The 115,343-nt window shown below is 38.3% G+C and carries 114 protein-coding genes, 5 pseudogenes and 1 riboswitch (1 of these 120 running past the window's edge); of the genes and pseudogenes, 29 read left to right on the top strand and 90 right to left on the bottom strand.

Annotation, left to right across the window (positions count from 1 at the left end):
- Together J2Y67_RS11245 and J2Y67_RS11240 are read left to right on the top strand one after the other, a co-directional pair.
- A protein-coding gene (locus J2Y67_RS11245) for a BMQ_0737 family morphogenetic spore coat protein (RefSeq protein ID WP_310173973.1) crosses the window boundary here: on the top strand, window positions 1-59 show its end. 697 nt of this gene lie to the left of the window's left edge; the window shows 59 of its 756 coding nt (coding positions 698-756); its start codon lies off the left edge, out of view; its stop codon occupies window positions 57-59.
- 297 nt (window positions 60-356) lie between these two features.
- Window positions 357-1,019 carry a sulfotransferase family protein gene (locus J2Y67_RS11240; RefSeq protein ID WP_310173971.1) on the top strand — a complete coding sequence of 221 codons (663 nt, stop codon included), beginning with the start codon at window positions 357-359 and terminating at the stop codon, window positions 1,017-1,019.
- A 39-nt stretch (window positions 1,020-1,058) separates the two neighbouring features.
- Here J2Y67_RS11240 and J2Y67_RS11235 read toward each other — a convergent pair whose 3' ends face one another.
- The 3 genes from J2Y67_RS11235 to J2Y67_RS11225 are packed head-to-tail and all read right to left on the bottom strand — an operon-like array spanning window position 1,059 to window position 4,178.
- Window positions 1,059-2,054, bottom strand: a complete 996-nt coding sequence (locus tag J2Y67_RS11235) for a CgeB family protein (RefSeq protein WP_310173969.1) — start codon at window positions 2,052-2,054, stop codon at window positions 1,059-1,061.
- 55 nt (window positions 2,055-2,109) lie between these two features.
- The gene (locus J2Y67_RS11230) at window positions 2,110-3,411 is read right to left on the bottom strand and encodes a glycosyltransferase (protein WP_310173968.1); all 1,302 of its coding nucleotides are present in this window, start codon (window positions 3,409-3,411) and stop codon (window positions 2,110-2,112) included.
- A gap of 23 nt (window positions 3,412-3,434) precedes the next feature.
- Complete coding sequence (locus J2Y67_RS11225) at window positions 3,435-4,178, bottom strand: sulfotransferase domain-containing protein (RefSeq protein ID WP_310173966.1); 744 nt, start codon at window positions 4,176-4,178, stop codon at window positions 3,435-3,437.
- 324 nt (window positions 4,179-4,502) lie between these two features.
- On the opposite strand from J2Y67_RS11225, the gene J2Y67_RS11220 reads away from it, so the two are divergent.
- The 3 genes from J2Y67_RS11220 (at window position 4,503) to J2Y67_RS11210 (ending at window position 5,951) form a co-directional block, all read left to right on the top strand.
- Window positions 4,503-4,925 carry a hypothetical protein gene (locus tag J2Y67_RS11220; RefSeq protein WP_310173964.1) on the top strand — a complete coding sequence of 141 codons (423 nt, stop codon included), beginning with the start codon at window positions 4,503-4,505 and terminating at the stop codon, window positions 4,923-4,925.
- Between the two features lie 120 nt (window positions 4,926-5,045).
- Window positions 5,046-5,462 carry a hypothetical protein gene (locus J2Y67_RS11215; RefSeq protein WP_310173962.1) on the top strand — a complete coding sequence of 139 codons (417 nt, stop codon included), beginning with the start codon at window positions 5,046-5,048 and terminating at the stop codon, window positions 5,460-5,462.
- Window positions 5,463-5,525: 63 nt separating this feature from the next.
- Entirely contained in the window at window positions 5,526-5,951 is a 426-nt protein-coding gene (locus J2Y67_RS11210; protein ID WP_310173959.1) for a hypothetical protein, read from the top strand.
- A gap of 874 nt (window positions 5,952-6,825) precedes the next feature.
- Here the strand turns inward: J2Y67_RS11210 and J2Y67_RS11205 are convergent.
- From J2Y67_RS11205 to rfbD, 6 genes are all read right to left on the bottom strand, one after another.
- Window positions 6,826-7,287 (bottom strand): hypothetical protein, encoded by a 462-nt coding sequence (locus J2Y67_RS11205; RefSeq protein WP_310173956.1) that lies wholly within the window; start codon window positions 7,285-7,287, stop codon window positions 6,826-6,828.
- 188 nt (window positions 7,288-7,475) lie between these two features.
- Window positions 7,476-8,231 (bottom strand): sulfotransferase family protein, encoded by a 756-nt coding sequence (locus tag J2Y67_RS11200; protein ID WP_310173954.1) that lies wholly within the window; start codon window positions 8,229-8,231, stop codon window positions 7,476-7,478.
- Between the two features lie 442 nt (window positions 8,232-8,673).
- Window positions 8,674-9,633 (bottom strand): dTDP-glucose 4,6-dehydratase, encoded by a 960-nt coding sequence (gene rfbB / locus J2Y67_RS11195; protein ID WP_310173951.1) that lies wholly within the window; start codon window positions 9,631-9,633, stop codon window positions 8,674-8,676.
- Window positions 9,626-10,372 carry a sugar phosphate nucleotidyltransferase gene (locus tag J2Y67_RS11190; protein WP_310173948.1) on the bottom strand — a complete coding sequence of 249 codons (747 nt, stop codon included), beginning with the start codon at window positions 10,370-10,372 and terminating at the stop codon, window positions 9,626-9,628. Before J2Y67_RS11190 ends, rfbB begins: the two co-directional genes overlap by 8 nt.
- A 641-nt stretch (window positions 10,373-11,013) precedes the next feature.
- Window positions 11,014-11,472: a dTDP-4-dehydrorhamnose 3,5-epimerase family protein gene (locus J2Y67_RS11185; RefSeq protein ID WP_310173945.1), complete on the bottom strand. Its 459-nt coding sequence runs from the start codon at window positions 11,470-11,472 to the stop codon at window positions 11,014-11,016.
- Window positions 11,472-12,311, bottom strand: a complete 840-nt coding sequence (gene rfbD / locus J2Y67_RS11180; protein WP_310173942.1) for a dTDP-4-dehydrorhamnose reductase — start codon at window positions 12,309-12,311, stop codon at window positions 11,472-11,474. The genes J2Y67_RS11185 and rfbD overlap by 1 nt, the downstream gene beginning before the upstream one ends.
- A gap of 289 nt (window positions 12,312-12,600) precedes the next feature.
- Here rfbD and J2Y67_RS11175 point away from each other — a divergent pair, with 289 nt between their 5' ends.
- The 3 genes from J2Y67_RS11175 to J2Y67_RS11165 all read left to right on the top strand — a co-directional run bounded on the left by J2Y67_RS11175 (window position 12,601) and on the right by J2Y67_RS11165 (window position 14,980).
- Window positions 12,601-13,671 (top strand): glycosyltransferase family 4 protein, encoded by a 1,071-nt coding sequence (locus J2Y67_RS11175; RefSeq protein WP_310173939.1) that lies wholly within the window; start codon window positions 12,601-12,603, stop codon window positions 13,669-13,671.
- A gap of 114 nt (window positions 13,672-13,785) precedes the next feature.
- Window positions 13,786-14,157 (top strand): hypothetical protein, encoded by a 372-nt coding sequence (locus J2Y67_RS11170; protein ID WP_310173937.1) that lies wholly within the window; start codon window positions 13,786-13,788, stop codon window positions 14,155-14,157.
- A gap of 139 nt (window positions 14,158-14,296) precedes the next feature.
- Complete coding sequence (locus tag J2Y67_RS11165) at window positions 14,297-14,980, top strand: galactosyltransferase-related protein (RefSeq protein ID WP_310173934.1); 684 nt, start codon at window positions 14,297-14,299, stop codon at window positions 14,978-14,980.
- Between the two features lie 232 nt (window positions 14,981-15,212).
- On the opposite strand, the gene J2Y67_RS11160 is transcribed toward J2Y67_RS11165, so the two are convergent.
- Complete coding sequence (locus J2Y67_RS11160) at window positions 15,213-16,748, bottom strand: glycosyltransferase (RefSeq protein ID WP_310173931.1); 1,536 nt, start codon at window positions 16,746-16,748, stop codon at window positions 15,213-15,215.
- Between the two features lie 46 nt (window positions 16,749-16,794).
- Window positions 16,795-17,628 carry a sulfotransferase family protein gene (locus J2Y67_RS11155; RefSeq protein WP_310173929.1) on the bottom strand — a complete coding sequence of 278 codons (834 nt, stop codon included), beginning with the start codon at window positions 17,626-17,628 and terminating at the stop codon, window positions 16,795-16,797.
- Between the two features lie 414 nt (window positions 17,629-18,042).
- Here J2Y67_RS11155 and J2Y67_RS11150 point away from each other — a divergent pair, with 414 nt between their 5' ends.
- The 4 genes and pseudogenes from J2Y67_RS11150 (at window position 18,043) to cysC (ending at window position 22,673) form a co-directional block, all read left to right on the top strand.
- The gene (locus J2Y67_RS11150) at window positions 18,043-18,966 is read left to right on the top strand and encodes an NAD-dependent epimerase/dehydratase family protein (RefSeq protein WP_310173926.1); all 924 of its coding nucleotides are present in this window, start codon (window positions 18,043-18,045) and stop codon (window positions 18,964-18,966) included.
- A 109-nt stretch (window positions 18,967-19,075) separates the two neighbouring features.
- The gene (sat, locus tag J2Y67_RS11145; RefSeq protein ID WP_310173924.1) at window positions 19,076-20,233 is read left to right on the top strand and encodes a sulfate adenylyltransferase; all 1,158 of its coding nucleotides are present in this window, start codon (window positions 19,076-19,078) and stop codon (window positions 20,231-20,233) included.
- A 33-nt stretch (window positions 20,234-20,266) separates the two neighbouring features.
- Window positions 20,267-22,050, top strand: a pseudogene (locus J2Y67_RS11135) (SLC13 family permease).
- Between the two features lie 23 nt (window positions 22,051-22,073).
- Window positions 22,074-22,673, top strand: coding sequence for an adenylyl-sulfate kinase (gene cysC, locus J2Y67_RS11130; RefSeq protein WP_310173918.1), 600 nt, complete (start codon window positions 22,074-22,076; stop codon window positions 22,671-22,673).
- A 115-nt stretch (window positions 22,674-22,788) separates the two neighbouring features.
- Here the strand turns inward: cysC and J2Y67_RS11125 are convergent.
- A pseudogene (locus J2Y67_RS11125) lies at window positions 22,789-23,030 on the bottom strand (dTDP-4-dehydrorhamnose 3,5-epimerase family protein); the annotation flags it as partial.
- Window positions 23,031-23,308: 278 nt separating this feature from the next.
- A complete protein-coding gene (locus J2Y67_RS11120; RefSeq protein WP_310173915.1) occupies window positions 23,309-23,677 on the bottom strand; it encodes a helix-turn-helix domain-containing protein in 369 nt (122 codons plus the stop codon).
- A 484-nt stretch (window positions 23,678-24,161) separates the two neighbouring features.
- Here J2Y67_RS11120 and J2Y67_RS11115 point away from each other — a divergent pair, with 484 nt between their 5' ends.
- A complete protein-coding gene (locus J2Y67_RS11115) occupies window positions 24,162-24,506 on the top strand; it encodes a hypothetical protein (RefSeq protein WP_310173912.1) in 345 nt (114 codons plus the stop codon).
- Between the two features lie 256 nt (window positions 24,507-24,762).
- On the opposite strand, the gene J2Y67_RS11110 is transcribed toward J2Y67_RS11115, so the two are convergent.
- On the bottom strand, window positions 24,763-25,041 hold the full coding sequence (locus J2Y67_RS11110) for a DinB family protein (protein WP_310173909.1): 279 nt from the start codon (window positions 25,039-25,041) through the stop codon (window positions 24,763-24,765).
- Between the two features lie 69 nt (window positions 25,042-25,110).
- On the opposite strand from J2Y67_RS11110, the pseudogene J2Y67_RS11105 reads away from it, so the two are divergent.
- Window positions 25,111-25,407, top strand: a pseudogene (locus J2Y67_RS11105) (aspartate dehydrogenase domain-containing protein); the annotation flags it as partial.
- A gap of 71 nt (window positions 25,408-25,478) precedes the next feature.
- Here J2Y67_RS11105 and J2Y67_RS11100 read toward each other — a convergent pair.
- The 4 genes from J2Y67_RS11100 to J2Y67_RS11085 form a co-directional block, all read right to left on the bottom strand.
- The gene (locus tag J2Y67_RS11100) at window positions 25,479-26,156 is read right to left on the bottom strand and encodes a GntR family transcriptional regulator (RefSeq protein ID WP_310173906.1); all 678 of its coding nucleotides are present in this window, start codon (window positions 26,154-26,156) and stop codon (window positions 25,479-25,481) included.
- 135 nt (window positions 26,157-26,291) lie between these two features.
- Entirely contained in the window at window positions 26,292-26,891 is a 600-nt protein-coding gene (gene yyaC / locus J2Y67_RS11095; RefSeq protein ID WP_310173904.1) for a spore protease YyaC, read from the bottom strand.
- Window positions 26,892-27,098: 207 nt separating this feature from the next.
- Entirely contained in the window at window positions 27,099-28,634 is a 1,536-nt protein-coding gene (locus tag J2Y67_RS11090; RefSeq protein ID WP_310173902.1) for an NCS1 family nucleobase:cation symporter-1, read from the bottom strand.
- Window positions 28,635-29,183: 549 nt separating this feature from the next.
- Window positions 29,184-30,383, bottom strand: coding sequence for an aminotransferase-like domain-containing protein (locus J2Y67_RS11085; RefSeq protein WP_310173899.1), 1,200 nt, complete (start codon window positions 30,381-30,383; stop codon window positions 29,184-29,186).
- 442 nt (window positions 30,384-30,825) lie between these two features.
- Here J2Y67_RS11085 and J2Y67_RS11080 point away from each other — a divergent pair, with 442 nt between their 5' ends.
- Window positions 30,826-31,245, top strand: a complete 420-nt coding sequence (locus J2Y67_RS11080; protein ID WP_310173897.1) for a hypothetical protein — start codon at window positions 30,826-30,828, stop codon at window positions 31,243-31,245.
- A 79-nt stretch (window positions 31,246-31,324) separates the two neighbouring features.
- Here J2Y67_RS11080 and J2Y67_RS11075 read toward each other — a convergent pair whose 3' ends face one another.
- From J2Y67_RS11075 to J2Y67_RS11055, 5 genes are all read right to left on the bottom strand, one after another.
- A complete protein-coding gene (locus J2Y67_RS11075; RefSeq protein ID WP_310173894.1) occupies window positions 31,325-31,831 on the bottom strand; it encodes a hypothetical protein in 507 nt (168 codons plus the stop codon).
- Window positions 31,832-32,014: 183 nt separating this feature from the next.
- The gene (gene ftsZ, locus J2Y67_RS11070) at window positions 32,015-33,238 is read right to left on the bottom strand and encodes a cell division protein FtsZ (protein ID WP_310173892.1); all 1,224 of its coding nucleotides are present in this window, start codon (window positions 33,236-33,238) and stop codon (window positions 32,015-32,017) included.
- A gap of 184 nt (window positions 33,239-33,422) precedes the next feature.
- A complete protein-coding gene (locus J2Y67_RS11065) occupies window positions 33,423-34,094 on the bottom strand; it encodes a hypothetical protein (RefSeq protein WP_310173889.1) in 672 nt (223 codons plus the stop codon).
- A 284-nt stretch (window positions 34,095-34,378) separates the two neighbouring features.
- Entirely contained in the window at window positions 34,379-35,113 is a 735-nt protein-coding gene (locus tag J2Y67_RS11060; protein ID WP_310173887.1) for an SIS domain-containing protein, read from the bottom strand.
- Between the two features lie 299 nt (window positions 35,114-35,412).
- Window positions 35,413-37,896 (bottom strand): sensor domain-containing protein, encoded by a 2,484-nt coding sequence (locus J2Y67_RS11055; protein ID WP_310173884.1) that lies wholly within the window; start codon window positions 37,894-37,896, stop codon window positions 35,413-35,415.
- Between the two features lie 163 nt (window positions 37,897-38,059).
- Between J2Y67_RS11055 and J2Y67_RS11050 the strand changes: the two genes are divergently transcribed.
- Window positions 38,060-38,470, top strand: coding sequence for a hypothetical protein (locus J2Y67_RS11050; protein ID WP_310173881.1), 411 nt, complete (start codon window positions 38,060-38,062; stop codon window positions 38,468-38,470).
- A gap of 79 nt (window positions 38,471-38,549) precedes the next feature.
- On the opposite strand, the gene J2Y67_RS11045 is transcribed toward J2Y67_RS11050, so the two are convergent.
- From J2Y67_RS11045 to J2Y67_RS11020, 6 genes are all read right to left on the bottom strand, one after another.
- Window positions 38,550-38,714: an aspartyl-phosphate phosphatase Spo0E family protein gene (locus J2Y67_RS11045; RefSeq protein WP_081810884.1), complete on the bottom strand. Its 165-nt coding sequence runs from the start codon at window positions 38,712-38,714 to the stop codon at window positions 38,550-38,552.
- A gap of 365 nt (window positions 38,715-39,079) precedes the next feature.
- Window positions 39,080-40,270 carry a MalY/PatB family protein gene (locus tag J2Y67_RS11040; RefSeq protein ID WP_310173878.1) on the bottom strand — a complete coding sequence of 397 codons (1,191 nt, stop codon included), beginning with the start codon at window positions 40,268-40,270 and terminating at the stop codon, window positions 39,080-39,082.
- A 177-nt stretch (window positions 40,271-40,447) separates the two neighbouring features.
- Window positions 40,448-41,821 carry a nucleoside recognition domain-containing protein gene (locus J2Y67_RS11035; RefSeq protein ID WP_310173875.1) on the bottom strand — a complete coding sequence of 458 codons (1,374 nt, stop codon included), beginning with the start codon at window positions 41,819-41,821 and terminating at the stop codon, window positions 40,448-40,450.
- On the bottom strand, window positions 41,796-42,515 hold the full coding sequence (locus tag J2Y67_RS11030) for a FeoB small GTPase domain-containing protein (protein WP_310173872.1): 720 nt from the start codon (window positions 42,513-42,515) through the stop codon (window positions 41,796-41,798). The genes J2Y67_RS11035 and J2Y67_RS11030 overlap by 26 nt, the downstream gene beginning before the upstream one ends.
- Window positions 42,505-42,759 (bottom strand): FeoA family protein, encoded by a 255-nt coding sequence (locus J2Y67_RS11025; RefSeq protein ID WP_310173987.1) that lies wholly within the window; start codon window positions 42,757-42,759, stop codon window positions 42,505-42,507. The genes J2Y67_RS11030 and J2Y67_RS11025 overlap by 11 nt, the downstream gene beginning before the upstream one ends.
- A 134-nt stretch (window positions 42,760-42,893) precedes the next feature.
- Entirely contained in the window at window positions 42,894-44,009 is a 1,116-nt protein-coding gene (locus J2Y67_RS11020) for an NAD(P)/FAD-dependent oxidoreductase (RefSeq protein WP_310173986.1), read from the bottom strand.
- 140 nt (window positions 44,010-44,149) lie between these two features.
- On the opposite strand from J2Y67_RS11020, the gene J2Y67_RS11015 reads away from it, so the two are divergent.
- Window positions 44,150-44,344: an alpha/beta-type small acid-soluble spore protein gene (locus J2Y67_RS11015; RefSeq protein WP_026576247.1), complete on the top strand. Its 195-nt coding sequence runs from the start codon at window positions 44,150-44,152 to the stop codon at window positions 44,342-44,344.
- A 52-nt stretch (window positions 44,345-44,396) separates the two neighbouring features.
- Here the strand turns inward: J2Y67_RS11015 and J2Y67_RS11010 are convergent, their stop codons facing one another.
- The 6 genes from J2Y67_RS11010 to desA form a co-directional block, all read right to left on the bottom strand.
- Entirely contained in the window at window positions 44,397-45,206 is an 810-nt protein-coding gene (locus tag J2Y67_RS11010; RefSeq protein ID WP_310173868.1) for a GNAT family N-acetyltransferase, read from the bottom strand.
- 95 nt (window positions 45,207-45,301) lie between these two features.
- Window positions 45,302-46,432, bottom strand: coding sequence for a M20 peptidase aminoacylase family protein (locus J2Y67_RS11005; protein WP_310173865.1), 1,131 nt, complete (start codon window positions 46,430-46,432; stop codon window positions 45,302-45,304).
- Between the two features lie 12 nt (window positions 46,433-46,444).
- Window positions 46,445-47,560 carry a mandelate racemase/muconate lactonizing enzyme family protein gene (locus tag J2Y67_RS11000; protein ID WP_310173862.1) on the bottom strand — a complete coding sequence of 372 codons (1,116 nt, stop codon included), beginning with the start codon at window positions 47,558-47,560 and terminating at the stop codon, window positions 46,445-46,447.
- A gap of 95 nt (window positions 47,561-47,655) precedes the next feature.
- On the bottom strand, window positions 47,656-48,987 hold the full coding sequence (locus J2Y67_RS10995; protein WP_310173859.1) for a hypothetical protein: 1,332 nt from the start codon (window positions 48,985-48,987) through the stop codon (window positions 47,656-47,658).
- Between the two features lie 161 nt (window positions 48,988-49,148).
- Window positions 49,149-49,661 carry a response regulator gene (locus tag J2Y67_RS10990; RefSeq protein ID WP_310173856.1) on the bottom strand — a complete coding sequence of 171 codons (513 nt, stop codon included), beginning with the start codon at window positions 49,659-49,661 and terminating at the stop codon, window positions 49,149-49,151.
- A 70-nt stretch (window positions 49,662-49,731) separates the two neighbouring features.
- Window positions 49,732-50,763 (bottom strand): Delta(5) desaturase DesA, encoded by a 1,032-nt coding sequence (gene desA / locus J2Y67_RS10985; protein ID WP_310173853.1) that lies wholly within the window; start codon window positions 50,761-50,763, stop codon window positions 49,732-49,734.
- Window positions 50,764-51,005: 242 nt separating this feature from the next.
- Here desA and J2Y67_RS10980 point away from each other — a divergent pair, with 242 nt between their 5' ends.
- Together J2Y67_RS10980 and J2Y67_RS10975 are read left to right on the top strand one after the other, a co-directional pair.
- A complete protein-coding gene (locus J2Y67_RS10980) occupies window positions 51,006-52,451 on the top strand; it encodes a DEAD/DEAH box helicase (RefSeq protein ID WP_310173850.1) in 1,446 nt (481 codons plus the stop codon).
- Between the two features lie 103 nt (window positions 52,452-52,554).
- Complete coding sequence (locus J2Y67_RS10975; protein ID WP_310173848.1) at window positions 52,555-52,746, top strand: cysteine-rich CWC family protein; 192 nt, start codon at window positions 52,555-52,557, stop codon at window positions 52,744-52,746.
- 93 nt (window positions 52,747-52,839) lie between these two features.
- Here J2Y67_RS10975 and J2Y67_RS10970 read toward each other — a convergent pair whose 3' ends face one another.
- On the bottom strand, window positions 52,840-53,397 hold the full coding sequence (locus J2Y67_RS10970; protein WP_310173984.1) for a class I SAM-dependent methyltransferase: 558 nt from the start codon (window positions 53,395-53,397) through the stop codon (window positions 52,840-52,842).
- 227 nt (window positions 53,398-53,624) lie between these two features.
- On the opposite strand from J2Y67_RS10970, the gene J2Y67_RS10965 reads away from it, so the two are divergent.
- On the top strand, window positions 53,625-53,993 hold the full coding sequence (locus J2Y67_RS10965) for a DMT family transporter (RefSeq protein WP_310173845.1): 369 nt from the start codon (window positions 53,625-53,627) through the stop codon (window positions 53,991-53,993).
- Between the two features lie 2 nt (window positions 53,994-53,995).
- Window positions 53,996-54,310 carry a DMT family transporter gene (locus J2Y67_RS10960; protein WP_310173843.1) on the top strand — a complete coding sequence of 105 codons (315 nt, stop codon included), beginning with the start codon at window positions 53,996-53,998 and terminating at the stop codon, window positions 54,308-54,310.
- Between the two features lie 46 nt (window positions 54,311-54,356).
- Here the strand turns inward: J2Y67_RS10960 and J2Y67_RS10955 are convergent, their stop codons facing one another.
- Together J2Y67_RS10955 and J2Y67_RS10950 are read right to left on the bottom strand one after the other, a co-directional pair.
- A complete protein-coding gene (locus tag J2Y67_RS10955) occupies window positions 54,357-54,833 on the bottom strand; it encodes a hypothetical protein (protein ID WP_310173841.1) in 477 nt (158 codons plus the stop codon).
- 71 nt (window positions 54,834-54,904) lie between these two features.
- Entirely contained in the window at window positions 54,905-56,149 is a 1,245-nt protein-coding gene (locus tag J2Y67_RS10950; RefSeq protein ID WP_310173838.1) for an aminopeptidase P family protein, read from the bottom strand.
- A gap of 133 nt (window positions 56,150-56,282) precedes the next feature.
- On the opposite strand from J2Y67_RS10950, the gene J2Y67_RS10945 reads away from it, so the two are divergent.
- Window positions 56,283-57,119 (top strand): SDR family oxidoreductase, encoded by an 837-nt coding sequence (locus J2Y67_RS10945; protein WP_310173836.1) that lies wholly within the window; start codon window positions 56,283-56,285, stop codon window positions 57,117-57,119.
- An 85-nt stretch (window positions 57,120-57,204) separates the two neighbouring features.
- On the opposite strand, the gene fdhD is transcribed toward J2Y67_RS10945, so the two are convergent.
- On the bottom strand, window positions 57,205-58,005 hold the full coding sequence (fdhD, locus tag J2Y67_RS10940; RefSeq protein WP_310173833.1) for a formate dehydrogenase accessory sulfurtransferase FdhD: 801 nt from the start codon (window positions 58,003-58,005) through the stop codon (window positions 57,205-57,207).
- Window positions 58,006-58,017: 12 nt separating this feature from the next.
- The gene (locus J2Y67_RS10935; protein ID WP_310173831.1) at window positions 58,018-58,365 is read right to left on the bottom strand and encodes a Na-translocating system protein MpsC family protein; all 348 of its coding nucleotides are present in this window, start codon (window positions 58,363-58,365) and stop codon (window positions 58,018-58,020) included.
- Window positions 58,366-58,858: 493 nt separating this feature from the next.
- Between J2Y67_RS10935 and fdhF the strand changes: the two genes are divergently transcribed.
- Together fdhF and J2Y67_RS10925 are read left to right on the top strand one after the other, a co-directional pair.
- Window positions 58,859-61,798 carry a formate dehydrogenase subunit alpha gene (gene fdhF / locus J2Y67_RS10930; RefSeq protein WP_310173829.1) on the top strand — a complete coding sequence of 980 codons (2,940 nt, stop codon included), beginning with the start codon at window positions 58,859-58,861 and terminating at the stop codon, window positions 61,796-61,798.
- Window positions 61,799-61,811: 13 nt separating this feature from the next.
- A complete protein-coding gene (locus J2Y67_RS10925) occupies window positions 61,812-62,291 on the top strand; it encodes a helical membrane plugin domain-containing protein (protein WP_310173827.1) in 480 nt (159 codons plus the stop codon).
- A 179-nt stretch (window positions 62,292-62,470) separates the two neighbouring features.
- On the opposite strand, the gene J2Y67_RS10920 is transcribed toward J2Y67_RS10925, so the two are convergent.
- From J2Y67_RS10920 to J2Y67_RS10825, 20 genes are all read right to left on the bottom strand, one after another.
- Window positions 62,471-63,268 carry a HoxN/HupN/NixA family nickel/cobalt transporter gene (locus tag J2Y67_RS10920; protein WP_310173825.1) on the bottom strand — a complete coding sequence of 266 codons (798 nt, stop codon included), beginning with the start codon at window positions 63,266-63,268 and terminating at the stop codon, window positions 62,471-62,473.
- Between the two features lie 23 nt (window positions 63,269-63,291).
- Window positions 63,292-63,927: a 5,6-dimethylbenzimidazole synthase gene (bluB, locus tag J2Y67_RS10915; protein ID WP_310173821.1), complete on the bottom strand. Its 636-nt coding sequence runs from the start codon at window positions 63,925-63,927 to the stop codon at window positions 63,292-63,294.
- A complete protein-coding gene (locus tag J2Y67_RS10910; protein ID WP_310173819.1) occupies window positions 63,891-64,799 on the bottom strand; it encodes a GHMP family kinase ATP-binding protein in 909 nt (302 codons plus the stop codon). Before J2Y67_RS10910 ends, bluB begins: the two co-directional genes overlap by 37 nt.
- A gap of 40 nt (window positions 64,800-64,839) precedes the next feature.
- Window positions 64,840-65,403 carry a nitroreductase family protein gene (locus J2Y67_RS10905; RefSeq protein ID WP_310173816.1) on the bottom strand — a complete coding sequence of 188 codons (564 nt, stop codon included), beginning with the start codon at window positions 65,401-65,403 and terminating at the stop codon, window positions 64,840-64,842.
- 1 nt (window position 65,404) lies between these two features.
- Complete coding sequence (gene cobA / locus J2Y67_RS10900; RefSeq protein ID WP_310173814.1) at window positions 65,405-66,190, bottom strand: uroporphyrinogen-III C-methyltransferase; 786 nt, start codon at window positions 66,188-66,190, stop codon at window positions 65,405-65,407.
- A gap of 14 nt (window positions 66,191-66,204) precedes the next feature.
- The gene (gene cobT, locus J2Y67_RS10895) at window positions 66,205-67,236 is read right to left on the bottom strand and encodes a nicotinate-nucleotide--dimethylbenzimidazole phosphoribosyltransferase (RefSeq protein ID WP_310173981.1); all 1,032 of its coding nucleotides are present in this window, start codon (window positions 67,234-67,236) and stop codon (window positions 66,205-66,207) included.
- Between the two features lie 5 nt (window positions 67,237-67,241).
- Window positions 67,242-68,621, bottom strand: a complete 1,380-nt coding sequence (locus J2Y67_RS10890) for a cobyrinate a,c-diamide synthase (protein WP_310173812.1) — start codon at window positions 68,619-68,621, stop codon at window positions 67,242-67,244.
- Window positions 68,622-68,641: 20 nt separating this feature from the next.
- On the bottom strand, window positions 68,642-69,763 hold the full coding sequence (locus tag J2Y67_RS10885) for a cobalt-precorrin 5A hydrolase (protein ID WP_310173809.1): 1,122 nt from the start codon (window positions 69,761-69,763) through the stop codon (window positions 68,642-68,644).
- The gene (gene cobM / locus J2Y67_RS10880; RefSeq protein WP_310173806.1) at window positions 69,760-70,536 is read right to left on the bottom strand and encodes a precorrin-4 C(11)-methyltransferase; all 777 of its coding nucleotides are present in this window, start codon (window positions 70,534-70,536) and stop codon (window positions 69,760-69,762) included. The genes J2Y67_RS10885 and cobM overlap by 4 nt, the downstream gene beginning before the upstream one ends.
- Complete coding sequence (cobI, locus tag J2Y67_RS10875) at window positions 70,533-71,234, bottom strand: precorrin-2 C(20)-methyltransferase (protein WP_310173804.1); 702 nt, start codon at window positions 71,232-71,234, stop codon at window positions 70,533-70,535. Before cobI ends, cobM begins: the two co-directional genes overlap by 4 nt.
- A 2-nt stretch (window positions 71,235-71,236) precedes the next feature.
- The gene (gene cbiE, locus J2Y67_RS10870; RefSeq protein ID WP_310173803.1) at window positions 71,237-72,442 is read right to left on the bottom strand and encodes a precorrin-6y C5,15-methyltransferase (decarboxylating) subunit CbiE; all 1,206 of its coding nucleotides are present in this window, start codon (window positions 72,440-72,442) and stop codon (window positions 71,237-71,239) included.
- Entirely contained in the window at window positions 72,429-73,532 is a 1,104-nt protein-coding gene (locus J2Y67_RS10865) for a cobalt-precorrin-5B (C(1))-methyltransferase (protein WP_310173801.1), read from the bottom strand. The genes cbiE and J2Y67_RS10865 overlap by 14 nt, the downstream gene beginning before the upstream one ends.
- 3 nt (window positions 73,533-73,535) lie before the next feature.
- Entirely contained in the window at window positions 73,536-74,183 is a 648-nt protein-coding gene (locus J2Y67_RS10860) for a precorrin-8X methylmutase (protein WP_310173799.1), read from the bottom strand.
- Between the two features lie 35 nt (window positions 74,184-74,218).
- Window positions 74,219-74,998: a precorrin-6A reductase gene (gene cobK / locus J2Y67_RS10855; RefSeq protein ID WP_310173796.1), complete on the bottom strand. Its 780-nt coding sequence runs from the start codon at window positions 74,996-74,998 to the stop codon at window positions 74,219-74,221.
- Window positions 74,995-75,918 carry a sirohydrochlorin chelatase gene (locus J2Y67_RS10850; protein ID WP_310173793.1) on the bottom strand — a complete coding sequence of 308 codons (924 nt, stop codon included), beginning with the start codon at window positions 75,916-75,918 and terminating at the stop codon, window positions 74,995-74,997. Before J2Y67_RS10850 ends, cobK begins: the two co-directional genes overlap by 4 nt.
- A 39-nt stretch (window positions 75,919-75,957) precedes the next feature.
- Window positions 75,958-77,574 (bottom strand): precorrin-3B C(17)-methyltransferase, encoded by a 1,617-nt coding sequence (cobJ, locus tag J2Y67_RS10845; protein ID WP_310173790.1) that lies wholly within the window; start codon window positions 77,572-77,574, stop codon window positions 75,958-75,960.
- A gap of 52 nt (window positions 77,575-77,626) precedes the next feature.
- Window positions 77,627-78,013, bottom strand: a complete 387-nt coding sequence (locus J2Y67_RS10840) for a (2Fe-2S) ferredoxin domain-containing protein (protein ID WP_310173788.1) — start codon at window positions 78,011-78,013, stop codon at window positions 77,627-77,629.
- Between the two features lie 127 nt (window positions 78,014-78,140).
- Window positions 78,141-78,321: riboswitch (cobalamin riboswitch) on the bottom strand.
- 232 nt (window positions 78,322-78,553) lie between these two features.
- A complete protein-coding gene (locus J2Y67_RS10835) occupies window positions 78,554-79,297 on the bottom strand; it encodes a hypothetical protein (protein ID WP_310173787.1) in 744 nt (247 codons plus the stop codon).
- Window positions 79,298-79,311: 14 nt separating this feature from the next.
- A complete protein-coding gene (locus tag J2Y67_RS10830; protein WP_310173785.1) occupies window positions 79,312-79,875 on the bottom strand; it encodes a Uma2 family endonuclease in 564 nt (187 codons plus the stop codon).
- A complete protein-coding gene (locus J2Y67_RS10825; protein WP_310173783.1) occupies window positions 79,856-80,449 on the bottom strand; it encodes a class I SAM-dependent methyltransferase in 594 nt (197 codons plus the stop codon). Before J2Y67_RS10825 ends, J2Y67_RS10830 begins: the two co-directional genes overlap by 20 nt.
- On the opposite strand from J2Y67_RS10825, the gene J2Y67_RS10820 reads away from it, so the two are divergent.
- Window positions 80,442-80,570 carry a hypothetical protein gene (locus tag J2Y67_RS10820; RefSeq protein WP_310173782.1) on the top strand — a complete coding sequence of 43 codons (129 nt, stop codon included), beginning with the start codon at window positions 80,442-80,444 and terminating at the stop codon, window positions 80,568-80,570. The genes J2Y67_RS10825 and J2Y67_RS10820 overlap by 8 nt on opposite strands.
- A gap of 209 nt (window positions 80,571-80,779) precedes the next feature.
- On the opposite strand, the gene J2Y67_RS10815 is transcribed toward J2Y67_RS10820, so the two are convergent.
- The 10 genes from J2Y67_RS10815 to J2Y67_RS10770 all read right to left on the bottom strand — a co-directional run bounded on the left by J2Y67_RS10815 (window position 80,780) and on the right by J2Y67_RS10770 (window position 91,806).
- Complete coding sequence (locus tag J2Y67_RS10815) at window positions 80,780-82,246, bottom strand: protein adenylyltransferase SelO (RefSeq protein WP_310173780.1); 1,467 nt, start codon at window positions 82,244-82,246, stop codon at window positions 80,780-80,782.
- Window positions 82,247-82,463: 217 nt separating this feature from the next.
- Window positions 82,464-83,099, bottom strand: a complete 636-nt coding sequence (locus tag J2Y67_RS10810) for an SdpI family protein (RefSeq protein ID WP_310173777.1) — start codon at window positions 83,097-83,099, stop codon at window positions 82,464-82,466.
- A 14-nt stretch (window positions 83,100-83,113) separates the two neighbouring features.
- Complete coding sequence (locus tag J2Y67_RS10805) at window positions 83,114-83,368, bottom strand: autorepressor SdpR family transcription factor (protein ID WP_310173775.1); 255 nt, start codon at window positions 83,366-83,368, stop codon at window positions 83,114-83,116.
- A 176-nt stretch (window positions 83,369-83,544) separates the two neighbouring features.
- On the bottom strand, window positions 83,545-85,890 hold the full coding sequence (locus tag J2Y67_RS10800) for a polyprenyl synthetase family protein (RefSeq protein ID WP_396954066.1): 2,346 nt from the start codon (window positions 85,888-85,890) through the stop codon (window positions 83,545-83,547).
- Between the two features lie 198 nt (window positions 85,891-86,088).
- Complete coding sequence (rbsB, locus tag J2Y67_RS10795; RefSeq protein WP_310173770.1) at window positions 86,089-87,006, bottom strand: ribose ABC transporter substrate-binding protein RbsB; 918 nt, start codon at window positions 87,004-87,006, stop codon at window positions 86,089-86,091.
- A 14-nt stretch (window positions 87,007-87,020) separates the two neighbouring features.
- Entirely contained in the window at window positions 87,021-87,947 is a 927-nt protein-coding gene (rbsC, locus tag J2Y67_RS10790) for a ribose ABC transporter permease RbsC (protein WP_310173979.1), read from the bottom strand.
- 46 nt (window positions 87,948-87,993) lie between these two features.
- Window positions 87,994-89,475, bottom strand: a complete 1,482-nt coding sequence (locus tag J2Y67_RS10785) for a sugar ABC transporter ATP-binding protein (RefSeq protein WP_310173767.1) — start codon at window positions 89,473-89,475, stop codon at window positions 87,994-87,996.
- 73 nt (window positions 89,476-89,548) lie between these two features.
- Window positions 89,549-89,944 carry a D-ribose pyranase gene (rbsD, locus tag J2Y67_RS10780; protein ID WP_310173764.1) on the bottom strand — a complete coding sequence of 132 codons (396 nt, stop codon included), beginning with the start codon at window positions 89,942-89,944 and terminating at the stop codon, window positions 89,549-89,551.
- A 1-nt stretch (window position 89,945) separates the two neighbouring features.
- Window positions 89,946-90,824 carry a ribokinase gene (rbsK, locus tag J2Y67_RS10775; RefSeq protein ID WP_310173761.1) on the bottom strand — a complete coding sequence of 293 codons (879 nt, stop codon included), beginning with the start codon at window positions 90,822-90,824 and terminating at the stop codon, window positions 89,946-89,948.
- The gene (locus tag J2Y67_RS10770; RefSeq protein ID WP_310173759.1) at window positions 90,817-91,806 is read right to left on the bottom strand and encodes a LacI family DNA-binding transcriptional regulator; all 990 of its coding nucleotides are present in this window, start codon (window positions 91,804-91,806) and stop codon (window positions 90,817-90,819) included. Before J2Y67_RS10770 ends, rbsK begins: the two co-directional genes overlap by 8 nt.
- A 304-nt stretch (window positions 91,807-92,110) precedes the next feature.
- On the opposite strand from J2Y67_RS10770, the gene J2Y67_RS10765 reads away from it, so the two are divergent.
- Both J2Y67_RS10765 and J2Y67_RS10760 read left to right on the top strand, forming a co-directional pair.
- Window positions 92,111-92,671, top strand: coding sequence for a hypothetical protein (locus J2Y67_RS10765; protein WP_310173757.1), 561 nt, complete (start codon window positions 92,111-92,113; stop codon window positions 92,669-92,671).
- A gap of 127 nt (window positions 92,672-92,798) precedes the next feature.
- Window positions 92,799-93,269 carry a low molecular weight protein-tyrosine-phosphatase gene (locus J2Y67_RS10760; protein WP_310173754.1) on the top strand — a complete coding sequence of 157 codons (471 nt, stop codon included), beginning with the start codon at window positions 92,799-92,801 and terminating at the stop codon, window positions 93,267-93,269.
- 138 nt (window positions 93,270-93,407) lie between these two features.
- Here J2Y67_RS10760 and J2Y67_RS10755 read toward each other — a convergent pair whose 3' ends face one another.
- From J2Y67_RS10755 to J2Y67_RS10660, 20 genes are all read right to left on the bottom strand, one after another.
- Complete coding sequence (locus J2Y67_RS10755; RefSeq protein WP_310173752.1) at window positions 93,408-93,794, bottom strand: VOC family protein; 387 nt, start codon at window positions 93,792-93,794, stop codon at window positions 93,408-93,410.
- Between the two features lie 83 nt (window positions 93,795-93,877).
- A complete protein-coding gene (locus J2Y67_RS10750) occupies window positions 93,878-94,684 on the bottom strand; it encodes an RQC-minor-1 family DNA-binding protein (RefSeq protein ID WP_310173749.1) in 807 nt (268 codons plus the stop codon).
- 104 nt (window positions 94,685-94,788) lie between these two features.
- Window positions 94,789-95,307, bottom strand: coding sequence for a hypothetical protein (locus J2Y67_RS10745; protein WP_310173747.1), 519 nt, complete (start codon window positions 95,305-95,307; stop codon window positions 94,789-94,791).
- Between the two features lie 296 nt (window positions 95,308-95,603).
- On the bottom strand, window positions 95,604-96,890 hold the full coding sequence (locus J2Y67_RS10740) for a M20 family metallopeptidase (RefSeq protein ID WP_310173744.1): 1,287 nt from the start codon (window positions 96,888-96,890) through the stop codon (window positions 95,604-95,606).
- Window positions 96,823-97,785, bottom strand: a complete 963-nt coding sequence (locus J2Y67_RS10735) for a P1 family peptidase (RefSeq protein WP_310173742.1) — start codon at window positions 97,783-97,785, stop codon at window positions 96,823-96,825. Before J2Y67_RS10735 ends, J2Y67_RS10740 begins: the two co-directional genes overlap by 68 nt.
- Before the next feature lie 3 nt (window positions 97,786-97,788).
- Entirely contained in the window at window positions 97,789-98,340 is a 552-nt protein-coding gene (locus tag J2Y67_RS10730; protein WP_310173740.1) for an ECF transporter S component, read from the bottom strand.
- A 31-nt stretch (window positions 98,341-98,371) separates the two neighbouring features.
- The gene (locus J2Y67_RS10725; RefSeq protein ID WP_310173738.1) at window positions 98,372-99,214 is read right to left on the bottom strand and encodes an energy-coupling factor transporter transmembrane component T family protein; all 843 of its coding nucleotides are present in this window, start codon (window positions 99,212-99,214) and stop codon (window positions 98,372-98,374) included.
- Window positions 99,204-100,094 carry an energy-coupling factor transporter ATPase gene (locus tag J2Y67_RS10720; protein ID WP_310173736.1) on the bottom strand — a complete coding sequence of 297 codons (891 nt, stop codon included), beginning with the start codon at window positions 100,092-100,094 and terminating at the stop codon, window positions 99,204-99,206. The genes J2Y67_RS10725 and J2Y67_RS10720 overlap by 11 nt, the downstream gene beginning before the upstream one ends.
- Window positions 100,094-100,945 carry an energy-coupling factor transporter ATPase gene (locus J2Y67_RS10715; RefSeq protein WP_310173734.1) on the bottom strand — a complete coding sequence of 284 codons (852 nt, stop codon included), beginning with the start codon at window positions 100,943-100,945 and terminating at the stop codon, window positions 100,094-100,096. The genes J2Y67_RS10720 and J2Y67_RS10715 overlap by 1 nt, the downstream gene beginning before the upstream one ends.
- A gap of 20 nt (window positions 100,946-100,965) precedes the next feature.
- A complete protein-coding gene (locus J2Y67_RS10710) occupies window positions 100,966-101,730 on the bottom strand; it encodes an SDR family NAD(P)-dependent oxidoreductase (RefSeq protein ID WP_310173733.1) in 765 nt (254 codons plus the stop codon).
- A 26-nt stretch (window positions 101,731-101,756) separates the two neighbouring features.
- Window positions 101,757-102,845 carry a tartrate dehydrogenase gene (locus J2Y67_RS10705; RefSeq protein WP_310173731.1) on the bottom strand — a complete coding sequence of 363 codons (1,089 nt, stop codon included), beginning with the start codon at window positions 102,843-102,845 and terminating at the stop codon, window positions 101,757-101,759.
- Window positions 102,846-102,890: 45 nt separating this feature from the next.
- The gene (locus tag J2Y67_RS10700) at window positions 102,891-104,339 is read right to left on the bottom strand and encodes an aldehyde dehydrogenase family protein (protein WP_310173730.1); all 1,449 of its coding nucleotides are present in this window, start codon (window positions 104,337-104,339) and stop codon (window positions 102,891-102,893) included.
- A gap of 222 nt (window positions 104,340-104,561) precedes the next feature.
- Entirely contained in the window at window positions 104,562-106,406 is a 1,845-nt protein-coding gene (locus J2Y67_RS10695; protein WP_310173728.1) for a sigma-54 interaction domain-containing protein, read from the bottom strand.
- A gap of 70 nt (window positions 106,407-106,476) precedes the next feature.
- Window positions 106,477-107,157, bottom strand: coding sequence for a hypothetical protein (locus tag J2Y67_RS10690; RefSeq protein WP_310173726.1), 681 nt, complete (start codon window positions 107,155-107,157; stop codon window positions 106,477-106,479).
- Between the two features lie 354 nt (window positions 107,158-107,511).
- Window positions 107,512-108,690: an NAD(P)/FAD-dependent oxidoreductase gene (locus J2Y67_RS10685; RefSeq protein WP_310173724.1), complete on the bottom strand. Its 1,179-nt coding sequence runs from the start codon at window positions 108,688-108,690 to the stop codon at window positions 107,512-107,514.
- Between the two features lie 39 nt (window positions 108,691-108,729).
- Window positions 108,730-109,146, bottom strand: coding sequence for a DUF1641 domain-containing protein (locus J2Y67_RS10680; protein ID WP_310173722.1), 417 nt, complete (start codon window positions 109,144-109,146; stop codon window positions 108,730-108,732).
- 350 nt (window positions 109,147-109,496) lie between these two features.
- Window positions 109,497-110,939, bottom strand: a complete 1,443-nt coding sequence (locus J2Y67_RS10675) for a L,D-transpeptidase (RefSeq protein ID WP_310173720.1) — start codon at window positions 110,937-110,939, stop codon at window positions 109,497-109,499.
- Between the two features lie 450 nt (window positions 110,940-111,389).
- The gene (locus tag J2Y67_RS10670) at window positions 111,390-111,590 is read right to left on the bottom strand and encodes a cold-shock protein (RefSeq protein WP_223593777.1); all 201 of its coding nucleotides are present in this window, start codon (window positions 111,588-111,590) and stop codon (window positions 111,390-111,392) included.
- A 411-nt stretch (window positions 111,591-112,001) separates the two neighbouring features.
- Window positions 112,002-112,478, bottom strand: a complete 477-nt coding sequence (locus J2Y67_RS10665) for a CarD family transcriptional regulator (RefSeq protein WP_310173717.1) — start codon at window positions 112,476-112,478, stop codon at window positions 112,002-112,004.
- Between the two features lie 484 nt (window positions 112,479-112,962).
- Window positions 112,963-113,967, bottom strand: coding sequence for a DUF3231 family protein (locus J2Y67_RS10660; RefSeq protein WP_310173715.1), 1,005 nt, complete (start codon window positions 113,965-113,967; stop codon window positions 112,963-112,965).
- Window positions 113,968-114,547: 580 nt separating this feature from the next.
- Here J2Y67_RS10660 and tnpA point away from each other — a divergent pair.
- Window positions 114,548-114,908, top strand: a pseudogene (tnpA, locus tag J2Y67_RS10655) (IS200/IS605 family transposase).
- 19 nt (window positions 114,909-114,927) lie between these two features.
- A pseudogene (locus J2Y67_RS10650) lies at window positions 114,928-115,343 on the top strand (RNA-guided endonuclease TnpB family protein); the annotation flags it as partial.

The following is a 115,343-nucleotide window of genomic DNA, read 5'->3' as shown; positions in this document are numbered from 1 at the left end:
CGCCGCAATGTCCGACCATTTTCCCGCCAGCGGCTCCGACTCCGGCTCCAACCCCTTAACAAATGCGAAAAAGGGAAATTCCTAAAGATAGAGAGGAGATCCAAACTCCTCTCTATTTTTACTCTGAATATAACCACAAAAATTTACATATTTAGCAAACTGCTAATATGGCAATATTAAAATAGAAAATTTTGTAAAAACAAACAACATAAAGTCATTTAGGTCATAATAGGAAATTTCATCAATACAATAAAACAAAAAGGGAAGAATCCTTATGCTAAGCCCTTCCCAAATGATCTTTAATGTTAATTTCATTTAACTCACATTGTTTTACAACACGGAAGGAGCTGTCATGTTTGGAAGTGAAAAATAAACTTTTCCTTTTACTATGTCTTCATCGTTCGGGCTCAAGTGCAACTGCTGGCGCTATGCATCTTTTAGGCATTAATATGGGGGATAAACTCTTACCTGCAACCCGATTTAACCCAAAAGGACATTACGAAAATATTGAATTTTTTCAAATAAATCAAGAGATTTTACAAAGTGTTAACGCTTCGTGGAATAAGCCGCCTAGTCGTGAAAAAATTAAAGCAGCTAATTTCCCAAGCCATAAAATTCAAACCTTTTTAAAGAGCAATATGAAACCTATTTGGGGACTAAAAGATCCACGTACTTTATTGACAATTGAATTATGGAAACCTTATTTAGAACAAGACAATGAAATTACTTATGTTTTTGTCCATCGGCCTTTCGACGCTTCTGTTAATTCAATGGTTCATCGTGATAAAATTGGGATTGGAAACGCAACACAAATTTTAACCCCGTATTTAAAAAACTTATATCATTACCGGCATACTTACGGAATTCCATCCGAAAAAATCATAGATGTTTATTATCAGGATATTTTAATAGATCCTGAACCTTTCGTTCGGAAGGTGAATATAAAGATTGGAAATCCCCCTGACCATAACCTTGACAAAGTAAAAGGATTCCTCAATCAAGATTTGAAAAAATTTTAGCTTCTGCTTTATTCATATTTTAATACGAGGGTTACTATCCTATTTTTTTACGACAAGAATTTCTTTTTTAAGAATTCCAATTAATTCTTCAAGGCGCTTGACATACGTATGGTCATGCATCGTGCGTTTATAGGCATTTTCAGCAATTCTTTGTTTTTCAGTATTGTTTTCAAGATAATAATCAATCTTTTCCTTTAAATCCTGAACATTATGATAACACACCATTTCATTTCCTAAATCAAAATACTTTTCTAAATCACGCCTGTAAGTTGCCAATTGAAAGGCTTGACATGCTGCGATATCAAAGGTTCGATTGTTTGGAGTATAAGCGGGTACTCTTTGGGGATTTAAATTGACATCGTTAACGGTTCGATGAATATTAAGGACAATTTTAGTGCCATTATAATACTTTGCTACTTCATTAGGCGGAATGGTGTGATTAATAATATTATTTTTTAAAATGGAATAGTTTTTGAGCTTTTGCCACCAACGTCCAATTAGGATAAATTTTTTATCTTTAAGAAATGGGGTTAAATCATCGATTATCTTTAATCTGATTGGCAGTGCACTGCCTACAAAACAAATATCGTATTTGTATTTATCAGGTACCTCCATTGGTGAATAAAAGCTTGGGTTCACAGCAAGAGGAAGATGAATAGGCTTGATATTATTATTTTTATAAACAGGAACAGCTCCTGAATCTTCCGTGATGACAAAGTCAAACATCTTCGCTTTTGTTATGTGAAGGCTAATCATGTAGGGATCATCCACCACCCATAAACCAATGGGAACTCTCAATCTTTTTAATTGAGAAAAGTATTGTATAGGAATGATGTTATTTAGAAATATAATGATATTGGGTCTGAATTTATAAACTTTAAAATACAGGTATTGCATATTCTCTTTATCTGGATGGAAACAAGCAAACTTAAACGGCGCGGCAGCATGCTTTTCGATATGCCTAAAAGCGGATATAATATTGGGGTCTAAATAAGACAACGTCTTGGTTCCAGAAGAAATAAAAAATAATCTCATAATTCCACTCCTTGCAAATAAGTCAAAATCATGGTGTTATATATAGAACTAGGCATTATTTAACAAAAAGGGATTTTTTAACCCATGAAAAAGGCTCCCCTTTATCGTAATTGGATAATAGGCTTGGATGCATGACAATTGCATCGTTAACAGACAGTTTCAATCTATTGATTACGTCTTTTTCAATAGAATGAAGCCGATTGTTAAAAGCGAGGTAAAATTGTGAATTACATTTAAATAAAACTCCATCCGGTAAGATGGACTTCGTATTATTCACACTATCAATCGTTTGATTCGAGTCAGGAATTTTTGATATCATATCTTCCTCGAGAATGACGATATCATCCACCTTGAAATGATACTGTTTAAATACATTTATATTTTTTATATGATACTTTTTATTATTTTGAATTAAATAAATAGACGGGCTGTCTTTCGCTTTTATTAGTCGCTGATTGGGTATTTTTTCAGGTTCAAGAAAAATATTCTCATCTATTGGAGTTCCTTCCTCATATTTAAATAGGAAGGGATCAGGTATTTTAACGATCCTCTCTATTTTATAGTTTAATTTCTGCAGCATTTCGTTAGAAATTAGTCTGCGCTTTTGTTGATCGATTAGATAGATTTCATTAGAAAGCCCTCTTACTAAAGTTCCATTCGGTATATTTTTGGGTACATTTGCATTCAGTCTTTGAAAAGATTCCGGAAACTTCCAGGCGACATCTAAAATCTGCGGGATTGGATGAAAGGGTTGTAACTCGTTTAGGCGATTCCAAAAGGCTGCATCTCCATTCAACCAATATTGCGGATCGTCATTCCAATAGTTTCCATACTTTTTATAAACTAAATCTGCTATTTTCCTAGTATGCATAACAGAACAATGATCCACTCTTCCTGCTGCCCGATACTGAACCCCTTGGGCTTTACGGATATGTTCCTTTACGCATTTTCCATTTTGATCAAAATATATAACACGTTGTTCGGAATACACCACATCAACATTTTTTCTTTGTGCTAGAAAGTTCACCATTACCTTTAACCGATTAGGCAGATAGATGTTGTCGTCTGTAAGATAAGAAATGTATTTTCCTTTCGTCTTCAGAATCGCCTCGTTAATTAAGGTGGCATATCTGGTTGATTTATATCTCTCGTTTTCTTTGATTTGACTATTAAAATAGTGAATCCTCGGATCATTCAAATAGCTGGATATGATTTTTACGGTTTCTTCGTTTGAGTTGTCATCCATAATGAACAGTTCCCAATGAGTGTAGGTTTGTTTGATTACACTTTCAATGGCTTTAACAATCGAGTTTGGCTTATTATAGCTGGTTAATATAATGGAGACAATGGGTTTCATGACTCCACCTCCTTTTAAAAATTCTAAGAATTCCAATTAAAGTTCATGTTCAAAAGTTTATTAAGCTTATCATTGTGGGGCTTATAGAATGCCAGCAATTTTTTTCTCGTTTCAGGTTTCATTTTTTTATAATTCCCGCTCCTGTATGGCTGGTAATTTGTCAGTCTTATATTGGATACTCCTAAAAATCGATATACTTTTGTTAATGTCTGGGCTGGGTTTGAAAAGAATTTTTCACTCTGGATAATCAAGAGTTGGTTCGTCGGGAACCATTTTAGCCAACGTTCTAATTGTTCCGCATACATTCCCTTTTTTAAATAAATTTGTCCAATATTTGCTTCCAAAGCTTCTTCAAATGTCATAAATTGATCATTTGAACCCTGGTGAAGCAGTAGAGGCAATTTACTATCCAGATCCATTTGATAGTTTGAAAACGCTCGATCTACAGGGTTTCTCAGCAAAACAATTAATTTCACAGCTGGCATCTGTTTAAAGACCCTTTCAGGAACATCCTTGTCAAAGATATATTTGGGAGTCGCCTCTCCCGTTTTAAATCCCCCCAAACTCGTCGGTTTTAGAGGGAATTGCCTTTTATACCATTTCATCCCCTTGTGATATTTCAAATCAAAAAAGTGAATTTCTTTCTTTTTTGCCTGCATAATTTGAGGATGCTGAATCAAGTAATTATACAGAGAAGTCGTTCCGCCTTTTTGGGTGCCGATAATAAGAAAATCCGGCAACCTGCGAATATTTCTTCTGTTAGCCATCAATTTAACTCCCTTCAAATTTCCGTTAACCTAATTTTATTCAAAAAAAAAAATCTTGATTGGACTAACATATTGGAAATACATTAATTTCAAAAAACAGCTATATAAAAAGACGACATGGTCTGAAATATATATTGGAAACTTTTATTTAACAGTCTAGTAAAATAGTGGATTTTAAAAAAGATAGTTTCTTTAACTAGTTACACTTTTTTTTTTTTGCATACGTTATTATGGACAGGCTTCTCTTGATCTAAAAGATATGCAGTTTAAATAGAGAACAACTGTCATCCTTTATTCAAATTTTTTTAGAAAGGAGGATGAAACATGCCAAATGTGAATCGAGTCCGTAATGGCGGATTTGAACAATCCACACCACCAAGTGTCGGTCCTTTTTGGACAGGCAGTGCTGGTGCTGTAACGGAAACAGGCGGGACTCAGCTGCTTGGGGGCAATAATGCACTTCTTCCTAGTAGCGGTGATTTTATAGAACAGCCACTATTGCCTTTACAGGTTGGGGAGATTTATACATTCCAGGCTGCTTTTGCGACCTTTGCCAGTACGGGAACAATTGATGTTGAAATTGTCGGAGAAACAACCCGGCTATTTCAAGCAGTAAATGTTGAAGGTCCTGATTATGGTTTCTACAAATTTGACTTCACCGCTTCAGATGCTGCTGCCGTATTAAGAATCACAAACAGCTCAAACTCATTTGTCAGAATTGATGTCGTTTCAGTAAAAATAGCGTAAACTCATTGTTTAGTCAGATAAAGATCTATATTTCAACTTTTTTAATACATCCAACTTTACTAGTAAGATATATCTGGCTATCGAAATTAATCCAATTTATTAGGAAAGGGGGGATGAAACATGTCTAATATTAATCGTGTTCGAAATGGCGGATTTGAACAATCGACCCCACCAAGTGTCGCACCCTTTTGGACAGGCAGTGCTGGTGCTGTAACAGAAACAGGCGGAAGTCAGCTGCTGGAGGACAATAATGCACTTCTTCCTGTCGGTGATTCTATAGAACAGCCATTATTGCCTTTGCAGTTATTGCAGATTTATAAGTTCGAAGCTGCTTTTGATACGAGTGCACTTACCGGAACCATTGACATCGAGATTAGCGGCCATTCCGTTCGGAAATTCCAAGGATTAAACGTTACTGGCCTATATACCTTCTACAATTTCACCTTCACCGCTACTGCCGCAAACGTAACATTAAAAATTACGAACAATACAGACTCAGATGTAAGAATTGATGCCGTTTCTGTAAAGTTGGCCTAAATCAAACAGTTCTGCTGATGTCTTCCGGATAATTCTAAATTTATAATGGAAGGGGGAATATACATGCCAAATGTGAATCGGGTTCGAAATGGCGGATTTGAACAATCCACCGTTCCAAGTGTAACTCCGTTTTGGTCTGGCAGTGCAGGTGTAGTTACTGTAACAGGCGGTACACAATTGTTAGGAGACAATAATGCATTGCTTCCAGCCGGCGGTAGTATTTCGCAGCCTTTGCTGCCTTTACAGGTTGGAGAGATTTATACGTTCCAAGCGGCTTTTTCAACAAGTGTTCTTTCCGGAACAATTGATGTTGCTATTACAGGGCAGCCACTTCGACAATTTCAGGCAGCTAACATTGTGGGACCTAGTAATTATGCTTTCTACGAATTTGACTTTACAGCGACGGATGCAGATTCAGTACTAACAATTACAAACAGCAATGCAGATGTAGTTTTAAAAATCGATGGTGTATCTATCATTAAAGCATAATGTTTTTTGTTGTTCGAGCCCTGTTGAATTTCATTAACCGACTTCTTTTGCTTGCAGCCAAAGACTGAGAAATCAGTCCTTGGCTGCAAGCTTTTTTGTTTAATAGTGAACGGGAGTAAACTACCTTGAGTACTACCTAAAATTATTTTTAATAATTCAGGTAAAAATAATTGATTTTTATTAACATAGGTTATTTAACTATCTGCCCTTTGTCACGGAGGTATATATTACAATGGACAGGTTCTCATAATTGGATGAAATAATATGTTTTTATAAATTCCTCTTCACCGCTACCGTTGCCAATCCACTCTTACCAATTGCCAACGCTTCGGAGAACTAAATCAAAATTGATGTTGTAACTGTTCAACTAGCAAATACAAATCGCATTCGAAATGGTGGATTTGAACAATCTAGCGGAGGAAACGTAACTCCATTTTGGTCTAGTTCTGGGACTGCGACAACTGATAGCGGTGGAAACCAGTTACTGTGGGATAACTATGTACTTCTTACTCCCGGTGCTAGCATCTCTCAACCATTGCTGCCTTTACAGGTTGGCCAAGTATACGAATAAAATTGATGTGATATCCGTTTACTTGAAGTAATCATTTTATAATAACCAATTTAGTTAAGCAGTCATTTACGCTTATGTAAAGGCTATTTTCGCATAGATTGTTGTTTTTCGTATAAGTTCATCAACCCGTATAACTATATGCTTCGTGGCATCTTTTCGTATGAATATTTGCGAAAATTGCCTACAAACTTAGTAAATGAACCTTATTAAGCTCCAAAAGCAACAAAGTTTACGAAAAGAGCCTATGTAAATAATAAAACCCAGAACCTCTCACCTAAAATATTGGCTAGAGGTTTTGGGTTTCTATCCCCTTCGAACCACAACAAATTGATCATGAGTTACTGCCATTGATGGTTCAGAACTGGTAAGTGCCTCTCCGGGAGCTGCAAATCCACCTGAAACAGAAGCAAGAATCCTTCTCCCATTAGCTCCTACATCACCACGAACCGTAACGATGATCCCTGAAGACCCGGCGGTAGCTGCATTTACTGCTAAAGATTCTGGAGGTTGGGCTGGAGCAACAGGAACAGCAAAAGATCTCGCTTCATTCGGTCTGAGCGTTACCCGCTGTGGTGCCATAAGCACCCGAATTGGACTGGTTTCTGGTGGAAGCGGCTGTGGATTGAGTGTAACCTCGTTAATTTTTAACACTGCCTGTAAAGTCTGGGTGGTTTGATTCGTAAGTGTTACCATGACCGTATTTACGGGATCCCCGCTGCATGTGGTAGATGGAACTGGAATCGGTCCCGAACGCAGAGTAGCCATTAAATCATCTCCCATTCTTAAATTTATTACCCTATATTCTATGTTGTTTCTATTATGCTGACCGTATGCTTGTCCATTTTCTAACAAAAATTGAATTTGATAGAGAAACTCCATTGGCTATGTTAATACACTTTTATTTTCGAATACATATTATATAATCGTAAACGAAAAGAAATTTCTTTATCCTCTTAAATCTCAAATCCCAGTTTTCTTATTAGCTCAAAATCATCTTCTGAAAAAATACTTAAATCCTGATTTTTATACCTTTCCAGTGTGCCCGGCGGCTGAATCAATTGTACCAAGGGGGCTAAGTTAATTTTGGCCGGTTCTAATTCTAAAAACTCTATCATTTTCTTGATTTCCTTTTCTGGATTAGAACATAAATCATTAAAATTAATGAGCAAAAAGCGGGGACCGAGAAGTTCTTTTCCCAATCTGTTTGCTCTTTCATTTGCTGCATACCAATAGTGAAGACTGGCTTTTGGATCTACCTTTGAAGTTGATTTGATACGAAACAAATTTCCCCACTTCACCAGCTGATTTTTATTTCTGCTATAGGCCATCTCTAACCCGTTTCGGATTACATGAATATATTTAATTTTCTTGAAATATTTAACCAAGTATTCAATATAAATATGGCTGACCGGATTTTTCCATCCCCAGCCAATATATTGAGACTGATTTAAGCACAGGAAACTCGTCATCTCTTCTTCAAATGTTCTTAGCCGTTTAACGATTTCCTGTTCGTTTTCTTCATGACTATTAAAAAACCGATCAGGATTTCCAAATAATTTGGCAAATTTCACATTGTCATTTGATTTATTTAAAGGCCCTGTATAATACCCTAAACTCTTAATTATTTCTGCTATGACTCTAGTTCCGCTTCCTCCGACACCCCCAATGACGATAGGCCCCGCGAACCTTTTCTCTAAATCTTTTATCAAGTCGGTTACTCCCCTAATTTTTATATTTTTTACGATTCACAGTTGGGTTAACTACTGGTTTTTTATAAGGGGTATGGGAGATATGTTTGATCATGACATTTTGGGGGTTATATGTCATTCCATTTAGGGACAGCCCTTTTTCTGATAAAAGCTTATTAAATTGACGACAAAAACACAAATTAACTCTCCTCCTTTCTGTTGTTTTATCGTATGAGAAAGGCTTAAAAAGGCTTGTACTTTCGCACATGAGAAAAGAAATTGGTTTGATAAATGAAACCTAACTGTTCAGCATTTTATATGGGTAAGCTGTAAAGATGAAAAAGCATTCTCTACTGTTCACATCGAATGCTTTTTTGAATAAAATCGCTTGTTTATTTTCTTTTTGTTTAGACCAAACACCGAATAAGGATGGTATCATTTTCGTTCCAGATTCAACCAATTATTACCTACCCTCATTTTGTCTTTTTTTAAACCATTCAATCGTTTTTTGAATTCCCTGGATAAAAGAAACTTCAGGGCACCAGCCTAATTCTTTTTTTATCTTGGAAGAGTCCATCGCATAGCGACGATCATGCCCTTTCCGATCTGTTACATGTTCAATTAGACTTTTGTCTTTACCTAATTGCTTAAGAATCTCGTAAATGACATCAATATTGGTTTTCTCCTCTGATCCTCCAATATTATAAATCTGCCCAGTGGCCCCTTTTTCAAGGACCATATGAATTGCCCGGCAATGATCTTCAACATATATCCAATCTCTAATATTTAAACCATCCCCATATAATGGGATTACTTGGTTATTAAGTGCATTCGTAATGACTTTTGGAATGAATTTTTCGGTATGCTGCATAGGTCCATAATTATTGCTGCAGCGAGTAATGATGAGTGGTAACTGGTGAGTTTGGTAATAGGATCGTACAAGTAGGTCAGCACTTGCTTTGCTCGCAGAATACGGATTATTTGGGGTAATAGCGGTTTCTTCTGTAAAAGGAGCATCGGATGGACTTAGGGAACCATATACTTCATCTGTAGAAATTTGAATCATCTTGCTTGCCTTCCCGGATAATACCATTTGTAACAGGTTAAAGCTGCCGTAGACATTGGTATGAATAAAAGGAAATGCATCATTAATGCTTCGATCTACATGGGATTCTGCAGCAAAGTGAATAATGGCATCATAGTTTTGATCAAACACCATTGAAAGCTCATCTTTATTGGTTATATCACATTTGATAAAACGGTATCGATTCGAATGGTGAAATTCCGATAAATTTTCAATATTTCCGGCATATGTGAGTGAATCCACATTTGTGATGTGATAGTCAGAGTTCCTTAATAAATAGGTGATAAAATTTGCTCCAATAAAGCCTGCCCCGCCTGTTATGAGAAGGTGTTTACTCATTCGGGGCATCCTCCTTAAGTGTTTTCTCGTATACAAATTGATTCGCCTGAAAGAGCGAATCGTGTGTTCCCGCGTCAATCCACCATCCCTGTAGAATATCATACTCCAGCTGTTTATTCTCAATGTAAAGGTTATTCACATCTGTTATTTCCAATTCATCACGGGACGAGGGTTGGATGTTTTCAATATAATTGAAAACGCCTTGATCATACATATAGATACCTGTTACACAATAAGATGAAGGTGGGTTGCTGGGTTTTTCCATTATGGAGAGAATAGATTTTTTTTCTTCATCTAATTGAGGCACTCCATATCGGGTTGGGTCCTTAACCTCTTTCAAGAGTACTCTTGCCCCTCTCTCTTGTTTTAGAAACGACTTCACATATGGAATCAATGAATCTTCAAAAATATTATCACCTAATATAACGACAAATTTCTCTTTACCTACATAATTTCTTGCACTCATTAGGGCGTCCGCTATTCCCCCGCCTGCTTTTTTCTGGATTCCAAACTCAAAATTAACATTTAACTCTTCTCCATTCCCCAATAACTCAATAAACGAGCTAAGATCTTGTTTATTCGTTATGATGAAAATATCCTTTATACCAGCTTCTCTTAATTTTATGATCGGCCAATAGATCATGGGATAAGGCCCCACTGGTAAAAGATGCTTATTTATATAACTGGTTAATGGTTTCAAACGGCTTCCGGTACCGCCAGCAAGAATAATTCCTTTCATAAATAAACCACCTTTGAAATTTTTTCTTTATGGTAATCACGCGACTCTTTTTTTACCTTCAGAAGGAAATATTACTCTATACTTTATGAAAAAAATCCTTTTTTGGAACAATTTTCAGAGTACCATCAGGTAGTATGCAAGATTCTTAAACTTATTAAACCTGATTAAATCCTTTTTTCAGCCTTTATCGCTGTACACATCTAAACTTTTTGAATGTCTTAAATAGACCTTGCTTCCTTATAAAACATTTAAAAAAGCGATTATCATCATCGCTTTTTTAATAACATTCACTTCTTTTTGCCGAAATTTTCAAAAGACGAATTTGTCTTTTTTTTCATCCCTTGGAGTGAAGAAAATTTTACGTATTTGCTGCTTACCGGCTGAATAGGTCTGCCGTGGTATAACCCCTCTGAAGAAAATTGTTTACTGCGCTCATGACAACCACACATCAAAAACACCTCACCTTCATTACCATATTATATAAATTCAATTTTCTTCCGCTTGTACGTTTATACCTATTGAAGAGTTGATTTTATTTACACATCTTAATACCTTTTTTGGATGTTATGTAACTTAGACAAAAAGCATTCGATCTATTGAACATCGAATGCTTTTTAGTATTTAAACTATATTTTAGGTAGCTATCGGGACTGAGTTTCCCAATTAAAATTAATTGATGGATCATTCCATGGAATTCGCTTTTCATCAGGATGATCTGGATTATAGGACTCAGTTGTAAAATATATAATCACAGCAGGTTTTTGCCCCAAAACACGGTATCCATGAGCAACTCCTTTTGGGATCAGCAGCATGATTGGGTTTTCTTCTCCCATGTAATAAACATTCGTTTCTCCACTCGTGGGAGAATTTGTCCTAAGATCATATAGTACCACCTGAGCATTACCGGAAGGAAAAAACCATAAATCATCTTGCTTTTCGTGGTAGTGAAATGCTTTAATGATACCTGGATAACTCATTGACCAGGATGCCTGACCAAACCTAGATAAAAGCTCTGGCTCATCGTCACGGACCAATTCTGCAAAAAAGCCTCGATCATCACAATGTTTGACTAACTTTTTTACCTTTATTCCTTCTATCATTAAGTAGTCTCCTTTCGAATAAATTCACTTAAGGCTGCTTGCCAGTGACGTGGAACCTTTACATTTTCGTTTTGTAAATAATTGGATGTTAATACTGAGTAACTGGGTCTTGGAGCAGCTGCTCCATAATCGTCAGTTGATATGGGAAAAACAACATCCGGATTATAGCCGGCTTCTTTGAAAATCGCATGTGCAAATTCATACCATGAGCATGACCCTGAGTTGTTAACATGGTAAATGCCATTTTTTTTATTAATTAGCTCCAGGATGATTTCAACCAAATCGTTTACATAAGTAGGAGACCCTATTTGATCATTTACGACTTTTATTTCTCTATTTTGTTTCGCTAGTTGCAGCATCGTCTTTACAAAGTTCCTTCCGTCATGACCATATAACCAGGAGGTTCGGATAACGGTCCCCTTTTCCATTCGAAGCACGAATTGTTCACCGAGCCACTTGCTCAGCCCGTAGATCGATTGTGGATTGGGATCATCTTCCTCTACATAAGGAGATTTCTTTTTCCCGTCAAAGACATAATCAGAACTTATATAAAACATTCTTGCTCCTATCTTATCGGCGGCATCGGTTAAATAACTAGTTGCAAGTCCGTTTACTTCTAATGCTTTTTTTTGTGATATTTCACATAGATCTACTGCCGTAAATGCTGCACAATGGATAATTAAATTTGGTTTAATTTCCCTCATCAATTTTTCAACTTTTTCCCTTTCCGTAATGTCCAATTCCGTCTTGCTTAGTGCAATAACAGAATGAGAAAGGCTTAACTCTCTTTTCATCTCCTTTCCCAGCTGTCCATTAGCACCAGTTACTAAAATATCCATTAAACCACCTAGCCTTATTTTTCAATTGGTAAAATTCCTAAAGTTATAGGGTTTCGATTACTTCCTTAACCACAAATAAGATTTATACATAAGTTTTCAGACCATTTACTTCTATATACTTTATGTGCCAATTGCATTTTTGGAACAAAATTCCTTGTTGTCCAAGCAACTCTTCATTCCAAACATAAGGTTTTAATAAGTCACCTCTAAATTAATAATGATTTTCCATCATTCTATTACTAGGTATTATATATATGATGAAGTTAAAGGGAGATATGAAATTATGAAGGTGTTATTTGTTTTTACTGTCCCAGCTGGAGGAATGCTTACACTTAATATTGAAAGAAATATAGCTTTAACTCGAAAAGGAATAGAATGCCATTTTCTATATTTTAATGGACGAAAGGACATAGATATTTCTAATAACGGGAGAATTTATATTACAAATAAAGACAATGAAATTATTCAACTAATACAGGAACTTCAAATTCAGGCTATCATTGTTTGTACCTATTTTGAAATTTTAAAAAGGCTTAGGAAAGCAGGTTACGCGGGAAAAATCATATATGAGATTCAAGGGATTGGACATCAGCAATTAACCGGGCAATGGCTTGAAAAAGGAAAACCCGTTATAGCAAAATATGCAGATGCCATTCTGTACCCTAGCACCGAATACTTAGATAAATTAATGAAAAAACACTTTCCAAATAAGAAATTATTTAGCTTTCATAATAGTATTGACTCGAATTTATTTCATTATAAAGAAGTTCCAAAATATAATAAAACCATTGTTGGTTGGGTTGGAAGGCTAGATTACAATAAGAATTGGCAAGAATTTTTACTGATAGGAGCCGCCTTATCGAAAAGAATCCAAAATGTTGAACTTTGGATGTTTTACGACCCAGCGGCATGTTCCAAAGAGGCTTTAAAAAATTTTACTCGTTGGATAAATAAATTGAAGTTAAACGATTCCATTGTATTAAATGAAAATACTCCGCGTGACAAAATGCCTTATTTTTATTCTAGGATTTCAAAGTCAAATGGCTTATTATGCTCAACCTCAAGACAAGAAGGTTTTGGCTATGCGGTTATAGAGGCAATGTGCTGTCAATGTCCAGTTTTGACAACGCGATCTGGTGGTGTAGAAAGCTTTGTCATTCATAATGTTACCGGAAAGCTTTACGATCAAGGAGACATAAATAATGCAGTAAGTGAAGCAAAAGACTTAATTCTAAATAATAATCGAAAAAATGAAATGATTACTAAGGCCGTCCATTTTATTGAAACCTTCTTTTCCCCAGACCTATACGGCAAACAATTTCTTCACATGCTTGGCCAGCTTTTTACAATAAATGGGTAGATTTCCTGCCATACTTGTCCAATCAAATATTCACATTTGTCATAAATATGTTAAAGGTAACTGAGAGAGAAATATTTATAATCATAAATGAAAGACAGAAGGGAGTATAAAAAATTGGCAATTGTAAAATATTCCACTGGGCCAATTGATAACCAGGAAAGTTCCATTTATCCAGGTAACATTTATGCAAATGTTGATATTTTAATACTAAACAATAATCAACACCGTGCAGCTAATGTAACGATTAAACTCTTTAAATTACAGGGGCAGAAACAATTGGTAATTACTAAAAAAAGAAGAGTAGTCCGAAATACTAGTAGTTCAGTATCTTTAGACGTTTCAGGTCTTGATAAGTTCGAAATCCAATTTATTGTCAATCAACCAGGTACAAGGATTCAAGTTAGAAGATCTGTTCTTTTAACTGCAACAGGAAGTGATGAGGCTGGCCAATTTGTCAGTCGCCTTCCAATTAAAATCACTGTGTAAAATTTGATGTCTCTCTCTTTTATTTCTTTATTATAATATTTTTAGAAATAAAGGGGTTTTTAATTATTAAGAACCCCTTGGTTTGAAATGATTAAAACTCTATTACTATACATATTACAAATATAAAGGGGAGAAAAGGATGTTAAAAGATGTATCTGTTCTTATTCCTTTTAAATCGGATAACGGTCCAAGAGATGCGATATTCAAGTGGGTACTTGACTATTACACTCAACTAATGCCGGAGGCCGAGATCTGCATAGGTACCTCCAAGACAGAATTTTTTTTACGATCTCAAGCAATAAACGATGCTGCCAAAAAAGCAACAAGAGAAATTTTCGTTATTGCTGATGCAGATCTTGTTTATGATTCTGAAATGCTGGTCAAGTCTATTAATTTATTAAATAAATATTCATTGGTATATCCTTATCATAAAATAATGTATTTATCAGAATGTAACACACAAGAAATTCTGAAAAGCCAACCTGTTTGGCCACTTAAAATAAGCGGTCGTATTTTCCAATTACCGTATGATCCTTTCGGCGGAGTAAATGTAGTCACCCGCAAAAATTTTGAGGTTATTGGTGGATTCGATGAAAGATTTGTTGGTTGGGGCGGAGAGGATAATGCATTTTTTATTGCTATTACTACTTTGTTTGGGCCTCACTTAAGACTGGAGAGAAATGGTTATCATTTATGGCATCCAACTGTCGGAGCAAAGGGCAATCCTAATTACAAAAATAATTTTCTACTTGCTAAAAAGTACTTAAAAGCTAATGGAAATCAGGAAGCTATATGGGAATTAATAAATAAAAAAAATCCATAATGCTTTGATGCGTAGTTGTATATTAAAGGATGATGATCCACTTATGTATCTCCTTTCTTCGACCCAATAAATTTTTCGTAAAACAGTTTTATAAGGTGCTTGAAAACGGCCCCAAGGACAAACCTAAAAAAAGGTTTGTCCATTTTTGTCTGAGAATTTCATCCTCTGATATTGGAGAATATTTCAAGCAATTGGTTTTAAAAAGCTATTCCCTAACCGACAGCTGCTAATATTATTTCCAGCTAGAATTCTTATTATCTGTCCAATGATGAGCTGCATATGCATTTGGAAACTTTTCGTTCTTTCTATGCAATTCCTTATTTGAATAAGGAAAAAATAGATTTGAATCAAATACAGCTAAATCAGTTTTATTCTTTATTACATTTGTAAAAAAATGAGGTCCTGTTTTAACATTTGTGCTTCGATTAGAATGCATTTTTACCCAGTTAGGAAGGGAATCAACAGCGGTCTTCAAAACAGGATGGTCTGGAACTGCGCCAAAAAATCCATTTGAAATAAAGCCTTCCCAAAGGCTTTTAACAACAAAACCATCTATACCTGTTAATAAAGGCACTAAACTTTTGAAACACTCAAAATGTATGTCAATAAAAATTCCACCAAACTTATAAACTAGTTCATACCTTGCAATATCTGCTTTTTCAGCTAAGTTACTTGCTTGATCATATAGTTCTTGATTATGAAACCGTGGCATATTACTATCTGTCCAAAGTTTTACCTCCCAATCAGGATGAATTTGTTTCCATGTATGAATATATTTCAAATAGCTATCAGGAATTGGGTTTGGTCCAATCCAAATCTGATGTATAATTTTAGGAATTTTAACAGATTGAATTAAATTATTGTAAGCAGGATTTTGCTCGTTGGTTTCCATCTTAAATGGGCGTATTGGATAGAAAGGATCATTAAGGAAAATTCGAATTTTTTCTTTTTCAGCCGGTTTAGGAATAAAGTCAAATTTCCCCCACCGGTTGATTAAATTAACACCGTAATTTTTCCAAATATATCTCGCTGTCTTCTTTAGATTTTCTTCAGTTCTAAATCCCTCTACATCGGCTGTTTTTACATGTTTTACCAACCCATTATTCACTACAATTGTTTTGTTTATCCCTAAATTTTTGAATAGAAAAAACACTACTGTATCCTCATCAAAAATCAAATCAACTGGAAATTTCACTTCGGGTTTTAAAGCTTCCCTACAGAAAACCAAAGTTCCAATTGGACCCCAATCAGCAATTGTATATTCATTTGGAAATGATCGAATTTCTGTTCTTTTCATCCACATCCCATCTATAACAACTCGGTGTCCCCCTTGAAGCGGTTGTTCTTTTCCGTCAATTATATTTTGCATAACAGAAGTGAAAACTGAATAGTTAGGAAATTTTTCTATTGCGTTTAAAATACTTTCATACCACCCATTTGTAATTTGTATATCGTCATCAAGTGATGCTACAATTTTATGTCCATTTTCTTTTACCTTTTCAAACAAATAATAGCGTCCACCCCCACAACCTAATTGGACACTAGATAACTCATTTTTTTCATTCAAGATGCAAAATTTAACATTTTCACGTTTTGATTCCTGTAAAATAGATTGTACAAACTCATCTAAGGGACCTGCTAAATCATTATAAATATAAACGATAAAAGGGTCATTAATATATTTTAAAAGACATCTTAAATTGTTTTTTAAAGCTTCATTCCGACCTTGTGCAGTTGTAATCATAATCACAAAAGGTTCATTAATCATATTTCCCCTCCTGTTAGAAATATTCATCATGTTAAAAAATTGCTATCTATTGTTTTATCCTAAAAATGCCTTTTAAGTATTCGTTTACTTTAGTGTTAAACTCATCTGAATTTAAAAAAGATGTTGAAAGACTTGCCTTATAAAAAAGACTATACATTTTTTTGATTTCCTCATCATAATCATTTGATTCCATTAATTTTTTCATACCACTTTGACTATGTTGTAAATTAGGGTCTATGAAGCTATTAAGATTATTGATAAATTGATCTTCTTGTAGCCATGGGAGTTTAAATTCAGAAGAAATTTTTCGAAGTGTTTCTACAGAATTGTCAATTAAATGATCAAAATCGATCATTATTCTATGCTCACCATATGTTTTACTTAATGCTAAGAGTGTTCTTAACTTCCATTGATAGAGTGCATTATTTTTACTAATGTTATAAGCATTCTTATATGAACTGACAACATCAATAGGATTTCGAACCATAATCAAATATTGCGGTAAAATATTTAACTCAGTAAAAATTTCTTTCCATAACTCCAAGGTGTAGCAAGTCCTTGGATCCTTCCAAGCCCATATCTTATCATGATTTAAATTTTGTTGAAGATATTCAATTAATATGCCTTTGTATTGTTTAGCTTGTTCACTTTTTATCCAATCAGGAGGAAAATATTGTTTAGGACCTGCAAATTCCTTAAAAATTTGTTTATGGACTTCCACTATTTTTTTATCTTCCCAGAAACCTTTTGGATTAGTTTTATCAATAGAAATAAAGTTTGACCCAATATTAACACCTAACAAGTTTATAGCTCGTGTTATAGCTGAAGTACCGCATCTTCCCGATCCAAGGATACAAATCACCCTATTTTTATCGGGCAAATTTTTTTGCCCCCTTTCTATAAATAAACTAGGAATAATTTATAGTGTTTAAGTTTTATAAAGTTTTATCTTAATCGATTTGGCTCAATAGTCTTATTTCGATATATTACTTAGTGAGTTATTGATTTGTCATTTGCCCTTCATTCAAGATTCCCTTTTTAAACTTATGGAAAAACACATGAAAATCATTCCACCGATTTTAATTTATTTTATTTTAATAATTCTATTTTTGATTGGACAAATGTACATGCAGCTACCTAATTAGGCTTGTGCTTATTTTGTTTTTTTGTCGTTCCCATATAAAAAAACCTTTCATAAATTAATAAGATAATTTTTGTATTTTTATCTCTATAGTCTTTGATGTGGTTTTCCACTCTCTGTTTCATTTTATTAAAAAGGATGTGACTAATTATTATGGATAATGAATCTAGGAAAATTCTGATAACAGGAGGTGCAGGTTTTATAGGTTCACATCTTGTAGATGAATTAGTTAATCGGAACTTTAATGTGACAGTAGTAGATAATTTAACGACGGGTATTGTTTCAAACATTCCACCTGGAATTTCATTTTATCGCATTGATATTAGAGACAAAGAATTACTGAAGAATGTTTTTATAAAAGAACAGCCAGATATTACAATTCACCTTGCAGCACAGACAAGTGTTAATGGTTCATCGCAGAACCCTTCTTACGATTGCAGCAATAATATAGTCGGAACAATAAATATTTTAGAATGTTGTAAAATCTTTAATGTTAAAAAGATAATTTTTGCTTCATCTGCTGCTGTATACGGGCATTCTGATACACTTCCAATCAGAGAAAAGAATCCCCTGCAACCATTGTCCTTTTATGGTTTGTCTAAACTTACTGCAGAAAAATATATTCTACTATTCTCAGAGCTATTCGGGATTCCCTTTACAATCCTTCGTTATTCAAATGTATACGGGGAAAGGCAAAATTCAAATAGTGATGGCGGGGCAATCTCCATTTTTGTTAACCAAGTTTTAAATAATAAGCCTGTTGTTATTTTTGGAAATGGAGAGCAGACGCGTGACTTTATTTATGTAAAGGATGTCGTTACAGCAAATGTAGCAGCTATTGATAATGGAACAAATGAAATAGTTAATATTAGTTCTGGCGTCCGGATATCCGTTAATGAAGTAATAAAGAACATTTCAGAAGTTACAAAGTATAATGTAAATAAAAAACATACCCCTTTAAAACCAGGAGAAATACTCCATAGTCAATTATGTAATGAGAAAGCAGTAACTTTATTGAAATGGAAACCTAATTATAATTTTAAAGAAGGTTTAAATGAAATGTTAAAAAATATATAGCTAATTTAACACCAACAGATCCATATCTTTAATTTCGAAATATTAATTTCCCCAAATAAACATAGTTCTCTACTTTTCTATTAATTTAATTGAAAGAAGGAGATAAGAAATGATCACACCACATGGTGGCGAATTGATTCAAAAAATCGCAGGTCATAAGGAAGCAAATGAATTTTTAAATAGGTCATCTCATTTACCATCGATTGTTCTGGACGCCTGGGCATTATCCGACCTTGAGTTAATTGCAACAGGTGCATTCAGTCCATTAACAGGTTTTATGAATGAACAAGATTATCAAAATGTCTTAAGAAATATGAGACTATCCAATGGAACTGTTTGGACTATTCCTATTACTCTTAATATAACAAGCGAAGAAGCAGCAAAGTTAAAGACAGGCAGTGAGGTTGGTTTAAAAGGTAGAGATGGAAATTTATACGGAATACTCCAATTAGAGGAAAAATTTAAATATGACAAGCACCTTGAAGCAAACCATGTTTATGGAACTGAGGATCTGAACCATCCCGGAGTCCAAAAGATTTTTAATAAAGGTGATACGTATTTAGCTGGTCCTATTTATTTATTAAAGCGCCCTTCTCATTCTCCGTTTGAGGCCTATTTTAATGATCCAATTGAAATAAGAAAGGCGATCCAAGATAGAGGATGGCAGACAATAGCAGGGTTTCAAACACGCAATCCTATCCACAGGGCACATGAATATATTCAAAAGATTGCATTAGAAATGGTTGATGGTCTCCTTATTCACCCTTTAATTGGTGAAACAAAAAAAGATGATATACCTGCAGAAATTAGAATGCAAAGTTACGAAGCACTTATAGACGGTTACTATCCGAAGGAACGGGTGAAGTTATCTGTTTATCCCGCAGCTATGAGATATGCAGGGCCTAGAGAAGCTGTTTTTCATTCGATTGTAAGAAAAAATTACGGATGTACACATTTTATTGTAGGCAGAGATCATGCAGGTGTGGGTCATTACTATGGAACATATGATGCACAAAAGATCTTTGGAAACTTCTGTAAAGACGAGATTGGAATCAACATTTTAAAATTTGAACATTCGTTTTATTGTACGATTTGTGAAAGTATGTGTACATTGAAAACCTGTCCGCATGAAAAGGAAGCACATCTGTATTTAAGCGGGACGAAAGTTCGTGAAATGCTGCGAAATGGAGAATATCCTCCAAAAGAATTTTCCCGCCCAGAAGTAGTAAAAATTTTAATGGATGGATTGAGTCAAAATGCACAATAGGATTCTGTCTTCCGTTATAGGTGAAAAGTGGTTATGACATGGGAAATTGCTTTTGTGCTCATTTGTATTGGTTTAATGATAGGAAGTTTGATTCTAGAAATTAAACGGCCAGAAACTATTGTTTTTATTACACTGGTCGTATTTCTTTCAGCAGGAATTATTTCTACAGATGATGCATTTAAAGGTTTTTCAAACGAAGGGATGCTAACCATTGGTTTGTTTTTCATTATAGCCGGCGGGATTCAAAAAAGTGATCTAACCAAAATATTTATTCAAAAATTGTTAAATAACAGTCAAAGTGAGAAAAAGGCGCTTCTAAAAATATTGATCCCAATCTCAGCCATTTCTGCTTTTTAAATAATACTCCGATTGTTGTTACATTTACGCCCATTATAAGAAAATGGTGTGGAAATAATAATATCTCACCTTCGAAATTTCTGATCCCTTTGTCTTACGCAACAATACTTGGCGGGACGATTACCATTATTGGAACTTCAACTAATTTAGTTGTACATGGCTTGTTACTCGATTCCCATCTTTCTGGATTTTCCTTTTTTCAACTGGGAATCATTGGACTACCCATTACCATTTTAGGAATCCCCTATCTAATAACAATCGGATTTCATTTGTTGCCAAATAATACAGAAAAGAAAAAGGACTTGTTGGAAAACAGCTGGAAATACTTTGGAGAAATAAAAGTTAATAATCAATATCCCTTTATTAACCAAACGATTCAGGATGCAAATTTAAGAAAACTTAATGGTTTGTATTTAATTGGAATTATTCGAGATGAGGAAATTCTCTCACCCGTCACTAGTTCGACTAGGATTAAAGCGGGAGATCGTCTTATATTTGCAGGAATGATTTCCACAATTGTAGAGTTGCAAAACCAAAAAGGATTTGAGATCGTTACAGATACTGGTTCCATTTTCGAGCAATTAAAAAATAAGAAAACTAAAATTGTTGAAGCAGTTATCAGCCAGCATTCTTCACTCGTACACAAAAAAATCAAGGACACACAATTTCGAGGAAAATATAATGCAGCTGTTATCGCTGTGCACCGAAAAAACGAAAGGATCAAGAGTAAAATTGGTGATATCGTTTTAAAACCCGGTGATATCTTATTAATGATAATTGGCCAAGATTTCAAGAAAAGAGATTATTCTCATGATTTTTATTTAGTCGATACAATGAATGATTATGATATTTTACCTTCTTTATCCAGATTTAAGTCTTGGATTTCCCTAATTATCTTATTCATTCTAATTCTTTTAGTTTCTTCCGGTATTCTATCCATGTTAAAGGCTGCCGCAGTAGCTGTTATTCTCCTTTTCTTGTTTAAAGTCGTGACTGCAGAAGAAGCCAAAGATTATGTAGAATTTAATGTTTTATTGCTGATAGCTTCATCATTTGGAATCGGATCTACCCTAATAAATTCCGGAACTGCCGAGTGGATAGCTAAAGGAATATTATCCATTACAAAACCATTAGGAGGGGCATTTTTTATTTTAATTGCAATTTATCTGGCAACAAACCTTTTGACAGAAATTATAACCAATAATGCGGCTGCAGTGATTATGTTTCCTATTGCTTTGAAGGTATCAGAAAAAGCTGCCGTAGATCCTCTCGCTTTAGCGATCATTGTTGCAATTGCTGCCTCAGCTAGCTTTTCAACCCCTATCGGATATCAAACAAATATGATTGTTTACGGTCCTGGCGGTTACACCTTTAAAGATTATTTAAAGGTTGGGATTCCATTAAACATTATCGTCATGGTAGTGACTGTATGTATTGTCTATTTTGTTTGGATTATTTAATACAGTAAAAAGGGTGGTTTTTAATGAATTCAAAAAATATTACCTGGCACACAGGAAAAATCCACAAGGAAATCCGCCAGCAAAAAAATGGACATAAAAGTGCTGTATTATGGTTTACAGGATTATCCGGCTCCGGTAAATCTACATTGGCTGCTGAAATTGAAGAAAAATTGTTTAATAAAAATATCCATACTTATCGCTTAGATGGAGATAACGTTCGATTTGGATTAAATAGGGATTTAGGGTTTTCAAAGGATGATCGAGCAGAAAACATTAGAAGGATTGGAGAAGTTTCAAAACTGTTTGTGGATGCTGGATTAATTACTTTAACTTCTTTTATTTCACCTTACAAAACAGACAGGGAGATTGTAAGAAATTTACTTGAAGAAAATGAATTTATTGAAATTCATGTGAAGTGCGATATTGATGAATGTGAGAAAAGAGATCCAAAGGGTTTATATAAAAAAGCGAGGAATGGTGAAATCAAAGGGTTTACAGGAATTGATGCCCCTTATGAGGAACCAGAATCTCCAGAAATCATCGTTGAAACTGATAAGATGACACTTGATGAATGCGCAAAAAAAATTATTCAATTCTTACAAGATAAAAAATATTTCGATTGAGTTTTTTTGTCACAGTACCATTTAGCTAATCTTGATTGTAGTTAATTTTTTTAAGTTAAAAAGCATCCTTTATACTGGATGCTTTTTAATGCTGAAAATATTTCGCTTTTATTTTCTATCGGTTTTGTGTTTCCCAATTGAAATTAATTAAAGAATCATCCCAACTAATTCGCTTTTCATCTGGAATGTTGGATTATAAGATTCAGTTGTAAAATATATTATTGTGGCGGGTTTATTTCCAAGAACCCTATATCCATACGCGCCCCCCTTTGGAATATACAGTAGGATTGGATTTTCTTCACCCATATAATAAACATCTGTTTCCCCCAATGTAGGGGATTCGGGTCTAAGGTCATAGAACTGTCAGTAATGGTCTAATTTTTCCTTGTTTAGTCCAAATACAGAATGAGAAAAACTTAATTTTTTCACCAGTTCATTTCCAAGTTGACCGTTAGAACCAGTTACTACTATCTTCATCAAATCACCTGGCCTATACGGGAATATTTTAGAAGGGAAACATAAAAAAAAGCCAGCTCCATTAAAGTTGATTTTCTATAAGTAATAGAAGGCCTTTCTCAAGTTTTTTTTAAAAAAGTGAGGAGTAAGGGAGTGTACTAATGAAGCTAATTCAATTTTTAAATATTTTTATTTTCGCTAATCGATTTACGGAGTTTACGAATGATTTCAATAACAAATTCAAATTCCGTTTTTGAAAGCTTCTTACCGTCTAGCACAAAATCGAATTTTTTTAATAGCTCATCATGACATAAATCAAGCTCACTTAAAAATTGTACTTCTTCTGAAGAATAGTCTTTATTTTCTTCAAAAAAATAAGTCATTTCCACATTGTAAACTTCTGCGATTTTTCTTAGCAATTCTAATGAGGGCTCATATAAACCTCTTTCAATTTTTGATAAATTACTATAATCATAGTTTATTTTATTGGCTAAATTTTTTAAAGTGTCACCATGATGTTTTCTTAGCGCTTTAATTTTGTTGTTCATGTTAGTAAGTACTCAACTCCCTTTCCCATTCTATTTTAATGGGAAAAACAAAAAAATGGAATATTTTTCATTTGATTTGGTAACGCAAGAAAAAAAATAAATAAATTGGTTTCTAATACCAATATTCTGCATATAATAATTTTGAATAAACCATCCTTTTTACAACAGGTCTATCCTGTTGTTTTTTTACATAAAAAAGTGAAATTTTCAATAAGAGGTTAACAATAAGGTGGCAACTATCTTATCCCCAATTTTCTATAGATTATATTTAAAAGTAATTACAGCAATCCAAATGGACGATATTAACATCACCTGAACAGGAACTTGGCCAGATGAAAAAAATTTTGAAGGAAATAAATTAATTTTTTGAATATATCCCCATAAAATAGTATTAAAAAAGAAGGTGTGTCTCTTGACAAAAATATATCTTTTTCATCTATTTAGGTTGCTTATAAGGGAGTATGAACTAATACACGGCAAAACAATGTTTGAAATTAATAAAATCAATAATTCTTTTATCTTTACGAAGATTGATCTAAAGTTACTTGAACTCCTTGAACTAAAACAGATGGATATAATTGGAGATATATGTTCGGATTTTGCTTTTAAAGATAATTTTGCTGACAAGTTACTCGACATTTTTGATATTGCATGGCAAGGTAAAGAAACGCTTTATTTTTTATCTTCTAAAACAAATAAAAATCTTGTTATTTTAATAAACTTAAGGGCTATCCAAGAAAACGGAAAAACAGTTAAGTTAGAAGGTCATTGCGTACCAATAGAGATTAAAGGATTCGATGAAGGTTTAATTGGTTTGATATTAAATTAACCTCACTTTATTTGCATTTAAATTGTTGTTACCTCCCACTTAATCACCCGGATTTTAATATTTCAAACTTTACCTCCAAATTTCTTTTCAATAAATTCTCCCTAATAGTTTAATTCTTTATTGAGATATACCTGTTCAATGGTTGATAATCTTATTAAAATTATATAAATATGTTATTTTTTTAAAATTAGCAACAGCATAAAAAACAAAGTAACCCCTTTTGAATTTTGGTATGAAATTTTTCCTTCTATTATATTTAGCTGTTTGTATTGTTGGTGAAGCTGTTCAAAAGCTTGTATAGCCTTTTTCGGAGTATCCAATTTACGGCATCTAAAATCGAAGCTTTTACTCCTGAGATTCGCTTCAGCCACATTGAATCAACCGAATAAATATGTTTAAATATGACTGATAGTGAAGGAAAAATGCTTTTTACCTCTTTTGCAGAAACATCCTCCTTTAACCCTTTAATATGTTGCAGGAGTTTCAAATTTGCCCAATGGTGATACTTTAGTTTGGTTTCAACGGATAATACCATTTCTACGCCCCCTATGAAGGATTGATTAAAATCTAAAACTATTGTAAATGTTAATCATCTGAGCCTTTTTGTATATATGAAGGCAATGCCAGGAATGCTGCAAAATTATTCCCTGAAAACGTGAATATATCTGCCGCTTTAAGTATCGCAGGAGTTGGTTTCGAAAAAACAAAGGTTCAAATATATGTGGACCCAACCATTCAAGCAAATTTCCACACCATATTTGCAAAGGGTTTTTTTGGTCAAGTTGAATTTAAAGTACAAAATACCCCTTTTAAACAAAATCCTAAATCGAGTCCCATTGTAGCGATGAGTGTAGTAAAAGTGTTAAGAAACCTAACTGAATCTGTTGTTATAGGTCTGTGATCGTTTATTCCAATCAAAATAAAAAAGTTGTCCAAAAGTCTTTTTTTATCCTGGACTTTTTGGACAACCTCTTAGCCTTTCCTATTTTCTTTGCTTTGATTTACCGATTCAATATAGGCTTTTTTTGAATTTTCCATATGGATTTTTGTCAAATATTCAGCCATTTCACTCTCTTGATTCATAATGGCTTCCATAATTTTAACATGTTCTTCCATTGATTTTACCGCCCTTCCCGGGTTTTTATAACCAATTTTGGCGAAAGCACGAATATAATCAGATAACCCGCTCAGTATTTCATAAAGCTTAGAATTTTTGGCAGCACTATATAAGAGATGATTGTATTCCCCATGTAAATCAGTGAAAGCAGCTTCGTTGTCTAAGCATTCTTCTACTTTTTGAATATAGGCAGCAATATTACTTTTTGTTTCTTCATCCAACTTTTGAACAGCTAATTTTGCTGCTAAAACCTCGAGAGAAGAAAGAATCGTAAAGACTTCAATAATTTCCTTTTCAGAAATGTCCGCAACAATTACCCCTTTTCTCGGTCCGGTTTTAACAAAACCTTGTGACTCTAAGCGAAATAAAGCTTCCCGAATTGGAGTTCTACTAATATTTAATCTTTCCGCCAGTTCCCTTTCCACCAGCCGATCTCCGGTTTTAAATTCACCTTCCAGGATAAGATCTTTAATGTGTAAATAAACCCTTTCCCTTAATGAAATTAAATCTTCCGCATCCCAATTAGTACTCATTGAATCTCCTACCTTCAATTCTTTGTATACATTAAACCAATAATAACTTACCAGATTGAAAAGCATCAAATGATATGGGTCAAATTACCAATATAATTTTAAAATATCGAATTCACAAATTAATGTAATTATGCATCAGTTTCTCGTAATCTGATAATCTTCAATCGCACAGGAAATAATCTTGGTTACAATATCCGCTAGCTTTATTACCGTATTTAATCTAGTGGCATTCAACGACTCCTCTGGTTTAAATGAGTCAAGATAATTGACAAAGGCCTTCAGGTGATAGTTACCAACACTTGGTAAACCTTTATTTAATGCTTTTCCGGGAAAAATAGCCCCTTTTTTCAAAAAAATTAATCCAATTTGACTTTCTTCCCCTAAACAAGCATCGATTGCGATTATAAATGGTTCTTTATGCAAACATTTAATTTCCTTCAGAATTTTCTTACTATTTAACGCATGAACTGGTTCTTCTAATGTGCCGTATACAGGAAAATGAATCCCTTTTACCTTTAACATTGTTCCTACCATTGGACCAAAAGAGTCCCCAGTGGAACGATCGGTACCAATACACAAAAAAATAATTTCATCTTTCGTATTATCCAGAACCACTTTCAATTTTTTCGCTATTTTCTCAATTTCTTTTTCCTCTGTCGTTTCTGGTACGGAAAGTAAACCGGGCCTTTCTAATTTTTCTAGGGACTTTTTCTTACGTTGTTCAAAAGGCCACATCCCCTTCAACTCCCTCTACCGGTGTTTTCAATTGCTGACCTTATTTGGCTCTGCGTTTTCATTGCTCATTTCTTTTATTTTATTATAGATAGTGTTAACTTCTCCATAAAATTATTTAGGAAATTTCATTTAAAACACAAAAAATTCGTTAAATTGTAACAAAAAAGCTGCCCAATGGTTTTGGGCAGCTTCGTTTCATCAACTTAATTAATACAAATCCACATTTGGGTTACTACCGTCAACCGAATCCGAGAAGCCTCCAGAAGCGGCAGTTTTAAAACTTGTAATTTTTTCATACTCGCCCTTTTGAAGAACGCTCTTATCCCCTTTCATTAAATAGGTATAAGTAATAATCGAAATGAACAATCCAAATGTCCACGCATTATCCCACAAAAAGCGAAGTCCTGGAATGATGAGCCCGAGAACCGGGATTGCAACCCCAATGATGAGAGCATAAACACCATTTTTATTAAAACCACCTGTATAACTGTATCGGCCGTTTACATCGTACAACTCATGCAGAGCCATTTGTCGTTTACGGACAAGCCAGTAGTCCGCAATGGCAATACCGTCGATTGGACCTAATAAGGCACCATACGTTCCAAGCCAGCCAAAAATATAGTTACCAAAGTTCTCCATGATATACCATGGTTGGATTAAGATCGCAAAGAGACCAGTAACAAGGGCACCAATTCCAAACGTAATTCTTCTTGGATTTAAGTTCTCAATCGCACGGGCCGGAGCAACAACGTTTGCCCCAACATTGATTGTTAATGAAGATAGGACAATGACTAATGTACCTAAAAAGATGACATATGGCGGGAATTTTGCTAACAGTGCTACTGGATCCCAAAAAGCTTGACCAAAAATAACCACAGTTGCAGAAGTTACGGCAATACCAATAAAAGAGAAAATCGTCATCGTAAGTGGAAGCGAAAAGCTTTGGGCAACCATTTGCGACTTTTGACTTTTCGCATAACGGCAAAAATCGGGAATATTTAAGGCAAGTGTTGCCCAGAAAGCAATTACACCTGTAACCGCAGGGAAAAACACTTTTAAAAACTCACCAGTGGTCTGGAATTTTGATGGAGTCGATAAAATTGGTCCCCAGCCCCCTGAATTGGTGAATGCCCAGATGAGGAGAATAATCGCAGAGACCCCTACGACAGGAGTCGCAATCAAACTTAAGTATTTCATTGCCTGCGGACCTTTATAGGCAACAGCAACGTTTAAGATCCAAAACAAAGCAAACACAATGGCTGTGTGTCCCGGGAAGTTCCAGAAAGAGAAGGAAGCAGATAATAAGGTATCAATGGCACCTGTCCCAATCCACGTGTTAATCCCGAACCAGCCTGCAGCAACAAATGCTCTTGCTAATGCAGGAATATGTGCGCCCTTTGAGCCAAACCAAAGCCGTGCAAAAACTGGGTATGGAATGCCAAATTTTGTCCCAGCATGCGAGTTCAATAAAATAGGGATAAGGACAATAACGTTGCCGATAAAGATGGTTCCAATTGCCTGCCACCAGTTCATTCCTAATGATATCATCCCGCTTGCCATCGTATAGGCTGGAATACATAAACACATTCCAATCCACAAAGTAGCAAAGTTTAGACCTTTCCAGGAATGTTCTTTCATGGTCGTTGGGCGTAGATCGTCATTCCACATCTCGCTGCTGCTTAAGCTGTCTGCAGCTTCTTTTGTCAAAATGACAATACCATTTTGCTCAATTTGCGTTTTCAATAAAATTCCCCCTTGTTTGGTTTTTCAAAGAACTTTCGAGTAAAACCAATGCTGTGCATTCGCTAGAGAATATTTATGATCACTCTTTCATATTACCGGTTTGATAATAATATTGGGTATAATAGGAATAATTCGAATATTGATGGCGCAATAATATACCTATAAATTCCTGGAACCTTTCAAAATGTAAGCGCTTTAAAATAATTTTACAACTCTATTCATCGCATCACCTTCCAATCAATCTAAAATCGGTCCAATTAAAACAGAAATTTGTTTTGGAACAAACCACATCTGCCTAATTTATATTATATACCACCAAATTAGGCTGTCATTGGACAAAAGGTAAAATAATTTAGACCGTATTTTTTATGTTTTGTAAAAGATGGTATTCCCGGTAAATTATTTTATAAAACTATCATTATAGTACCATTTTTAATTCTCTATTCAATGAGAACCTGTCCTCAATTTTCATCAAAAAACTACAAGACCATTTAGAAAGCAAAAAGAGTACTGCAAAATACAGTACCCTGAAAAATTGAAATCTTATGATTAAAATGTTTTAGAGGCAACAGGAACCGCCGTTAACACCTCCACCAAACGTTCCATTCCAAGCTTAATTTTTTCAGGAGAAGAATGGCTGAAGTTCACGCGGAAGGTATTGTGCTTTGGCTCGCTCACATAGAATGGAGCACCCGGTACAAATGCAACGCCCTTTTTAACCGCTTCGCCAAGTAAGGCAGTTGTGTTTAACTTTTCATTTCCTTCTACCCACATAAACATTCCGCCCTTTGGCTCCTTGCAGGTGAACAAACCTGATCCAACTTTATCAAAGTATTCTTTCATGATTTTCATCCGCTCGTAATAGACACTTCTAATTAGTGCTATATGGGAATCAAGGTTAAAATCACGGAGTAAATAATAGAGAGCTTGCTGATCGAGCGAGCTGGAATGCAAATCATTCATTTGCTTCGCTTGTGTCATCAACTTGATTACTTCTGCAGGTCCGGTTACCCAGCCTGTTCTTAAAGCGGGTACGACAGATTTAGAAAATGTACTTGTGTACACCACACGGCTTTTCTCCGTATCTAACGCCGTTATAGGTTGATAAACATCTTCTTCATGGAATTGAATATCCCCATATGGATCATCTTCAAGGATAAGAACTTGTTTTTCATAACAAAGGTTGAAAAGCTCCTGACGACGTTCCTGGCTCCATACTTTCCCGTCTGGGTTTGAAAAAGTTGGGATGACATAGACAAATTTCGGCTGGTAATTTTCGATTTTCACTTTTAAATCTGCCGAAATTATTCCCTGATCATCACTTTTTACGGCCACCACTTTTGCGCCGTATGATCTAAAAACCTGCAAAGCTGCTAGGTAAGTAGGATCTTCAGTGAGAACAACATCCCCCGGTGCAAGCATAATCCGTGAAAATAAGTCGATGACTTGCTGTGAACCAGTTGTAAGTAAAATATTATCAGGATGAGATATAATCCCCCGCTTTTTCATTTTCGCTTGAACCGCTTCTCTAAGCGGAATAAATCCTTCCGTCAGTCCATATTGCAAAGAAGATTTTCCTGAAGCAAATACCTTTTCATAGGCAATCTGTACCTGCTCAATTGGAAAAATGTCTTCTGCTGGCAGCCCCCCTGCAAAGGAAATCACATGTCCTTGCTGTGTAACCTTTAAGATGTCCCTTACGGCAGATGATTCATAATTTTTTGTTTGGGGTGCAAATGAATAATTCATAACAATGTCGCTTCCTTTTTTAAATATTTGATACAATCTTTTGATGTCAAAAAATATTATCTATTAGATTTAAAATATATTATAGGATAACAAAAACTATTTTGCAAAATATTTAGAAAAATTTTTCTTTTCTTTTTAGCTACTTCTTCATAGCACTAAAGCATTATAGAAATATGTTATAATATATTTATAAAGTAATATACTGATTCGAACAAAAGAGGTTGTATCATGAAGGACCTCTTAACAGCTCAAATGGATCAGCGGTTACGATCCTTTATGCAGCTGCGGAAATTAACGCTGGACGAACTCGCAAACTTGACCGGGGTTAGTATTCCGATCCTTGGTTAAATTGAGCATGGTACTGCACAACCAACAATTCCCAAACTCATTTTTAATTACAGTCCAAACATACAATTTTAATCATAAGGAGAGGCTGATTTTTTTGAATAATTCAATTGAAACGGTTTATATATTAGAAAATCCTGAAAAGAAAATAATAAGGTTTGCTACCGGCAGTCAAATAAGATATGAGGATGTCATTAAGGAAGTATATGGTGTGGCATCCATTCAAGACCTACCAATGATGATTCAGTTTAATAAAGGCTTTCATGATAGTATTTGCGAAAAATATGGAATAAAAGGAAATAATATTTCAATCGACAAACTAATTCGAGTCGCTTCAAAAGGTGAACTCCTTCAATTTAAAAATCAATTGCTCGAAAAAACAATGGAGGAAGTAAAGGGATCCTCAGGACTAGTGGTTGAAATTCCATGCCCTTTTAACACCACCATCCGTTTACAAGAAGGGATTTTTGAATGGAATGACAATAATTTTTCATATGATTTAAAAACAAGTGCATAATTAAAAGCTCCAGCGTCCGTATTCGGGCGCTGGAGCTGGACAATTCTCAAAGTCAATGCATGTGGAACTTTTTTAACAGTTAAACCCAATTATCGTCACCGTTATCCCAATCATCAAAATCATTATCATTGTTGTCTTGTTGGTCATCCTGGTCATTATAATCTACGTTATTTGGATTATCTCCATTTCGTTCCTCGTCCCAATCACTATTATCTTCTTGGCGTCCTAATTGTTCTTGGAGTTGATCAATTTCATGTTCTTGGATAATATTTTGGTCCATTAATTCTCTCATAATTTCATGATCCTCTAGATTTTGCAGGGCATGGTATTGATCGAAGCCAATTCGGCTCTGCTCAAATAAATAGGTTAACAATGCCCCGGCGGCCATTCCACCAGCGAACCCTCCGAATCTTCCAAAGCCTCCGCCTGGTGAAGGTCCATAGTAACCTCTTTGGCCATTATAGCCATTTTGGTCATAATGGTTCCTTCTTGGTTCGAAAATTTGCGGACGATTCCGTTGGGTTAGCGGGCGAATAATGAGAAAATAGATTAACACGATGATAATGATAATGCCGATAAATGACATTCGAATCCCCTCTTTTAAAAACCTTTTCGTGTTCATAAACAATTTTCAATGTTTATACTTAATTATACCCAAAAATAAAAATATCCCTCCAAATCTTGATTATTTAAATAGGGTAATAAAAAACTACGGAGTTTAATTATCTCCGTAGTTTTTTATCTGATTCAGCTGGTGACAGGCACCGGATTAGCGATTCCTTTTATTCCGATTTCGCAAAAATGCCGGAATGTCTAGCGTATCCTCTTTTTGATGGTTTTCACGATTGTGTCCAAATCCAGTCTCTTCTTGTTGCTGCCACTGCCGGTTCCGGGCAGGAGCCTCTTCTTCGTACTTTCGATTGTAATCTTGAACACGGTCTTCACGGATGACCTGTTCACGTCTATGCTGAGTTGGAGCAGACCTATGGGACTGGAGATCCCTCGTTTGATTGGAGGCTTGATTAGAAGAGGCACTCTCCTTATCATCAAAGCCTGTTGCAATCACAGTGATCATGATTTCATCTTTAAGTCTATCATTAATGATGGATCCAAATATCATATTTAATTCCTGATCTGCCGCTGAAGCGACGATATCCGCAGCCTCTTGGACTTCGTATAAACTTAAATCAGTACCACCGGTAATATTCATTAAAATCCCTTGAGCACCATCAATCGAAGTTTCTAATAACGGACTGGAAATTGCCTTTTTAGCTGCTTCAACTGCACGACCATCCCCTTTTGCCACACCAATTCCCATCAGGGCTGTTCCTTGATTCGTCATAATCGTTTTCACGTCAGCAAAATCCAGGTTGATTAACCCCGGAACAGCAATGAGATCTGAAATCCCTTGAACCCCTTGGCGAAGGACATTATCCGCCTCACGGAATGCCTGAACCATCGGCGTTTTTTTATCAACAATTTGTAATAAGCGATCGTTTGGAACAATAATCAGGGTATCCACGGCTTCCCTCATTTGCTCAATCCCGCTTGCTGCATTTTTTGCTCGTTTATGACCTTCAAAACCGAATGGACGAGTCACAACGCCAATCGTGAGAGCGCCAAGCTTGTGTGCAATATGTGCGATCGCCGGTGCTGCCCCTGTGCCGGTCCCTCCGCCCATACCACAGGTAACAAAAACCATGTCTGCACCTTTTAATACCTCTTCTAGCTGTTGTCTGCTTTCTTCGACGGCTTTTCTGCCTACCTCTGGGTTTGCTCCTGCTCCAAGTCCTCTCGTTAAAGAACCCCCAATTTGCATTTTAATCTCTGCTTTTGAGAGCTTTAGAGCCTGTGCATCTGTATTGACAGCAATAAATTCGACCCCTTGAACTCCATCCTCAATCATTCGGTTAACAGCATTATTACCGCCGCCGCCGACACCAATTACTTTTATTCTTGCTACCTGATCTATATTTAAATCGAAATCCCACATGTTTGTTTCCTCCTATTGAACCACTCTAGTAATGAAAAGGGCGTGTTTCTATTTTCAAGAGTATTTTATATGTAATTTATAGTTAACTAATATTTTATCAAGATAATGTGAATTTTTATATAGTCCTGTGGTCACCCAAAACACGGTAGGTATTCCTAACCTGTGCCACTGGTCTAGACCAAGACTAAATGGGTTCTTTTTTGTGGACTCCTTTAATCCCTTGTTGGTCAAGTAATGCAGTAATCTGTTGGAGAAGGGAAGAGTCCTCTACAATGATATAATCCGGTTGAAATATCTTCCTTTTTATATCAAATGTTAATTTATAGCCGTTGTCAACACGAGAATGATAACCGTACAACTCGTGCCAACGAACTATTTGCTCGGTTTCGTAATGATGAATCTCGCTTGCCATGTAGTATTTTCCATTAAAAATAATCCCTTTTGGCAGGATATACAGATTGCCTTGATGACGAACAAGGCTAATAATTAAATAGAACAAATAGGCCAAACTGAAAAATGAAGACCCTAGGAATTCAGTAGTAAAAACTAATGCTAGTAATACCGCTAAAATGAAAAGGGCAACTACAGTCCCCCATTTAACATACTGATAAGATTTCGTATGTTTCGTAAGAGGGGTCATCTCTTTCCATTCGACTGGAAGCAAAAGACTAGCAAACTCACTCTTATTTAACGGGTAAAGGGCATCTTTTGAGATTTCAGCGGCTTTCTTTAAATTTAACCGATACCGGATTAAATAAATGACACTAAATAAAAAAATTACCGTAAATAATAAATTAGTTAAAATTCTTAACTTCCCCTTATCTTTTAAAAATTCCCCTTTTGAATATTTTACCATAAATTTTCATTCTTTTATGAATAAAATTGTGAAAGAGAAACAATTTTATTATCTCAATTTTCTAATAGATATACAATCCATTCGAGTGGATTTTTCTAAAACTTGTAGTATACAAAAAAATTAGATACGATATAAATCATTTTTTAAGTAATAGGAGGAATGTTGTCTGTGTTCACTTCAATTTGATATCAAAAAACTGCTTTAGTAGCATAGAAAAAAGGGTAAATATCCTTAATCTTAAACCCTTTTTGTTTTATTTGAAAATGTCTTTAAACCGTAAATGATTATGACAACAATGGTATCCTCTGCCGATACTTCTCAACCAAGCGATGATTATGATCATCTGCGCCATCAATATTACCGCTTAAGAACACTGGTGGTTCAAATCCTTGATCCGCCATCATTTTAATGGACTCTGCGAAGATGGCATTTAAAATCACCGCACCTACAACTGTTGAGGTTGGTCCAAATGGAACGGAAACCTTTTCATATGTAAGAGCTGCATCACCTTTCGTTGAGTGGTTGTCAATGACTAAATCAACCGAATTGAAAAGATGTTTTCCACTCTTATGTTTGGATGGCTGGCTTTCGGAATATTCAATAGAAGTAATCCCTATCACAAAAGCACCCTTTTTCTTTGCTTCCTGTGCTACGTCTACCGGTACGGGGTTACGTCCGGAAGTAGAAATAACAAAAACGACATCCTCCGGTAGAAAATCCTGATCTTTTAAAAACTCCTGAGCATAATCGTTCTGCCGCTCAAGCTGTGATGATCTTAATGCCCCTTCGTGAAGCATCAATGATTCCACAAGAATCGGTTTAATGGGAACAAGCCCCCCTGCCCGGTAAAAAATCTCTTCTGCTAAAATATGTGAATGTCCACAGCCAAACAGCTGGACAATCCCTCCGTTTTGAAAAGCTTCCGCAACCTTTTCAGCTGCTTGTTTAAGTTTTTCCATTTCCTGTTTTTCAACTAGTTGGATTTTTTCTTTTGCCTTTTCAAAATATTGGGTTAACATCCTTTTCTGCCCCCTAATTTCCGATCATCTCATCTTAAAATTTTATTATAAAATAACCGCTTCCTGGCATCAAGCAGCTCAATCTTCCACTACCTTAACATGTAGAATAAAGAACACACTGTGTCCAGTGTGCTCTCAATATACAGGTTATATTGAAGGGGCATCCATTTTTCCCCTTTTGGAAATCTTGAATGGAATATCCCCTTCTTTGCGAAAACAGCCTTCACAAACAAATCCATTGTTATTGGAGACAGTTTACCGTGTGTTAGCTAAGACCCTCCGAAACCCGGCATATCCAGTTAGATTCCATCAACTAACAACCTCTCAAATTCCCCTTTCGGCAACGGCTTACTAAACAGATATCCCTGAACTTGGTTGCAATGATGGTCATGTAAAAACTGTAATTCCTCTTCCGTTTCCACCCCTTCCGCAATCACATCCATTATTAGTATTTGGGCTAAATGGATCATCGCGGAAGTAATCCCGGCATTTTCTGATTGCGAGGAAATATTGTGAATAAATGAACGGTCAATCTTAATTCCATCTATTTTAAAAGATTTTAAATAGGAAAATGAAGAATATCCTGTGCCAAAATCATCAATATAAATTTTAATTCCTAATTCTTTTAAATCCTGTATCATTTGTTCGACATCTACTTCATTTCGCATTAACGAATTTTCCGTGATTTCAATTTCGAGGAATTTCCCCTCTACCCCGTATTCTTCCAATGTCTCCTTTACACTCTTCGCAAAATCCTTTTGTAAAAAGCGCTGGGCACTGATATTAATACTGATGGGAATAAGCGGAATTCCCTCTTCTCTCCATTGCACCAAAAGTTCACAAACCCTCTTTTTTATCCATTTCCCCATTGGAATAATCAAACCAGTTTCTTCTGCCAATGGGATAAAATTAGATGGCGGTATTAACCCCAATGTTGGATGGTTCCAGCGGATTAATGCCTCAGCGCTCGTTATTTGTCTTGTTTTCGAATCGACTCTAGGCTGCAAATGAACAATGAATTCATGGTTCAGCAATGCTTTCCGCAAATCTCTTTCAAGGAAAAAAGACTGATAACTCATTTTATCCATGACCGAAGAATAAATTTGAAAATTGTTTCGCCCCTGATCCTTTGCTTTGTAAAGAGCAATATCGGCATGTTTCATTAAATCTACGACATTATCGCCAGCTGTTGGATAAATACTAATTCCAATACTTGCTGTCATATATAGCTCATACTCTTCAATAAAGAAAGGGTCTTTCAGACAGGCAAGGATTTCCTTTGCAACATGGGCAGCATCTTCATCTACCTCAATGACAGGACAAAGAACCATAAATTCATCCCCGCCCATTCTGGCAATATAATTTCCATCGCCAATTTGAGTGTTTAGCCGGCGGGAAATCTGCTCCAATAATCGGTCGCCAATCATATGCCCTAAGGTGTCATTCACATTTTTAAACCGATCCAAGTCAATATACATGACCGCAAGCTTTTGGTTGGATTGCTGAGAATGAGTTATCGCCTTTTTCAGGTTCTCTTCAAGCCCTCTTCGATTAAGAAGCTCTGTTAACTCATCATGGGTCGCTAAAAAAGCGTTTAATTCCTGTATCTTTTTTTGCTCGGTTATATCCTTGCCAATCGTATAAATCCCAGTAATTTTCTGATCCATAATAATCGGAAGATAGGTTACATTCAGAAAAATTTGATGGCCTTTCTGGTGATAGACAGCCATTTCAAAATTCTGCGGCTCTCCTTTAAGGACTTTTTCAAAGCATGAGAGATGAATAGATTGATATTCTTTTACAATCAGTTCCGTACCTGATTTCTTTTTAAAATTCTCTAAAGTATACCCTAATACCCTTTCCGTCGCAGGATTCATCGTAAGAATCCTGCCTTTTGTATCAAAGGTGAACACCGCATCTTGGCTATGCTGAAATAGGGATTGATAGAGCATCCTATTTTCCTGCAGCTGTTTTTGTGTATTTCGTAGTTCGGTAATATCATAGACCGTTCCGATTAATTCTACTACCTGACCGCCCTGTTTAATCGGTGTGACATCTACATAGACTAATATACCGAATAATTCAATTTCATATTGGACGCCTTGACCGGTAAAGGCCAAATGATATTGTGAAAGTTTAAAGTCGGCAATTTCCTTTGAAAAAACTTCATATGGGCTTTTATTTTGATGTGATTGCGTATTAAAGCCCATTTTTTGAAGAAGTTTTCCTTCTGCCAATGTATAAACAATATTCCCGTCAGCATCCTTTTTCATTTTAAAAATACCATTCTCTAGTATATTAACGGTTTGATTAAAGTCATCCTTTAGGGATTTCTGTAATTCAGCTTCCATTTGTTTTTGCTCCGTAATATCAACACGAAACGAAATATACCGATATGGTTTCCCTTTTTCGTTCAAAATGGGAACGATGGTAGTATGAACCCAATACAATTTTCCATCCTTTGTTCGATTTTGAATTTCACCTTTCCAGACTTCTCCAGATCCGATTGTTTTCCACATTTTGCGAAAAAACTCTTTTGGATGATATCCCGAATTAATCATTCTATGATCTTGTCCAATTAATTCTTCTCTCGTGTACTTTGAAAGTTCACAAAATTTTTTATTCGCTGCCTGGATGATACCACGTTGGTCTGTTATTGCGATAATAGACGATTCATCTAGTGCGTATTTAAGTTCCGATAGTTCCTTATTTAAAGCAATAATATCCTGGTAATTGTCATTTAGAGTATTTAAAGGATTTTTATGCTGGTGTAAAGTTTCCATTGGGTTTCTCCTTAATCCCATTAGTATAAATATTATATATGGTCAAGTCATAAAAATCGACAAAATTTTATTGGTATCAATCCGAAAGAAGCCCACATTAACGACTTTGAAACTCTCTTTTCTCTAAATCTGGTATAATCATAAATGTTAAGGAAGTGATCAATTGAAAGAAACCATTCAATTATTAGCGGACATCGTCAATAATCTTCATGATTTCATACAGTTATATGTGAGCAGCTCGCTGAATCTTCAATTAACGGATAAGGACCTGCATTTCTGGATTATGGGAATCATCGGAATCATTGTTTTTCTATTTGTTCTGGTTATCTCTAAGATTATTGTAAAAATGCCATTTGGAATTACGATTCTTTCATTCTTGTACACGACAACTTTTATGTTTGTTTTAGTATTTGCCATCGAAATTCAACAGGCATTGACCAATCGGGGAAATATGGAGTTTGAAGATGCAGTAGTAGGACTTTTAGGTTTTTTTGCATTTTTCCTAGTATTTGTTGTGATTGCCTTCGTGTTCTTAATGGCAAGAAAAACAGTAAAATCCTTATATAAAAAATAGATTTCAAAAAAAAATCCCCATTTTTTGGGGATTTTTTTATATTATTATTCATTTCTAAATGGATAATCCCCCTTGTCAACTAGGCCGACCGTACTTTCTGTCTACGGAATTGCAAATTTAATAGTCGGTCAAGTTTTTTACTTAATAGAACCGTTTCTGACGAGGTTAATCCTTTTGTCATTCCTACTGTTATCATTGTATTTCTCACCGTTTCAATTTGGTAAATTAAGTCATCATTTGTCATATTCAATAACTCCTTCTATTTGCAACTACAAGCTTAAGTTTACCAATTGAAAACGCATTCAGAGAAACAGAATCTATCATCAAATATCGACATAATCCGTTGCCTTCCTATTATATGCCACATTTTTCCAAAATTTTAACAAAAGGAAATGATAGAATCTACTTTCAATCTTCAACAAAAACTGTTCTCTTCTTACAAAAAACTATACAATGAAATCTATGAATAAATGACCTAATTCAAATTGAAATTATTGGAGCACAATAATACAAATACGACATTTTGTTTACATAATATTATTATGTTTTACTTCTATAAAAAATAACCAGCTGCCCTCCCATTTTTCATGAAAGGCGCTGGTTACGATTTTAACTAATATCTTCAAATTCTCTTGCTATTCTTTCAAATGCTTCTTTTATAAGCGGTCTTGGTGACGGGATGCAAATCCTTTGAAAGGGCAGCCCTTCTTCTCCGAACATTTTACCATCTTCAAGAATAACATTTGCCTTATTATAAATCCGTTCATGGACCTCCTCCGGCGTCAGACCGTAGCCACTGAAGTCCATCCACATGATATAAGTTCCTTCAGGGATTTTCACTCGTACTTTTGGGATTTTTTCTGCTAAATAATTCACGACCCAATCCATCGTTCCATCGATATATTCTTTCAGCTGCTCTAACCAATCTTCTCCCTCAGTGTAAACAGCGATAAGTGCAGAAACCGTAAATGGCGATGGCAAATGCATCCCCATCACTTTATTCATCGTTATTCTAAGCTCCGGGTTTGATATGATCACATTGGTACAATGAAGTCCCGCCACATTAAAGGTTTTGTTAATCGCAGTAAATGTAATAATATGATCCACATTGTCAACCGCTTTTGCAATTGGAATAAAGGTTTGATTGCGCCGGACAAGGTCCCCGTGAATTTCATCTGCTACAATTAAAACATTATGTTTTTCGCAAATATCAGCTAATTTTTGTAATTCCTCCTTGCTAAAAATTCTTCCAGTAGGATTATGCGGATTACATAAAATAAACATTTTGGTTTTTTCTTGTTTTGCCTTGTCTTCAAAATCCTCAAAATCAATTTGATAATACCCTTCTTCATCCGGTTTTAGGGCATTATTCATCACTTCACGATGATTTGCTTCAATAGCAGCAGTAAAAGGCGGGTAAACCGGGCGCTGGATGATGATTCCGTCATCTGGATTTGTAAAAGCTCGGACAGCTATATTTAATGCATGTACCGTTCCGGGACTATAAATAATTTCTTCTTTTTTGATATCCCAATCATGGCGCTTTTTAAACCAGTGCTGTATGGCAGTAAAATACTCTTCCGGAAAAATAGAATATCCGAAAATTCGATGATCAACAGTTTTATGTAAGGCATCTATCAAGGGTTGGGGTACAGGCAAATCCATGTCCGCTGTAAACAACGGAATGGTTTCTTCATCATATCTGGATGTGAGACCAATCTCTTTAATTAGCTTTTCTCCATCCCATTTTAATGAATAGGTTCCACGACGGTTAACTACTTCATCGAAGTTGTATTTCATGAACAACACTCCTTTTTTAAAAAAGCCGAATTAACGAACATTGGTGAATTTCCCATTTTGATTTCGTACACTTTATTTTAACCCGAAAGAAATTGTTTTTACTATCAATAAGGGTCCCCTTTTCTGAGGACCCTCACTTAAAAGCTCATGTTTTATCAAGTCCGATTCAAATGATCCTCAGACCCAACCCAACCATTTTACAGACTGTGTAATGACGAGCGGCACAAGAATCGCAATGACAGTTGGAATAAGGAAGGACATGAATGTCCACTTTTTACTTTTGGTTTCCTTATAGATATTTAGTAATGTTGTACCACAAGGATAATGCAACAAAGAGAATAACATCATATTTAATGCAGTCAACCAAGTCCATCCATGCTTTAGAAGTATCGCTTTTAAATCAATAAGACTATCAACCTCTGTCAAAGAACCCGTTGATAAATATCCCATTAAAAGAATCGGCAGAACAATTTCATTCGCCGGCAGCCCTAAAATAAATGCCATCATAATGTATCCGTCTAAGCCAAGTAATTTTCCAAATGGGTCCAGGAACTGAACAACATACATTAAAATACTTGTATCACCAATGTAGATATTCGCAAATACCCAGGTTAAAATGGCTGCTGGTGCTGCCACTTTCACTGCCCGCATTAAGACGGACCAAGATTTTGTCAAAGAGGAGCGAATGACGGTATCTACTATTTTGGGTTTTCTGTAGGGCGGTAGTTCTAACGTATAATGAGTCGGAATTCCTTTAAGGGCTGTTTTGGAAAGTACCCATGAAACAAAAAAGGTAACGATGATTCCAAACAGGACAATACCGACCAGAGCCGCTGTAGTAACAAACAATTTCATTCCACCCGTAAATCCTGCAGCCATAAATAACGAAGCAAAGACAATCAAGGTTCCCCAACGTCCATTACAAGGAACAAAATTATTGGTCAAAATAGCGAGCATCCGTTCTCGGGGTGATTCTATGATTCTAGTGGAAATAACCGCAGCTGCATTACAGCCAAACCCCATTGCCATCGTTAAGGACTGCTTCCCATGGGCACCGACCTTTTTAAACAAGCGGTCCATATTAAAGGCAACCCGAGGAAGGTATCCATAGTTTTCCAAAAGGGCAAAGGTTGGAAAAAAGATGGCCATAGGCGGCAGCATGACGGCAATGACCCAAGTTGTTCCCCGATATAAGCCAAGGACTAACATCCCATGAAGCCAATCTGGCGCGTGTAAAAAAGTAAACGCAGTGGTTATATACGGCTCTAACCATCCAAAAAAGTCTGCTATTAAGGAAGATGGGATGTTGGCTCCCGCTATAGTAATATAGAAGACAGTTCCCAACATGATTAACATAATCGGAAAGCCGAAAATGGGAGAAGTGAAAATCGCATCTAACTTTTCTGTTCGAGTATCTCTTTTCGATTTTGTATAGGAGACTCCTGCTTTGCATAGTTGATCACTTCGTTCGTACAGATGCTGCACAATATCATCTCTTAACTCCGCTGTCGACATCTTTTGAGCTTCATTGTAAAGCTGTTCGATATTCATTTACGTCCTCCCTTTTAAGACTTAAGTATTTTTTAATTTCATCGATTAAAGCCTTATCGCCATCCAATAAGCGAAGGGAAACCCAGCGCGAAGATACATGGTCACCGACAATCTCTCGGACTTTAGGTTCGATTTGTTCAATTTTTTCTTCTATTTCCTGCGGATATTTCATTTGAACAGGATGGCAATCAATCTCCCCAGTCACTATGCGATGAATGGTATCAAGAAGCATTGGAAATCCTTTTTTGTTTCTTGCAGAAATTTTGATAACCGGCACCCCAAGCCGATTTGTAAGCAGCTGTTCGTTAATGTGTATTCCTTGTTCTTTGGCAACATCGATTAAATTGATACAAATCACTACATTCTTTGTCATTTCCAAAACCTGAAGGGCAAGATTTAAATTCCGTTCCAAGGAAGTGGCATCAAGGACAACTAGGGTTACATCAGGTTTATCAAATACAATATAGTTTCTTGCCACCTCCTCATCCTTCGAATTAGAAAATAGTGAATAGGTTCCAGGGAGATCGATCAATTGAAATTGGTCATCCTTATAGGCAATACTGCCCTTCGCAAGCGCAACCGTTTTTCCAGCCCAATTCCCCGTATGCTGCTTTAAACCTGTTAAAGCGTTAAACAATGTACTTTTACCTGTGTTGGGATTGCCTGCTAATGCAATACGATATTCATTTCTCATCGTTTACCAGCTCCCCTTCAATTTTTGAACTCTCTTCTTTTCTTAAAGCAATTATTGTTTGACTGACACGAAACGCAATGGGGTCTCCCAGTGGGCTTTTTCGTACAACCTCAACCAAGGCATCTTTTACAAATCCTAAATCTAATAATCTTCTTCTCATAACTCCTTCCAGTTGAATAGAAGTTATTCTAATCATATCCCCTTTTTTTCCATCCTCGAGTTTAATAATATTAGTTGTCCCCATCATTTTTTCACACCCCTTAAAGTTTTTACCGAGTGCAACTTTTAACTAATTATATGTTGTGATCATAAATTTGTCACCTACTTTGATAAATAAATAAAAAAAAGCACGTATGCCTAAATGGCAAACGTGCTCTACTATAAAATCGCATTGTCAACACTATAGTTTTTTAAATCAATCTCTGTTTCCTGTCCTACAATTAATTTAGCGAATTCTGCGCCAAGATACGGGCCGCTTGTTAAACCTGAGGACCCTAACCCATTTGCAACATAGATTCCATCAAAATCTGGCAAAGGTCCGGCTACTGGTAAAAAACCCGGGGTAAAAGGCCGAAAACCAACTCTTGTTTCAAGCACTGTGCTGTTTCCTAAACCAGGTGCTGTTTCTAAGGCTTGGCTTAAGATTTCATTGATCCCACCTGCTGTGACACGGGTGTCAAACCCCATATCATTTTCATGCGTGGATCCTACTACCACCCTCCCATTTTCAAAACTGAGGATATATTGGGTGTGCGGCGGCATGACAACCGGCCAGGAACTTGTATCCAAATCAGGTAATTCAAGATGGACAATTTGTGCTTTTTGCGGTTTTACCGAAAACTCGACTCCTAATGGCTGTAAAAGCTTTTTTGCCCATGCACCAGTTGTAATAATTACCTGGTCAGCAAGCATCGTTTTTCCTTCAAAAATTATTCCCAATACATGGTTTTCTTTATTTAGGATAGAGGCATCCCCTTTTAGAAATGTGGCTCCATTTTTGCTTGCTGCACGTGTAAGTGCATTTCTGAGGGCTCGTCCATTGACCCGTGCTCCCCCGCTAACATAAACTGAACCATATTCTTCTGATAATGGTGGAAATCGTTTTTTCGTTTCTGCAGGTGACAGGATATTTATTTCACCGATTTCCGGGGCATCTTCTTTGCGTTTTTGTGCCCGTTCTGCCATCTTTTCTAGTTTTATGGTGTCTTTGTGAAGGCTGATTGCCCCAACCCGTTTATATCCGGTTTCGGTTTCACCATCGGCTTCGAGTTGAGCAATTAATTCGGGATAGTATCGAGCGCCACCTTTCGCCAACTGATACCATATTTTATTTCGCCGCTGGGAGAGCCATGGACAAACAATCCCGGCTGCAGCATCGGTTGCTTGGCCAGAGTCTTCTCTATCGACAATTGTTACTTCTACACCTAGTTTGGACAGGTGGTATGCGGTAGAAGCGCCGAGAATCCCAGCTCCAACTACAATGATTTTTTGCATCATGACACCTTTTCTTTCTATGTTGATTACAAATTTATCTAGGTATTTATCCCAATCAATACGAATCAGGATTTGTATATAGGTTACATTATATACGAGCAATTCTATTTGCTCAAAAACTTCGGCGGGAGTGATGAATCATGGCTAGAAACAAACTTTTGGTTCCTGGTGCAGGCAATGTTCTGGATCAAATGAAGGAAGAAATCGCCAACGAGTTTGGAGTTCAACTTGGTGCTGATACGACCGCGCGAGCAAACGGTTCAGTGGGCGGCGAAATGACGAAGCGTCTCGTTGCATACGCTGAACAGTCACTAAGAAATCAACAAGGCCAATAACCTATGATTTCAAAAAGGCTGTCCCAAATTTGGGGCAGCCTCCACAAAGAAGTTACAATTTTTTTAAAACATAATAACACAAATCTGGATTCGTCTCATTTCTAAACAAATCAATCGCTGTCCACCCATTTTTAAAATAATGCGTAAATACTTCACGAGTGCTCATTCTCCACGATATCGCAAGCTCTGGGTTATTTTTCTTCAACGATTGAAAATCACTGGGAACCGGAACAAAGAGGAAACCCTCCGCCGAATCTCCCTCCAAATCCGTTTCATTAGGAATTAAATTCTCTTTCGAATCCCGGTCAACCTTGACCAACAAACGTCCCTCTAATTCATACTGGCTAGGTCTTTCCAAGGAATCTTCCTTAACCCACCATTCAACTGTAAATCGATCAGACGGCATTCCCTGATTTAACTCATCTTGCATTTCCCCGTAACAGTTTTCTATATAAGTAGAGCATCTTGCACCAAGCTTATGAAGATTCAAATTACCATTAACTGTTTCAAGGGGATCATAGGTCCAAGTGACCAAATCATAGCCCATTTTCAATGACTCTTCTTTTTGCGCCCGCTTCAGTTTTTCGCCAATCCCTAACTTACGAAATTGGGGGTGAATCCCCAGAGTATGGGAACATAGATAGATTTTATCCCCTTTAAATCCTGGAAAGCTATATTGAAATCCGATCAATTCATTTTCCAAAAAAGCTCCTAACATCATGCCGCCATTCTTTATTGCCGTTAGGGTTTGACTGCTGGGTATGGATTCATACTCACTCCAAATAATCGATTCCAGGCTTCTTACTTGATCGAGTTCTTCGACTGTCTTAAGAGAACGAATCATAATCTTTTTATTGCTCATCCAGCATACTTCCTTTTTCAAAATTTATCATAACATTCCATTTAACACTATTATACTTCTTCATGCTAAAATCATTTCCTTCAATGGGACTATTCTTAATCAAACGAATTAAATGTCTCAAGAACAGTCCGCGTTAAAATTTCAATTCCATCCAATAGGGCTTTCCGATTAAACGACATATTCGGGTGATGCAAACCAGGGGCCAAATCACAGCCTAAACCAAGCATTGCTGCTTTCAGATACGGGCGTTCTTTTGTGTAAAAATGAAAATCCTCCGCACCCGGTGTGATGACGGCAGGCATAACATTTTCAGCACCTATGGTTTCCGCAATCGCCTGTGCCATGATTTTCTGTGCCTCTGGATTGACCACAGCAGCATAAACCTTTTCTTTATGCTCAAATTCAATCTTTACCTCAAAAAGTGAGGCAATTTGATGTAAAATATGATCAACCTTTCGAACTAGTACATCCATCGTTTCATTTTTTTGTGCACGTAAATCTAAATGGAATTGGGCAGAGCCGGGAATGACATTCGTGTTTTCACTCCCTGCGCTGACCTGAGTCATCTTTACAGAAAAAGAATCAAACGGATTCAAACGGATTCCTTTTAATTGTTCGACGATAGCGGATACCACTTCAATGGCATTCACCCCTAAATCAGGACGGGCCCCATGAGCGTCAAAGCCGATGATTTTTGCGGAAACGGTTTCAGCGGCACCATGAATAATCCCAGGGGAAGCAGTTCCCATCGAAAGCTCCTGAATTGGCCGCAAATGAACACCGTACAAAAAGTCGATATCATCCATCACTTGCTTTTCAATCATTTTTAAGGCGCCATTGCCTACTTCCTCTGCCGGTTGGAAAATTAATTTTAATCGGCCCGGCAGCTGTATTTGCATTTCATTTAAAAGAAGCATCATCCCCATTACCATTGTCATATGGGCATCATGACCGCAGGAGTGATTGGCGCGAAACGTTCCATTCACTTCCTGCCACAATGAATCCATATCGGCACGAACTCCTACAGTCATGGAACCATCATTTCCCAGTTCCCCCACGACACCGGTATGGTCAGGAAAAGTAGTAACCTGGCATCCGTTGCTTTTTAAAAATTCGACAATATAGCGAGTTGTGTTTACCTCTTTCCAGCTTACCTCCGGATTTTGATGCAAATGGTCAAATATTTCAAAGATTATTGAGGTTAATTTTTTAATTGTATTTCTCATCTGTATTCCCTCTTATTTGGACTGAACTGTTTCTTTTTTAATCGTTAGTTCTTGGAGTGTATCCTCATTTACTTCAACCCCTAAACCTGGCTTGTCGCTAAGGACAACAAATGGGATTTGATACTCCAAGTCTCCAATATCTTTGCTAAATAACAATGGTCCGGTTAATTCGGTACTGGTGATATTTTTTCTCGCCATCGCCGTATGGTATCCAGCTGCAGAGCCAATCGAGGATTCAACCATTGAGCCGACTTGGCAGCTAAGTCCCGCAGCTTCTGCTGTTTTTACCATATGGATGGCTGGATAAATCCCAGCTGATTTCATTAATTTAATATTAATTTTGTCAGCGGCATTTTTCTTAATAATTTCATTTAGGTCGGAACCGTCATGAACACTTTCATCCGCCATAATCGGGATGACCGTTTTCTTTCGAAGCTCTGCAAGTCCGTCAATATCACCCATCTTAATCGGCTGTTCCAGCCAGGAAATTCTGAGCGGTTCTAATAATGGAAGTGCTTGTGCAGCTGTGGAGTAATCCCTCCAGCCTTGATTGACATCGACCCGAATCGGAACCTCATAACCAACTGCATCGCGGACTGCTTTGATCCGTTCTAAATCTTTGAATAGATCAAACCCGACTTTTAGTTTTAAGGAACTGTAGCCAAGGGAAAGTGCCTGTTTTGCCTTATCCGCCATGATTTCCGGTTCTTCAATACTTAACACCTTTGCAAAAGTAAGTTCATTATGAAATTTCCCACCGATTAAATCGTAAACTGGCTTGCCTGTATATTTACCCATCAAATCGTAACAGGCAATATCGATAGCTGCTTTTGCCGCAGGGTTAGCATGGATTCGACTATCCATTAGGTCGTGAATTTTTTCGATGGAAAAAGGGCTTTCTCCCATAATGGCAGGCAGTAATTGATGTTTTAAAATTTCAATCGCACTAAAGAATGATTCCCCCGTAACGTGTTCATCGGGAACGGCCTCTCCATATCCTATAAGACCATCATCGGTTTCCAGCTTCACGATAATCGATGGCATATACTCATAGGTTTCATAGGAAATAATAAATGGTGATTGTAATGGTAAATGGATTCCAATAATGTCTGCTTTAATAATTTTCATATTGCTTCCTCCTCTTTGTTTTACGACAATGTCGCTTTGGTGTCGCAAATTGGTTATTTTTATAATAGAATGTAAATTCACAAAAAACAATCCTTTTATGTAAAATATTTTTTTAGTTTTTGCGAAATATTATAAAGTGCCCGTGGGCGTCCTTGATCGTATGGCTGTTCCTCCCCTGTAATTTCAAGTAACTCCTGTTCAAGAAATCGTTTAATTAAACGTTCCGCTGAACGCCTGCTTACAGCTAAATAGTCCGCCAACTCCTGTGCCGAAAATGAGCGGAATTGATGAAGTCGAACAAAATCGAAAAAGCGAATCAAATTTTTCGCAGTCATTTTTAGGTGGTCTGCTAATGATTGGATTTCTTGATTCTCATTTTTTAAAGCATATTGTTTTTCATTTTCAAACAATGGACCAATTAACTTTTTGTCTTCATCTAATAGAAAAATGGTTGTTTTATCCTTTGTCTGTTTTTCTGTAAAATATAAAGCTTCTGTTGCATGGTTTTCCGCTTCATTCATCGTATATCCATAACCGATTCCGATTTGTAACGGAGAATTTATTTTTCCTTCAAACTCAAGAACTTTTTGCAGATTTTGTTCTTTCAGAGCAGCTTCCATTGAACCTCGGTTTGTGTATATGAGGAACGGCTGATGTTGGTCCAGTGATACCCTAGCATTTAATTGTCTTGCCATATTGTGTAAACATTGTAAGATTTGCAAGCGGAAAACTTGTTCCTCCTGGTGAGTTGGATAATTCATTACTTTAATCGAAATGACCGCGATTTGTGAATCCTTTGTCTTCTTTAATCTGGTTAACGTCACTGCCCTTTCCAATCCTTCTTTCAAGGATTGCTTCGGCTGTACCATATATATAGAAGGAATTGACAATTTCTGAAGTTCTTCATAGACAGCATGAATACTAGTCAAAGCAAACTGTGTTTTCTTTTCTTTATTCAGGTCCCAATGGAAGTGAACAAATTGAGTAATATCAAATACATCCTTCTCTTCTTCTAGGTTATAAACCCAAGGGTAGTCCTTAACAAATAAAGATTGATCCGTTATATGGATTTCTTTTAAAACATTATCTAAGAATTCCTGTTTCGGCATGTCAATCGAAATCTTTTCTAAAGGAATATTCTCATGAAAATAAATAGAAAATAAGGATAGGGAAACAACGAACTCGTTAAATGGAACATATGTCGCCATCAAACGGTGTTCATTAATTTTTTTTTGCCCGAAATAATAAGCAATCGCCCCGGAGAAAAGTAAAAAATCGACTTCTTTCCCCGCCTGATCAATCAAATGGTCAATTTCCCATGGAGAATCATATGTATAGTTGATAAACGAGATTTCCGGAAACAAATCATAATATTGAGAAATAGCATCGATATATAAGTTTGATCCTAACACACCAATCGCGACCATTTTGACAACTCCTACTGTGACATGAATTTAGCTATATTATAACATGGTTTTACAAATCATTGGGTCGTTCTTCGATGGTCCATAACTTAACACAAAAAAGACTTACCATCTAGGTAAGTCCCAAAGTAGCATTTGTTGATTGTAACTCAATTAGTAATTTCTCAACCGGTTGGTAATTTTATTTTTTCCATTATGGTTGAAAAATAATTTCTGACCGTTCCAATGGTGTCCCTTTTCTGGCTTGAAGTTTGATCATCGGACATAAGTTCTATTACGACAGAATCATCGTCCACTAGCTCAGGTGAGTAAATCCGCTCTCCATCCATAATGTGGCGAATCGAGCAGGCCAACTCCTCACTCGGGCTGTCCTTCAATAAATAACCTTTAACTTCTGCTTTCAAGGCACGCTCAAAATATCCAGTCCTCGCAAAGGTAGTAAAAATAATTACTTTGCATTCGGTTGACCTTAAAGCTTCTGCTGCCTCAAGTCCGCTTTTTCCAGGCATCTCAATATCCATCAAGCAAACATCCGGTTGTAATCTGTCTACAAGTGCAAGGGCCTCTTCCCCATTGCATGCCTGACCTACTACTTCCATATCCTCTTCCAAATTAAGCAGGGAACCAATTGCCCCTAAGAGCATTTCTTGATCCTCGGCAATGACAATACGAATCATCTAGGTTCTCTCCTCATCTGGTGTGACTAGTAAGGAGACTCCCCTTATATGAAGGAGAGTCTCAAAGGAATTAATGTTCTGGTTTTACTTGAACCGCAACATTGCGTTTCGTTAAATATTTAATCTCTTTAAAGCTTACAAAATTCTTGCGTTCCTCATCCCATAGGCGGAACCGAAGTGAGCGCAAACTAGTAGCAAGGGTGATCGTCGGTACGTTTTGTAATGGTAGCGTCTGATTATGTGCTTCTTCAAGTTTATAATTCGGCACCCTTGGACTTAAATGGTGAACATGGTGATAGCCAATATTACCTGTAAGAAACTGGATTAGCTTCGGAAGCTTATAAAAAGAACTTCCCTCCACAGCTGCTTTTACATATTCCCAATCTTTGTCTTCTTCAAAATAAGAATCTTCAAACGTGTGCTGGACATAAAACAGCCAAATACCTACTGAACCTGAAAGTAAGAAAATAGAACCTTGTACAATAAGAAACGACTGCCAGCCGATTGCCCAAATAAGTAATCCAACAACGGCAACAATGAGAACATTCGTTAAATATGTGTTCATGCGTTCCTTCTTTTTCGCACCTTTACGGTTAAATCTATTTTTAAGCAGAAAAACATAAATCGGACCTAATCCAAACATGACAAATGGATTACGATAAAAACGATAGGCTAAACGGAGTCTAAGCGGTGCCGCTAAATATTCCTCCACCGTAAGTGTCCAAATATCTCCTGTACCGCGCTTATCCAAGTTCCCACTTGTCGCGTGATGAACAGAGTGCTCATATCCCCATTGATCAAACGGGAATAAGGTTAAAACTCCCATTGAAGTTCCAATGATTCGATTGGCACGGCGGTTTTTAAAAAAGGAATGATGGGTGCAATCATGAAAAATAATGAAAATTCGTGTCAAAAAGCCTGCGGCTACCACAATGGGAACCAATGCTAACCAGTAAGAAACGGAAAGGCTCATATAGGCAAGGTACCATAACAGTATAAATGGTACGACTGTGTTGATAAGCTGCCAGACACTTTCTTTCGTTGTTGATTTTTCAAAGGGAGCAACTTGTTTTTTTAAATTTTTCGTGTTTTCTAAGGTCATTTTTGTAATTCCCTTCTTGTTTCTGTCGTTATTTAAAGTATAAAGAAAGATAATTAGACTTGTTAGTAGCAGGTGTCATGTACAGGATATGACAAATGTCATGTTTAGGCAGATTATTTTAAAATAATGGTCGATATGTCTAGGATTTCAAGTATAATAAACCGTATTCGATTTTGCATATGAAATTTTATTGAGAGAAATCCTAAATAAAGGTCGGATAATAAAAAAAATGAGGTTACTACATGAGTGATAGAAATTTTAACGATTTCCAGTTAAGCGAAGAATTGACACGGGCACTTACTATTTTGAAATATTCTACTCCTACAGAAGTTCAAAGTGAAGTCATTCCTTTAGCAATGAAAAATCAGGATCTGGTTGTAAAATCCCAAACCGGCAGCGGCAAGACCGCCTCTTTTGCGATCCCTCTTTGCGAGAGAATAGAATGGGAAGAAAAAAATCCACAAGCACTAATTTTGACACCAACGAGGGAGCTTGCGGTTCAAGTTCGTGAGGATGTTACGAATATTGGAAGGTTTAAACGGATTAAAGCCTTAGCCGTTTATGGAAAAGAACCTTTTACGAAACAAAAAGAAGAATTAAAGCAAAAAACGCATGTCGTCGTCGGTACACCTGGACGTGTCATGGACCATATTGAAAGAGGAACCCTGGTTTTAGATCAAATAAAATACCTAATCATCGATGAAGCGGATGAAATGCTGAATATGGGGTTCATTGACGAGGTGGAAGACATCATAAATGAACTTCCTTCCAACAGGGTAACCATGGTATTTTCCGCTACATTGCCTAAGGATGTTGAAAATCTCTGCCATAAGTATATGAAGGATCCCGTGAATATCGAGATTGCGGCAGCCGGAATTACGACTGATACAATAGAACACCAGTTAATTGAGGTAAAGGAAGGAGAAAAGATTTCCCTTCTAAAAGACGTTACAGTTGTGGAAAATCCAGATAGCTGTCTTATTTTTTGCAGAACAAAAGAGCACGTTGATCACGTTTATACCGAATTGGACGAGGTCAATTATTCTTGTGAAAGACTTCATGGAGGCTTGGAACAACAGGATCGTTTTGCTGTAATGGACGGTTTTAAAATGGGGAATTTCCGTTATCTTGTGGCTACAGATGTCGCTGCACGAGGAATTGATATTGATAATGTGACACTCGTCATTAACTATGATGTTCCTATGGAAAAAGAGAGTTATGTACACCGCACAGGACGAACCGGTCGTGCCGGCAATAAAGGAAAAGCGATTACGTTTGCGACCCCCTATGAGGGAAAATTCGTTAAAGCGATTGAGAATTATATTGGTTTTGAGATCCCTAAAACGGAAGCCCCGTCACAACAGGAAGTTACTGCCGGTAAAGCTGCTTTTGAAGAAAAAATGAGCGGTCGCCGTGTCGTGAGAAATAATAAAACGGCCCGAATCAACCAAGGTATTATGAAGCTCCATTTCAGCGGCGGTAAAAAGAAGAAGCTTCGCGCAGTTGATTTTGTTGGGACGCTTGCAAAAATCCCCGGGCTAACAGCAGAGGATATCGGCATTATCACGATTCAGGATCATTTGTCCTATGTTGATATTCTTAACGGAAAGGGATCGCTCGTGCTGCAAGCCATGGAGAATACAACCATTAAAGGAAAGAAACTAAAAGTGAGCAAGGCGCTTAAGTAAAGAACGAGGACGATTATGACTACTTCATTTTTTTTAACAAGACATCTTCTGATCAGTTAAAATAAGATAAATGATTATGCACTGGGTTGAGGAGGGGTTGAAATTGTCAAATAAGTATTGTCCTATATGTGGAGAAGAAAATCAGTGTATGACAGGTGCTGGAGAACACGGAAACTGTTGGTGTGACTCAAAAACATTTCCAAATGAAATTTTAGAGCTAGTTCCTGCAGAAAGTATTAGAAAACATTGTATCTGTAAAAAATGTTTAGATCAATATAAGGAAGAGCATAAATAAAAATGGATAAAAAACGCAAGGTAGATAAACCCCTTGCGTTTCTTATGTTATTTCATTCTCAAAGTTTCAAAAATTTATTACCATCTACATAATTTATTTTTTATTGATTGCCTCAGCAAAAATAAATAAATCACGATAAAATTTTTGTACCTCTTTTACATCGAAACTATGTGACTTTAATAAATCCAAGGTATCCCGATTTAAGCAGCAGCCATCACAAATCTTTTTCCAGACTGGAGTTAGCACATCCTGAAGCGCAGCAAGAAAACGGTTTTTCATTTTCACATGTTCAAATAATAGGATTTTCCCATCCGGCTTGCACACTCGTTTCATTTCTACCATTGCTTTTTCCGGGTTGGGAATCGTACAAAAGACAAGAGTGGCTACAACCGTATCAAAGGTATTATCTGCAAATGGCAGTTCTTCAGCACTTGCTTGGACTAGTTCAATCGGGACAACCGCTTTCTTTTGCTTTTCTAAGGATTTTTCCATCATATCGGGACTCGGTTCTATGGCAATTACCTTTTCGGGTGCCTCATATAAAGGAAAATTTATTCCCGTCCCCGAGCCCAATTCAAGAACACTTCCCCCTGCCCTCGAAAGAAGATCCTTCCGAATCCCATTAAATTTTTTATTTTCCAAAGGACTCATAAAAAAATCATAGCATTTAGCAAAAGATCGACTCAAAATACTTCACTCCAAACAGAAACTTCAAAATTCTCCTCTTACATTATATAAAAAAGAAATAAATTCATCATGATTTCTCTTCACATTCGACCAAAAACTATAAAATTCGTGTGGTGGCAGGGACCTCAAAGTGGTATCCTATTTTAATGTGAGCATTACATTTGGGGTAATATAAATATAATTCGGGCATTATGCTAGAGGTGAGTGGTTTGAATAAAGCCTGGTTTTATGTAGCTTTAACTTGTTTGTTTGAATTAATTTGGGTATACGGTTTCAATACAGCCGACACGTGGTGGGAATGGGCACTTGTCATTGCAGTCATTCTTACTGATTTCCATTTTCTCCCGAATGCCTGTGCCACCCTTCCGACAGGCACGGTTTATGCCATCTTTTCTGGAATCGGGGCAATTGGAACGGTATTAATGGATGTCTTCCTATTTGGCGGGAGCATTAATACGGGTATGATTTTGTTTATCGGACTAATAATAATCGGAGTCATTGGTTTAAATCTGGCTGATAACAAATCGGAGGATAAAAAATCCATGAAAGGGGCTGCCTGAGCATGGGCTGGTTGTTTGTTTTTTTAGCAGCAGCATGTGAGGTTACCGGTGCCGCGGGGCTAAAATTGTATAGTCAACAGAAATCATTAAAAAATGGTTTTTTATACATTGGCGGTTTTTGTGCCTCATTTGCTTTTTTATATACCTCCTTCCATTTCTTGCAGCTGAGTATTGCCTATATCGTTTGGGTCGGAATTGGGACAGCAGGTGCAGTGTTAATTAACATGTACCTTTTGGGAGAATCGAAAAACATCGGGCGGATGCTAAGTGTTATTTTAATTATTATTGGGGTCATTGGGTTGCGAGCACTGTCATAAAAATAAAACAACTCCGAACAAATTTTTGTTCGGAATTGTTTTTTCATTAGGCTCTTCTAAAGCCTTCTTCTACTAGAAACACTTCTGCTTCTTCATAGGTACTGAAGGTTTCTTCTAGATTTAAGCCGAAATATATATTCCAGGTTTCGTCTTCATTGATTAAAAGAAGCGTTTCCTTCTGATCATTCACCCAGCGTTCTTCTTCAAGGTCGCCAATAATAGCTTCTTCTGCGATTGGTTTTTCGACAGCAGATAAGCTAGTAATTGCATCTTTTATCAATTGTTTTAAGTCCTCGGCAGAAAAGTCACGGATGTTGACCATCCCTTTGTCATCTGTTTTGTAATTTGGAATACGCCCCCCATAGACAAAGCCATTTCCATTCGGATGCAGGTGATAAACTACATTCTTCTTTTCATAAACACTTTCATTAAATTGGAAATTGACACGTCCTAATGAAACAGTTACCCGCTCCAATTCAGGAAATGTTTCGATAATCGCAAGTTTTTCTTCAAAAGTTAGCATAGTTGCCTCCATATGTTTAGTTAAACATTATTTTATCATAATGTTTTAAAAAACATAGGCAGCTCTTAAAATTATTTATTCATAAATGCTTCTATTTCTTCAACCGAGCGAAAAATGTCTTTTGATAGCACTTCGTGACTGTCTTCTGTTACTAGAACATCGTCTTCAATCCGGATTCCGATTTCTTCCTCTTCGATATATAATCCTGGCTCAACCGTTAACACCATTCCTGGTTTTAGGATCAAATCCTTATAGTCGCCCACATCATGGGTATCAAGACCAAGAAAATGGCTCACACCATGATAATAATATTTTCCGATTTCGCTTTCTTCCTTAATCAATCCTACATTCATGCACTCTTGAGCTAAAACTTTCTTTGTGTGTTCATTCAGTTTTGGATGTGGAACACCTGGTTTAATAAGAGCCGTAGTTTCTCTTAATGCTTTTAAAACAATGTTGTAAAAAGTTTTTTGTTTTTCAGTGAATTTACCGTTCACCGGAAAGGTGTAGCTGATATCCCCATTGTAATAGTCATATTGCGCACCTAAATCAAGCAGAACGAGACTGCCGTCCTCAACGGTTGCATTATTTTTTTCATAGTGAAGGATCGTGCCATTTTTGCCGCTTGCTACAATCGTTGGAAAGGCGTAATTACGTACTCCTTCCGACTTAAGCGTAAAATCAAAGTATGCTTCAAGCTGATTTTCCTTCATGCCGGCTTTAGCATGGCTCATTAAGTTTTTAATTCCTTTATTCGTAATCTCAATGGCTTTTTTAATTTTTTCAATTTCTTCAGGAGTTTTAAATACACGCAGCTCACAAATATCAGGGTAAACATTCTTAATTTGCAGGTAAGGATAATTACCATGGATTTTCTGAGCAAATTGCTGCGCTTTTGTCATAACTTCGTCAATCTCTCTTCGTTCTAGGTCTAGATATATATTTGATAGTACATTTGTTAAAAATGTTCGCGATAGGAAGGTTTCAAATTGTTCGATGAATTGAATGTTGTTGATTCCTGAGACATTCGCAGCCTCTTCTTTGGTAATAGACTTTCCAACCCATTTTTCCCATACAGGGTCTGATTTTTCAATAAAAAGATATTCTTGTACACTATCATTTGTTTTATGGGCGAGAAAAACAATATTAGGCTTATCAATCCCTGTTAAATAAAGAAAATTGCGGTTGGGCACGAACCTATAGGCTTCATCAGCCGATTTTTGCGGGGCTTTCCCGGCAAACAAAACAAGCAGTGAACGCTCCTCCATTTTTTCATACAACTGATTTCGATTTTTTACGTAAAAATCTTTGTTCATGGTATTCCCTCTCTTCCAGTTGGTATGTACACATTTAAATATACTATACTATGAATAAATTCATACTTTTTTCTATGCGATCCAACTCTGTTATATTTTAATAAAATAAAATGTTTTTTTATAAAGGAGAAATATGGAGAAAAAAACGGCAATTGTAACGGGTTCCTCGAGTGGTTTTGGTTTGTTGACTGTTATCGAATTGGCATTAAGGGGTTTTACGGTTATTGCAACGATGAGGAATTTGACTAAATCTGACCAGCTTTTAGAATTGGCAAAAGAAAAGCAGGTAGTGGATTACATTCATGTCCATCTACTTGATGTGACTTCACCTGAGTCAATTAATGAGTTTAAAAGTTTTCTACCTGAGTGGCCATCGGTCGATGTGTTGGTTAACAATGCGGGTTTTGCTGTTGGGGGATTTAGCGAGGAACTCTCGATCGAAGACTACCGAAAGCAATTTGAAACCAATTTTTTTGGTTTAATTGCTGTGACAAATGCCGTTCTTCCGTTTATGAGAGCAAATGGCCGAGGAAGAATTATCAATATGAGCAGTATGAGTGGAAGGTTTGGATTCCCCGGGTTATCTGCCTATTCAGCCTCAAAGCATGCACTTGAAGGGTATAGTGAAAGCTTGAGGCTCGAGCTTAAACCTTTAGGAATTGATGTGTCGTTAATAGAGCCTGGTTCCTATCAAACGAATATTTGGACAAGTGTTGATGACTTGATGGTCGATACTGATTCCCCTTATGCTACTTATATGAAAAGCATCTTGAAAGAAATTGATAATGGAAAAACAGGTTATGGAAACCCAATGGAAGTAGCAAAATTGGTATCTGAAATTGCTACTCAGGAAAGGCCGCCTAAACTAAGGTATCCGATTGGGAAAGGTGTAAAATCAAACTTATTCTTAAAGAATATTCTTCCGTGGGAAAAACTTGAAGCGTTTATTATCAAGAAACTTAGACAGTAGGAACTAGCTTTTTTAAGGACAAAATTTATTAGGGACATAGAAAACGTCAATAAAAGGAATCCCGTTCATTTTGTCCTTTTAAAAATCATCTCATTCCAACAATCCGTCCCGGATGGGTATAAACATTCAACGACTCATTCCGGATAAACCCGATTGTGGTAATGCCGAGGTCATCAGCCAACTCCAGGGCAAGTTCCGTTGGTGCCGATTTCGACAGAATCACCTCGCAGCCAATTTTTGCTACCTTTAACAAAATTTCCGAAGAGATCCGGCCGCTGAAAACAATCAATTTATCGGCAACAGAAATATTATTTTTCAAACAATACCCGTATATTTTATCCAGAGCATTATGCCTGCCGATATCAGTCCGGCTTAAAACAATCCCATCCGTATCACATAATGCAGCCGTATGAGCTCCACCTGTTTCATGAAAAATTATCGCAGCATTCTCCAATTCCTCGATAAACCGGAAACAATCGTGAACTGATACGTTTACATGATAGTGGCCACCCATTTTCTTCGCTGTCATCGCATCATTCACGAAAACAAATCCTTGACGGCTATTCCCACAGCAGGAAGTAATAAAGCGCTTTCCTTGAAGTTTTTGATAAAAAGGATTACTTTTTGAAGTTTCAATGTGAACAATTCCCTCTTTTTCCTGAATCCAAATGTCGTCAATCTCTTTATATTGGCGAAGAACCCCTTCAGATGCAAGAAAACCAACCACCATATCCTCGATATACTCCGGGGTACATACAAGTGTCACAAACTCCTCGCCATTTATTTTTATCGTAACGGGAAATTCCGTTACAACGTTGTCCGCGACCTGCGTGAAACGTCCATTTTTAAACTGGAGGATCTCTCGTTGATTTTTAACTAGATTCATACACACTCCCTCCTATGAAGATATGTTTTGATCAAACACAAAAACGGAAACTGCAATATCTTCTTTAACTTTTATGTCTGAAAAAAGATGGATTAATTTAGCCCCGACCACTTCTTCCAAGCCTTCGGGAAGATTTTCAGAATAGACCTTTTGGACCATTTTTGTCCTTGCCATATGAATCATTTCTTCTCCATCCGGTGTTTGGGAAATAAATTTTTCCGTTGGCGTTAAATTTCCATAAAGCGTTGAAACCGCCATGTTTTCAGTAAATACGGTATGAATTCTTTCCGGCCCTTTTCCAAACAGGTCTTTCCGCAGCTTGCGAATAATATCATTGAATTCATGGATCACTTTTGACATTTTACAATCCCCCGGTAGTTCTAAACATTTACTAAAATAGTAAAGGATAAGTTTATAAAAATAAAGGGAAACCTCCTGAGAGAAATTTCGATATTGCCATTTTTTATGATAAACACTATAATTATAATATTAATGATGATGGACTCGGTATAAGGATTGTATGGGGTCTTTCTTTTAAATTAAAAATTGGATTGGTCTAATTGCAAGGACTGCTATTAAACTACTCCACCATGCAACCAACTGCCTGGAATGAACAGGCAGCTGTGTTCGTGGTGGAGTTTTTTGTTTAAAAAAATCGATTATTTTTTGATTCGCGGATAATTATCTTAGATACGCGGATAAATTATCGAGATTCGCGGATAAGTTCGATAAATTCGCGGATAAATGCTCTGGAATCGCGGATAAAAATCCAAAAGCCCGAATTTAAGGTGTAATTTTACACTGAAACACCTTTTTTAAAAACGAAAACTATAAAACAAGGGGGTCCCAACACATGAACGACAAAATGGTTACCGTCAAAATTAATAACCAAAGCTATACAGCAAAGCCAGGAGCAACCATTCTAGAAATCATCAATCAAAACGAAATCCCCCATCCACAGGTATGTTATGTTCCAGAGGTGGATCCGATCCAAACCTGCGATACCTGTATCGTCGAAGTCGATGGAAGGCTCGTCCGCTCCTGTTCGACCGCCATTACAAATGGGATGGACATTTCACTCTCTTCACCGCGCGCGAAAAACGCACAAACAGAAGCGATGGATCGCCTATTGGAAAACCACCTTCTATACTGCACCGTTTGTGATAACAATAACGGGAACTGTAAAATACATAACACCGTGGAATTAATGGAAATCGAGCACCAAAAATATCCTTACACTCCAAAGGAAGACGCAGATGCGGTAGACATGTCGCATCCCTTTTACCGCTACGACCCGAATCAATGTATCGCTTGCGGACAATGTGTCGAGGTATGCCAAAATCTCCAGGTAAATGAAACTCTTTCCATCGATTGGGAAAGAGAGCGGCCTCGGGTTCTTTGGGATAACGGCGTAAAGATCAATGATTCCTCCTGTGTCAGCTGCGGGCAATGCGTTACGATTTGTCCATGTAATGCTTTAATGGAAAAATCAATACTCGGCGAAGCTGGATTTATGAGCGGAATGAACAAAGGCCTGCTCACTTCGATGATTGATTTAGTAAAAGAAGTCGAACCCGGTTATTCTGGTATTCTAGCTGTCTCTGAAGCTGAAGCGGCCATGCGCGAAACACGCACAAAAAAGACCAAAACCGTTTGTACGTTTTGCGGTGTCGGCTGTTCCTTTGAAGTTTGGACAAAAGGCCGGAAAATTCTTAAAGTCCAACCTTCTCATGATGCTCCAGTAAATGCTATCTCTACTTGCATTAAAGGAAAATTCGGCTGGGATTTCGTCAATAGCGAGGAGCGGATTACGAAACCATTGATCCGGAAAAATGGTGAATTTGTTGAAGCTACATGGGAGGAAGCCCTCTCCTTGGTTGCAAGCAGATTAGGCGCGATTCAACAAGAAAATGGACCTGGCTCTATTGGGTTTGTCTCTTCTTCCAAAATAACAAATGAAGAAAATTATTTAATGCAAAAGCTGGCTCGTCAAGTGTTTCAGACAAACAATGTCGATAACTGTTCCCGCTACTGCCAGTCACCGGCAACAGATGGATTATTCCGGACTGTCGGGATGGGCGGGGATGCAGGCACGATTAAAGATATTGCCAAAGCAGAACTTGTCATCATTGTCGGTGCCAACCCGGCTGAAGGTCATCCCGTCTTAGCCACTCGTGTAAAACGGGCCCATAAGCTTCACGGCCAAAAGTTAATTGTGGCAGACCTGCGTAAAAACGAAATGGCCGAGCGTTCGGATATTTTTATCAGCCCAAAACAAGGCACGGATCAAGTATGGCTGATGGCTGTAACCAAATATCTCATAGACCAAGGCTGGCATGATCAAAAATTTATCGATGAAAACGTCAATTTTTTTGATGATTTTAAAACGGTCCTTGAAAAATACACATTAGAGTATGCCGAAACCATCACGGGGATTTCTCAAGAATCGCTGATTCAAGTAGCGGAAATGATCCGCAATGCTGACGGTACGTGCATTCTTTGGGGCATGGGCGTCACTCAAAACAAAGGCGGTTCCGAAACCTCCGCTGCCATTTCAAACCTGCTTCTTGCAACAGGGAACTACCGCCGTCCTGGTGCCGGCGCCTATCCGCTTCGTGGCCACAATAATGTCCAAGGGGCCTGTGATATGGGAACACTGCCCGGCTGGCTTCCAGGTTATCAGCATGTAACCGACGATCAAGCACGTTCCAAATTTGAAAGGGCATATGGTGTAATGATTGATGGAGTGCCAGGTCTTGACAGTATCGAAATGCTAAAGGCCATTAAACAAGGCTCCATGAAGGCCATGTATTTAATTGGCGAAGATATGGCGCTTGTGGATGCAAATGCGAATCATGTTCATGATGCGTTATCCAGCCTTGATTTCTTTGTTGTCCAGGATCTATTTTTCTCGAGAACAGCTCAATATGCGGATGTTATTTTACCAGCGGCGCCATCGCTTGAAAAAGAAGGAACCTTTACGAATACCGAACGGCGGGTCCAGCGTCTGTATCAAGTATTGCCGACGCTTGGCGAATCAAAGCCGGATTGGTGGATTATCCAGGAAATTGCCAATCGGTTTGGAGCCGGCTGGAACTTTAACCATCCAAGTGAAATTTTTGCCGAAATGGCGAGCCTCTCCCCTCTTTTCAGTCAGGCAAATTATGAGAACCTTGAGGACTGGAACAGCTTCTTATGGGGAAGCCTTGAAGGGGTCAGCACGCCGCTCCTTTATGTGGATGGCTTTAACTTTCCGGATAAAAAGGCTCGCTTCTCGCTATCCGATTGGATTGTTCCTGAGCAATTTCCGGATGAATATGATTTGCACATTAACAACGGCCGGATGCTTGAGCACTTTCATGAAGGAAATTTAACAAATAAATCAACTGGAATCCAGGCAAAAGTCCCTCAAATTTTTGTCGAGGTGTCGCCGGAGCTAGCTAAAGAAAGAGGTGTCCAAAATGGCTCCATCGTCCGGCTTGTCTCACCATTTGGCGCCTTAAAGTTACCAGCGCTTGTTACCGATCGGGTGAAAGCAAATGAACTTTACTTGCCGATGAATTCAACGGATAAGGATTCAGCGATTAACTTTTTAATTGGAACGACAACCGATTTACGGACCAATACCCCTGCTTATAAACAAATGAAAGTGCAGATGGAGCTTATCAATGTAGATGGAAAAAATCCGCTGCCAAAAACAAACCCGCGAAATAAACAACGCAACCCTCAAAACGGAGTCGAGGTAGAGCGTAAATGGAATCGTCCTGGGTATGTTCATTTGACAGATAAATAAGGAGGTCGTTACGTTGGCACAGCCTATTACGATAATAAAAAAAGAAATTCCTGCAAAAGAAGAAATCGAGAGTAAAAAAATCGCGAATTTACAAGCACAGTTGGCAGAGAAAGAAGCAGCTCTGAATAACCTCATGAATTTAGTTGGTGAACTCCATGAGACCGGAATCCTGGATTCGGCAAATGCCATGCTCCAGGCTAAAGAAAAAATCGCTGAAATTGCTCTGAATCAAGTCAACCGTGAGCCAGTGACAAATTTTATCAATAACTTTATGAGTGCCTCAATGGCCTTTACCGATTTTAAACCGGAACAAACAAAAAAGCTGGTCAGCAGTATGGCAGCTGGGATGAATGAGGGAACTGATTTTGTCCAAAGTAATAAAAAGGTCAAAATGTTTGACCTCATGAAGGCTTTGAATGACCCGGATATCAATCGGGCCGTGGGATTTGGTATTCATTTCTTAAAAGGGATGGGTAAAAGTTTAAAAGAATGATTTATCTGCGATAATTTAATATTTATCTGCGTTACTCAGGTATTTATCTGCGTTACTGGATCAATTATCTGCGATACTCGGGTATTTATCTGCGAAGCCTTAAAAAGCAATCAATAAGCCTTACAAAATAAACTTGCAGCATTCGTCCAAAAAGACGTTTAGCTGCAAGTTTTATTTTTCTAATCGATTGTAATGTTGACTTTTCTTTTAACTTTAAAGGTGATTAGACCGAAACAAATGACCATGGAAACGAAAATGATAACTCCGACAATTTCAAAATCTACTTCTGCCCGAGGATAAAAATAGGTAAAGGCTTCATAAAAGGAAACACCATAGGCCAAAGACACAATGATCCATCCCATTATTCTCGAGGCAGACTGTCCTAGCCGTGTTGAATGACTTACCATACGGAAAGCAACAAATGAATCGATCGTATCGGTTACCATCATGCCGACCATAAAGACGATTCCGAGTATGATAGGCATATATTTTCCCGAATTTCCGGCAGCAATCGCCCACATGGATGTTTGGCTTACCGTATCTGCAGCCATTGCAAAAAGCCCGCCAATGAGAATGACGATAAATGGATTGGTCGTTTCTTTTGCAGCACGGGGAATAAACTTCCCTTTTATTCCGCTAACCTGAAAATTTTTATCCGATTCTGGGTTTGTCTTCAATAGATTATAGACATTTAATGTACCAATACTAAAAAGTGACAATACCGAAATCCAGGTCACAAATGTATCAACATAAACCGGGATCTTAAAATCCTTTATAAAAACGCCTAAAATAACGGCAACACTTGCGACCACAAACCCATGCCCAAAAGAAAACAGTGTCCCCACCCAGCGGGCAATCGGACTATTCATCCGCAAATTATATCGTGTTAATCCATCAATACATGCCAGGTGGTCGGCATCTAATCCATGCCGGAGGCCCAGCACAAATACTAATAGAATTAATGAAAAGGTCTCCATATTTTCCTCCTAAGATGGTTTCTTTATTTTCCCCATGTCTCATGAAAAATTAGTTGCTGAAGCGTGCGTCTTTTTTCCCAATTGACTTGCTCTAGTATTGGAGAGGAAGGGTATTCATTTGTGTAGCCAATCGAAATTAAGGCAATTGGATCAATATGCGGAGGAATTTGCAGGATATCTCTTACATCACTTTTTTTATAAAAACTGACCCACCCCATCGCCAATCCTTCCGCACATGTCGCAAGCCACATATTTTGAATGGCACACGCAACGGAAAGAATATCCGTTTCTGGTATTGAGTTTCTTCCTAATACATGAGATCCGCCTCGTGTAGGATCACATGTGACACAAATGGTCAATGGCGCTTGTTTTATCCCTTCAACCTTTAAACTTAAAAATTGCTCCGCACGTTCTTCCTCATAGTGTATGGCCAATGCTTTTCGCTCTTTTTCTGCCGCCCAGGCAAGCCTTTCTTTTATTTCACCTGAACTTACTAAGATAAAATTCCATGGCTGCATAAATCCTACTGATGGGGCATGATGTGCTGCTGTTAGCACACGATCGATGATCTCGGGAGAAATAGGGTCAGGAAGAAAACTGCGAACATCTCTTCTTTTAAAGATCACATTATAAATGGCATTTTTGTCTTCCTTTTGCATGGATACTCCTCCACCTCTGATATAAAATTAAAGACCTTTATATTTGAGTTTTTAACCATTTCAGAAATTTTCCTCGTTAAATGTAAAATAACCTCATTTCGGTTCAGGATATTCCCATCTAGTAAAATCCCCATTACCGTTCCACTATGGGCGACAACAACCCCGCCTTGAAAAGCATCGGCAAGATCAATAAATTCATTTAAAAAAGGTTTTGACATGACTTTTTGATTCACACGGGCACTGATGGTCGCTCCCTTACAAATCAACGATATATTCTTGAGCTTGAAACCCTCCCGTATCCATTCATACGCTTCTAAAAAACACTCTCGATCGTGCTGATTATATCCTTTTTCAAATTGATTAAATTGAATGGTATCGACGCCCCCTCCAAGATCGATCCCAAGTAAAATGAACGGAGGCAGTGTCCCAAAGCTTTCAAGCAGTTCACCATGAATATAGTCATAGGCGACCACTTCATCGTACATCACTCCATCAGTTGGCTCGATTCTCACTGATATAGCAGAAATTATTTCTTTCGTTAAAGGGAGTGAGTAACTATCTGCAATGGCCTTTATGGCTGCTATTACATCAGCAGAACTGCTGGCCATTCCTTTGCCTTCTGGAATATTGGAACGAATCTCGAGGCGGCCGCCGCTTGGCAACCCAAACTGTTGAGTCAGCAATTCTCCCGCTTTCAATGCTTTTACTTTTAAATCTGCCACCCTCATTTCAGGCGCGGCGGGATTTGGGATAAAAACAGCCTCACTTTTCAATTGCGGGATAGGAAACGTGATTAATATTGGTTTTTCATCGATTATTCCCTGCAGGAGTTCTCCGAATGTTCCGTGACAGCTTCCCTTTCCTATTCTCATTTAGAAAACTCCTATGTACTTATTCTACTAATTCTTCCTTTTACAGCCAGATTGTTTTCTGTTGATAGGGGGTTCGAGCCGGCAATTTGATTATTGCTTGATCATCCGGATACCCAATAAAAAGATTTCCGATTATTTTTTTGTTTTCCGGTGAGCCAATGAAGTCATACATGCGATGATCTCCTACTAGTCCTACCCCTCTTGTCCTCCAAACAAAACCCAATCCCAATTCTCTTGCAGCAAGCCACATCGAATGAATGGCACAGCATACAGCGTATTCGTTGTCCCGTGTTGCCTCCTCATCGCCTGGTACGATATCGGCCGCAGCCACAATGTGAACAGGTGTGGTTTTCAGGACTTTTAAGGAACTTTCTACTAAATGGGGTTTGGTTGGAAAGCGCTCCTGTAAATATTCAGAAGCCAAAATTTCGTAGCGTTTTTTGGCTTCTCCTTTTATTACATAAAAGCTCCATGGTTCTCTCATTCGATCATTTGGAGCCCATGTTGCGGCATCTAATAAAGTGTTTATTTTTTCATCTTCGACATCTCTCTCGGCATAATCACGAATCGCCCGCCGATTTTTGATTTCTGCAATGATGGACATGCTACTCCCTCCCTATGCTCACTCCGATTTTGTCTTCCCGTTCCTGAAACCATTTTATTTTTTCCCGAATCTTAACAACTTCACCAACCAAAACAATGGCTGGATGAGTAATGCCCGCTTTTTCAGCAAGCTCCTCTATATTGACTAAGTTTCCGGTTATCGTTTTTTGCTGTGCCGTTGTTCCCCATTGAATAATGGCTGCAGGAGTGAGAGGGTTTTTTCCATGTTCGATTAATTGAGAACAAATATAATTTAAATTCCCAATCCCCATATAAAAGGCAATTGTATCGATTCCGTGGGCAAGCGCGGACCAATTCAAATGGTCTTCTTCCTTTTCAGCCCGGCCGTGACCTGTAACAATCGCGAACGATGACGCAAAATCACGATGGGTAACAGGAATCCCTGCATAGGCAGGAGCAGCGATTCCAGAAGTAATTCCCGGCACAATTTCGTATTGGATTTGGTGATTAGCTAAAACTTCCGCTTCTTCCCCCACACGGCCAAATATACATGGATCGCCCCCCTTTAATCTGGTAACAATCTTTCCTTGGGATGCTTTTTCTATCAAGAGCTCGTGAATTTGATCCTGAATAATTTGATGTTTTCCAGGAAGCTTTCCGCAAAAAATCAGCTCTGCCCCCTCTTTTGCATATTGCAGCAGGGCCTCATTCACTAAGCGGTCATATAAAATGACATCCGCTTTTTGGATGCACTCCATCCCATAAACAGTAATCAGCTTAGGGTCTCCCGGTCCTGCACCAACAAGGTACACTTTTCCATTTGTCATATCCTATCTCCCCATTATTCTTTTGAAATTCCGGCAGATGTAAAAGTGGCCATTTCTTTCAGCATCAAAGTAGCCGATTGTAAAATCGGAAAGGCAACTGCCGCACCGCTTCCTTCGCCTAAACGTAAATCCAAATCAAGTATCTGTTCCTTTCCTAATAATTGAAGGGCTGTTTTGTGTCCAGGTTCGACGGAACGATGTCCGGCAATCATATAATCACTAGCTGTACTGCAAATCTCCTTTGCCATTAGTGCTGATATTGTACATATAAAACCATCTAGTAGAATAGGAACCCGATTTGCCGCTGCTGCTAACATCGCACCTGTCATGCCCGCAATTTCCAATCCGCCCACTTTTGCCAAGATATCGATGGGGTCATTCCGGTCAGGTTTTCTTTCTTTTAAAGCTTTTTCAATGACCTCTTGCTTATGGAGAATCTTTTCGGCAGCAATTCCCGTTCCCCTGCCGACAAGACCACTGACATCTTGGCCGCTCAATACAGCTAAAATTGCACTGCTCGGAGTCGTATTGCCTATTCCCATTTCTCCAAGGATTAGACATTTGCTGCCTTGGTGAATCATATTTTCGGCTCTTTCAAAACCAACTGCAATCGCTTTTTGAACTTCTTCTCTCGTCATTGCGTCCTGTTTGCAAAAATTCGCTGTGCCATACCGTACTTTTCGATTTATTACCCCTTCTGCCTCGATATCCGCTGCAACTCCAATATCCACTACTTCAAAGGCTGCGCCGATTTGTCTGCTAAAGACATTGATAGCGGCGCCGCTGTTTAGAAAGTTCATTACCATTTGCACGGTAACTTCCTGCGGAAAAGCGGATACTCCTTCATCGACTATACCGTGGTCAGCGGCAAACACAATCACCCCTGGCGGCGAAACTACTGGAAAAGACTCTGAGGTCATTTCTGCCAAAAGAACGGCCAATTCTTCTAATCTTCCTAAACTTCCCGTTGGTTTCGTCAAGGTATCAATATATTCACGGACCTTTCGACCCATTTCTTGATCTAATGGCTCAATCTTGGAAAACATGTCATTCATTGTGGGATCCTCCTGTTTTGAAACTCCTTACATTTCTTAATCCAGTTTTCCACAAGATGAGGACATGAGCCAAAATGAAAATGAGTATAACCGGCAATTAAATTCCCGTTCATATACCCTTCTTGTTTAAAGCCGCGCATTCCCTTTGTTTGATAAGCATGCTGAATTTCCGTTGTAGGCTGAAAGGTGGAATAATGAAACTCATGGCCCCTGGCGGTCAAATTCCCCTCTAATAAGAAATTTCCTTCTTCTGGTGTGATTTCCCGATACCCTAAGGCAGCAAGATTCGTTTGCATTTTTACCTTGCCCGGGATCATTCCGACCATTTCATAATTTTTTCCATCCGTTGTTTCAATCGATTCCGTTAAATACATAAAGCCGCCGCACTCCGCCAATGTTGGCGTTTCTTTTTCAATCGCTGCCCGAATCGATTGATTGACCTCTGTTTTTTCTTGGAGCACGGCTGCAAATTCTTCTGGAAAACCGCCGCCGATATATAAGCCGTCTACATTGTCAGGAACCGTTTCACCCTTTAGCGGAGAAAATTCAATAAGCTCCGCACCGAATGCTTCTAACAATTCAAGGTTTTCCTGATAATAAAAATTAAACGCCGCATCTCTTGCAACGGCAATTCGTACTTTATTCCTTTCCCTGCTCATAAACTGCGATTCTTTTATTTCTAAGGGCGAAGCTTTCGCTACTTCAAAAAGGGCGTCCACATCGATGGTTTCAAGAACCAGGTCGCCAAGCTGATTAAAAAATGAATCCAGTTCGCCCCGTTCCACTGAGGGAATCAAGCCAAGATGCCGCTCAGGAATGGCAAGATCTGAATCCTTTTGCAAATACCCAAGGACCGGTATGCCGCATTCTTGTTCAATTGCCGTTTTAACAAGTTTAAAATGCCCTTCACTGCCAACGCGATTGGCAATCACACCGACAATATTGGCTTCTTCTAAAAATACCTGGAATCCCTTTACAATCGCAGCAGCACTTCGGGCCATACTGGAACAATTGACCACCAGCACCACCGGACTTTTCGTAATGATACTGATTTCTGCAGTCGAACCGCTATTATTCATTGGGTTTTTACCGTCATAGAAGCCCATTACACCTTCTATAATGGATATATCCGCCCTCTCACTTGCCCGGATCATAATTTCCTTTACCAATTCGTGGTCCAGCATCCAGCTGTCAATATTCCTGGATATTCTCCCGGTAACTGCCGTATGGTATGTCGGATCAATATAATCGGGACCGCATTTAAACCCCTGAACGGTGTAACCCTTTTTCTTTAATGCCGACATCAGCCCGATGGTTAAGGTTGTTTTTCCAACCCCGCTGCCTGTACCGGCAATGACAAGTCTACGACTTGACATGAAATCCCCTCCCACAATAATTAATTTGGAATGATGGCAACTGAGATTGTCACATTTCCTGATTTCTTTTTGACAAGCTCCAATTTTTTTGCTCCGCTATAAAGAATTGCTGCTGGTTCACTTACTCCATAAGCACCTGTATATTTAAAAACCGTATCTGAAGGCGTTTCAATTTTAACTGAATTCAGCTCTGTGGGTGTAAAATAAATAAACTCCCAATTGTTTTTATTCACGACTTCAAGCAATCCTGCTTCATCTTTTTTTATATCAATGGTGCAAATGGCTTTGACACTTTTCTTGGAAAAACGTAATTCCTCCAAGGTTGCCTCGATAACCGCTTCAATTTCCTCAGAAGCTGTCCCCCGATTGCAGCCGATCCCAAGGACAATTACCTTTGGGCGATATAACACTCCATTATGTAAAATAACCGCTTCTTCTTTCGAAAGCTTCCGATGGGTAATGACCAGAGCAGCGTCCGGTTTGGCTGCCAATGCTTCCGGAATGGAATCATATAACTTAATATTATCCGGAATCGAAGGTCCATAATCCCACCATTCTTTTTCCCCCGACTCTTGTACAACTGCAATTTTTTCTTCATTCACGACTGCAGCACTAACAGGGGTCAGCTTTTCTGCGGAATCCCATACCCAACCAAAACGCTTTCCAAATAAATCAACCGGAATCGTCCCCTGCACATCGGAAGCGGTAGTAATGACTGGCCGTGCGTTTAAAGCCGCAGCAACTTCTTTCGTCAATTCATTGGCTCCCCCGATGTGCCCTGAAAGAACGCTGATGACATGTTCGCCTTTATCGTCAATGACAACAACTCCAGGATCGGTTTTCTTATCCTTTAACAGCGGCGCAATCATCCGGACAACGGCACCGAGGGAAATAATAATGATCAGACCCTTATAAGCTTCAAAAAGGGAAGGCAGCAGCAGGCGGACACTTCCGGTAAACATTTGAATGCCCTTCGCCGCTTCATCCCCTTTTTCAAATTTGCCCATATAGTAGACATCTGCATGTTGAAAAGAAGACCCAAGCTTTCGGGCCAGTTCCACTCCATGCTTCGTGATGGCAACAATCGCATAATCGCCCTTCTGCACAATTGCAGCCATTTTTTCTTCCTGAAGCTCAATCATGAAGACTCCACCCCCCGGCGGAATCCGTGCGTAAAGGTTTTATCGTAGAGCTTCGAACGGTAATTTTGGTCATGGATGTTTTCATCAAGTGCCCAACCCGCTAAAATCATTGCCTGTTTTCGAATCCCGTTTGTCCGCATATCTTCATCTAAACGTTCCAATGTAGTCCGGACAATTTTTTCATCCGGCCACGATGCTTTATATACGACAGCAACTGGAGTATCCTTGCTCCAACCAGCCTCTGTTAGTTCTTTTACCAGTTTTTTAGTTAAGGTCGCACTTAAGAAAAGCGCAATCGTACAATGATGTTTTGCCAAATCGGCAAGCTTCTCACGTTCAGGTACAGGCGTCCTGCCCTCGGCCCTTGTTAAAATGAGGGTTTGCGTTAAATCAGGGATCGTCAATTCGGCCTGCGCCGCAGCCGCCGCTGCAAAAACGGAGCTGACACCGGGAACAATCTCCACGTCAATTCCTTTCTGTTTCAAAAGAACCATTTGCTCCATAATGGCACCATACACAGCAGGGTCCCCTGTGTGAACGCGAACCACCTTTTTCCCTTGTTGAATTTGACTCACCATGATCTCAACCATTTCCTCTAAATGCATGCCTGCCGTTTTCATCACTTCTGCAGAAGGTTTCGCTTTGGCAATTAATTCTTCATTGACAAGCGAATCCGCATATAGAACCACATCTGCTTCCTGAAGGTGTTGAAGTCCTTTTACTGTGATTAAATCCGGGTCTCCGGGGCCTGCCCCAATGATGTATAGCTTCATTTTCTCACCACCATTAATGTTAAGTATTCAAGCTCTGCTCCTTCAAGCTCATCAGCCCGCCAAATAATCTCTTCATTTGATGTTACCTTTGTGACAACGGAGGCTTTGTGAACTAAGTCCAAATCTCGTAATACCTCAAGCATTAGATCGATTACTTTTGCTACTTTAATAAAAATAACACAATCATTGTCCTCGATAACTTTTTTCATTGTTTCATAGTCATCACGGGCCGGAACGATTGCCACATGCTCATCCCCATCTGCTAAAGGAATGCCGAGCCTTGAAGCAGCTCCGTTTATCGAAGAAATCCCCGGTACGACTTCAATCGGTACTTCGGGATGAGTCTCTTGCATTAACCGCATCATATGAATGAAGGTACTATATAAAAGCGGATCACCCTCTGTTACAAAGGCTACATCTTTTCCTTCCTGGAGCTTCTCCCATACACTTTCCACGGTTTCGCCCCATTTTCTTTCCAGAGTAGCTGCATCTTTTGTCATTGGAAACACAAGCCCCAGCATTTCCTTTTCATGAGGCTGAAAATAAACATCGATGATGCGGTGTGCATAGCTTTTGCTGCCTTTTTGTTTTTTTGGATAGGCAATGACAGATGATTCCTTTAATTTTCGAAATGCCTTCACGGTGATGAGCTCCGGGTCTCCCGGGCCAACACCTAAGCCGTATAGTGTACCAAGCATCTTTATTCCCCTTCCTGGCGCCATGCTTCAATAATATAGATAGGATTTAAGGCATCAAATCTGGTAAGATTCAAGATTGGCTTACTTCTTGAAATTTGTGCAAGCGTAATCGCTGTATCAAATCCCCGCTCCTTGAATGCCGACATGGCTTCTGATAGATTTTCAATGGTCACGGCATTCAGGACGATGTGCCCGTCCGCTCGAAGGCGGCTGCAGCAAATATCAAGGATTTCTCCCATCCCCCCAGCCGTTCCACCGATAAATACCGCATCCGGATCTAGGAACGTGTCTAAACCTTCAGGGGCCTTCCCCTGGAAGAGCGTTGCATCGACACGAAACTTAACTAGATTTTGTTTGCAGTTTTCCAAATCTCCTTCGTTTTTCTCTATCGCAAAGATTTGTCCTTCCCTGGCGATTTTAGCTGCTTCAATCGCAACCGAACCGGTACAGGTACCAATATCCCAAACAATACTGTCCTCTTTTAAATGAAGGGCACTGATGCTTAAAGTCCGAATCTCTTTTTTAGTGATTAATCCTTTATCCGGCTTTCGTTGAAAAAATTCTTCATCGTTTATACCGATGGACCATTGTGGAGTTTTACCTGTTTTCTTTAAAACCATGACATTTAGCGGTGTAAACTCAGCATCCTGCATTTCCTCCAAGCTAAACCAGCGGCATCTTTCATTTTGGCCACCAAGGTTCTCTCCGACAAACGCCTGATATTCATTCATCTCAAAGGAGAGCAAATACTGTGCAATTTTGTTCGGTGAATTGTCCATATCCGTTAAGATTGCGACTTTTTCCTTCCCGTCAATCCGCTGTGCCAGCCCTTTCATGCTTCTTCCATGAACACTTGTAAAGTAAGCATCCTGCCATCTTTCTCCCATTTTAGCAAACGCAAGCTGAACAGAGCTTAAATGAGGATAAATTTCCAAATCGATTTTAGAAGATAAGTAGCCGCCGATTCCATAAAACAATGGATCACCGGATGCCAAAATAACAACGTTTTTAGTCTCTGATTTCAAACGGTCTACAAGCGATGAAAGCCCCCCCTCAATCACGATTTTTTCTCCCTGATATTCCGAAAAAAAGGAAAGGTGGCGCTTTCCTCCTACTAAAATATCACTCTCATCAATCCACTTTTCATACATGGGAAGCAGGCTTAATTTCCCTTCATCCCCAATACCGATCATTTTAATCGATGTCATCCATTACTTCCGCCTTTCCTAAAAACTCCCCCTTCATCGTATATAAGGAGGTGTCTACCGCAATCCCGCCGTCCACTTCCTTTAGCGCGGCGAGACAGCAATTACGACTCAGTTGTTCAAAAAATGAAGAATAGCCACGGGCAGCCATCATGTCACCTACCTGGGAAGCGGTATTTGCCTGTTTAATTTCCTCTATCAAAGTAGCATCTGCGCCTGCATTACTGGCTACTTCTGCTAAAAACTCAAAATTAATAGGGGCACTTTTCGAATGAACCATCATCGTCCCCATCGCAACTTTTGAAAATTTCCCCATCATTCCGACCATTGAAACTCTTTTCACACCTTGCTTTTTACACTGTTTCAGTGTAAAACCAACAAAGTCGCCCATCTCGACAAAAGCTTCCTCGGAGAGTTCCGGAAATTGTTTGATGGCACATTTTTCACTTCGGCCGCCAGTAGTAATGACAAGATGCTCACATCCGCTTGCCCGTGCCACGCTGATTGCCTGAATAATACTTGCCTTATAAGCTGCTGTTGAAAAGGGAACGACAATACCTCGTGTACCAAGGATTGATATTCCTCCAATAATACCCAAGCGTCCGTTCAGCGTTTTTTGGGCAATTTCTTCGCCGGCTGGTACTGAAATCACAATTTTTATCCCTTTTTTGATGCCAAAATCGCTTAAAACCCCTTCTGCTGTCTTGCAGATCATTTTTCGAGGGACGGGGTTGATGGCCGCCTCTCCGACAGGAACTGGCAAACCATCCTTTGTGACTCGGCCAACCCCGACACCACCGTCTAAGATGATTCCTGGCTCCTCAGACCATGAAACAGTTGAAATAATTAATGCTCCGTGCGTTGCATCCGGATCGTCTCCCGCATCCTTTATGATGCTTGCCGTTGCCTTCTCTTCATTGACTTCACAGCTTTCAGTTTGAAAGGTAGCGAATCGCTTAACAGGCAAATAGATAGTTGACTCAGATTGTGGTTCCCCTGTAATTAATGCCGTCAGTGCGGCCTTTGTTGCTGCCGTTGCGCAAGCCCCTGTCGTATAGCCTTCACGCAGTTTTCCTTTTGGTACTTCCTGCATGGTCTACACCCGGTCTGCAAGAATAGAAATCGCATTTAAGGCAGCAACCGTAACGGTACTTCCGCCCTTTCGGCCAATATTGGTGATAAATGGGATGTCGAGCTTGGCTAATTCTTCTTTCGATTCAGCCGCGGACACAAAGCCGACCGGCAGCCCAATCACTAGATCTGGTTTCGCCTCCCCTTCTTTAACCAGGCGGATCAGTTCAAGCAATGCAGTCGGTGCGTTCCCAATTGCATAGATACCTCCATCCACTTCCTTCACCGCTTTTCTCATCGAGATAATTGCTCTAGTTGTATTTAATCGTTTCGCCTCTTGGACTACATCCGGATCGGAAATATAAACTTGTATTTCTCCTCCGTATTTTTCAATTCTTGCTTTATTCGCCCCGCTTTGAATCATTTGAACATCAGCAACGACTTTTTTACCGCTGCGAATCGCCCGTATTCCCGCTTGGATGGCATCCGGATGAAAAAGGACGCTTTTTCCCAATTCAAAATCAGCGGATGCATGAATAATCCTCTGTACAATTGGATACTGCTCCGCCGTAAAGGAATGCTCCCCAATTTCTTCATTAATCATTTCAAAGCTTCTTCCTTCAATTTGCTCCGGCTGTATCGTTAATGGTTTAAATTCTGTACGAAAATCCATTTCCTTCACTCCTCTGTTAAAATATATGTCTTTTTTCACTTGGTCATTTGCGGAACCACCGTTTTATGTAATTCCTTTACTACATCGGAAAAATTCGAATACACCTTTCCGTAATTAATTTTCGGACGTCCTATCATGATAACCTCAATTCCAAGTTCCTTTGCCGCTTCAACCTTTTCATCGACCGAACCCACCTTGCCGCTCTCTTTCGTAATCATTAAGGTTACGCCATATTGTTTATAAAGCGCTTGGTCAAACTCCTTGGTAAATGGGCCTTGGATGGCGACAATATTTTTTTGAGGCAGACCGAATTGTTCGCATTTTTCCATATTATCAATCCGTGGCAGCATTCGGGCGATTAAACGGATATCCGGTTTTCCCAATAATTTTTCTGTAAAAATCCGGAGCGTTTTGCTTCCTGTGGTCAGCATCACCACCCCTTTTTTGGCAGCAGCGATGTCTGCTGCTTCCTCGTAGCTTTCTACAACCTTCATCTTTTCGTAATGAAAGGTTTGCGACTCACGCTCGTATCGAATATAGGGAACTCCTGCTTTTTGGGCTGCGCTTATTGCATTTTTCGATGCTTCTTCCGCAAAAGGATGACTCGCATCGACGACCGCTTGAATTCCTTTTGTTTCAATCAAACTCACCATTTCATCGTCCGTTAATCTTCCAGTTTGGACAGGAATGCCTGATTCCCGAAGTTCATTTGCAGCATTATCCGTTACAACCGTAGCCAGGAGGCTATATCCCTCTTCCAATATTTCTAAAGCCAGTGCCCGAGCATCACTTGTACCAGCTAAGACTAAAATCATCCTCGTTCCCCTGCCTTGTGCACTTCGTGTTCATGGTGATGGCCGTGATCGTCATGATGGTGGTCATGTCCGTGATGGTGATGGCCATGGCCATGGTCATGATGATGATGATGAACATGTTCCATTGCATCCAGACGGTATTGGCAGGTATCGCAGTTCATTTTCACCTCACCCTGAAGGGCTTCTTCAACACGTTCTGCCAGGATGGTTTGCAATTTAGGGTGATAGCCAAAATAGCCTGCCAATTTGAATTTAATAGCTGGATATTGATGTTCGAATGGCAGCATCATCTCTTCTAATCGTTTAATCAAAATTCCTGTAAACAAAAAGTAGGGCAAAATAATCACTTTTTTTGCACCAAGCTTTAAGCACCGCTCAATTCCTTCGTTTACAAGAGGATTTGTCACCCCCATGAAAGCTGGTTCAACAATTTTGTAGTTTGTTTTTTCCCATAGTAATCTGGCAATCTTGTATAAATCACTATTCGCATCCGGGTCGCTTCCGCCTCGTCCTAACAATAGAACAGCCGTATCAGGATCAGGTTGATCCTGATTCTCGCCGATTTCGATTAATCTTGTTTTTAAAATTTCAAACGTTTCCTCATGAACGCCGATTGGCCGGCCATAGGTAAACTGTACTTCTGGATATTTTATTTTTGCCTCATCGATCGCCGCTGGAATATGAATTTTTGAATGTCCGGCTTGCAAAAGCATAATCGGAATAACCGAAATATGGTCGGCTCCTTTTTCGACACATACATCGATTCCCTGATTTACGGTTGGTTTTTCAAATTCCAAAAAACTCGTCTGAACGAGGATGGACTCGTCCCAATTCTTTCTCATCGCTTCAATGAATTGACGGACCTGATCATTCCCTTCGCGATCCTTACTACCATGACCCACAAATAATATTGCTTTCAAACTATTTCCTCCCCTTTGTTTAAAGATGGACCACTATATTTATTCTCCGCACACGGCTGCTTCAATTTTGATTTTCGGAGTAATATCTTGATAGATGAAGCCTTTAACCTGCTTTACCCGTTTAAAGAATTTATAGAAGCGCTCGTTTGGATAGGCCTTTTCCTTGTATTCTTGAACAATCCCCTCAACGAGTCCGACGATTTTCTCAGGTGCAATTCCTTCCGCGACAATTTGGCCGGAATGGGCACTTCTTCCGGCTGTCTTTGCCCCTAAAAATAAATCAAAGGCACCTTTGCGGTATACTAGGCCAATATCCTCTTTCACCGCTCCATAGCACGCCATGCCGCAGCCGTTCACTCCAATTTTTAATTCTTTTGGGAGTTCCATTCCACCAAGCCTTTCATGCAGTTCTTCGGCATAGGAAATCGAATCTTTCTTTTCTCCATCACAAAAATCGCAGGCTTTTACAGATAAAACGTCACCAATCGGAGAAATTATAAAATTGGCTTCTTCTAATTTCTGCACAATTTCATCTGGCTGTGAGGTTACAATCTGCAGTTTTATATAATGATCCTGCGTATATTCCATCACACCTTCTTCCCCTACAACTTCTGAGAGAGTAAGCATCTGTTTTGGGGTGAACTTTTTATTTGCCACACCCGGACTTACCGCCAGTTCAAAAATGGTCTGGATGGGCTGTTTAACAATATGGGAAAAGCCCTCACCTGCGCCAGTAATCATTTGCAGTGCTTCCTCTGCCAGTTGTTTTGCAGTCTCCTTGGAAGCCTGAACAGCGTCATCATTCCTAATTGGTTTTACATCATCTATTTGTTCCAACGCCCATGGTTCGGCTTCTTTTTGCAAACGCTGATGCGGTTTCAACGGCTGGACTGCCTGATTTAACGTATATTTTCGTTGATAACCGCGCGGCGTAATCATTAGGTCATCATAGAAAAAGGTAGAAGAATTTCCAATAATTACCGTTGTTAACATCCCAATTTCATGGTCAAGCATATCTTGTAAATTGGTCATGACAATATTTTGACTGTCACGGTATGCACTTTTCACTAAACCTACCGGCGTTTCAGGAGACCGATATTTTAAGAGAATCTTTTGTGCTTCGACAATTTGTCTTGTTCTTCTTCCGCTTTTTGGATTGTATAGGGCAATCACAAAATCAGCTTGGGCTGCGGCTTCGATTCTTTTTTCGATTAATTCCCACGGTGTTAAATGGTCACTTAAACTAATAGTGCAGGCATCATGCATGATCGGTGCTCCCAATAAGGCCGCACAGGAATTGATGGCGGAAATGCCGGGAATTACTTCTACTTCCACCCCTGAATCCTTTTTCCACCCTTTTTCTACCAAAACTTCATAAACAAGGCCTGCCATTCCATAAACACCGGCATCTCCGCTTGAAATCACAGCAACTTTCTTTCCCTGCTCTGCCTGTTTGACTGCTTCCTGGGCCCGGCTGACCTCTTCTGTCATTCCCGTGCTAATGATTTGCTGCCCTGAAAGTAATCCCTTAATTAAATCTACATAGGTTTTATATCCGATAATAATGTCGCTTTCCTGTAGGGCTTCTTTTGCACGTTCGGTGATATGTTTAGCGTCTCCCGGTCCAAATCCGATGACCAACAGTTTTCCTATCATCCTGATTGTCCTCCTTCCAAGGTCCAAATAACCAGAAATCTTTATCCCTAGCTTATTGGACCGGCTTTTTTACAGGCTTAATTATTCCTTCCACACAGTCCGTATTTTCGGTTTGTTTAAAGACTTCCCCGTCAAATTGATAAATAATGTTATTTTGCAACCTAGTTCCCCCTAGTAGGTGCTGCTGGACAATTTTGCTACCTACTTCCGGTGTTACATCCTTGTACCAGGTTCCGTCCGGATAGACAATCGCTACAGGAGCATCCTTGCATCTGCCGTTGCATCTTGTTCTGGTTGTATGTATGAATGAGTCTAAATCTAAATTGGTAATCTCGTTGCGAATGGCCTGTGTTGCTTCTTCACCCCCTTTTCTCATGCAGCTGCTGCCGTTACAAATGAGTACATGGTGTTTCGTCCCGTTTAAATTCCAGGTCGTCATATAACACTCTCCTTTTGTTTTTTTGAAAAAAAAACACCCCTATGAAAATAGGGGTGCAGGCAAATACACACAAAAATGCAAACTGTTCGTATTTTAAGCACTACTACCTATTTTCCCGTAGGTTTCATGAAACAAATAGGACAAGGCAGGTCTCCTGACTCAGGTTCATCGTTTCATTACGTCTTCCCGAAATTATTCAGTGACAATTGCAATGAAACTCCTCATAACAGTGGCGGGTACCGTGACGGATTCTAACCGTACTTCCCTTTTAAGCGCTGTTTTAGCGCACCTTTTCCTATTACTATTCAATTTTATAAAAAACTTATTCCCTTTATTTCACAAAAGAGTTTGTAATAAAAAAGATATTAATTTTTATAATAGACTATCAATCACCCTATATCAAGTTTTCCAAGGATTTTTTTAGCAAAATTTTCTCAAAATAGATATATTATCCTAAAAAACCATCGATAAATTTCCGATGATTTTAAATGGAAGGATCAATTCTCAAAATAAATAAAAAAGTTTTATGGAATAGAAGAATTATTTTGGAGGTATTTTTTCTTGAGTTTCTATGAAGATAAGTCTCTCAATTTGCAACATAGCGGAAAGTACATGAAGAAAAGTTTCGTGTGGAGTCAAATTTTTTGAATATCTATTATAATAATAGTGTAAATGCCTGACTATTTCGATTCTTGCTTTATAATCAAAATGGTAAAAATCAACAATTGGGGCATGTAAACCGTTCCCTAACGGTATTAACGTCCCCATGACAATTTCCCCATTTTTCGGCGGGGTTGCAAGCGGGTCACATACAAGGACATCAATTGTTTTTTCTGTTAAAATATCAACAACAACAAAGAAACGATCATTAAATTTATAGCCTACATAATAGAATTTAGGGCTTGCCTTCCAAGATTCCTTTAACCACGATACAATAACAGCACGACTGTCCAACTCATGGTTCTTTTCAGCCAAATATTCTGCAATGCAGCTTTCACTATAATTGTAAATGGCATCATACAAGATTCGCCACCAAAATAAATTATGTAATAAGATATCTTTTTTCTCTTCCCTCGTTTTAAGTTCTTCTACGTATTCCTCTAAAATGGGAGCAACCTCATTGAAATAGGCATCGAGCGTAAAGTACATAAAATCGCTAAATGTATCCATCATACTTTCCCTTAACTCCTCAGAAACAGGATAATCCGGCCGAAAACTTTTGGTATTCGTTTCTGACTGGGCAAACTCAATAACCTTATCAACAGTTTCTTTCATCTCCATCATGCTAACCAATCCCTTCAATGAAATAGATCTTTTAAATCCACACTTAAACCGTCTAAAAATTTCGATGTCACTGTTCCGCTCTCAGTTTTCAAATCATGCTGGTCATACATACCTTCACTATTAAGAGAATAAACCGTTACAGAATTCAGCATCGGATTGACAATCCAATACTCTTTGACACCATAATTCATATAAAGATTTAATTTTGTAATTAAATCATGGGATTGATTGGAAGGGCTTAGGATTTCCACTATAAGATCTGGAACCCCAATATAGCGTGCTTCTGTAAAACCACTTTTGTCACATAAAACAATTAGATCCGGGATAACAATTTTCGTTCCTTCCACGTTTTCCTTTTTTAATTCAATATCAAATGGAGCATGAAATACCTCACAAGGCTTTCCTCCCAAGAAATTATCCAATTTGATAAGAAGTTTTCTTGATAACCGTTGATGTTTCGTTGTAGGTGATGGCGAAATATAGACAAATCCGTCAATATATTCTAATAGTTCCTCTGAATATTCTCGAATTTTAAAAAAATCCTCTACAGAAATAGAATCATTCCGATATAGGGTCATGTTTTATCTCTCCATTTACATTTTTGGCAAAGATGGTTTGCCGTCCCTCTTGTTCATTTTCTTCAAAAAAGAGCACTTGCCAGTCTCGTAATTCGTTGAGAAGTTCTTGTGACTGCAGTTTATATTGATGAGAGACACCCTGATTCTCGTTCTTCGAGTTTAAATAATAGGTTTCCATGAACAAAAAACCTTCTTCTTTTATGATGTTCTTTAAAATTGGAAAAAGAGATCTATCTAAATAATAGCTAATTACCACTAAATCAAAGGAGTTGTCCTCCCAACTAAGATTGTTCCATTCCGTCAAATCGCATACTCGTGGCATGATGTTGAGATTTTCTTTTGATGCACGTTCTTGAAGAAAGTTGATCGCAACCTCAGATATGTCAACTGCTTGGACTTGATAGTTCAAACGTTCCAGTAACAAGCTGTTTCCACCAAGACCACAGGCAAGATCAAGCGCCGTACCTCCAAGAAGATAGGGAAATAGATTTTTTAATCTTGGATTTGGCGTGGGCACGTCTATTTGATTAAGGCGTTCTTGATGTTTTGTATTCCATTTTGTTCTAGTGTCCATAGGAAGCTCCTTAACTGTAATAAGTGAAAATGTAGATAAAAAGAAAAATGCGAGAATGATCAAAAGAAGGGAAAATCCGGATGAAATCGAGGTGAATCAAATGAAGTTAAAATATGAATAGAATTCAAAAAGAATACTAGTTCATTATAACATTCCAATTTATAGAATGTTCAAGTCTTCTTATGCCTTTCACAAAATTGTAAAATATTACAAAAGTCATGTAAGAGCTACTCTAGATAAAATTTGTTAAAATCGTTTCAAAAAAGCTACTCAGCAAATTTGAGCAGCTTTTGAATTAACATTTTATTTAAACCTTCCCAATTAATTCAATCATGTACCACAGAAAGTCCGATAAGGAAGGTTTGATGGTGCTGGCAATGTGCAATACTCTTCTTGTTCAGAAGAATGCGCAAATGGTTTAGAAAGAACATTAAGCAGTTTTTCCATCACACTTAAATCTCCCTCATTTACCGCTGCATCGAGTGCTTCTTCTACCCGGTGATTCCGAGGGATAACTGCAGGATTGCTGTTCCGCATTAACTTTTGAGAAGATTCATTGGAATTCTCCTGTCTCCCTAGTCTTGCCTGCCATTTTTCATGCCACTGCATAAATTCCAGATTTCCATTGAGCGATGTAACCTCTATCTTATCGATAGTTAATGCTCGGAACGTATTCGTATAGTCCGCACGATATTTCTGCATCATGTTGAGGAGATCTTCCACAAGGGTGGCATCCTCTTCCTCTTCGTTAAAGATCCCCAACTTTGCTCTCATCCCCGCGAGCCAATTCTTCTGATACTTTTCCATATAACCGGAAATAGCATCCTGTGCAATTTTTACTGCCTTTTCTTGGTCATCATGCAGCAATGGCAATAAAGTTTCAGCAAATCTTGCTAGATTCCAACCCGCTATGTACGGCTGATTGCCATAGGCATAGCGTCCTTGAACATCGATAGAACTGAACACTGTTTCAGGGTCATACGTATCCATAAAGGCGCAAGGACCGTAATCAATGGTTTCTCCACTAATCGCCATGTTGTCAGTGTTCATCACACCGTGGATAAAACCAACCAGCTGCCATTTTGCGACAAGCGCTGCCTGACGCTTAATTACTTCTTGGAGCAAGGAAAGGTAACGATTTCCATCCGCATCAATATCAAGGTAATGGCGTTTTATTGTATAGTCAGCAAGGGTTCGAAGTTCTTCAACTGTTCCCCATTTTGCCGCATATTGAAAAGTGCCGACACGGATATGACTGAAAGCCACACGGGTCAAGATAGCCCCTGGGAGGTAGGTTTCACGGGCAATTGCCTCACCCGTTTCCACCACTGCTAAACTGCGGGTAGTCGGAATCCCAAGCGCATGCATTGCCTCGCTAATAATATATTCACGGAGCATTGGACCAAGTGCTGCACGACCATCACCACCGCGGGAATATCTCGTCCTGCCTGAACCCTTGAGCTGAAGATCAAAGCGCTCTCCTTGAGGAGTAATTTGCTCACCTAGCAAAAGTGCCCGGCCATCCCCTAACATTGTAAAATGGCCAAATTGATGTCCGGCATATGCTTGTGCAAGAGGAGAACCCCCCTCAGGAATTCGGTTACCGGCAAGGACGGCAATGCCATCTTCAGATTGAAGTTTCTCAACGGTCAATCCTAATGATGCCGCTAAAGGACTATTGAGAATAATCAAATTTGGTGAGCGTACAGGGTTTAGATTTTGATTTGTAAAAAATATTTCCGGCAGTCGGGCGTAGCTATTGTCAAAATTCCAGCCTGTTTCATTTTGATTTGTCATGGTAACTCCTTTTAAAAAAATGGTTGTTTTTAGATTTGCTGATAAGTGGAGTTGATTCGCTGATTAAACTTCAATAAATCGCTGATAACGTTTAATCTTACACTTTATTTAAGTGTATTGATTCGAATTTTTAAAATTTTTACTTAAAGTCCTCTACTTTTTATATTAACACTTTTTAGTGTCCACCTATGCAAATCCAATATACCGATATTCTTTGCTATGAATTCTTTTTGAATAACAGATAGGAATAAAGGTAAATACCCACAACTCCTATGACTAATGCTGCGAAAAACAGTTGCATACCGATCGTACCAAGGAAACTAGCTACAATAGATATAAGACCGATCATGACCAATACATATCCACCAAATCTATGCGTCTTTTTCCACACATATTCCGACGCAAGAGTCCAAGGATTTCGAAAGCCGACAAAGTAGTTGTGGCGAATTTGTACCATGTAATTACCAAGTACAATGAAAAGAATTCCCAAAAGCATTGGCACCACCTTTTGCATTGGCACATGATAACCTAGCGCACTCGCGATGGCGATTAGGTTTATACAAGATAAAAAAAGGATAATGACAAGATTGATTATCGAGTAAGCAGTTTTATGCATTTTATAGGATTCCTTTTTCGGATCAATCGCTGGTAAATAATTTAGAAAAAAGAACATAACGACGGGCAATGCACCGAGGCCGACAAGTTCTAACCTTGAACCAAAGCGATTGACTTCGCCATTAATTCCCCAGTGAACAGGCACTTTTTCCGGCAGTTTCGAATAGACCAAAATATTAACTAGAAAGGTAATAATCGAAATTCCGAGCGTACCATAATAAAGCTTATTTTTTCTCACGGTGGTTCTCCCCTTTAGCTTTTTTTATCTAAGAGCCATTTGATGACATCCTGTAAAATTGTGGAGTTTAATGAGTAAAGAACAAACTGTCCTTTTTTTTCATCAAGGACTAATCCAGCTGATTTTAGAATTTTTAAATGGTTGCTGATGGAGGGCTTACTCATTTCGAATTGATCAGCAATTTCTCCAGCTGTTAAATCCTGCTCCTTCAACAAATCAAGGATTTTTCTTCTATTCGGATCGGCTAATGCCTTAAAAACTTCGTTCATCTTAGTCCCTCCTTTAATATTTAGTTAATTATCTAAATATATAATACCATAAATTTCAAGAAAAAAAAGACCATATTTGGTCTTCAAGGTCCTTTGAAAGACACTTTGCATGCCTTTAACAACAAATCTTTTCCTTCCACGACCTCATTCAAGAGTTCTTCTCTGTTTTTACCAAATTAACGTTCCCGGTTCACCAAATAATTCAATAAATGCTTCAAAAAAGTGGTATTTCGCGGGACCTCTTTCAGCGCCTCGATTGCTATACAGTAATGATCCCACATCGCTTTGCGAGCACCCTCCAGACCAAGGATCGACACAAAAGTTGAGCTATTGTTTTCAGCATCTTTTCCGACAGGTTTTCCTAGTAAACCCCGATCCCCTTCCACATCCAAAAGGTCATCCTTAATCTGAAATGCAATGCCAGCATGGCGGGCAAACTTTTTCAAGGCTGCTATTTCAACCTCCTCAACCTGGGCAAGAATCGCAGGCATGATGAGAGAGGCTTCAAAAGCGATCCCCGTTTTATTAAAACACATCGTATTTAATTGTGTCAGAGTCATTGGTTTCCCTTTGGATTCTAAGTCCATTGCCTGCCCCATACACATCACCTCAGTCACTCGCGAAGAATATTGAATCAACTTCAGCACCGTTTTCGCATCAAACTGGTCGAGAGAAGCTTGTTCTTCCGTAGCCTTCTGAGTCAGAAAAAGTCCTGTTAATTCTGCGATCGCAATATTATACTTCTTGTGAAGGCTTGAACGCCCCCTCCGGGTTGACGCATTATCCTGGGATGGCAAATCATCAAAAATAAGGGAGGCTGTGTGCATATATTCCAATGATCTCAACAGCGGAACCATGACTTTCGGATTGAATCCATAGGCGTTAACACCCATGACCCACGTAATAATCGGTCGTAATCGCTTTCCATCACCCTCCAAACTGTAATTTGCAGCATCGATGATCGAATCCTCAATTTCGACTTTAGGAATTGGTAAAAGTCGATTCATCTGCTCGCGTACACTTTCAATGGTATTAGAAAATTCCTCCTGCTCTTTCCGTTCATTTTTTAAAATAGTAATCATATGATCTCGAAGCAGCTTATCAAAGAAATCAACATCATCTGCTTTTCGAACCATTTTTTGAATCAGACCATTGAATTTCGGAATACCTGAAGCAAACAACTTCATCACATCATTGTATTTTTCAACTCCCATTCGTTCATTAAATCGCTTCAAGCCATTGATCGCACGATCAAGAATTACCTCGCAGGTTTTAGAATCGGAATGATACACATTATGGATCAAATTGGCGATAACCGTCCAGTATAACTCGAAGGGATTGATCAAATCATTGCGCTGTTCATGATATTTCAAATAATAGGTATAGGGAGTTACCGCCCCCTCTATCCAATCATCAAACATATCGGCAAAATCATCTGCCAGTTGGTTATAAATACCGTAATAAAACGTTCGACTGTCAAAGCCTTCATTTTCTGGTGCACCGATCACGGACCGGGCAATCAATCGGGAAAAAGAAGATTTTAATATGATGGGAAGATAAAGTTCTTCATTGGAATAGTTTGGATTCGATAGTTTCTTTTCACGGTCCACTTCCTGAGCATGAAAAAATACATAGGATTGCTCAAAAAAATTCTTACGTGTCGCGAGCCGTTGATGGGTCTTAATATACTCAAAAGCTTCCCGAAGTTCTGAATGAATCGGACGTATCAAGTCCTCATTTGCAGAAGCCCAATCCCCCAATTCCGGGACAGTCCCAGTAATAAGGGTGGTTCGTATTAGATTGGAATATTGTTTTTTCTCTTCATCGCTTAAAACTTTGGCATCGAGAAGATCGTCAATGAAAGGATAGGTCAGTCCATAGGAATACCCAAGCCGTATCGCTTCATCCAGTTTCTGGGCACGTTCTTCTGGTGAAATCTCCTTGTCCATTTCTTCCGTCACATGCATAACGACCCCGCCAATGATCTTTATCAATTTTCGCTGGGCATGGTCCGCTTCCATCCCCTTTGGAATGATTGCAGCTACTGTTTTTAGTTTGTTTATCAACCAGATTATCGTAGATTCAATACTTTCCTTCTGACCCCACCGATACATTCCCGACATACTAAACGTTTCCGTTTTGATCGGCTGCCTCAAGTAATTTTTTAAGTTGTCCACTACCTGACGAATCCTCGTTTGTGTATCAGGGGAATCCAAGGATTTGCCCAGGTCTCGCATAAAAATATAAGAGATACTTCGATCTAAATAATGATCTAATTTCCCTGCATAATCCAGCCATTGAATATAATTGTAGTATCCAATTTTTTTCTTTTCACTTGAGAAAAAAGAGAGGAATGGATAGCGATGAATATGATTATGTTTCCAGGAATGAATGTCTTTTGTTAAAACAGAGACAAAGGTCTTTTGCTGAACCTGGGAAAACAGTGATTGAAAATATTGTGCAGCCTTCTCTTCAGCTTGCTGATAACATGCATCCGCATCATAGTCTAATTCCTTATACATCGAAAACATTCCCTCTAGTTTATTTTCTGTTTTAAAAAATATCCTGTTTCTTGTAATTATACAAAAAATTTCATTTAAAACTATCAAAATATATTTATATATAATCTCAAAACTACGTCTTTATACGTTTTTCCTTATGGGAATTTAAAAAGACCCGTTCCCTCATTTCAGGAACAGGTCTTTTTAAGACGAACTTACTTATTTCTTTGTCACAAGTTTTAATGGTGCCGGAATATTTTTGGCAACCTTTTTACCTTGAACCACATCTCTGCCGGCATCAACAGCAAGTTTGCCGATTAATTCTGGCTGCTGAGCAACAGTTGCTTCCATTTTTCCAGCTTTAATAGCTTTCAGAGCATCATCATTTCCATCAAAGCCAATGACCATGATTTCTTTACCGGAGCTATTGATCGCTTCAATGGCCCCCAATGCCATTTCATCATTATGGGCAAAGACTGCTTGAATATCCGGATTAGCTTGAAGTAAATTTTCCATTACGTTTAATCCCTTGGTCCGGTCGAAATCAGCCGATTGTTTCTCGACTACATTCAATTTCTGATCGGCAATATTATGGAAACCTTTTCCTCGTTCACGTGTGGCGGAGGCACCTGGTACACCCTCAAGTTCGGCAACCTTTGCCTTCTCCCCAAGCTTTTTCACAATATAATTTCCTGCCATTTCTCCGCCCTTGATATTATCGGAAGCAACTAATGCGGCAACTTTTCCTTTATCGGCCGAACGGTCAAGTGTGATGACCGGAATTCCTATATTGTTTGCGGATTGAACTGCTGTTGAAATCGCAGCTGAATCTGTTGGGTTAATCAACAAAACGTCAACCCCCTGCTGGATTAAATCTTCTACATCATTTATTTGCTTTGCAGAATCATTTTGTGCATCAACAACTTTTACTTCCATTCCTAATGCTTTCGCTTCTTTTTGGACACCATTTTTTAAAGAAACGAAAAACGGATTGTTTAAGGTGGAAACGGATAGGCCAATCTTCACATCTTTTAAATTTTCCTTTTTCACCGGCTTTGCCCATGAGGGCGGCTGCATCGAACAGGCGCCTAAAAGCAAGAGTGATAGTGACATCAAAAGTACAACTAATTTTTTCATCGAAAATTCTCTCCTTATGCTGATTTCTTCCGATCAAGTAATACAGCAATGATGATTACAATCCCTTTTACTACTTGTTGATAGAATGAAGATACACCAAGAAGATTTAAACCATTGTTTAACGTACCGATTATTAATGCACCGATCAGCGTTCCAAAAATTCTTCCTTTCCCTCCTGAAAGGCTTGTCCCGCCTAATACAACTGCCGCGATGGCATCGAGTTCATAGGAAGTACCAGCTGTCGGCTGGGCCGAATTCAATCGTGATGTTAAAATTGATCCTGCTAATGCAGCAAGTAAACCGGAAAGACCGTAAATAATCAGCTTCACATTTGGTACTTTAATACCCGAAATTAGCGCGGCCTTTTCATTTCCGCCGATGGCATAGGTTTTTCGGCCAAATGGGGTTTTATGAAGAACAATATATAATAGTACAAACGTTACAATCATCGTAATCGCTGGTACAGGAATTCCTAGAAAATAACCACGGCCAAATAACTGGAATAAATAATTATCGCCTAACCCTGTGATTGGGTTTCCTTTTGTATAAACAAGTGTCAAACCTCTAAAGGCTGTCATGGTCGCCAATGTGGCAATGAATGGAGCCATTTTTCCTTTTATAATCAAGAGTCCATTGACCATTCCCATGATTCCGCCAAAAATACAGCCGACAATAATCGCTAAGATCGGATCAAGACCCGATACAATCATACCTGCCGTTAAAGCACTCGATAGGGCTAGAATCGCTCCGACTGATAAATCAATTCCTCCTGTTAAAATAACAAAGGTCATACCGAATGCGATTAACGCATTGATGGCCACTTGGCGCAATAAGTTTAGTATATTTAAAGGTTCTAGAAAACTTGGATTTAATATGGAAACAATCACAATTAAAATAATAAGTCCGAGAAGCGGTCCAAGTTTCTGCGTAATCGTATTCATAAAATTTGCCTTGCCAGCTTTTGTCCCTTCATTGATTGCGTTCATCTCACTGACCTCCCGTTGCCAATGTCATAATTTTTTCCTGGGTTGCTTCATCACTTTTCAATTCACCGCTTATTTTTCCTTCATGAATCACGAGAATTCGGTCGCTCATTCCCAGAATCTCCGGAAGCTCGGATGAAACCATGATGATCGCGACTCCCCTGTCCGTCAATTCATTCATCAGCTGATAGATTTCTCTTTTCGCACCCACATCTACCCCTCTTGTTGGTTCATCCAAAATCAATACCTTGGGACCAATGCCAACCCATTTTGCAATGACCACTTTTTGCTGATTTCCTCCTGATAAACTTCCAACCGCAATATCTGCCGATTCCGTTTTAACGGTTAGCCGTTTGATTAACATATTCACAAAGTCTTCTTCGTTTTTCTCTTTAATAATGCCTTTTGGAGCAAAACTATATAATGAGGGAAGAACCATATTTTCTTTGATAGAAAAATCTAAAATTAGCCCCTCATCTTTCCGGTCTTCCGTGATAAAACCAATGCCCGATTTCACGGCTTGATTAGGTGTTTTAATGGTTGTTTTCTTTCCATTCAGCCAAATTTCGCCGCTGTTAAAAGAATCCAGTCCAAAGATTGCGCGCATAATTTCCGTTCTTCCCGCTCCCATTAATCCAGAAACCCCAACGATTTCCCCTGACCGAACGGAAAAATTCACATTGCGGAATACACCATTTTTTGTTAACCCTTTTACTTCAAGTACCGTCTCACCAAGCTTTGACGTTCTTTTTGGAAACCTGTCTGTTAATTCCCTTCCGACCATTTTGCGCACGACTTCATCAAAATTAGTATCAGGAATTGCTTTTGTATCAACGGTCTTCCCATCGCGCATGACAGTAATCCGATCACAGATGGCAAGGATTTCTTCCATGCGATGAGAAATATAGACAATAGATACTCCTTGTTGTTTCAAAGAAGCAATCACGTCAAAAAGCTTGCTGATTTCTCTTTCTGTCAAGGCAGCCGTTGGTTCGTCCATGATAATGACCTTGGCATCCGTCATTAACGCCTTAGCGATTTCAATCATTTGCTGCTCTCCTACTGAACAGCTGCCTGCCTCTTTATCCAAAGGAATCGTCACTGATAATCGGTCAAACTGTTGTTTAGCTAACGCTTTCATTTCTTTTATTTTTAATAAACCAAGCGGGGACTTCAGTTCTTTGCCGATAAATAAATTTTCTAAAACGGTCATATCCGGCCAAATATTTAGTTCCTGATGGATAAAGGTAATCCCGTTTTGCTCTGCTTCTTTCGGGTTTTTAAAATAGGTTTCCTTGCCGTCAATGGTGATGGTGCCTTGGTCACGATTATGAAGTCCTGTCAGTACATTCATCATCGTGGATTTACCTGCACCATTTTCGCCCATTAATGCGTGGACTTCCCCGTCCAATAATTCAAAATCAACACCTGTTAAAACTTGATTGGTACCAAATGCTTTATAGATGTTCTGCATCGAAATGCGCATTTATATCACCTCAATCGATTTGGAAAAGCTACGAAGAAGGACAAATCTTGAAAGTCCAGCCCGATCTTATCTTTTAAAAAAATACTCCTGATTGTAAAATACAATTGGCATATGGGGTAACTTCCCCTGTACGGATAATGGCTTTCGCCTCTTTGGTTAATTGCTTAAACTCTTCATGCGAAACCTTTGCCGTTTCAATATCTGCAAATTTTCTTTTTAAATATTGCTCCATTTCCAGATTGCCTTCTTCGATTTCAGTAGCGATGATACATTTTTCAATCACCATGTCATCGGCAACTGCATCGGTAACTTCCTTAAACGATGGCAACCCAGCTTTAATCGCTAAATCAATTTTTGTTACACCTTCGGGAATTGGTAATCCGGCATCGGCTATGACAATAAAATCAGTATGGCCGAGGTCGGTTAAAACCTTGGAAATATGACTGTTTAAAATTCCATGGCGTTTCATGTTACAAACTCTCCTCTACTGCTTTTCTTGTTGGCATACCGCCCTGCGCACCAAATTTAGTAACAGAAAGGGAAGCTGCGCGATTGGCAAATTGGACACTTTCTATAAAACTCTTACCTTCTGCGAGTGCAACAGCAAGGGCAGCATTAAATGTGTCACCTGCACCTGTGGTATCAACCGCCTCTACGGTGTAGGATGGAACCACCACTTCTTCTTCACCGTTGTGGAAACGAACGCCATTTTTACCTTCTGTAATGAACAATTTGTTTGGATATTGCATTAATACCGAATGAAGGTTCTGATTTTCAAAAAGAATCGAAGCCTCTGATTCATTCGGTGTAATATAGGCAGCCTTCTCAATAACATCCTTACTGATTGGCCGTGCCGGTGCAGGATTCAGCATTAGAGGAACACCGAATTCATTGCATTTTCCGCTTACATATTCAACCGTTTCTTCAGGAATCTCTTGCTGAATCAAAACAATATTTGAATTACGAATTACATCGAGAGCTTTTTCCACAAAATCAGGTGTTACATAATTGTTCGCTCCCTTAACGACAATAATACTGTTATCGCCATCGGCAAGAGTAATATGAGCAGTTCCGCTTTCAGAATGTGTAACCGGTTCCACATAAGAGGTAAAAACACCATTTTCTTTAAAATTATCGAGAATAGATTTTCCGAAGGCGTCTCCGCCAATACATCCAACCATATGCACCTCTGCCCCTAATCTTGCAGCGGCCACTGCCTGGTTGGCCCCTTTCCCACCAGGCACAGTTTTAAATGATTCACCAAGAATCGTTTCACCCTTATTAGGCCGTCTTGGGGCCGTAACCACTAAATCCATCGATGAACTTCCAATTACAGTAATTTTAGCCATTGCCTTCAACCTTTCTTGTTGTTTGCCTTTCAATAAATGTAACAGGCATTTGAATATTTTTTTGTTCAATTTTTTCTTCATCTATAACTTGTATTAAAAGTTTTGCTGCCTTTCTTCCCATATCATAGGCCGGCTGACGAATCGTCGACAAAGCCGGATACAATAAGCTGCTGAGTGGGATGTCATCATAACCAATAATTTGCAGTTCGTCCGGAACGGAAATGCCTCTTCTTAACGCCTCATGCAGTATAGCGGCTGCGCCAAGATCGTTACTGGCAATCACTCCGTCTGTTTCCGGATATTTTTCAAATAATTCTTTTGCTATTTTTTCAGCATCATCAAAGGTAAAAGACGCAGTCGTCATCACATTAAAATCAACATTATAGTTGCAAAGCTCATTGATTGCTCCTTTAAACCGGTCTTGTGCTGTCCTTAATTCAATCGGTCCACGAAGCAACGTAATCACCTTGCTTCCCCTTCTAATCATTTCCTGTGCGGCCATTTTTCCGCCAGCCAAGCCATCTGCATAAACGGATGGATGTTCATTAGCTGTCCGGTCAAGAAATACGACTGGAAAATCTAAATTTTCATAATGACTCGTTTCGGTCTGGTTGGTTGCGGATATGATACCGATTACATTATTTTGTTTAAAGGTGTCTATATAATCAATTTCTTTCTTCGGCTTTTCATCAGCGTTTCCAATAATCAGCCGTAAACCATGTTCCTGCATCTCGTCCTCTACCCCGCGTGCAAGCTCGGGAAAGAACGGATTTCGAATGTCTGGAAGCAATAAGCCAATTAATCTGGATTTTTTCTTATAAAGAGACCGGGCAACTTCATTTGGTTTATAATTTAATTCTTGAATTGCTTTCTCTACAAGCTTTCTCGTATCTTCATGGATATAACCTTTATCATTTAAAGCTCTTGAAACCGTCGCTACAGATACTCCAGCTTTTTTTGCGACATCTCGTATTGTAGCCATTTATGTTTCACCTCTTATATGTAACCGATTACACATTCAGATTAGCACAGTATATTTTTAAATGCAATAAAGAATTTTTTTAAGATGTTATTATTGGGATTACCATTAATGTGCCCATTACCGAAAAGATTAAAATCTTGGAGCCAGTCCGATGGTGAAGTTATGCGTAACTCCGCCATCGGACTGGCTCCACATTTGTACCTAAGGAAGAAATAACGATAAAATTTCTTCAAAATAGTTATTTGTCCGTTTCAGAAACAATCACTTCTCATACTATACGAATGAATGAAAAGGAGGAATACAAATGACACAATCAGATTTGCCTCAATTAAGTCCCCCCCAATTTACTTATTTTAACGAAGTTAAAAGCTCTATTGGAAATGATCCTTCTGTCGAGGTGCTAAATTTAATTGAATTTCCAGAAGGTGCAGGATATTTAATCCCTATCATTGTCGACAATCGGAAAAAAGCTCGTGCATTAGCTACCATTCTCAACCTGCAAAAGGAAATGGGGAATATCGTGGTAAACTTAATTGTGATTTATGATAAATCCATTGTCAGACCGTATGGACGTACTTTTACAGCTGAAGGTCTTGTCGATTTATACAAAGATGCATTAGCTACGAACCGCTATTTTAAATTCGCTGAAGAAAAAGTTTTTGCTCCGGGCACAAACTCGGTGTATCCTGTTTTCACAAAGAGTGTCATTCAATTTTTTAACGACGACATATCTGACCTCTATAATAACTTTAATGAAGTAGCGGCCTTTGTCTTCAGAGATATATTAAATGAGGAAATTAATGGCATTCTCATAAATCCATCAACGGAAATGGATCCATCAACGTCAGATAAAGACTCTGAATAACGTGATTGCCATTATTTTTCTTACACCTTGCCTATTATATTTTTTTGGACCCAATTGGGTTCTTTTTTTTTTGAAAAATTGGGAAGTATGTAAACTAATGATGATAATGCAAAAAGGAGTTCGATTTATGATAAATGTATTATTTGTCTGCCTCGGAAATATTTGCCGATCTCCGATGGCAGAAGCGGTATTTCGGAAATTATTAAAGATGGAAAATATGACCGATAAAATTGAGGTAGATTCCGCTGCTACCAGTTCCTGGCACATTGGCTCCCCTCCACATAGAGGAACTCTAAAGATATTACAAGAATACAACATCTCTTCAGAGGGACTCGTAGGACGCCAACTCACAAAAGAAAATTTTTTTCAGTTTGACTACATAGTAGGGATGGACGAAAGTAACCTCAGCAACATCTTTGAGATCACTGGTCAACCAAATCATCCAAAAATCCTTCGTCTACTCGACTTAACAGAGCACAAAAAGGACGTCCCAGACCCTTACTACACCGGAAACTTCCAGGAAACCTATCAGCTTGTCACCGAAGGATGCCGGGCATTGCTCGAAAAAATTTGTGTTGAACACAATCTAAAAAAATAAAATTTAGGGTCTGACCCCCGGTGCATTAACGCTTTACTTCACTAGGTCAGCCCCCCTTTTCCTGATTCATTTATCTGCGAACCGAAAAAATAAAAGAGGAGCGAGCAATAGATGACCTGGCCCCTCTTATTAAAAAATCTATTTCATACGCTCAACAAGCTGCAACAGTTCTTCATCCGGGCCACGGAACAATATCATCCGACCGCCTTCAAGCGTTGGTTTAACATCATCTGAAGAAAACTCAATTTCTTTTTCCTTTAAATACCGAATCTCCTCATCAATATTCGTTACCGTGAAGGCAAGATGATTGACGATTCCATTTTCACTATATTCTCCTAGAAACTTGATATCCCGGATCAATTCAATCTCCATATCCGGCTGTGATTCCAGATAAATAAAAGCCATTTCCCGATTGGGATTACTCCCTCGTAGACGAACCTTAAACCCAAAAATTTCGGAGTAAAACTGAATCGACCGATCCATATCCTTAACAATTATTGCTACATGTTCCATTTTACTAATCACTCGATCTATTTCCCCTTTTGTGGTGCCTGACCCCCGCCACTTTAAAGCTTTAAAGCATCAGTGGTCAGGCACCACATTTTTCTCTATTCAATAAATCTTGCCACATCACCGCCGCATTTTTTACATTTGCCTTCCAATGCGAATCCTGGTGGTGAATCTTTGACACTATAATTTACAATTTGAACGACATCGCAACAATTCGAACAAAACACATTTCTCTCAAGTTTTTTACGAATTTCTTCAGGGATGGAAAGCCATTTTTTATTGGCTGAAAAGGAGATCAATTCTTGGGTTGCTGTTCTTTTAATGTCGCCATCAGCATTTTCCAATATATCGATAACTTCTTGAATCCTTGTTCTGACCTTTTTATACTCAATTTCTTGCCAGGCTTTCAAGATTATGATTAATTCTTTATTACCGGATTCCGCAATTTTATCTAATAATAATAGAATCATACCACGGTTTCGATCTTTTAAATCTTCGACAAATTCAAAAGTTTGATTTTCAGCAGACACCATTAGCTTTTCTAATAATTCATTTGCATAGGTTTCTCGTTCAATTTCCCAGCCTATATCGGTAAAGACAAGCACTGGAAGCCTGTAATTATATTCAATTTCTAAATAACCGTTTAAGATCATCCAATCAATCTTTGCAAGTATGTCCTTTTGTGAAACACCTTTAAAAGAACCGTATACGGGGCTTCCATCTAATTCTAGTTCTAAAAGCTTTTTATCCTTCGAACCTGCAAGAATTTTGGCAAGCAATGATCGACCGCCGCTCATAATTAAATCGTCTGCTCCCCGCAAAATCAGTTTGATTTCATCATCTGACAAAGACTTAATCCCGTTTGCATTTAATTCATATCCAACTCGGTTTACTTTTTTACTCATCCTGCTCCCTCACTGTTTAAAACTATTTTTCCTTTGTGATAATAATTAAAAGTATAGCCATAAAAAAATATACTTAAAAGTAAATTGATGCCAGACACCTTGACTTATTTCAAAACAACACTCGCTAATTCCTCATCACTATAATTACCCTTTATCCCCGGTTTATTTCTTAAATAATCGTAGATTTCCTCATTTGAATAGTCACTACGCAGACCCTTTATAATGGTGGTTAAATAGGCATGGGAAGGTTTCTTACATTCCACTTCATCAAGATTCCACGGTGCGGTAAAAGTAAATATTGGATACCCCTTATCTTCGCCAAGATAAACAATATTCCCGTACCAAGATGAACGGAAGATACTTGAACCTTTCTCGATTACTTCGTTTAAATCTATATCAAATCCGATTCCACCGTTTTCTTGGCTTACGATATCCAAAAATTGTTCAGTCGTGACAAGGTATTTCTTGCTATAGGTAATGTTAGAGGAGTCTTGGTTTAAACTGATAAATGCAACACCCTGGGAGCCCCAGCCTGCTGCCTTTTTTGCGAAATAAAGAGGATAAGGTATGGTAAAAGCCGACTCACCAATTGGCAGGGAACTGTCTCTACAACCTGTCTCCACTCTAGTAGACCCTTGAGGACTTCCCCCTTTGATATAACATAGAAATCGTTTAGTGTTTAGATTTGATCCATAGCTCGCGTACCAAACATATTGTTTCGCTTCATTCAAAATGAATCACCAACTCTATTAAAATTCTTCCTAATGAAAAGCAATCATTTTAGCTCACATGAAAGTTCTTAGTTTATTATATTATCTGATTAGGTGAGAAGATGATATGGCCAATCTTAAAAAAATGGGATAGCCCCTACCGGCTACCCCATTTTTTTATTAATATATCAATCTATGAGCATGATGAGTTACTCATTCAAAAACAGCATCGCTGTCTGGGCATAAATTCTCGAAGCTTCAACCAATTCTGCTACATCAATATATTCATTGATTTGATGAGGGATATGACGATCGCCAGCGCCTGTGGTAACAATCGGAATCCCCGCCAAATGAAGGAATGTGCCGTCTGTGGCACCAGGAACGCCATTATAAATGGGCTTCTTCCCGGCAACGGAACGGAAGGATTCCACACTAGCCCTTACAATCGGTTCCTCCAAATTCGTTTCTGTCCACGGCCGGCTTTCAATTACCTCTATTGTAGCCTTAAAATCCTGATCCTTGGAACCAAGCCGCGCCAAAATATTCTCCATGTCAACCTGAAGTTGATCATGATCCTGTCCAGGAACTGTACGAATATCAAGGGTACTATAACATTGGTCGGGAATGACATTGATTTGCGGCTCGCCTTTTTCAGGGCCTAAAATAATCGTCGGTGTAATACTCGGAAGCCCTAAATATTGGTGCTGACCGACTCGATGTTTCTCTTGCTCCTCGAGTGCCATGAGTTCACAAATAATCTGCGCCATTCTCGTATTAGGATTGATTCCAGCAAGCGGCATGGCACCATGCGCCATTTTTCCAAAAGTACGGATTACTGCTCTCATCGCTCCTTTTTGTGTGATGCAGATTTGATTTTCCTCCGGTTCGCAAATAATGGCACCGTCCACACCTTGCGCCCAGCCTCGTTTAATGAAATGCTTAATGCCAATCATCATGCCTTCCTCATCGCAAGGGACACATAAGATAATTTTTCCATTCCATTTCACTTTACTTCTTTTAATCGCATGGACCGCTGCAATCGCAGCAGATAGGTTCCCTTTTGTGTCATTTGTCCCCCTGCCAAACATTCTTCCGCCTTCAATGACAGCTCCAAAGGGATCATAGCTCCAGGCATCCCGGTCTCCCTCTGTCACTACATCGGTATGCCCTTCAAAAAGAATCGTTTTTCCAGGTCTGCCCGAATCAAGAATGCCAATTACGTTGGGGCGCCCCTTGACAACTTCTTCGATGTAGACCTCAAGCCCTAAGCCCTTTAAATAATTATATACATACTGTGCCGCTCTGCTTTCATTTGCCTTTGGGTCGTTCGGACGGTAAACACTTGGAATTCGAACAAGAGCTTGAGTCAAATGTACAACTTCCTGATCATCCACATAATTATAAACAGTCAACTGTAACCCCTCCGTATTATTGATTTTTAGGTAAATCTTTGTGAGCGATAATTCCTCCAATACTTTCAGCGGATTTAACCGCATCGATAATCGCCCTTTCCATCACCTTTGCCGCCAGCCCGCCAATAACATCTACAGGAATCTTTGCTCCTCCAGTCGCTACAGCAAAGACGGTATCCCCGTCATACATGGTATGAGCAGGATAAATCGTTCTGGCGTATCCATCCTGGGCCATCTGCGCCACCTTTGTGGCCTCCGCCTTAGTCAAATCTGCGTTAACCGCAACCACACCAATGGTTGTATTCGAACCGGTTGGAATCGTTGGCTTATAGTTTTTAATCAGCAGTTCAACACTATCAAGGATCGTGCCGTTCACAAAGGGTCCTGCTAAAATTTCTCCTGTAGCAGGATTGCGGACATCTCCTCCCGAATTTACTGCAACGATGGCTCCAATCACCACACCATTTTCTAATCGGATAGATGCACTGCCTAGACCGCCCTTCATGCAAAAGGATGAACCAGCAAATTTTCCAACGGTAGCTCCACAACCGGCCCCAACATTTCCGGTTGTGAATTTCTCAGTGGTTGCTGCTTGAGCTGCCTCATAGCCCATTTGTTTATCAGGCCGAACCTTCGGATCCCCGTGAGGAAGGTCAAAAAGGACAGCAGCCGGGACAATGGGCACCTTTGCAACACCAACATCCAGACCAATCTCGTGTTCCTCTAAAAATTGCATGATGCCAGAGGCGGCATCCAAACCAAAGGCACTGCCACCGCTTAAGCAAATGGCATGCACGTTATCTACTAAATTAACCGGATTTAATAGATCTGTTTCCCGGGTTCCGGGAGCTGATCCTCTTACATCGACTCCGGCAACCGCACCGCCTTCAAATAGAATTGCTGTACAACCTGTCAACGCCTGTTTATTTTCCATGTTCCCTACTTTTACTCCCGGTACATCCGTGATTTGATTATGCATAACTTATAAATCCTGAGAAATTTTTGATTTCTTGTTCTTGCCAATTTGTTTCCACGCTAATACAACCGCTAGTGTAACAATTGTTCCGACAATCGCTTCAGGAATTCCGTTTGTTATTCCTACTGTCCAGGCTACTCCTGCGGTTAAATAATGGCGGATGACAGCCATCGTTAATACAAGTACAGTATTCGCCAATGTCCCGATAAATGCGGCAGCTCCCACTGCAACGTATTCACTTTTACGGCGGATTCCCACATACACAAGCCACGCTACAACCCCAATAAATAATCGTGGTAAAATGGCCACCAATGGATCCTTAAATAATGGGACTGTTGCATTGAGGAAGGAAGAGATACCAAAAATTGCCCCTACAATTAGACCGACAACCGGTCCTTGCATAATGCCGCCAATAATCGCAGGAATATGCATGATCGTAGCATTTCCTGCTGCGGTTGGAACAGGAATATAGCCCAGTCGTGTAACCCCTAAAAGAATCGCCACCGCACCCAGCACACCAGCAATAACAATATCACGTACCGTCAAAGACTTTTTCATTCAATTTCTCCCCTTTTGTCTCAATTTTTATTTAGATCGGAAACGGATAAAAAAGCAGTAATGCAGCGAATAGAAGTCCAAGTAATAATACGAGATAATCCTTCGCTAATGCTCGATAAACGGAGAACGAACTCCTCTCGCCCCCTGGAGTATAACACCGGGATTCCATCGCAAGAATCAAGTCCTCAGCTCTTGATAATGCAATGTTAAATAACGGAATAATAATGGGAAACATCTCTTTCGTTCTTTGAATAATTCTCCACCAGCCTCCGGTACCAAAGTCCGCTCCTCTTGAGGCTTGTGCTTTCATCATTTTTTCCATCTCAATCGCGAAAGTTGGAACAAAACGGATCGAAATCGTGGTAATCAGCGAGATTTCGTGAACTGGAAAATTAATTTTCTTTAATGGACTTAATAAGCTTTGTATGGAATGTGTTAATTCTGTGGTGGAAGTGGATAGGGTAAGAACACTGCTTAAGAAGATAATTTCAATAAAACGAACGGCTGAAACCACCACCAAGCGAATACTTTCACTTGTGATTAAGATAAAGCCATAATCAACAAATACTCTGCCATGTGAAAAAAGCTGTCCTTGAAAAAGAAGCTGAAGCAAGGCCAAGATGATAATAAATGGAATCGCTGGCTTTACACCTGATAATCCATAACTAATTGGAATTTTGGATACAAAGAATAAATAAAGAGTTAAAAGGAGACCGATGGCATTTCCGAGATAGCTAGTATTTATAGCAATCGCCACTACGAGAATAATAAAAACAAGAAGCTTTATTCTTGGGTCTAATCGATGAATAAACGACCCTGTCGGTACATATTGGCCAATCGTAATACTACGGGAAATATCAAATTCACTGGACATGTTTCAACCCCTCCTTCGTACCAGCAAGAACCTTCATAATCTCTTCCGCTGCTTCAGTTATGGAAAAGGCATCCGTATTGACTTGGTAGCCAAGATCTGTTAATCGATAAAGAACCTGTACCGTTTCAGGCGTTCCAATTTGATGAAGCTGCAATTTTTCTTTATCCGTAAAAATTTCCTTCGGGGTACCTGTTAACACGTCCGTGCCGCCTGCCATTACATAAACACGGTCTGCGAGCATGGCGACCTCCTCCATATTGTGTGAAACAAAAACAACGGTTAATTTTTCTTCTTTGTTCAACCTTTTAATTTTATCCAACAATTCATTCCTCGACCTAGGGTCCAGACCCGCTGTCGGTTCATCAAGGACTAAAATCTTGGGTTTTAGGGCAAGAATACCAGCTAATGCCACCTTGCGTTTCTGCCCTCCGCTTAAAGCAAAGGTCTGTCTGTCCTTCATTTCCTCGAAATCTAACCCAACAACCGACATTGCCCATTGGACACGCTCCCGTACCTCTTTTAAGGGTAGACCTAATTTGAAAGGGCCATAAGCTATATCATCGCCAATGATTTTTTCAAAAATTTGATCTTCCGGGTTTTGAAAAACAAGTCCCACCTTCTGCCTCAGTGTTTTCAAATTCACCTTTTTCTTTGACAAATCTTCACCGTCCATGATGACTCTTCCAGATTCAGGACGCATCAGCCCATTGAAATGCTGGATCAAGGTTGACTTTCCCGACCCGGTATGACCAATAATGGCGATGCATTCCCCTTCTTCGACATACAGATTGGTTCCTTTTAAAGCAACGTGTTCCATTGGGGTCCCTTTCATATACGTATGTGACAGGTTTTCTATCTGGATGATTGGTTTGCTCCCCATCAAATCACCCCCACTTTGGCGAACTTGTCCACTTCATCAATAAACTCATCTTCTTGGATTAACTCACTTGAAAAATCGGAGAATTGGCTGTGAATCCCCTCGGCCATTTGGCTCACAGAGGGAACCTCCAGCTGGAGATCCTCTAATTTTTGCTTATGTTTAAAAATTTCACGCGGCGGTCCGTCCATGACGATTTGGCCGCCTTCGACGACGATAATCCGGTCTGCTTCCGCTGCTTCAGACATGTGATGAGTGACGGTAATAATCGTCATCCCCATATTGTTCATTTTTCTCATGACCTGAAGGACTTCTTTCCTGCCAAAGCTATCTAGCATGCTTGTTGCTTCATCAAAAACAATGCAATCCGGCTGCATAGCCAACACGCCTGCAATGGCGACCCTTTGCTTCTGTCCCCCGGATAAATGATGAGGCGGGCGATGACGAAACTGAGACATTTTGACAACGTTTAAAGCCTCATCCACTCTTTTTTTCATTTCTTCCCTTGGCACACCGATATTTTCCAAACCGAACGCTATATCTTCCTCAACGATTGTCGCAACAATTTGATTATCGGGATGTTGAAAGACCGTACCAACAGATTTACGAATTTCCCGTTTCTTTTTCGCATCCTTTGTGTTAAGATCATGAACCCAGACATCACCGTTGTCTGGCATTAAAATCCCATTAAGGTGCTTGGATAAGGTAGATTTCCCCGAACCATTGTGACCAATAATCGCCACATATTCTCCAGGGAAGATGGAAAAAGAAATATTCTTAAGAACAGGTACAGTCGTTTTTTCATTAATTTTGTAGGAAAACGATACATTTTCTAAGGTAATGATGGGTTCCATTTTATTCTCCCCTTTATTTTTTAAATCCCACGTCCGCCGTCAATATTAAGAACCTCTCCGGTCACAATCTTAGCTAAATCAGAGGCCAAATAAAGAGCACCTTGGGCAATATCTTCCGGTTGAATTAATGTTCCGAGTGGGACACTATCTTGAAAAATTTTCTTCATTCCTTCCTCTTTTTGAGCCGCGTCTCCGACAAGAAATTTACCAATCATCGGTGTATCAGCAGGACCAGGATTGATGGCATTGACTCTAATTTTAAAAGGGGCCAACTCAATCGCTAAAGCTTTCGTCAACATAAGGGCTGCTCCTTTTGAAGCACAATAGGCATTTAATCCAGGCCTTGCTCGAATTCCGGCAATGGAAGCAATATTGACAATACTTCCCCCTTTTTGCTTTTTCATAATGGGAACGGCATACTTAGACGTTAAAAAAATCGATTTTGTATTCACATTCATGATTAAATCCCATTGTTCCAGGGTTAATTCTTCGATGGAAGTGAACGATTGTGGAACACCCGCGCAGTTTATGACAATATCCAATCGATCGTATGCTTCTAATGTTTGATTCACAAGGTTGGCAACAGCCCCATCACTTGTTACATCTGCTTGTATCGCTATTACTGTTTCAAGATTGGTGGAGTTTGCGGCCTCTTTCGCCGCATCAAGATGTAAATCAGCAAAAATGACATTCGCCCCTTGTTTCGCAAAAAGCTGAGCAGTCGCTTTCCCCATACCTGAACCAGCTCCGGTAACTATCGCCGTCTTTCCATTTAACAGATTCATAGAAAGGATCCCTCCTTAGATTCGTTTTAAATTTTAGGGTTCAGACTAAATTGGACCATTTTTGAAAGAATGGCATCCCCCATTTCAATGGTGGTAGATTTCCCTCCGAGGTCAGGGGTTCTTATTTCTCCATCTAGTAAAACACCTTCAATGGATTCCAAGATGAGTTTGCCAACGTCCGAAAGTCCAAGATGGTCCATCATGAGACTAACACTCCATATGGAGGCAATTGGATTAGCAATCCCTTTCCCCGCAATATCGGGGGCAGAACCATGAATCGGTTCAAACATAGAGGGATAAATACGTTCCGGGTTAATGTTTCCTGATGGAGCAAGCCCCAATCCACCCACGATGGCTGCGCCTAAATCGGTTAAAATATCACCAAATAAATTACTTCCCACCACTACATCGAAATCTTCAGGTTTGGAAATAAAATAAGCGGCTAGGGCGTCAATATGGTAGAGTTGGGTTTTTACATCCGGGTAAACGTTCCCGATTTCTTTCACCATTTCATCCCAAAAAGGCATCGTATAGTTAATTGCATTTGATTTTGTTGCCACTGTAAGATTTTTCTTCGCCCTTTTTTCAGCTAATGAAAAAGCATAGTTTAAAATTCTCTCAGATCCGTACCTTGAAAAAATATTATTTTGAACTGCAAGTTCATAGGGAGTTCCCTCGTGGACACGTCCGCCCATATTGGAATACTCCCCTTCGGTATTTTCCCTCACGACCACAAAATCAAGGTCATCATGGTTCTTATACCTTAATGGACTTTCGATTCCTTGAAGAAGTTTGATAGGCCGTAAATTTACATACTGTTGAAATTTCCGGCGAATCGGGAGGATTAACTCCCATACCGAAATATGGTCAGGGACAGTTTTTGCACCAACAGCCCCAAAAAGAATCACGTCAAAATCTTTTAATAAATCCAACCCATTTTCAGGCATCATTCTTCCATTTTGAAGATAATAATCACATCCCCAATCAAAGGTTTCACAAGAAAAATTGATGCCACCGTGAATCTCTTCCGCTTTTTTTAATATTTTCGTTGCTTCATTGATTACCTCTGGGCCAATCCCATCTCCAGGAATTAAAGCAATTGAAAAGTGTTGCACCATTTTCACTCCTTTCGTTTTTTGAATAACGCCTGAAATTGTCCTTTACTTAGCACTTTTAATTTTTATCGCGATATTTTTTAATTGCGTATAATTTTGTAAGGCTTCAACGCCCTTTTCACGGCCAATACCGCTTTTTTTATAACCGCCAAAGGGAAGCTCAACCCCGCCGGCTGCACCATAGTCATTGATAAACACCTGACCGCTTTTTACTTTCCCAGCAATTCGGTGTGCCCGTGAGATATCATTGGTCCAAATCCCTGTTACAAGACCATAAGCGGTTCCATTTGCTAATTGAATCGCTTCCTCTTCGGTTTCAAATTCAAATACGGTCAATACGGGACCAAAAACCTCTTCTTGTGCAATTTCGCTGGCAGGAGATACATTTTCTATAATGGTTGGCTCAAAATAATACCCCACTTCCAACCCTTCCACTTTGGCTTCCTTTCCGCCTATAATGACGCGAGCGCCCTCTTCTTTGGCTCTTTCCACCATCGCTTGGATGCGGTCAAATTGCCTTTTGGAAATAATCGGTCCAAGGTCACAGTCGCTCACTCCAGGACCAATCGTAATCATTTGCATTTTTTCGATCAATTTCTTAATCAATTCATCTTTCATTTTGGAATGAACTAACAACCTAGAACCAGCTGAACAGGTTTGCCCGGCATTCTGAATAAAAGAACGAGTGACCCATGTTACCGTTTCTTCTAAATCACAGTCAGGAAAAACAATATGTGGTGACTTTCCTCCCAGCTCGAGTGTAACGGGAACAATATTTTTAGCTGCAGAAATCATTACATTTGTGCCTGTATGTACGGAACCGGTAAACGTGATATGGTTAACATCCTGGTGGTCCACTAGTGCTGCCCCAGCTTCTGTCCCATACCCAGTTACCACCTGTAGAGCACCTTTTAGCACATCAATCTCAAAAAATATCTTTGCTAACTTTAATGCTGACAAAGGAGTATCTTCAGCCGGTTTTACCACCACGGTATTTCCAACCGCTATGGCAGCTGCCACGCCCCTTGAGGTAATTTGAAGCGGATAATTCCAAGGAATAATCTGAGCACAAACCCCCATAGGTTCACGTACCGTGTAGTCAATCACATTGGGTGCTACCGGTATCGTTTCGCCGAACATCTTGTCTGCCATCCCTGCATAGTACTCAAAATAGCGGGCACTGCTTTCTACATCACTTCTAGCCTGGGATAGCGGTTTTCCTGTGTCCAATGTTTCAACAAGGGCAATTTCTTCCGATCTTTCACGCACTTTTCGTGCGACTTCAAATAGTGCATTGCCTCTGACACTTGGTTTTAATAATTGCCATTCACTAGATTCAAATAATGTTTTTGCAGCTTTTACTGCTAAATCGACATCTTCTTTTGAACCCCTTGGAACCCTGCCAATTTCCTCTTGGTTTGCAGGATTGTACGATGAAAAATACTCCCCTGAAACAGACTTTACCCATTCGCCATTGATATACATTCGTTCCATTGTTAACCTCCATTTGCTAGGAATCATAAATCTTTTAAAAATTCACTGAGGCCCTCTGCTAGAAAAAGAATGGTCCATTAAATTACAAATGTATAATGCAAATTACATGCCAAAGTTACAATATTTAGAAAAGTGTGAAATATCAAATAAAAACAGGGATATAAAATCCCTGTTTTTTAAAATGATGTTTTAAACTGCAACACCGTATTGTAATTTGCAACATCATAAACCATATTCTTTGATTTTTCTCCAAAGGGTTGAGCGGTCGATTCCAAGTGATTGAGCCGCTAACTTTTTATTGTGATCAAATTTCTCTAAAGTAGTTAGGATATGTTCTTTTTCCTTACTTTTTATACTTTGTTTATTGATTGCTTCTTCTGCAACTTTTCTTCTCCTTATTTTTTCAGAAAGAAATTTTGCTCCTTCAACCCTTAACAGAGAACTCTCTTCAAGGACTACCAGTCGCTCAATGGTATTCCTTAACTCACGGATATTCCCAGGCCAATCGTACTTCTGGAATAAACGAATAAATTCTTTTTCAATATGGACAATTTTATTTTTTCTTTGTTCATTAAACTCAAATAGAAAGGACTCGACTAATTTAGGGATGTCGGCTTTACGCTCGCGAAGAGGGGGTAATTCAAGAGCAAGTACATTCAAACGATAAAATAAGTCTGAGCGAAATTGTTTCTTTTCCACCTCTTCCTCTAAATTTCGATTGGTTGCCGTAATGATTCGAACATCAACGGGTATAATCCGCTCCCCGCCGACACGGCGAATGGTTCTTTCCTGAAGGACCCTTAATAGAAGAGCTTGAATGCGTAATGGAATCTCACCAATTTCATCCAAAAAGAGCGTACCTCCATGGGCAAGTTCAAATAAGCCTGGTTTTCCATCCTTTAATGCGCCTGTAAAGGTCCCTTTCTCGTATCCAAATATTTCACTTTCTAATAGATTTTCAGGAAGCGTTGCACAGTTAACGGCAACAAAGGGACCAAGTGCTCGATGACTTGCGGAATGAATCCCTTGAGCAAATAATTCTTTGCCTGTTCCAGATTCCCCGGTGATCAAAACGGTCGATTCCGTTCCCGCAAATTTTCTTGCCAATTCTTTTGCTTCGATTATTTCATGTGTTTCGCCAATAATATCACTTAACCGATACTTAGCCTCCAATCCGCTTTGATGGAGTTTTTTGCGCAGCTGTAATTCTACTTTTTGAATATCGGTTATTTCTTTAAAATTGGATACTGCTCCGACAATTTTCCCTTTCACAATAACAGGAGATCGATTGATGACAACCTGGCGACCACCTATCGTCGCAATATCCCCTCTTTCAATCTTCCCGGCCTCCAAGACTCGGAGCATATCTGATTGGGGAATAAACTCTGTAATGCTTCGCCCCTTCATATCCGCTTCAACGCCTAAAATGGTTTTGGCATGTTCATTCACTAATCGTATATTTCCCATTCGATCAATTACCACAACCCCATCATGAGTGGAGTTTACGATGGCATCCACTTGGTACCGCTCTTTTAAAATTTCTTCAATTATGTTTACCAAGGATTTTGCAATCTGTAAAAAGGGAATCAAGGACGTAAAGGATGGCTTAATAAAATATAAATTTTTATTCCGTGAATTTGGTAATAACCCCTTCATCCAAATGGGAGCTAAATATACATGATTAGGCTTTAGTATGGCTGCTTGTTTTTCAGTTAAAAAGGAGAGTTGAATCCCATCATTCGCGAGATGCTCGGAGTATTCTTTCTTCAACCACTCTATATTTTCGTTTGTTGTGATAAAGGTGAAGTCTTTTTGTTCTGAACATTCAAACAATGCCTCTATGGATTTTTTTATATCTGCAATATTGATCGAAATAGGGATAATCGGAAATGAAACACCTTCTAATTCTTTCTGAAAGATGGCAGGTGTAATAATAATCATTGGATTCATAATTTGATCTAATATGGAATTAATGGAATAAAAACAAGCTGTTTGAAATCCCAATTCATTCAATAAATTTTTAATTTGTTCTTCATATAGATCATTCATTTTAAAAAGAGCTATCATTAGTATCACTCCTGAACATTTAATGAACTCTTTTTACGTGTTTGAAGCGTTTCATTATGTAAGACTTCAATCAAAAAGCAACCTTTAATCGATTGGTTAGTATTTCAGTAAACCGCCGTTTCATAAATGCGTTTTGAAAGATTTCTTCACCTGTAATACTTAATAAATCATTTTTTGTAATTCCAAGATCATTTTCAAGGAAATCGATTCCCAAATCTTCTTCGTACACTTGAATAATATATTTTGCGGCCTCCTCAGGGGAGCTAAAAACATGGAAGGATAACGCGGTTCCATTTAATTTCAACCATTCTTCATTAAAACCTCTTGACCATTGTTTTAATTTTTCCAGGCATAAATCGTTGTTATCATCCCAACTATCATTTAATTTAAAATAAAATTCTTCCATTTTGGTAATTAAATTTTGTTTATCTGGATTTTCATCCTTGAACTCGTCTAATAGATCTGCAAGGTCTTCTTCAAAATAATATTGATACTCCATTTCCGGATTAATTAATCCTATAAAGGCTGTAGGAAGAAAGATGAATTTTAAAAATCCTAGGACACTTTGTGGATTGGGGTAAACAGCCCAAGCGCTTTCAGATTGGTCACTATAAGAGTTAAGTATTACGGGATTAATAATCACAGAATTCTGTGTTATGGGTTGGTTCTCGAAAAGGCAGCCCCATAACTCCTCTTCTAACCTTATTTTATTTCTCCAGTAATCTGCAATGGAATATTTACTTTGTTTCATAGTACCTCCTAAACATAGTATGGAGACTCAATTTTTCATTTATCCCATTCATATTCTAATCCTAAATCCTATATGTTTAATCATTCCGCTAAAAAAGAGGTGCCATTAAAATATGTGCTAATACATTCTTAAGTATTTTTTTCGGCACTATTTAAATATTTATACAATATTCTCTATTACCAGAGGATTATCCTGTTTATCAGCAAATCAAAAAAAGACTATATAAAAAAAACCACAGTGTTGTCGGGACACTGTGGTTTAAACTTTAAGAAAGCCATTGTTATTATAGTATTAAAAAGTTGCAGATCGCAACTTTTTTGCTTTAACGCTTTAGAGTTGGAAAGATACTCAAAATTAATAGGCCAAGCTGAATAATGCTTTAATGTGGGATAAGTATCGAACATTACTTGCTTCTTTCATTAAGGAAGCTGGCATCCCTTTAAGTGGAATAGCATTAGCACCAATGGATGCAACGGCATCTTTACGCCCTAAGCTTGCAAGGGTGCCTGAATTAATTTGAGAAAACTCATTAAAGGATTTATTTTCCAATAATGCATACAAATTATATCCTGTTTGTTCGCCCATTTGCCATGCAATTTGTGCAGTAGGTGGGAATGGTCGACCATCTGGACCAAAGACAACCGCACTGTCTCCTACAACAAATACCTCTTTATGAGATGTTGATTGAAGATATTCGTTAACCGTCGCACGTCCGCGATTCACTTCTAGGCCTGATTCACCAACTAAAGGATTACCTTGAACTCCGCCTGTCCAAACAAAAGTGTTAGCAGTAATTTTCTGTCCATCTTTAAGGTCAATTACATTGCCTTCAACATTCGTAACAGGCAGACCTGTTAAGAATTGCACACCACGTGCTTCAAGACTTGCAGTTGCGCGTTCAATTAATAGTTCTGGTAGAACTGGTAAAATTTTAGGACCTGCTTCTACTAGAAGTAGTTTCACTTCTTTTGGATCCACTCCATAGCTTCTAGCAAGCTTCGGCATCACATCAGCGATTTCACCAACTAACTCAACGCCAGTTAAGCCACCGCCACCAATAAGAATAGTTGCGTCTGCTTCATTTTTCGTTTTCGCATATTCGCAAATGCGTTCTTCGATATGTTGATAAATTTTATTGGCATCATCTGTAGATTTTAAAACCATACTGTTTTCTTCTAATCCTGGAATACCAAAGTAAGCAGTCTTACTTCCTAGCGCAACAACTAACGCATCATAAGTTAAATAAGAGCCATCTGAAAGTTTAACTTCTTTCTTATCCACGGCAAATGATTCAACCTTTGCGATACGAAGATCAATATCTTTTCCCTTGAAAAGCTTCGCTAAAGGCATAGCCACCGCTTGTTCCGAAACATTTCCAGCTGCTAAACGATGCAGTTCTGTAATGATTTGGTGTGTTGGGGACTGATTTACCACTGTAACTTGTGCTTGATCTTTATTTAAATATTTACGAATATTGATAGCAGCTAATAGTCCACCATAACCGGCCCCTAAAATGACGATTTTTTTTGACATAGAATTTCCCCCGTCCTTTTGGATGTAATGTAAGTAAAATTATTTTGTTGAACGTTCTGCAGAAACTTCTAGGAAAGCATTAAAGAAACGGAAAAGCTTCTGTGCTTGTGGGTCTTTCAACATTTTTAAAAGTCCAAATAGGCCGATTACTTCGTTGCTTTCTTCCGCACGGTCTTTCGCTTCAATAACAGTTGCAGCAAGGTTTTTCACAGAATCTTTAACCGGTTCTGCAATTTCTTTAATGGCTCCAACCGTATCATTTTTTAAAATCTCATCAGTTGCAACGGACTGAGCAAAATCATATGACTTCGTTAATAAATTCACAAGTTCAGTCAATCTTGGAAGCTGTTCAACTAAAGTAGTTAAAGATTCCTGAACCTCTGGGTTTAATAGCTGATCAAGCACATCGAGTCGTTCTTGTTTCGTTTCTACTGGTTTTTCCATAACATCTAACATATCGAATTCCCCTTTCATTAGGCGGCTGTTAGGAAGCATGAAACGATTCTATTTCCCTATGAACCTGCCTTTTCATCTTGGTGGTACCATTCATAAATAATTAATACTATAAACATAATAATAAAGTAATTTCACAAGGTAAAATTTTATACCTATTATTGATTATTTTCAAGAAGTTCTATCGAAATTTTTGATTCCTTTTACAAAAAACTACCATTGCTACGTTAAAAAAAAAGCCTTCTCACGAAGACTCTTTTCTCGTTCATTATTAATATAGTAAGATTTTAATATAGAAACAGGTGTTCACAATCGTTGTAGGTAAACAGACACGTACCAATAACTACCGTTTCTTAATAAACAACAACAGCCTCGTTTTGAACGAGATTGGCATACACCGTTTTCATCACATCTGGCATTATGTTCACGCAACCACCTGATCCATTGGATAGGTAGGCATTACTTGCCCAGTTTCTCCGCCAACCGGCATCGTGGAAGCCAACACCATCCAACGTAAACGGAGCCCAAAAAGTGACATTAACAGAATAATTCGGATTTCCAACTTCGCTTCCCCTAAGAATGGATGGCGATTTTTTATACTGGACATACCAAACCCCTTTTGGAGTATCTTGATTGACTCCATGCCAGCCTGTAACCACAGAGGTTGTCACTTTTAATTGGTTATTTTTATAAATCCAAATCCGTTGATCCTTAATGGACACTTCCGCATACGTATCACCAATTCCATTATTTGAAGTAACATGATAGCCAACGCCATATGTGCTCCAACCCAGACCATAAATATTATAGGCTTTAATCGAGTTTTCCCCTTTTTCAAAAGCCTTTACAATCCGCTTGGTTTCAGCTTCAACATCAATTGCCCAACCATAGGACTTTCCTTTTACCGAAATCACCTTACCTGAATGGGTCTTAAATTGAAAATTTTTATTTAATGTAGACTTCGAACGATTCATTTCAGCAATCTTATTCTTAATACCACTCGGGTCAATGACATACTTCATTTGTTTGGAAAGGGATGCATTCTTAATTACATCGCTGGCTTTTAAAGAATAAATTTTTTCCTGCAGCTTATAATCAACGGTTCGCTGCAAAAGTTCTTGAAGTAATTTCTCCTCTTTTTTTAGCATAGCAGTATCCACTTTATTAGGCTTTATGTATACGGGATTCAAATAAATGATACTATTATATTCCTTTTTCTGATAATCCTTTACAGTTCTGTCGACATCAACTAAATGACCAGCTTTGCTGCTAGGGGTGATAATCTTTCCATTTTTCAAAAAGACCGCCGAATCTCCATTCCCTTTTACACTTTTATTTATTGTTTTAAGTTTATTTTCTACAATCTTCTTCATTGTTTTCCTGTGATATTGATCCACATTACTTGGCAACAACGAATAATTTATTGCTTTTGAGGATGGTAAAAACGTCTTTTGCTTTTTTAATATATTTTTGACATTATTTAGGTCTTTATTAGAAAATCCCATTTTCGTATCTTTTCCATTGAATATTCTATCTTTTCCAATAAAGACTTCATTTTTTAATACAGATAATTCCAATTTTTTTAAAGCATGATCAGTAGTCAATCCACCAACTTTTGTCCCATTGATTTTGATATTCTGATTGAATCGAGTTGCCTGATAATAATAAATACCTGCCAATACTAAGCCTATTAATACAATAATGGCTATTATAATAAATTTTCCGTTTATTAACCTTCCTAATGGGTACCGCCTTTTATTTATTTGTCTATTTGGCAGGTATACTGTATTTCTCATTGACCTTCCCCCCTTAGTTGCAAACATGGACACGATTTTCTTTTGGAATTCATACATCTTGAACCATTGATTGGTTTGCCTTTGTTATTTTATTAGTATTATTTTAGTTGATTGAATACTATGAAATTTGTCATAATTTGTATAAATATAAAATTTTTAAAAACAAATTATTCCTACATTTGGTCACAGAAAAAGACGCTTTCATAAGAAAACGTCTTAGATTTCAGATCATTTTATTAACACGGTAAAAGGTTTCTTTCTTTTACCTTTAATTTTATTTTATTAAATTCGCGTAATATTTAGGTTTTTCCTAATTTATATGCTATACTTACTTTACCATTTGATTTACCGTTTTATCTGCACCACTCATTCGTGAGTGGTGTTTTTATTTTTATCGGATTAAAAAAGAAAAAAGCAGACTCTTAATTAAGAGTCTGCCTTTATTTATTATTATGCTTTACGAACGTTTGCAGCTTGCGCTCCACGTTGGCCTTGCTCAACATCAAAAGTTACAGATTGACCTTCTTCAAGAGATTTGAAACCTTCGCCTTGGATAGCTGAGAAATGAACGAATACATCGTCTCCACCTTCGCGTTCGATGAATCCGAAACCTTTTTCTGCGTTAAACCATTTTACTTTACCATTTTCCATTTTTGTTGCCTCCTAGTGTGTAATTACACACAATATATTACTATCCTTGCTCTCAGTGATCATCAAGACGAAAAGTTAAAAATTCACTTTCTTTACACCGAACAAAAATAATTCTTTTTTAGTATACTTCTTTTTGAAAAAAATTACAAGGGGTCTTTCAATAAATTATTTAGCCTAAACCAATGAAAGCCCTGCCTCTCTTTCATCCTTACGGCTCCAATGACCGTGCCAGTTTGAATTAGGCAAAAAAAACATATTCGTGCTACATTAAAACCTTTGGTAAAAAAACGGAATAGTTTAAAAAGTAGAAATGTCCTATTAATATGAGGAAATAAAGAAGTTGATGATGAAAAAAGACTTAAAAAGTATACATTTCTCCAGCTTATTCACAATAAACGCTAAAGGAAGGCACTAGCCGACCTTGTTATTTAACAAATCAGCTGCTTGATTTTCTGTGATTCCTTTAATTAAACCTAGTTCACTAATGAATATCTTCCGAGCACTCTCCAACATTTGCTTTTCGCTTGCATTAAGTGCTTTATTTTGGTTTATGCGCATTAAATCACGAACAACCTCTGCGCCATCTTTAATATTTCCCGTTCTCATTTTTTCTGTGTTAATTTTGTATCTTTCTTTCATTGAAAGATTTGTATCAGTTTGTCCATGCTGAAAAATATGCAATACGTTTTCAAGTGTAGGTATATCAGAAACTAAGCGAATCCGTGATTTTTTTTCTTTCCCTATAGGAATCATTACTTGCATTTTACTGATCGGCATTTTTATTACATAATACTGCTTTTTCTCACCTAAGATTTCCTTTTCTTCTATAGCTTCAATAACACCGGCACCTTGCATGGGATAAACAATGTAATCACCAACTTGAAACAATTAAAAACACCTCCAAAATTTGAACCTATTTAAGCATACCACACCTTTCATTTTTTATCAAATTTATTATTTTAACACTTACCTTCATTTATTGTCAATAAAATTATAAAGGAATTTTATATTTATTTTTAACAAATGGTTAAAAGGGATAACTAAAAAGAAAAGGGGGATTTAGGAATGAAAATTTTGAATGCAAAAACAAAAGCAGGGTGATTTCCCCCAGCTTGCTTATCTCTCTTTCAAAAAATCGACCATGACCATAATCATTCCTTAACCAAAAGGTGATGATTCCATAGGTGTCTCTTTCCTACAAGGGACCATTATCCCAAGAACTTTTTATAACTCGCCTTAACATTTTCGTGGTCAGAATATGGTCATAAATAAATGGCATCCATTTACTCAGGTTGGATGCCATTTATCATTATTTACTGAGAATTACTTACCTTTTCAAACAATCAATCAAAAAATTGATTATATGAATTTTTTATTTTTCTTTTGCAATTTCTATTCTATTGGGAGCAAGTGGCGGTTGTTCTAACCATTTATTTTGCACCATCAAATCAAACCATTTTTTAGTCACCATAAGATTTTTTAAAATAGTACCCTCATAAGCGGCCACTAGGTCAGTTCTCATAGCTGAAGCTAGACCTGCCCCATGATAGTTTTGGGCAGCCTGAAACAAAAAGCCGATATGATACAACATTAACTTATCCGAAAAAGGAGAGTCCGTTGATGTTGTCACTTCTGTTTCCCAGGATTTCGGCACAGGTAAATTATCCGATTGCATAATTTTTGAAAAGGATTTTATTTGTTCATCAGCAGTTTTTTCAGAATCGGTTAAAAACTTTCTTACCTCTTTTGTTTGTGCGACCTGACTGAATGCAATAGAAAGGGTTTTAGCCATAATGCTTTTTTTAAGGTTTAAAGAAATACTAATGATCTCTGTCGCTGCTAATTTTCTACCTTTTCCGATAAATCCATCCATGAAATCTTGGCTGGAAATATATTCAGGGTTTTTAGCTGGATAAAATAAGGGATCTCTCTGAAAATTTCCTTTCTCAAGCAATAACTCAATGGTTTGTTGGTACATCCTTTTCGCATCATCATCACAAGAATCATAAAAATCCCTTAAGTCCTTTCGAACAGAAACCGCTAAAGTAGTGCAGTGGCCTAGCAAACCATGTAATGTCATGATATGTAAATAATTCAAGCAAAATATATCTGTAAACAACCTCTGTTTACCTTTAAAGTGGTCAGTTTCCGTAAATCCAATTGGAACTGGGAACCCCTCTTCCTCCATAAATGTTACAATTTGCTGCTTTTGTTTTTCAAACGTCTTAATAGCATCCTCAAAAATGGTTTTTATTGACTCATCTTCAATAATAGAAACCATATATCTATTTACTGCATCTGTCATTGTCCCGTTCACAAACTCTCCCCAAAGTGTTCCTATTTCGGAAGATGTGAGCTTTAATTTAATTTCATTCACACAATCACCTCGTGGATATTATTTACCAATTCAAGAGGTTATATGTAATTCATTAAACATTAAGAAAACCTTCGCCGGATTTTTAAGTCACCAACACAAGGATAATGATCTCATTTAACCACTACATGAATTGAGCCAAATTTATTTCACCATTCCATTGCGAAGAAACCCAATAATCAAAAACAAAACAATTCTAAACAAAAGGTTTCCTTGTTTCAGCTGCCCCCTATATTTCGACGGACACGTCTATCAATACTTAAAAATATTAGTGCAACGATGATAATAATCGAGTAAGAATGCTGATTCATGTTTATCCCCCAATAAAAAATGATTAATTAAATCGTTGTTCTTATCATATATTGTTTATTTTTATGAAATAGCCGAGAACACTCGTGACTTCAGTCATGAGATGAATCGGCTTCGGATAGGGCGTGGCTTATGCCAAGTTAACTATCCGACATATGTTCAGCCAAGCATGTACAAAAAAATACTAATATAATTCCATTATTTACCTTTAATCTAGTAACCTATGTTATCATAAATATGAGGTGGAACATATGGCAGAAGATATGTATATTCCATTCAGTATCATATTGTATGGTGCGTAAAGTATCACCATAAGGTGCTAATTGGTGATATAGATGTAAGATTAAAAGAGATGCTGTTTCAAATAGCAATAGATAATGGTTTTGCTATTTCAGAAATCGAAACCGATTGCTACCATATTCATCTTCTGATCGACTGCCCCCCTCAACATTCCATTCCTACAATGATCAAAACATTAAAAGGCGTCTGCAAGATTACTATTTAAAGAGTTTCCGGGCTTAAAAAGGAAACTGTAGGGCGGTCATTTGTGGAATCCTAGTTACTTTGTCGCAACCGTAAGTGAAAATACAGAAAAACAGATACGCCAATACATTCGTAATCAACAAATGAAATAGCGAAAGGAGCTGAACCTAGATGGCTACACCAACATACGTGATATCTTTGCCTTTAAAAGTTGAAAAATGGCAGGAACATATCTTAGAAAAACGCTTAAACATTGGGAGAAATATCTACAACGCCTGTCTAGGTGAAGTATGGCGCAGATATAAATACATGATACGCAATCCCAGGTATTGGGCAGCGGTTCGTATACCAAAAGGGAAAGAACGCAATCAACTTCTTACTCAATTAAAAGAACAATATGGCGTTCGTAAATTTGACTTAAATATGTACGTTCAAGGAATGGGACGTAAGTTCAAGCGAAATATCGGTTCTCAAATGGCTCAGAATATCGCAGAACGATCGTTTGGGGCAGTTGAGAAAGTCATGTATGGGAAGGGAAAGAAGGTACGGTTTTGTTCAGCAGGTCAATTTTTTTCGTTAGAAGAAAA

The organism is Neobacillus niacini (genome assembly GCF_031456445.1).
Taxonomy (GTDB): Bacteria; Bacillota; Bacilli; order Bacillales; family Cytobacillaceae; genus Neobacillus; species Neobacillus niacini_I.
Note: the sequence above shows the minus strand (reverse complement) of the source record. Positions and strands in the feature narration are given on the sequence as shown.

Bases quoted from the DNA above. Each gene is read 5' to 3' on its own strand.
- fdhF (WP_310173829.1), top strand. From the start codon at position 58,859: ATGAACGACAAAATGGTTACCGTCAAAATTAATAACCAAAGCTATACA.
- J2Y67_RS10805 (WP_310173775.1), bottom strand. From the start codon at position 83,368: ATGAACGAAGTTTTTAAGGCATTAGCCGATCCGAATAGAAGAAAAATC.
- J2Y67_RS10785 (WP_310173767.1), bottom strand. From the start codon at position 89,475: ATGCGCATTTCGATGCAGAACATCTATAAAGCATTTGGTACCAATCAA.
- bluB (WP_310173821.1), bottom strand. From the start codon at position 63,927: ATGCAAAAGGAAGACAAAAATGCCATTTATAATGTGATCTTTAAAAGA.
- J2Y67_RS10670 (WP_223593777.1), bottom strand. From the start codon at position 111,590: ATGGAAAATGGTAAAGTAAAATGGTTTAACGCAGAAAAAGGTTTCGGA.
- cobJ (WP_310173790.1), bottom strand. From the start codon at position 77,574: ATGATAGGAAAACTGTTGGTCATCGGATTTGGACCGGGAGACGCTAAA.
- J2Y67_RS10750 (WP_310173749.1), bottom strand. From the start codon at position 94,684: ATGAGTAAAAAAGTAAACCGAGTTGGATATGAATTAAATGCAAACGGG.
- desA (WP_310173853.1), bottom strand. From the start codon at position 50,763: ATGACCTTAGAAAACACGAAAAATTTAAAAAAACAAGTTGCTCCCTTT.
- cobK (WP_310173796.1), bottom strand. From the start codon at position 74,998: ATGATTTTAGTCTTAGCTGGTACAAGTGATGCTCGGGCACTGGCTTTA.
- J2Y67_RS11235 (WP_310173969.1), bottom strand. From the start codon at position 2,054: ATGAGATTATTTTTTATTTCTTCTGGAACCAAGACGTTGTCTTATTTA.
- J2Y67_RS10945 (WP_310173836.1), top strand. From the start codon at position 56,283: ATGGAGAAAAAAACGGCAATTGTAACGGGTTCCTCGAGTGGTTTTGGT.
- J2Y67_RS10840 (WP_310173788.1), bottom strand. From the start codon at position 78,013: ATGACGACCTGGAATTTAAACGGGACGAAACACCATGTACTCATTTGT.
- J2Y67_RS10935 (WP_310173831.1), bottom strand. From the start codon at position 58,365: ATGTCAAAAGTGATCCATGAATTCAATGATATTATTCGCAAGCTGCGG.
- J2Y67_RS11100 (WP_310173906.1), bottom strand. From the start codon at position 26,156: ATGAGTACTAATTGGGATGCGGAAGATTTAATTTCATTAAGGGAAAGG.
- J2Y67_RS11190 (WP_310173948.1), bottom strand. From the start codon at position 10,372: ATGAAAGGAATTATTCTTGCTGGCGGTACCGGAAGCCGTTTGAAACCA.
- J2Y67_RS11120 (WP_310173915.1), bottom strand. From the start codon at position 23,677: ATGAACAACAAAATTAAAGCGCTAAGAAAACATCATGGTGACACTTTA.
- J2Y67_RS11075 (WP_310173894.1), bottom strand. From the start codon at position 31,831: ATGTCATTTATCGGCATTATCATTATCATCGTGTTAATCTATTTTCTC.
- cobT (WP_310173981.1), bottom strand. From the start codon at position 67,236: ATGTTTTCCAAGATTGAGCCATTAGATCAAGAAATGGGTCGAAAGGTC.
- J2Y67_RS10675 (WP_310173720.1), bottom strand. From the start codon at position 110,939: ATGAGAAATACAGTATACCTGCCAAATAGACAAATAAATAAAAGGCGG.
- J2Y67_RS11160 (WP_310173931.1), bottom strand. From the start codon at position 16,748: ATGATTAATGAACCTTTTGTGATTATGATTACAACTGCACAAGGTCGG.
- J2Y67_RS10730 (WP_310173740.1), bottom strand. From the start codon at position 98,340: ATGAAAAAGTCTTTGACGGTACGTGATATTGTTATTGCTGGTGTGCTG.
- J2Y67_RS11055 (WP_310173884.1), bottom strand. From the start codon at position 37,896: ATGGAAACTTTACACCAGCATAAAAATCCTTTAAATACTCTAAATGAC.
- cobM (WP_310173806.1), bottom strand. From the start codon at position 70,536: ATGAAGCTATACATCATTGGGGCAGGCCCCGGAGACCCGGATTTAATC.
- J2Y67_RS10695 (WP_310173728.1), bottom strand. From the start codon at position 106,406: ATGATAGCTCTTTTTAAAATGAATGATCTATATGAAGAACAAATTAAA.
- J2Y67_RS10890 (WP_310173812.1), bottom strand. From the start codon at position 68,621: ATGTCAAGTCGTAGACTTGTCATTGCCGGTACAGGCAGCGGGGTTGGA.
- J2Y67_RS11015 (WP_026576247.1), top strand. From the start codon at position 44,150: ATGGCTAGAAACAAACTTTTGGTTCCTGGTGCAGGCAATGTTCTGGAT.
- J2Y67_RS10965 (WP_310173845.1), top strand. From the start codon at position 53,625: ATGCTAGAGGTGAGTGGTTTGAATAAAGCCTGGTTTTATGTAGCTTTA.
- rbsK (WP_310173761.1), bottom strand. From the start codon at position 90,824: ATGGCTAAAATTACTGTAATTGGAAGTTCATCGATGGATTTAGTGGTT.
- J2Y67_RS10690 (WP_310173726.1), bottom strand. From the start codon at position 107,157: ATGAAACAAAGTAAATATTCCATTGCAGATTACTGGAGAAATAAAATA.
- J2Y67_RS10735 (WP_310173742.1), bottom strand. From the start codon at position 97,785: ATGCATAATCAAATCACGGATGTACCGGGAGTAAAAGTAGGGAACATG.
- J2Y67_RS10960 (WP_310173843.1), top strand. From the start codon at position 53,996: ATGGGCTGGTTGTTTGTTTTTTTAGCAGCAGCATGTGAGGTTACCGGT.
- J2Y67_RS10685 (WP_310173724.1), bottom strand. From the start codon at position 108,690: ATGTCAAAAAAAATCGTCATTTTAGGGGCCGGTTATGGTGGACTATTA.
- J2Y67_RS10955 (WP_310173841.1), bottom strand. From the start codon at position 54,833: ATGCTAACTTTTGAAGAAAAACTTGCGATTATCGAAACATTTCCTGAA.
- J2Y67_RS11085 (WP_310173899.1), bottom strand. From the start codon at position 30,383: ATGAATTATTCATTTGCACCCCAAACAAAAAATTATGAATCATCTGCC.
- rbsB (WP_310173770.1), bottom strand. From the start codon at position 87,006: ATGAAAAAATTAGTTGTACTTTTGATGTCACTATCACTCTTGCTTTTA.
- J2Y67_RS10720 (WP_310173736.1), bottom strand. From the start codon at position 100,094: ATGGGGAGCAAACCAATCATCCAGATAGAAAACCTGTCACATACGTAT.
- rfbB (WP_310173951.1), bottom strand. From the start codon at position 9,633: ATGAGTAAACACCTTCTCATAACAGGCGGGGCAGGCTTTATTGGAGCA.
- J2Y67_RS11210 (WP_310173959.1), top strand. From the start codon at position 5,526: ATGCCAAATGTGAATCGGGTTCGAAATGGCGGATTTGAACAATCCACC.
- J2Y67_RS11010 (WP_310173868.1), bottom strand. From the start codon at position 45,206: ATGAGCAATAAAAAGATTATGATTCGTTCTCTTAAGACAGTCGAAGAA.
- J2Y67_RS11165 (WP_310173934.1), top strand. From the start codon at position 14,297: ATGTTAAAAGATGTATCTGTTCTTATTCCTTTTAAATCGGATAACGGT.
- cysC (WP_310173918.1), top strand. From the start codon at position 22,074: ATGAATTCAAAAAATATTACCTGGCACACAGGAAAAATCCACAAGGAA.
- J2Y67_RS11030 (WP_310173872.1), bottom strand. From the start codon at position 42,515: ATGAGAAATGAATATCGTATTGCATTAGCAGGCAATCCCAACACAGGT.
- J2Y67_RS10950 (WP_310173838.1), bottom strand. From the start codon at position 56,149: ATGAACAAAGATTTTTACGTAAAAAATCGAAATCAGTTGTATGAAAAA.
- cobA (WP_310173814.1), bottom strand. From the start codon at position 66,190: ATGACAAATGGAAAAGTGTACCTTGTTGGTGCAGGACCGGGAGACCCT.
- J2Y67_RS11025 (WP_310173987.1), bottom strand. From the start codon at position 42,759: ATGGGGACAACTAATATTATTAAACTCGAGGATGGAAAAAAAGGGGAT.
- J2Y67_RS11040 (WP_310173878.1), bottom strand. From the start codon at position 40,270: ATGAAATACAACTTCGATGAAGTAGTTAACCGTCGTGGAACCTATTCA.
- J2Y67_RS10830 (WP_310173785.1), bottom strand. From the start codon at position 79,875: ATGACCCTATATCGGAATGATTCTATTTCTGTAGAGGATTTTTTTAAA.
- J2Y67_RS11225 (WP_310173966.1), bottom strand. From the start codon at position 4,178: ATGGCTAACAGAAGAAATATTCGCAGGTTGCCGGATTTTCTTATTATC.
- J2Y67_RS11065 (WP_310173889.1), bottom strand. From the start codon at position 34,094: ATGGTAAAATATTCAAAAGGGGAATTTTTAAAAGATAAGGGGAAGTTA.
- J2Y67_RS10715 (WP_310173734.1), bottom strand. From the start codon at position 100,945: ATGGAACCCATCATTACCTTAGAAAATGTATCGTTTTCCTACAAAATT.
- J2Y67_RS10825 (WP_310173783.1), bottom strand. From the start codon at position 80,449: ATGGACACTAGAACAAAATGGAATACAAAACATCAAGAACGCCTTAAT.
- J2Y67_RS11000 (WP_310173862.1), bottom strand. From the start codon at position 47,560: ATGAAAATTATTAAAGCAGACATTATTGGAATCCATTTACCATTACAA.
- J2Y67_RS11115 (WP_310173912.1), top strand. From the start codon at position 24,162: ATGTTTGAAATTAATAAAATCAATAATTCTTTTATCTTTACGAAGATT.
- J2Y67_RS11035 (WP_310173875.1), bottom strand. From the start codon at position 41,821: ATGAATATCGAACAGCTTTACAATGAAGCTCAAAAGATGTCGACAGCG.
- J2Y67_RS10970 (WP_310173984.1), bottom strand. From the start codon at position 53,397: ATGAGTCCTTTGGAAAATAAAAAATTTAATGGGATTCGGAAGGATCTT.
- J2Y67_RS10910 (WP_310173819.1), bottom strand. From the start codon at position 64,799: ATGAGAATAGGAAAGGGAAGCTGTCACGGAACATTCGGAGAACTCCTG.
- rbsC (WP_310173979.1), bottom strand. From the start codon at position 87,947: ATGAATACGATTACGCAGAAACTTGGACCGCTTCTCGGACTTATTATT.
- J2Y67_RS10770 (WP_310173759.1), bottom strand. From the start codon at position 91,806: ATGGCTACAATACGAGATGTCGCAAAAAAAGCTGGAGTATCTGTAGCG.
- J2Y67_RS10765 (WP_310173757.1), top strand. From the start codon at position 92,111: ATGACACAATCAGATTTGCCTCAATTAAGTCCCCCCCAATTTACTTAT.
- J2Y67_RS10885 (WP_310173809.1), bottom strand. From the start codon at position 69,763: ATGATTGAGCTTCAGGAAGAAAAAATGGCTGCAATTGTGCAGAAGGGC.
- J2Y67_RS10680 (WP_310173722.1), bottom strand. From the start codon at position 109,146: ATGTTAGATGTTATGGAAAAACCAGTAGAAACGAAACAAGAACGACTC.
- J2Y67_RS11220 (WP_310173964.1), top strand. From the start codon at position 4,503: ATGCCAAATGTGAATCGAGTCCGTAATGGCGGATTTGAACAATCCACA.
- J2Y67_RS11060 (WP_310173887.1), bottom strand. From the start codon at position 35,113: ATGTTAACCCAATATTTTGAAAAGGCAAAAGAAAAAATCCAACTAGTT.
- J2Y67_RS10800 (WP_396954066.1), bottom strand. From the start codon at position 85,890: ATGTATAAGGAATTAGACTATGATGCGGATGCATGTTATCAGCAAGCT.
- J2Y67_RS11215 (WP_310173962.1), top strand. From the start codon at position 5,046: ATGTCTAATATTAATCGTGTTCGAAATGGCGGATTTGAACAATCGACC.
- J2Y67_RS10980 (WP_310173850.1), top strand. From the start codon at position 51,006: ATGAGTGATAGAAATTTTAACGATTTCCAGTTAAGCGAAGAATTGACA.
- J2Y67_RS11110 (WP_310173909.1), bottom strand. From the start codon at position 25,041: ATGGTATTATCCGTTGAAACCAAACTAAAGTATCACCATTGGGCAAAT.
- J2Y67_RS11205 (WP_310173956.1), bottom strand. From the start codon at position 7,287: ATGGCTACTCTGCGTTCGGGACCGATTCCAGTTCCATCTACCACATGC.
- cobI (WP_310173804.1), bottom strand. From the start codon at position 71,234: ATGCTTGGTACACTATACGGCTTAGGTGTTGGCCCGGGAGACCCGGAG.
- J2Y67_RS10905 (WP_310173816.1), bottom strand. From the start codon at position 65,403: ATGTCCATCATTGCAGAAATCAAAAATCGGCGGGCGATTCGTGATTAT.
- sat (WP_310173924.1), top strand. From the start codon at position 19,076: ATGATCACACCACATGGTGGCGAATTGATTCAAAAAATCGCAGGTCAT.
- J2Y67_RS10835 (WP_310173787.1), bottom strand. From the start codon at position 79,297: ATGATGGAGATGAAAGAAACTGTTGATAAGGTTATTGAGTTTGCCCAG.
- J2Y67_RS10860 (WP_310173799.1), bottom strand. From the start codon at position 74,183: ATGGATTTTCGTACAGAATTTAAACCATTAACGATACAGCCGGAGCAA.
- ftsZ (WP_310173892.1), bottom strand. From the start codon at position 33,238: ATGTGGGATTTCGATTTAAATATAGATCAGGTAGCAAGAATAAAAGTA.
- J2Y67_RS10815 (WP_310173780.1), bottom strand. From the start codon at position 82,246: ATGACAAATCAAAATGAAACAGGCTGGAATTTTGACAATAGCTACGCC.
- J2Y67_RS10740 (WP_310173744.1), bottom strand. From the start codon at position 96,890: ATGCGGTTAAATCCGCTGAAAGTATTGGAGGAATTATCGCTCACAAAG.
- rfbD (WP_310173942.1), bottom strand. From the start codon at position 12,311: ATGGATATTTTAGTAACTGGTGCTAATGGACAGCTGGGAAAGGAGATG.
- J2Y67_RS11185 (WP_310173945.1), bottom strand. From the start codon at position 11,472: ATGATAGAAGGAATAAAGGTAAAAAAGTTAGTCAAACATTGTGATGAT.
- J2Y67_RS10990 (WP_310173856.1), bottom strand. From the start codon at position 49,661: ATGATTCGTATTGTCATTGCCGAGGATCAAGAAATGCTCTTAGGGGCA.
- J2Y67_RS11045 (WP_081810884.1), bottom strand. From the start codon at position 38,714: ATGACAAATGATGACTTAATTTACCAAATTGAAACGGTGAGAAATACA.
- J2Y67_RS11230 (WP_310173968.1), bottom strand. From the start codon at position 3,411: ATGAAACCCATTGTCTCCATTATATTAACCAGCTATAATAAGCCAAAC.
- J2Y67_RS10995 (WP_310173859.1), bottom strand. From the start codon at position 48,987: ATGGTCGCGATTGGTGTGTTAGGATCAAACTTATATATCGATGCTATT.
- rbsD (WP_310173764.1), bottom strand. From the start codon at position 89,944: ATGAAACGCCATGGAATTTTAAACAGTCATATTTCCAAGGTTTTAACC.
- J2Y67_RS11150 (WP_310173926.1), top strand. From the start codon at position 18,043: ATGGATAATGAATCTAGGAAAATTCTGATAACAGGAGGTGCAGGTTTT.
- J2Y67_RS10920 (WP_310173825.1), bottom strand. From the start codon at position 63,268: ATGGAGACCTTTTCATTAATTCTATTAGTATTTGTGCTGGGCCTCCGG.
- J2Y67_RS11020 (WP_310173986.1), bottom strand. From the start codon at position 44,009: ATGCAAAAAATCATTGTAGTTGGAGCTGGGATTCTCGGCGCTTCTACC.
- fdhD (WP_310173833.1), bottom strand. From the start codon at position 58,005: ATGAATCTAGTTAAAAATCAACGAGAGATCCTCCAGTTTAAAAATGGA.
- cbiE (WP_310173803.1), bottom strand. From the start codon at position 72,442: ATGACATCGATTAAAATGATCGGTATTGGGGATGAAGGGAAATTAAGC.
- J2Y67_RS10865 (WP_310173801.1), bottom strand. From the start codon at position 73,532: ATGCAGGAAGTACCAAAAGGAAAACTGCGTGAAGGCTATACGACAGGG.
- J2Y67_RS11005 (WP_310173865.1), bottom strand. From the start codon at position 46,432: ATGAGAAATACAATTAAAAAATTAACCTCAATAATCTTTGAAATATTT.
- J2Y67_RS10710 (WP_310173733.1), bottom strand. From the start codon at position 101,730: ATGAATCTGTTAAATGGAAAGACGGCGATAGTTACCGGAGCTGGTTCA.
- J2Y67_RS10700 (WP_310173730.1), bottom strand. From the start codon at position 104,339: ATGGAACGAATGTATATCAATGGCGAATGGGTAAAGTCTGTTTCAGGG.
- yyaC (WP_310173904.1), bottom strand. From the start codon at position 26,891: ATGTGGCCTTTTGAACAACGTAAGAAAAAGTCCCTAGAAAAATTAGAA.
- J2Y67_RS10760 (WP_310173754.1), top strand. From the start codon at position 92,799: ATGATAAATGTATTATTTGTCTGCCTCGGAAATATTTGCCGATCTCCG.
- J2Y67_RS10725 (WP_310173738.1), bottom strand. From the start codon at position 99,214: ATGTCCAGTGAATTTGATATTTCCCGTAGTATTACGATTGGCCAATAT.